The organism is Pseudomonas sp. 10S5 (genome assembly GCF_035019745.1).
Taxonomy (GTDB): domain Bacteria; phylum Pseudomonadota; class Gammaproteobacteria; order Pseudomonadales; family Pseudomonadaceae; genus Aquipseudomonas.
In genome coordinates, this window is the sequence record NZ_JASJVL010000001.1 from 1 (window position 1) to 115,343 (window position 115,343).

97 protein-coding genes, 1 tRNA gene and 3 pseudogenes (1 of these 101 running past the window's edge) are annotated in these 115,343 nt (G+C 55.4%); 69 read left to right on the forward strand and 32 right to left on the reverse strand.

From position 1 onward, the window contains the following. A partial coding sequence (locus QN378_RS00005) for a hypothetical protein (RefSeq protein WP_323570698.1) occupies positions 1 to 280 on the reverse strand: 280 nt, incomplete at its 3' end. A 229-nt stretch (positions 281 to 509) separates the two neighbouring features. On the opposite strand from QN378_RS00005, the gene pstS reads away from it, so the two are divergent. The 4 genes from pstS to pstB all read left to right on the forward strand — a co-directional run bounded on the left by pstS (position 510) and on the right by pstB (position 4,268). Further along, positions 510 to 1,526 (forward strand): phosphate ABC transporter substrate-binding protein PstS, encoded by a 1,017-nt coding sequence (pstS, locus tag QN378_RS00010; protein WP_322204386.1) that lies wholly within the window; start codon positions 510 to 512, stop codon positions 1,524 to 1,526. 74 nt (positions 1,527 to 1,600) lie between these two features. Continuing rightward, entirely contained in the window at positions 1,601 to 2,596 is a 996-nt protein-coding gene (pstC, locus tag QN378_RS00015) for a phosphate ABC transporter permease subunit PstC (RefSeq protein WP_322204384.1), read from the forward strand. Then, entirely contained in the window at positions 2,593 to 3,489 is an 897-nt protein-coding gene (gene pstA / locus QN378_RS00020) for a phosphate ABC transporter permease PstA (protein ID WP_322204382.1), read from the forward strand. The genes pstC and pstA overlap by 4 nt, the downstream gene beginning before the upstream one ends. Next, positions 3,489 to 4,268 carry a phosphate ABC transporter ATP-binding protein PstB gene (gene pstB, locus QN378_RS00025; protein ID WP_322204380.1) on the forward strand — a complete coding sequence of 260 codons (780 nt, stop codon included), beginning with the start codon at positions 3,489 to 3,491 and terminating at the stop codon, positions 4,266 to 4,268. Before pstA ends, pstB begins: the two co-directional genes overlap by 1 nt. On the opposite strand, the gene QN378_RS00030 is transcribed toward pstB, so the two are convergent. Continuing rightward, complete coding sequence (locus tag QN378_RS00030) at positions 4,249 to 5,226, reverse strand: LysR family transcriptional regulator (RefSeq protein WP_323546925.1); 978 nt, start codon at positions 5,224 to 5,226, stop codon at positions 4,249 to 4,251. The genes pstB and QN378_RS00030 overlap by 20 nt on opposite strands. 208 nt (positions 5,227 to 5,434) lie before the next feature. On the opposite strand from QN378_RS00030, the gene QN378_RS00035 reads away from it, so the two are divergent. From QN378_RS00035 to QN378_RS00045, 3 genes are read left to right on the forward strand one after another with little or no spacing between them, the layout of a single operon-like run. Beyond that, positions 5,435 to 6,235: a glucose 1-dehydrogenase gene (locus QN378_RS00035; RefSeq protein WP_323546927.1), complete on the forward strand. Its 801-nt coding sequence runs from the start codon at positions 5,435 to 5,437 to the stop codon at positions 6,233 to 6,235. Next, entirely contained in the window at positions 6,228 to 8,051 is a 1,824-nt protein-coding gene (locus tag QN378_RS00040) for a glycoside hydrolase family 15 protein (protein WP_322204376.1), read from the forward strand. Before QN378_RS00035 ends, QN378_RS00040 begins: the two co-directional genes overlap by 8 nt. A gap of 34 nt (positions 8,052 to 8,085) precedes the next feature. After that, the gene (locus QN378_RS00045) at positions 8,086 to 8,304 is read left to right on the forward strand and encodes a DUF2945 domain-containing protein (protein WP_322204374.1); all 219 of its coding nucleotides are present in this window, start codon (positions 8,086 to 8,088) and stop codon (positions 8,302 to 8,304) included. A 166-nt stretch (positions 8,305 to 8,470) separates the two neighbouring features. On the opposite strand, the gene QN378_RS00055 is transcribed toward QN378_RS00045, so the two are convergent. Beyond that, entirely contained in the window at positions 8,471 to 9,427 is a 957-nt protein-coding gene (locus QN378_RS00055) for a GlxA family transcriptional regulator (protein WP_322204372.1), read from the reverse strand. Positions 9,428 to 9,657: 230 nt separating this feature from the next. Between QN378_RS00055 and QN378_RS00060 the strand changes: the two genes are divergently transcribed. The 3 genes from QN378_RS00060 (at position 9,658) to QN378_RS00070 (ending at position 12,273) form a co-directional block, all read left to right on the forward strand. Then, complete coding sequence (locus tag QN378_RS00060) at positions 9,658 to 10,290, forward strand: TetR/AcrR family transcriptional regulator (RefSeq protein WP_322204370.1); 633 nt, start codon at positions 9,658 to 9,660, stop codon at positions 10,288 to 10,290. Continuing rightward, complete coding sequence (locus tag QN378_RS00065) at positions 10,287 to 10,964, forward strand: type 1 glutamine amidotransferase domain-containing protein (protein ID WP_322204368.1); 678 nt, start codon at positions 10,287 to 10,289, stop codon at positions 10,962 to 10,964. Before QN378_RS00060 ends, QN378_RS00065 begins: the two co-directional genes overlap by 4 nt. Positions 10,965 to 11,148: 184 nt before the next feature. Continuing rightward, positions 11,149 to 12,273 (forward strand): alkene reductase, encoded by a 1,125-nt coding sequence (locus QN378_RS00070; protein WP_322204366.1) that lies wholly within the window; start codon positions 11,149 to 11,151, stop codon positions 12,271 to 12,273. A 13-nt stretch (positions 12,274 to 12,286) separates the two neighbouring features. Here QN378_RS00070 and QN378_RS00075 read toward each other — a convergent pair. Both QN378_RS00075 and QN378_RS00080 read right to left on the reverse strand, forming a co-directional pair. Then, positions 12,287 to 12,468, reverse strand: a pseudogene (locus tag QN378_RS00075) (SAM-dependent methyltransferase); the annotation flags it as partial. A gap of 88 nt (positions 12,469 to 12,556) precedes the next feature. Beyond that, positions 12,557 to 12,772: a DUF1330 domain-containing protein gene (locus QN378_RS00080; protein WP_322204364.1), complete on the reverse strand. Its 216-nt coding sequence runs from the start codon at positions 12,770 to 12,772 to the stop codon at positions 12,557 to 12,559. A 13-nt stretch (positions 12,773 to 12,785) separates the two neighbouring features. On the opposite strand from QN378_RS00080, the gene norR reads away from it, so the two are divergent. The 3 genes from norR to QN378_RS00095 all read left to right on the forward strand — a co-directional run bounded on the left by norR (position 12,786) and on the right by QN378_RS00095 (position 15,772). Further along, complete coding sequence (gene norR, locus QN378_RS00085) at positions 12,786 to 14,336, forward strand: nitric oxide reductase transcriptional regulator NorR (RefSeq protein ID WP_322204362.1); 1,551 nt, start codon at positions 12,786 to 12,788, stop codon at positions 14,334 to 14,336. A gap of 169 nt (positions 14,337 to 14,505) precedes the next feature. Continuing rightward, entirely contained in the window at positions 14,506 to 14,730 is a 225-nt protein-coding gene (locus QN378_RS00090; protein ID WP_322204360.1) for a DUF6555 family protein, read from the forward strand. 190 nt (positions 14,731 to 14,920) lie between these two features. Continuing rightward, the gene (locus QN378_RS00095) at positions 14,921 to 15,772 is read left to right on the forward strand and encodes an urea carboxylase-associated family protein (protein WP_322204358.1); all 852 of its coding nucleotides are present in this window, start codon (positions 14,921 to 14,923) and stop codon (positions 15,770 to 15,772) included. Positions 15,773 to 15,815: 43 nt separating this feature from the next. On the opposite strand, the gene QN378_RS00100 is transcribed toward QN378_RS00095, so the two are convergent. The 5 genes from QN378_RS00100 to QN378_RS00120 form a co-directional block, all read right to left on the reverse strand. Next, the gene (locus QN378_RS00100) at positions 15,816 to 16,391 is read right to left on the reverse strand and encodes a nuclear transport factor 2 family protein (RefSeq protein ID WP_322204356.1); all 576 of its coding nucleotides are present in this window, start codon (positions 16,389 to 16,391) and stop codon (positions 15,816 to 15,818) included. A 126-nt stretch (positions 16,392 to 16,517) separates the two neighbouring features. Further along, the gene (locus tag QN378_RS00105) at positions 16,518 to 17,366 is read right to left on the reverse strand and encodes an NAD-dependent protein deacetylase (RefSeq protein WP_323546931.1); all 849 of its coding nucleotides are present in this window, start codon (positions 17,364 to 17,366) and stop codon (positions 16,518 to 16,520) included. 144 nt (positions 17,367 to 17,510) lie between these two features. Next, entirely contained in the window at positions 17,511 to 18,461 is a 951-nt protein-coding gene (locus tag QN378_RS00110) for a class I SAM-dependent methyltransferase (RefSeq protein WP_322204352.1), read from the reverse strand. A 131-nt stretch (positions 18,462 to 18,592) separates the two neighbouring features. After that, positions 18,593 to 19,693 carry an NADH:flavin oxidoreductase/NADH oxidase gene (locus tag QN378_RS00115; RefSeq protein WP_323546934.1) on the reverse strand — a complete coding sequence of 367 codons (1,101 nt, stop codon included), beginning with the start codon at positions 19,691 to 19,693 and terminating at the stop codon, positions 18,593 to 18,595. Positions 19,694 to 19,763: 70 nt separating this feature from the next. Continuing rightward, positions 19,764 to 20,261 carry a peroxiredoxin-like family protein gene (locus QN378_RS00120; RefSeq protein ID WP_322204348.1) on the reverse strand — a complete coding sequence of 166 codons (498 nt, stop codon included), beginning with the start codon at positions 20,259 to 20,261 and terminating at the stop codon, positions 19,764 to 19,766. Positions 20,262 to 20,384: 123 nt separating this feature from the next. Between QN378_RS00120 and QN378_RS00125 the strand changes: the two genes are divergently transcribed. Beyond that, the gene (locus QN378_RS00125; RefSeq protein WP_323546936.1) at positions 20,385 to 21,029 is read left to right on the forward strand and encodes an ATPase; all 645 of its coding nucleotides are present in this window, start codon (positions 20,385 to 20,387) and stop codon (positions 21,027 to 21,029) included. 15 nt (positions 21,030 to 21,044) lie between these two features. Here the strand turns inward: QN378_RS00125 and QN378_RS00130 are convergent, their stop codons facing one another. Together QN378_RS00130 and QN378_RS00135 are read right to left on the reverse strand one after the other, a co-directional pair. Further along, positions 21,045 to 21,635 (reverse strand): hypothetical protein, encoded by a 591-nt coding sequence (locus QN378_RS00130; RefSeq protein WP_323546938.1) that lies wholly within the window; start codon positions 21,633 to 21,635, stop codon positions 21,045 to 21,047. A gap of 242 nt (positions 21,636 to 21,877) precedes the next feature. Continuing rightward, positions 21,878 to 23,503 (reverse strand): methyl-accepting chemotaxis protein, encoded by a 1,626-nt coding sequence (locus QN378_RS00135; RefSeq protein WP_323546940.1) that lies wholly within the window; start codon positions 23,501 to 23,503, stop codon positions 21,878 to 21,880. Between the two features lie 457 nt (positions 23,504 to 23,960). Between QN378_RS00135 and QN378_RS00140 the strand changes: the two genes are divergently transcribed. The 10 genes from QN378_RS00140 (at position 23,961) to QN378_RS00185 (ending at position 40,836) form a co-directional block, all read left to right on the forward strand. Continuing rightward, positions 23,961 to 25,679 (forward strand): ShlB/FhaC/HecB family hemolysin secretion/activation protein, encoded by a 1,719-nt coding sequence (locus tag QN378_RS00140; protein ID WP_323546941.1) that lies wholly within the window; start codon positions 23,961 to 23,963, stop codon positions 25,677 to 25,679. A 42-nt stretch (positions 25,680 to 25,721) separates the two neighbouring features. Continuing rightward, on the forward strand, positions 25,722 to 37,034 hold the full coding sequence (locus QN378_RS00145; RefSeq protein ID WP_323546943.1) for a filamentous hemagglutinin N-terminal domain-containing protein: 11,313 nt from the start codon (positions 25,722 to 25,724) through the stop codon (positions 37,032 to 37,034). Continuing rightward, the gene (locus tag QN378_RS00150; protein WP_323546945.1) at positions 37,031 to 37,288 is read left to right on the forward strand and encodes a hypothetical protein; all 258 of its coding nucleotides are present in this window, start codon (positions 37,031 to 37,033) and stop codon (positions 37,286 to 37,288) included. The genes QN378_RS00145 and QN378_RS00150 overlap by 4 nt, the downstream gene beginning before the upstream one ends. Positions 37,289 to 37,591: 303 nt before the next feature. Beyond that, the gene (locus QN378_RS00155) at positions 37,592 to 37,996 is read left to right on the forward strand and encodes a hypothetical protein (protein WP_323546947.1); all 405 of its coding nucleotides are present in this window, start codon (positions 37,592 to 37,594) and stop codon (positions 37,994 to 37,996) included. Between the two features lie 25 nt (positions 37,997 to 38,021). Further along, a complete protein-coding gene (locus QN378_RS00160) occupies positions 38,022 to 38,384 on the forward strand; it encodes a hypothetical protein (protein WP_323546948.1) in 363 nt (120 codons plus the stop codon). Beyond that, positions 38,384 to 38,668: a hypothetical protein gene (locus QN378_RS00165; RefSeq protein ID WP_323546950.1), complete on the forward strand. Its 285-nt coding sequence runs from the start codon at positions 38,384 to 38,386 to the stop codon at positions 38,666 to 38,668. The genes QN378_RS00160 and QN378_RS00165 overlap by 1 nt, the downstream gene beginning before the upstream one ends. 325 nt (positions 38,669 to 38,993) lie before the next feature. Then, positions 38,994 to 39,443 carry a DUF2247 family protein gene (locus QN378_RS00170; protein WP_323546952.1) on the forward strand — a complete coding sequence of 150 codons (450 nt, stop codon included), beginning with the start codon at positions 38,994 to 38,996 and terminating at the stop codon, positions 39,441 to 39,443. A 132-nt stretch (positions 39,444 to 39,575) separates the two neighbouring features. Then, positions 39,576 to 39,926, forward strand: a complete 351-nt coding sequence (locus QN378_RS00175) for a hypothetical protein (RefSeq protein ID WP_323546953.1) — start codon at positions 39,576 to 39,578, stop codon at positions 39,924 to 39,926. An 8-nt stretch (positions 39,927 to 39,934) separates the two neighbouring features. Next, positions 39,935 to 40,315 (forward strand): hypothetical protein, encoded by a 381-nt coding sequence (locus QN378_RS00180; RefSeq protein ID WP_323546954.1) that lies wholly within the window; start codon positions 39,935 to 39,937, stop codon positions 40,313 to 40,315. A 137-nt stretch (positions 40,316 to 40,452) separates the two neighbouring features. Further along, entirely contained in the window at positions 40,453 to 40,836 is a 384-nt protein-coding gene (locus QN378_RS00185) for a hemagglutinin repeat-containing protein (RefSeq protein ID WP_323546956.1), read from the forward strand. Here the strand turns inward: QN378_RS00185 and QN378_RS00190 are convergent. The 3 genes and pseudogenes from QN378_RS00190 to QN378_RS00200 all read right to left on the reverse strand — a co-directional run. After that, positions 40,773 to 41,332 (reverse strand): annotated as a pseudogene (locus tag QN378_RS00190) (IS66 family transposase); the annotation flags it as partial. The gene QN378_RS00185 and the pseudogene QN378_RS00190 overlap by 64 nt on opposite strands. Then, complete coding sequence (locus QN378_RS00195; RefSeq protein ID WP_407074092.1) at positions 41,333 to 43,423, reverse strand: acyltransferase family protein; 2,091 nt, start codon at positions 43,421 to 43,423, stop codon at positions 41,333 to 41,335. 730 nt (positions 43,424 to 44,153) lie between these two features. Further along, on the reverse strand, positions 44,154 to 45,323 hold the full coding sequence (locus QN378_RS00200; protein WP_323546958.1) for an aspartate aminotransferase family protein: 1,170 nt from the start codon (positions 45,321 to 45,323) through the stop codon (positions 44,154 to 44,156). 99 nt (positions 45,324 to 45,422) lie between these two features. Between QN378_RS00200 and QN378_RS00205 the strand changes: the two genes are divergently transcribed. Next, positions 45,423 to 46,331 (forward strand): LysR family transcriptional regulator, encoded by a 909-nt coding sequence (locus QN378_RS00205; protein WP_322206889.1) that lies wholly within the window; start codon positions 45,423 to 45,425, stop codon positions 46,329 to 46,331. A gap of 249 nt (positions 46,332 to 46,580) precedes the next feature. Here QN378_RS00205 and QN378_RS00210 read toward each other — a convergent pair whose 3' ends face one another. The 11 genes from QN378_RS00210 to QN378_RS00260 form a co-directional block, all read right to left on the reverse strand. Then, positions 46,581 to 48,392 carry a DAHL domain-containing protein gene (locus QN378_RS00210; RefSeq protein WP_322204302.1) on the reverse strand — a complete coding sequence of 604 codons (1,812 nt, stop codon included), beginning with the start codon at positions 48,390 to 48,392 and terminating at the stop codon, positions 46,581 to 46,583. Beyond that, positions 48,389 to 49,339 (reverse strand): cytochrome-c peroxidase, encoded by a 951-nt coding sequence (locus QN378_RS00215; protein ID WP_322204301.1) that lies wholly within the window; start codon positions 49,337 to 49,339, stop codon positions 48,389 to 48,391. The genes QN378_RS00210 and QN378_RS00215 overlap by 4 nt, the downstream gene beginning before the upstream one ends. A 17-nt stretch (positions 49,340 to 49,356) precedes the next feature. Next, positions 49,357 to 51,249, reverse strand: a complete 1,893-nt coding sequence (locus QN378_RS00220) for a putative bifunctional diguanylate cyclase/phosphodiesterase (RefSeq protein ID WP_322204299.1) — start codon at positions 51,247 to 51,249, stop codon at positions 49,357 to 49,359. 386 nt (positions 51,250 to 51,635) lie between these two features. Continuing rightward, positions 51,636 to 52,820: a type III PLP-dependent enzyme gene (locus tag QN378_RS00225; RefSeq protein WP_323546960.1), complete on the reverse strand. Its 1,185-nt coding sequence runs from the start codon at positions 52,818 to 52,820 to the stop codon at positions 51,636 to 51,638. Further along, positions 52,817 to 54,583, reverse strand: coding sequence for an IucA/IucC family protein (locus tag QN378_RS00230; protein ID WP_323546962.1), 1,767 nt, complete (start codon positions 54,581 to 54,583; stop codon positions 52,817 to 52,819). Before QN378_RS00230 ends, QN378_RS00225 begins: the two co-directional genes overlap by 4 nt. Continuing rightward, positions 54,580 to 55,725: an MFS transporter gene (locus tag QN378_RS00235; protein WP_322204296.1), complete on the reverse strand. Its 1,146-nt coding sequence runs from the start codon at positions 55,723 to 55,725 to the stop codon at positions 54,580 to 54,582. Before QN378_RS00235 ends, QN378_RS00230 begins: the two co-directional genes overlap by 4 nt. Next, positions 55,710 to 57,488 carry an IucA/IucC family protein gene (locus QN378_RS00240; protein WP_323546963.1) on the reverse strand — a complete coding sequence of 593 codons (1,779 nt, stop codon included), beginning with the start codon at positions 57,486 to 57,488 and terminating at the stop codon, positions 55,710 to 55,712. Before QN378_RS00240 ends, QN378_RS00235 begins: the two co-directional genes overlap by 16 nt. Continuing rightward, on the reverse strand, positions 57,485 to 58,684 hold the full coding sequence (locus tag QN378_RS00245) for a siderophore biosynthesis protein PvsA (protein WP_323546965.1): 1,200 nt from the start codon (positions 58,682 to 58,684) through the stop codon (positions 57,485 to 57,487). The genes QN378_RS00240 and QN378_RS00245 overlap by 4 nt, the downstream gene beginning before the upstream one ends. 78 nt (positions 58,685 to 58,762) lie before the next feature. After that, positions 58,763 to 60,847 carry a TonB-dependent siderophore receptor gene (locus tag QN378_RS00250; protein WP_323546967.1) on the reverse strand — a complete coding sequence of 695 codons (2,085 nt, stop codon included), beginning with the start codon at positions 60,845 to 60,847 and terminating at the stop codon, positions 58,763 to 58,765. Positions 60,848 to 60,864: 17 nt separating this feature from the next. Beyond that, the gene (locus QN378_RS00255; protein ID WP_323546968.1) at positions 60,865 to 61,635 is read right to left on the reverse strand and encodes an HpcH/HpaI aldolase family protein; all 771 of its coding nucleotides are present in this window, start codon (positions 61,633 to 61,635) and stop codon (positions 60,865 to 60,867) included. A gap of 196 nt (positions 61,636 to 61,831) precedes the next feature. Continuing rightward, entirely contained in the window at positions 61,832 to 62,614 is a 783-nt protein-coding gene (locus QN378_RS00260; protein WP_322204290.1) for a hypothetical protein, read from the reverse strand. Positions 62,615 to 62,802: 188 nt separating this feature from the next. On the opposite strand from QN378_RS00260, the gene QN378_RS00265 reads away from it, so the two are divergent. The 3 genes from QN378_RS00265 (at position 62,803) to QN378_RS00275 (ending at position 66,101) form a co-directional block, all read left to right on the forward strand. Then, the gene (locus QN378_RS00265) at positions 62,803 to 63,465 is read left to right on the forward strand and encodes a M24 family metallopeptidase (protein WP_322204288.1); all 663 of its coding nucleotides are present in this window, start codon (positions 62,803 to 62,805) and stop codon (positions 63,463 to 63,465) included. Between the two features lie 326 nt (positions 63,466 to 63,791). Continuing rightward, positions 63,792 to 65,126, forward strand: a complete 1,335-nt coding sequence (locus QN378_RS00270; protein WP_322206888.1) for an iron-containing redox enzyme family protein — start codon at positions 63,792 to 63,794, stop codon at positions 65,124 to 65,126. A gap of 21 nt (positions 65,127 to 65,147) precedes the next feature. Next, entirely contained in the window at positions 65,148 to 66,101 is a 954-nt protein-coding gene (locus QN378_RS00275) for a class I SAM-dependent methyltransferase (protein WP_322204286.1), read from the forward strand. Positions 66,102 to 66,164: 63 nt separating this feature from the next. Here QN378_RS00275 and galE read toward each other — a convergent pair whose 3' ends face one another. After that, on the reverse strand, positions 66,165 to 67,193 hold the full coding sequence (galE, locus tag QN378_RS00280; RefSeq protein ID WP_322204284.1) for a UDP-glucose 4-epimerase GalE: 1,029 nt from the start codon (positions 67,191 to 67,193) through the stop codon (positions 66,165 to 66,167). Positions 67,194 to 67,593: 400 nt separating this feature from the next. Here galE and QN378_RS00285 point away from each other — a divergent pair, with 400 nt between their 5' ends. The 7 genes from QN378_RS00285 to QN378_RS00315 all read left to right on the forward strand — a co-directional run bounded on the left by QN378_RS00285 (position 67,594) and on the right by QN378_RS00315 (position 75,428). Then, positions 67,594 to 68,778, forward strand: a complete 1,185-nt coding sequence (locus QN378_RS00285; RefSeq protein WP_323546970.1) for a glycosyltransferase family 1 protein — start codon at positions 67,594 to 67,596, stop codon at positions 68,776 to 68,778. Continuing rightward, positions 68,766 to 69,953, forward strand: coding sequence for a UDP-galactopyranose mutase (glf, locus tag QN378_RS00290; RefSeq protein ID WP_322204280.1), 1,188 nt, complete (start codon positions 68,766 to 68,768; stop codon positions 69,951 to 69,953). The genes QN378_RS00285 and glf overlap by 13 nt, the downstream gene beginning before the upstream one ends. A 2-nt stretch (positions 69,954 to 69,955) precedes the next feature. Next, on the forward strand, positions 69,956 to 71,122 hold the full coding sequence (locus tag QN378_RS00295) for a beta-glucosidase (RefSeq protein ID WP_322204279.1): 1,167 nt from the start codon (positions 69,956 to 69,958) through the stop codon (positions 71,120 to 71,122). After that, positions 71,123 to 72,889, forward strand: a complete 1,767-nt coding sequence (locus QN378_RS00300; RefSeq protein WP_323546972.1) for an ABC transporter ATP-binding protein — start codon at positions 71,123 to 71,125, stop codon at positions 72,887 to 72,889. It abuts the gene before it with no gap. A gap of 130 nt (positions 72,890 to 73,019) precedes the next feature. Further along, the gene (locus QN378_RS00305; RefSeq protein ID WP_322204275.1) at positions 73,020 to 74,375 is read left to right on the forward strand and encodes an Nramp family divalent metal transporter; all 1,356 of its coding nucleotides are present in this window, start codon (positions 73,020 to 73,022) and stop codon (positions 74,373 to 74,375) included. Between the two features lie 160 nt (positions 74,376 to 74,535). After that, on the forward strand, positions 74,536 to 74,712 hold the full coding sequence (locus QN378_RS00310; RefSeq protein WP_322204273.1) for a general stress protein: 177 nt from the start codon (positions 74,536 to 74,538) through the stop codon (positions 74,710 to 74,712). A 146-nt stretch (positions 74,713 to 74,858) separates the two neighbouring features. Then, a complete protein-coding gene (locus tag QN378_RS00315) occupies positions 74,859 to 75,428 on the forward strand; it encodes a DUF4174 domain-containing protein (RefSeq protein WP_322204271.1) in 570 nt (189 codons plus the stop codon). Between the two features lie 4 nt (positions 75,429 to 75,432). Here QN378_RS00315 and QN378_RS00320 read toward each other — a convergent pair whose 3' ends face one another. Both QN378_RS00320 and QN378_RS00325 read right to left on the reverse strand, forming a co-directional pair. Further along, positions 75,433 to 77,370 carry a DNA topoisomerase III gene (locus QN378_RS00320; RefSeq protein WP_322204269.1) on the reverse strand — a complete coding sequence of 646 codons (1,938 nt, stop codon included), beginning with the start codon at positions 77,368 to 77,370 and terminating at the stop codon, positions 75,433 to 75,435. A 134-nt stretch (positions 77,371 to 77,504) separates the two neighbouring features. Beyond that, on the reverse strand, positions 77,505 to 77,846 hold the full coding sequence (locus QN378_RS00325; protein WP_322204267.1) for an FKBP-type peptidyl-prolyl cis-trans isomerase: 342 nt from the start codon (positions 77,844 to 77,846) through the stop codon (positions 77,505 to 77,507). Positions 77,847 to 77,968: 122 nt separating this feature from the next. Between QN378_RS00325 and QN378_RS00330 the strand changes: the two genes are divergently transcribed. From QN378_RS00330 to mnmH, 4 genes are all read left to right on the forward strand, one after another. Beyond that, positions 77,969 to 79,159 (forward strand): DUF2252 family protein, encoded by a 1,191-nt coding sequence (locus QN378_RS00330; protein ID WP_322204265.1) that lies wholly within the window; start codon positions 77,969 to 77,971, stop codon positions 79,157 to 79,159. Positions 79,160 to 79,247: 88 nt separating this feature from the next. Beyond that, entirely contained in the window at positions 79,248 to 80,153 is a 906-nt protein-coding gene (gene lhpI, locus QN378_RS00335) for a bifunctional Delta(1)-pyrroline-2-carboxylate/Delta(1)-piperideine-2-carboxylate reductase (protein ID WP_323546974.1), read from the forward strand. Positions 80,154 to 80,223: 70 nt separating this feature from the next. Further along, entirely contained in the window at positions 80,224 to 81,258 is a 1,035-nt protein-coding gene (gene selD / locus QN378_RS00340; RefSeq protein ID WP_323546976.1) for a selenide, water dikinase SelD, read from the forward strand. Then, positions 81,258 to 82,364, forward strand: coding sequence for a tRNA 2-selenouridine(34) synthase MnmH (gene mnmH, locus QN378_RS00345; RefSeq protein ID WP_322204260.1), 1,107 nt, complete (start codon positions 81,258 to 81,260; stop codon positions 82,362 to 82,364). Before selD ends, mnmH begins: the two co-directional genes overlap by 1 nt. An 87-nt stretch (positions 82,365 to 82,451) precedes the next feature. On the opposite strand, the gene QN378_RS00350 is transcribed toward mnmH, so the two are convergent. Beyond that, positions 82,452 to 83,507, reverse strand: coding sequence for a permease (locus QN378_RS00350; RefSeq protein ID WP_322204258.1), 1,056 nt, complete (start codon positions 83,505 to 83,507; stop codon positions 82,452 to 82,454). 203 nt (positions 83,508 to 83,710) lie between these two features. Between QN378_RS00350 and QN378_RS00355 the strand changes: the two genes are divergently transcribed. The 5 genes from QN378_RS00355 to QN378_RS00375 all read left to right on the forward strand — a co-directional run bounded on the left by QN378_RS00355 (position 83,711) and on the right by QN378_RS00375 (position 89,186). Further along, a complete protein-coding gene (locus QN378_RS00355; RefSeq protein WP_323546978.1) occupies positions 83,711 to 85,207 on the forward strand; it encodes a helix-turn-helix transcriptional regulator in 1,497 nt (498 codons plus the stop codon). Between the two features lie 152 nt (positions 85,208 to 85,359). Further along, positions 85,360 to 85,611 (forward strand): DUF1652 domain-containing protein, encoded by a 252-nt coding sequence (locus QN378_RS00360; protein WP_322204255.1) that lies wholly within the window; start codon positions 85,360 to 85,362, stop codon positions 85,609 to 85,611. Positions 85,612 to 85,695: 84 nt separating this feature from the next. Next, entirely contained in the window at positions 85,696 to 87,507 is a 1,812-nt protein-coding gene (locus QN378_RS00365; protein ID WP_322204253.1) for an ABC transporter ATP-binding protein, read from the forward strand. 165 nt (positions 87,508 to 87,672) lie between these two features. Then, a complete protein-coding gene (locus QN378_RS00370; RefSeq protein ID WP_322204251.1) occupies positions 87,673 to 88,392 on the forward strand; it encodes an ABC transporter ATP-binding protein in 720 nt (239 codons plus the stop codon). Further along, entirely contained in the window at positions 88,392 to 89,186 is a 795-nt protein-coding gene (locus tag QN378_RS00375) for an ABC transporter permease (protein ID WP_322206887.1), read from the forward strand. The genes QN378_RS00370 and QN378_RS00375 overlap by 1 nt, the downstream gene beginning before the upstream one ends. Positions 89,187 to 89,252: 66 nt before the next feature. Here the strand turns inward: QN378_RS00375 and QN378_RS00380 are convergent, their stop codons facing one another. Next, on the reverse strand, positions 89,253 to 90,401 hold the full coding sequence (locus QN378_RS00380; protein WP_407074093.1) for an aldose epimerase family protein: 1,149 nt from the start codon (positions 90,399 to 90,401) through the stop codon (positions 89,253 to 89,255). A gap of 310 nt (positions 90,402 to 90,711) precedes the next feature. On the opposite strand from QN378_RS00380, the gene QN378_RS00385 reads away from it, so the two are divergent. The 8 genes and pseudogenes from QN378_RS00385 to QN378_RS23450 all read left to right on the forward strand — a co-directional run bounded on the left by QN378_RS00385 (position 90,712) and on the right by QN378_RS23450 (position 100,521). Continuing rightward, complete coding sequence (locus QN378_RS00385; RefSeq protein ID WP_322204248.1) at positions 90,712 to 91,449, forward strand: FadR/GntR family transcriptional regulator; 738 nt, start codon at positions 90,712 to 90,714, stop codon at positions 91,447 to 91,449. Positions 91,450 to 91,507: 58 nt separating this feature from the next. Next, positions 91,508 to 92,386, forward strand: coding sequence for an SMP-30/gluconolactonase/LRE family protein (locus QN378_RS00390; protein WP_322204246.1), 879 nt, complete (start codon positions 91,508 to 91,510; stop codon positions 92,384 to 92,386). Positions 92,387 to 92,595: 209 nt separating this feature from the next. Further along, positions 92,596 to 93,597 carry a substrate-binding domain-containing protein gene (locus QN378_RS00395; RefSeq protein ID WP_322204244.1) on the forward strand — a complete coding sequence of 334 codons (1,002 nt, stop codon included), beginning with the start codon at positions 92,596 to 92,598 and terminating at the stop codon, positions 93,595 to 93,597. Positions 93,598 to 93,690: 93 nt separating this feature from the next. Further along, a complete protein-coding gene (gene araG / locus QN378_RS00400) occupies positions 93,691 to 95,205 on the forward strand; it encodes an L-arabinose ABC transporter ATP-binding protein AraG (RefSeq protein ID WP_322204242.1) in 1,515 nt (504 codons plus the stop codon). 42 nt (positions 95,206 to 95,247) lie between these two features. Beyond that, positions 95,248 to 96,213 carry an L-arabinose ABC transporter permease AraH gene (araH, locus tag QN378_RS00405; protein WP_322204239.1) on the forward strand — a complete coding sequence of 322 codons (966 nt, stop codon included), beginning with the start codon at positions 95,248 to 95,250 and terminating at the stop codon, positions 96,211 to 96,213. A 263-nt stretch (positions 96,214 to 96,476) separates the two neighbouring features. After that, positions 96,477 to 98,372 (forward strand): penicillin-binding protein 2, encoded by a 1,896-nt coding sequence (mrdA, locus tag QN378_RS00410; RefSeq protein WP_322204237.1) that lies wholly within the window; start codon positions 96,477 to 96,479, stop codon positions 98,370 to 98,372. A gap of 256 nt (positions 98,373 to 98,628) precedes the next feature. Beyond that, positions 98,629 to 99,663, forward strand: a pseudogene (locus QN378_RS23445) (cache domain-containing protein); the annotation flags it as partial. A gap of 93 nt (positions 99,664 to 99,756) precedes the next feature. Next, positions 99,757 to 100,521: a methyl-accepting chemotaxis protein gene (locus QN378_RS23450; protein ID WP_407074524.1), complete on the forward strand. Its 765-nt coding sequence runs from the start codon at positions 99,757 to 99,759 to the stop codon at positions 100,519 to 100,521. Positions 100,522 to 100,623: 102 nt separating this feature from the next. Here the strand turns inward: QN378_RS23450 and QN378_RS00420 are convergent, their stop codons facing one another. Continuing rightward, entirely contained in the window at positions 100,624 to 101,520 is an 897-nt protein-coding gene (locus QN378_RS00420; RefSeq protein ID WP_323546982.1) for an alpha/beta hydrolase, read from the reverse strand. 232 nt (positions 101,521 to 101,752) lie between these two features. Between QN378_RS00420 and phnC the strand changes: the two genes are divergently transcribed. The 17 genes from phnC to dnaB all read left to right on the forward strand — a co-directional run. Further along, on the forward strand, positions 101,753 to 102,586 hold the full coding sequence (gene phnC / locus QN378_RS00425) for a phosphonate ABC transporter ATP-binding protein (RefSeq protein ID WP_322206886.1): 834 nt from the start codon (positions 101,753 to 101,755) through the stop codon (positions 102,584 to 102,586). Positions 102,587 to 102,651: 65 nt separating this feature from the next. Next, positions 102,652 to 103,656 (forward strand): phosphonate ABC transporter substrate-binding protein, encoded by a 1,005-nt coding sequence (gene phnD, locus QN378_RS00430; RefSeq protein ID WP_323546984.1) that lies wholly within the window; start codon positions 102,652 to 102,654, stop codon positions 103,654 to 103,656. Between the two features lie 74 nt (positions 103,657 to 103,730). Next, positions 103,731 to 104,519, forward strand: coding sequence for a phosphonate ABC transporter, permease protein PhnE (gene phnE / locus QN378_RS00435; RefSeq protein ID WP_322204229.1), 789 nt, complete (start codon positions 103,731 to 103,733; stop codon positions 104,517 to 104,519). A gap of 35 nt (positions 104,520 to 104,554) precedes the next feature. Continuing rightward, positions 104,555 to 105,259 (forward strand): phosphonate metabolism transcriptional regulator PhnF, encoded by a 705-nt coding sequence (gene phnF / locus QN378_RS00440; protein ID WP_322204227.1) that lies wholly within the window; start codon positions 104,555 to 104,557, stop codon positions 105,257 to 105,259. A 39-nt stretch (positions 105,260 to 105,298) separates the two neighbouring features. Further along, a complete protein-coding gene (gene phnG, locus QN378_RS00445; RefSeq protein ID WP_322204225.1) occupies positions 105,299 to 105,754 on the forward strand; it encodes a phosphonate C-P lyase system protein PhnG in 456 nt (151 codons plus the stop codon). Further along, positions 105,754 to 106,365 (forward strand): phosphonate C-P lyase system protein PhnH, encoded by a 612-nt coding sequence (gene phnH, locus QN378_RS00450; RefSeq protein ID WP_323546985.1) that lies wholly within the window; start codon positions 105,754 to 105,756, stop codon positions 106,363 to 106,365. The genes phnG and phnH overlap by 1 nt, the downstream gene beginning before the upstream one ends. Then, positions 106,365 to 107,471: a carbon-phosphorus lyase complex subunit PhnI gene (locus tag QN378_RS00455; RefSeq protein ID WP_323546986.1), complete on the forward strand. Its 1,107-nt coding sequence runs from the start codon at positions 106,365 to 106,367 to the stop codon at positions 107,469 to 107,471. Before phnH ends, QN378_RS00455 begins: the two co-directional genes overlap by 1 nt. Then, positions 107,468 to 108,343: an alpha-D-ribose 1-methylphosphonate 5-phosphate C-P-lyase PhnJ gene (locus QN378_RS00460; RefSeq protein WP_322204219.1), complete on the forward strand. Its 876-nt coding sequence runs from the start codon at positions 107,468 to 107,470 to the stop codon at positions 108,341 to 108,343. Before QN378_RS00455 ends, QN378_RS00460 begins: the two co-directional genes overlap by 4 nt. Before the next feature lie 14 nt (positions 108,344 to 108,357). Next, positions 108,358 to 109,158, forward strand: a complete 801-nt coding sequence (gene phnK / locus QN378_RS00465; RefSeq protein ID WP_322206885.1) for a phosphonate C-P lyase system protein PhnK — start codon at positions 108,358 to 108,360, stop codon at positions 109,156 to 109,158. Positions 109,159 to 109,213: 55 nt separating this feature from the next. After that, complete coding sequence (gene phnL / locus QN378_RS00470) at positions 109,214 to 109,930, forward strand: phosphonate C-P lyase system protein PhnL (RefSeq protein WP_323546988.1); 717 nt, start codon at positions 109,214 to 109,216, stop codon at positions 109,928 to 109,930. Then, entirely contained in the window at positions 109,924 to 111,069 is a 1,146-nt protein-coding gene (locus QN378_RS00475; protein WP_323546989.1) for an alpha-D-ribose 1-methylphosphonate 5-triphosphate diphosphatase, read from the forward strand. Before phnL ends, QN378_RS00475 begins: the two co-directional genes overlap by 7 nt. Further along, complete coding sequence (phnN, locus tag QN378_RS00480) at positions 111,069 to 111,638, forward strand: phosphonate metabolism protein/1,5-bisphosphokinase (PRPP-forming) PhnN (RefSeq protein WP_323546991.1); 570 nt, start codon at positions 111,069 to 111,071, stop codon at positions 111,636 to 111,638. Before QN378_RS00475 ends, phnN begins: the two co-directional genes overlap by 1 nt. Then, on the forward strand, positions 111,629 to 112,378 hold the full coding sequence (gene phnP / locus QN378_RS00485) for a phosphonate metabolism protein PhnP (protein WP_322204211.1): 750 nt from the start codon (positions 111,629 to 111,631) through the stop codon (positions 112,376 to 112,378). Before phnN ends, phnP begins: the two co-directional genes overlap by 10 nt. Before the next feature lie 144 nt (positions 112,379 to 112,522). Next, the gene (locus QN378_RS00490; RefSeq protein ID WP_322204209.1) at positions 112,523 to 112,939 is read left to right on the forward strand and encodes an SRPBCC family protein; all 417 of its coding nucleotides are present in this window, start codon (positions 112,523 to 112,525) and stop codon (positions 112,937 to 112,939) included. A 63-nt stretch (positions 112,940 to 113,002) separates the two neighbouring features. Continuing rightward, positions 113,003 to 113,078: transfer RNA gene (locus tag QN378_RS00495), tRNA-Asn, on the forward strand. A 184-nt stretch (positions 113,079 to 113,262) separates the two neighbouring features. Further along, complete coding sequence (locus QN378_RS00500) at positions 113,263 to 114,132, forward strand: ParA family protein (protein WP_323546994.1); 870 nt, start codon at positions 113,263 to 113,265, stop codon at positions 114,130 to 114,132. After that, positions 114,129 to 115,343 carry the 5' portion of a replicative DNA helicase gene (gene dnaB, locus QN378_RS00505; RefSeq protein ID WP_323546996.1) on the forward strand. The gene runs 132 nt beyond the window's last position, so only the first 1,215 of its 1,347 coding nucleotides appear in the window; the start codon lies at positions 114,129 to 114,131; the stop codon falls past the right edge of the window. Before QN378_RS00500 ends, dnaB begins: the two co-directional genes overlap by 4 nt.

Consider the following 115,343-nt stretch of genomic DNA (forward strand, 5'->3'; position numbering starts at 1 on the left):
CTCCACCACCCGCGCCACCGCCGCCGCTTCCACCCATACCGCTGCCATTACTTGCGCCGCCGCCCTCGGCACCGCCGCCATTGCCTTTCATCGTCCCCATACTATTGGCCCCTGAACCATTAGAGGTGCCATTGGGGACTTTGCCATTTTCCATCGACGCCGGTGTTCTAGGCGCGTTGTCTTCAGGATCTGTGGCCCCGGTGGAGGAACTGGTGGCTGCGAGAGCCGCAGTGGAAAGCAGAGCTGCCAGGACCAGGGCGGTGATTTTTGTATGGATCATGATTGTAGTCTCGTAGTTTTAGGTTGGTACAGAACGTTGGTCCTTCTGTGCAATTAATAGGTGCCAATAAGCCGACCAGCGGTTTTGGGTAGCGTAGAGCGCTCACTACGGGTATTTTGCACTACCGTGAATTACTGTCATCAAGCGGAAATATTTAAAGCATTAAATCGTCACGGCTCCTTACTTGTGGGCTAACCACAAAATCCCCCCTTTCTGAGGTGTTGCCGTCATGTTGCTGACTAAAAACCGTCTGTCGCTTTTGCTGGCTACGTTGTGCCTGAGCGGCATGGCACACGCGACTGATGTAACCGGTGCAGGTTCGAGTTTTGTCTTTCCGGTGCTTTCCAAGTGGTCTCAGGACTATGGCAAAACTTCGCCGGATCGCATCAACTACCAATCGATTGGATCGGGCGGCGGTATTGCTCAGATCAAAGCTGCAACCGTTGATTTCGGCGCTTCCGATGCACCGTTGTCTGCCGAAGACCTGCAGGCTGCTGGCCTTGGTCAATTCCCAAGCGTGATCGGCGGTATTGTTCCGGTGTTCAACGTTGAAGGCGTAGAAGCCGGTAAGTTAAAGCTTGACGGCGAAACCTTGGCCAAGATATTTCAAGGCAAAATCACCAAGTGGAACGATCCAGCCATCGTTGCGTTGAACTCGGGCATCAAACTGCCAGATGCCAACATCACTGTGGTTCACCGTTCAGACGGTTCCGGCACCTCGTTCAACTTCACCAATTACCTGTCCAAAGTCAGCCCTGACTGGAAAGCGGGTCCAGGTTTCGGTACCGCAGTGCCATGGCCGGTTGGTGTAGGTGGAAAAGGTAATGAAGGTGTTGCGGCATACGTCAAGCAGATCAAAGGTTCGATCGGCTACGTTGAATATGCGTACGCTTTGACCAACAAAATGAACTCTGCTCAATTGAAAAACGCTGCCGGCAAGTTTATTGAGCCTAACGCTAAAGCTTTCCAGGCCGCTGCGGACACTGCCGATTGGGCCAGTGCCAAAGACTTTAACCTGATCATGACCAACGCACCGGGCGACAATGCGTGGCCGATCACGGCAACTACCTGGATTATCATGTACAAAAAAGCGAAGAACGCCGAGCAAAGCAAAGCGGCGTTCGACTTCTTCAAGTGGTCTCTGGAGCACGGCCAACAACAAGCTGCCGCTCTAGACTATGTCGCGCTGCCGGGTTCTTTGGTTCAACGGATTGAAGGCTACTGGAAATCTGACTTCAACCATTGATTTGAAGCCTTTGGCTCCCTCTCGCCCTGCCGTCTAGGTGGGGTGGCAGGGAGCATTCTTGCGAGTGGACCTTGATGACTGAACACACCCAAACCCTGTCCACGAAACATTCCAGCGTCGACAGTCTTGGCGACAAACGCGCTGCTCGGGATCAACGTCACGATCTGTGGTTTCGACGTTCGATGATGGGCGCTGCACTGCTGGTCCTGTTTTTGCTGATCAGCATTGCCGGGTCAACATTGTGGGGCGGCAGTCTGGCGTTTAGAACCTTCGGTCTGGATTTTCTTACCAGCACCGAATGGGATGCGGTAAACGGCCACTTCGGCGCGGTTGTGCCGATTTACGGCACGCTAGTCACCTCGTTCTTGGCGCTGTTGATTGCCGTGCCGGTGAGCTTTGGCATTGCAATTTTCCTGACTGAAGTTGCACCCCCTTGGCTGCGGATGCCGATTGCTTCGGCTGTCGAGTTGCTAGCCGGGATTCCCTCGATTATTTACGGCATGTGGGGGCTTTTTGTATTTGGCCCGTTCATGGCGGAGTACCTGTCACCTTGGATTAATGATTACCTCGGCGCACTGCCGCTGATTGGCTCCTTGTTCCAAGGTCCGCCCCTGGGTATCGGTATGCTGACTGCAGGCATTGTCCTGGCGATCATGATCATGCCGTTCATTACTTCAGTGATGCACGAAGTGTTTCGCAGCGTACCTACCACGCTCAAAGAATCCGCGTATGCCCTGGGCAGCACAACGTGGGAAGTGGTCTGGGACATCGTTCTGCCCTACACCCGATCAGCCGTGGTTGGCGGAGTGTTCTTAGGGTTGGGTCGGGCGCTTGGCGAAACCATGGCGGTGACCTTCGTGTTGGGCAATGCTCAACAATTTTCGGCGTCATTGCTGATGCCCAGCAGCTCAATCGCTTCAGTGATCGCCAACGAGTTCAGCGAGGCCTACACCGACCTGCACCGTTCGGCATTGATTGCACTGGGCTTTTTACTATTTGTGGTGACCTTCATCGTGCTGGCTTTGGCGCGATTTATGTTGATGCGCCTTTCGCGTAAGGAGGGGCTATGACAGACGCTACCGACACTCATAAGCTCAGCAACGAGCGCCTCTATAGGCGTCGAAATATAAAAAACTGGCTGGCCATGAGCCTTAGCTGTGGCGCCACCTTGTTCGGTTTGTTGTGGTTGGTTTGGATTCTACTCACCACCATCATCAACGGATTTCAGGCCTTGAACCTGAGATTGTTCACTCAAATGACGCCGCCGCCCGGTACTGAAGGGGGGTTAGCCAACGCGTTTTACGGCAGCGCATTGATGTCTGGTATTGCTTTGGTGATTGGCACGCCGATTGGCTTGATGGCCGGCATTTGGCTGGCCGAATTTGCGCGCTACACCCGTTTGGGCACTGCGATCCGCTTCATCAACGACATTTTGCTGTCGGCGCCTTCCATCGTATTGGGTTTGTTCATCTACACCGGTGTGATTCTGCCGCTGAATGTTCTGACCAACCATCAAGTCGGGTTTTCGGCTCTCGCGGGTGCTTTGGCCCTCGCCTTACTGGTGATCCCGGTGGTGGTACGCACCACCGATGAGATGCTGCAACTGCAACCCTCGACCATGCGCGAAGCCGCCTTGGCGTTGGGCGTCCCGCAATGGAAGTTAACCCTGCAAATTGTCCTGCGTGCGGCAAAAGCCGGGGTGGTTACGGGAGTGCTTCTGGCTCTGGCCAGAATTACCGGCGAAACCGCGCCGCTATTATTTACTGCATTCGGCAATCAGTTCTGGAGCAGCAACCTGCTAAAGCCGATTGCCAGCGTACCGGTCGTGATTTTCCAGTACGCCATGAGCCCCTTTGATGACTGGCACTCACTGGCCTGGGCGGGCGCGTTGATCCTGACGCTATTCGTGCTAATCCTCAGCTTGCTGTCCCGTTTGATCCTTTTGCGCAATAGGTTGACCTGATGAATAACCTCGCCCTAGCCAATGAAAGAACTAAAATTCGCGTGCGCGACCTAGAGTTCTTCTACAACGACCAACGCTCGCTGAAGTCCATCAACATGGACATTCCCGAAAAGCGCATCACAGCAATCATTGGGCCTTCAGGTTGTGGGAAATCTACGCTGCTGCGGGTGTTTAACCGTATTTATGCGATGTACCCGAAGCAGGAGGCCAAGGGCGAAGTGCTGCTCAACGGTGAAAATATTCTGGCGCCGGGTTATTCGATGAATCGACTGCGTAGCCATGTCGGCATGGTTTTTCAAAAACCGGTACCGTTCCCGATGTCGATTTTCGACAACATCGCTTATGCCGTACGTCACCACGAGAAACTGTCGCGGCGGGAGATGGAAGAGCGCGTCGAACAAGCTCTGCATGGCGCAGCCTTGTGGGACGAGGTCAAAGACAAACTCAAGCACAGCGCGCAAAGCTTGTCCGGTGGTCAGCAACAGCGCTTGTGCATCGCGCGGACTATCGCCCTGCGCCCTCAAGTGTTGTTGCTCGACGAACCGACTTCAGCCCTCGACCCGATCTCTACCGGCCGTATCGAGCAACTGATCACTGACCTGAAAGAGCAGTTCACGGTGATCATCGTCACTCACAACATGCAACAAGCTGCTCGAGTCTCGGACTACACCGCGTTCATGTTCATGGGTGAACTGATTGAGCACGGCGACACCGATACGATTTTTACTAAACCGAGCAAAACTCAGACCGAAGACTACATCACAGGGCGCTTCGGTTAAGGGCTGTATCAACGGCGACATTTACGGTTACGGGAATGGCGAGCGTCTGCGGGCGGTCACTCATGAACGCCTCAAGCCTTCCGCGTAGCCAGCGTTCTGCCGGGTCGGTGTCACTGAGACTGAGCCACACCATGGACAGCTCCATGGTAGGGGTGACGAAGGGCAACTGCTCTGCAAACATCGAACTGGACGCCGCAGCCATGGCGATAGCCGTGTAATCTGGCAAGCTCGCCAGCAGATCGGTGCCAGCCATCAATGCCGGTAAGGTGCTGTACTGGGGAATCGACAACACCACATGCCGTTTACGACCAATTGCCCGCAGCCACTCGTCCGAGAAGCTGCTGACGTTGGCGGTGTGCGAGACCACCACGTGCGGCCGTGAGCAATACTCATCAAGAGTCAAGGGTGTCGATGAGGCATCTGCTCGCAGCACGTTCGGGTACATGTTTCTGAGTGTTTTGCGCTTGGCGTTGGCCGGCAGGTCTTCGGTGCGGCTTATACCCACGGTAATTTCACCGGCCATCAGCAGTTCCGACATATTCCAGTGATCAACGTGCTTGACCACGATCACGATCATCGGCGCTTCTATACGGATAGCGCGCAATAATGCAGGCAACAGGCCGTATTCGACGTCATCGGACAGCCCGATGCGGAACGTCATGTTGCTCTCGTCGGGATTAAAGTCACGCGTCAGGCTCAAGGCTGTGGACATCGCGTCCAATGCCGGCGACAAGTGCTGGATAATCTCAAGGGCTCTGGCGGTCGGCTCCATACGGTGGCCAACTCGAACAAACAACGGATCATTGAGAAGTGTACGTAAGCGGTTCAGCGCTGCGCTGATTGTAGGTTGGCCGAGAAACAGCTTTTCCGCAGCACGGGTTACGTTGCGCTCTTGCATGAGTGTTTCGAAAACCACCATCAAATTGATGTCAGCTTTGCGCAATTCGTTGCGATTCATCTATTGCCGTCCTCTGAACATCTACATATGGCCAAACGGCCAAACGACGAAAAAAACGCGCGCACGCAAACAGCTGACAGTTTAGGAAGCTGATGTCCTACCGTCTATATCGGCTTTAGTCCGGTACCCCTTAAGTAGTAGTGATAAATGAACTTAGGGTTGCCCGCACCTGTCAGTTTTATGGACCCACTGAGAGACTGAATCGCTCATGCATATTTCACTCAAACAGCAAGTTGCTTTAGTCACCGGCGCGAGTTCCGGACTGGGGGCTGGCGCGGCGCGGGCTCTTGCGGCCGCGGGTGCAGCGGTGGTGATCAATTACAATTCGCATGCGGAGCCTGCCGAGCAGTTGGTGAACGAAATTCGTGCCGCCGGGGGGCAGGCCATTGCTGTCGGGGCCGATGTGTCGAAAGAAGACCAAGTCGAGCATTTATTTGCCGAGGCAATCAACGCGTTTGGTTTTATCGATATTTTGGTGGCCAATTCCGGGTTGCAGAAGGATTCGCCCATTGCCGACATGAGCCTGGCTGACTGGAACACCGTGATTGAGGTCAATCTAACCGGACAATTTCTATGTGCGCGGGCTGCATTGCGCCAATTTGCCAAACAAGGCGATAGGCCCGGCGTCTCTCGCGCTGCGGGTAAAATTATTCACATGAGTTCGGTGCATCAACTGATCCCTTGGGCCGGGCATGCCAATTACGCAGCCTCCAAAGGCGGCGTGGACATGCTGATGCGCAGTATTGCGCAAGAGGTGGGGCAGCAGCATATTCGTGTCAACAGCATAGCCCCGGGGGCCATCCGTACCGCGATCAACGAAGCCGCGACCCACGGCGCAGCTGCGGAAAAACTGCTCAAGCTGATTCCCTATGGTCGAATCGGTGACGCCGAAGATGTCGCCAATGCAGTGGTGTGGCTGGCGTCCGACGCTTCTGATTATGTCCACGGCACGACCCTGTTCATTGACGGCGGCATGAGTTTGTACCCGGAGTTTCGCGACAATGGTTGATCGACACGAAGCGCAAAACCCTATCGAGAACCATGGCATCATCGGTGACATGCGCAGCGCAGCACTGGTGGCGGACACCGGTAGCATCGATTTTTGTTGCTGGCCGGACTTTGATAGTCCTTCGATTTTTACGGCTCTGCTCGACACGCCTGATGCCGGCATCTTTCAGTTAGCCCCGGATCTTGCGGATGCCCGACGCCAGCAAATTTACCTGCCAGAAACCAACATCCTGCAAACTCGTTGGATCGCCGAAGAGGCGGTGATTGAAGTCACTGATCTGATGCCTATTACCCACAGTGAAGATGACCTACCGCGCATTGTTCGTCGGGTCAACGTTCGCTATGGCCGCGCCATGATTCATATGCGTTGCACCGTGCGTTTAGACTACAGCCGAGCGCACACCCAGGCTCAGATGGTAGGCGATGACGTCTGTTTTTCTGCGCCCGGCCAGCCTGGCATGCGGTTGTCCGGTACCCAGGCGTTACACCTTGACGGGGCGAGCGCCACAGCTTCGTTCGAACTAAAACAGGGCGAGTTCGTGGAGTTCATTCTGGGGGGGGTCGACGATCCGCAAGTGGATGCCGGCAAATGCCAGCGCTACATGGATGAAACCCTGAGTTTTTGGCGCACGTGGAGCGCCAAGTCTAGTTACCGCGGACGCTGGCGGGAGATGGTCAATCGCTCGGCATTAGCGCTGAAGTTATTAACCTCTCGCAAGCACGGCGGAATCATTGCCGCTGCCACATTTGGCCTGCCAGAGACCAGCGGCGGCATCCGCAATTGGGATTATCGATACACATGGATCCGCGATGCATCGTTTACCGTCTACGCCTTTATGCGATTGGGCCATATCGATGAAGCCAACGCTTTTATGCGCTGGGTGCGTGGCCGCGTAGGCGATTGCTGTAACGACTCGCAAAACCTGGGGATTCTTTATGCATTGGATGGTCGAGAACACTTGCCCGAAGAAGAACTCTCGCACCTGTCCGGTTTCGGTGGCGCCAGCCCGGTACGAATCGGCAACGAGGCTTATCAGCAGACCCAGCTGGACATCTATGGCGAACTAATGGACGCGGTGTATTTGGTCAATAAATATGGCGAAGCGATTTCTTACGACGGCTGGAAAAACGCAACACGCCTTGTGGATCAGGTGTGCGAGAAGTGGCGCGAGAAAGACGTCGGTATTTGGGAAATGCGCGGCCAGGACCAGCACTTTCTGCATTCGCGGTTAATGTGCTGGGTCGCATTGGATCGTGCTTTGCGCTTGGCGTTCAAACGCTCTCTGCCCGCTCCGTTTGATCGTTGGGACAAAGAGCGTCAAGCGATTCACGACGATATTTGGAGCAACTTTTGGGACAAGGATCTCGGGCATTTTGTACAACACATTGGCAGCCACAGCTTGGATGCCTCTATGTTGTTAATGCCATTGGTGCGTTTCGTCGGTGCAAGCGACCCGCGCTGGTTGTCGACGTTGGATGCAATTGAAGGTCACTTGGTGCGCGACGGCATGGTCTATCGCTATCGTAACGATGACGCGCACGACGATGGGCTGGAAGGGGATGAGGGCGCCTTCACCGCGTGTTCGTTCTGGTACGTCGAATGCCTGGCCCGCGCTGGCCGGGTGGAACAGGCCCATCTGGAATTCGAACAGCTATTACGCTATGCAAATCCTTTGGGGTTGTATGCCGAGGAGTTTGATACTCACGGGCGCCATTTGGGTAATACCCCACAAGCGTTGAGCCATTTGGCGTTGATCAGCGCCGCCAGTTTCCTCGACCGCAAATTAGACCATGACGACACACAGTGGCAGCCCTGAACGGTTCTCTTAACAACAATAAAAGGAGAGTGTCATGAGTCACGTTTTTAAAGTGGGTGATCACGTTCGCTGGAATTCAGAGGCGGGACATATCATTGGCAAAATCACCAAAGTGCATGTGGAAGAAGTTGAATTCATGGGGAAAACCCGACATGCCTCCGAAGAACAGCCGCAATATGAAGTGAAAAGTGACAAGACCGGGCACCTGGCGATGCACAAAGAAGAAGCGTTGGAGAGGGTGGCGAATGGCTGATCGCCGCTGTTACGTCTGCATGGCGATTATGGGTTCATGAGCGAATATAGATTAGCCGGGTATGGGTCGATGACCGGGTGGCGCGGATTTATCGTGAGACGTCGCAGATTATGAAAGAGATTTTTGGGCGGACGTTGTAGGGCTCGTCAGCAGCGCGAAGGCGTCTTCAACTCATGGTAACGCCGGCCGCTGCGTTAAACAGCGGCTTCTGCATGGCCTGCGGCGGTTGACCGAACGCGCGCAGGAACGCTTGGCGCATCCGTTCCCGATCACCGAACCCGGTCTCAGTGGCGACCACCTCTATCGGATGGCGGCTGGTCTCCATCATCGTTCGAGCCGCTTCGACACGCAGGCGCTCGATGGCCTTGGCCGGGGTTTGCCCGGTTTCCTCGCGAAACACTCGGCTGAATTGACGCGGACTAAGCCTTGCAACCGCTGCGAGCGCTTCTACCGACAGGTCGTAGGTTAAATTCTCTCGCGCATAGGCTAACGCCAACTGCACACGATCAGATTTAGGGTCCAATTCCAGCAGCGCCGACAACTGCGATTGTTCGCTGCCGCGCCGTTGGTAGATGACCAGTTTTCGGGCAATTCTGCGGGCCAGGTCGCTGCCCAAGTCGTTTTCCACCATCGCCAGTGCCAAGTCAACGCCGGCGCTCATCCCGGCACCGGTCCAGACCTGGCCGTCGACCACGAACAATCGATCCTCCTCAAGACGAATGCCCGGATAGCGCTTTTTAAACGCCGGTGCGTGAAGCCAATGCGTGGTTGCGCGTTTGCCTTCGAGCAAACCGGCCTCGGCGAGGATAAACACCCCCATGCACAGCGAAACGATCCGCCGCGACTGTGCAGATGCGGCTCTGACGAAGTCGAGCAGGTTTTTTTCCGGCAAGCGGAATTCCAGGTAACCGCTAACAATCAGTGTGTCATAGCCCTCAGCGCGCATAGGCTCGCTGTTCACCGAGTAGCCTGCGGAGGTCATGACGGCGCCGCCGGTTTCTGACACCAGGTGAAACTCATAGGCCTGCTCGCCACGGAGCAAGTTCGCACACTCGAACACCGAGCCCAACGAGAGGCTAAGCGATTGAAAATTTGGGTAAATAACCAGCGCAACGCTATGCATTCAACCGCTCCGGTGGACGTGTGATAGGGGTAATTGTCTGTCCCTGCCGGGCAACTGGCAACTTACTTTTGATCAATGAAACGTTATCCCCATCAGCACCTCGCTGACCTTCAATCACGTCAGCCCCGATGTCCGGAATCCTTGCGGATACGACATTGCGCAGGTTTTTGTCGGCCTCTAACATTCACCTCAACGGCGTAGACGACTGGTCTACTTAGTGGCGGTGATTGATGACGACGACGAGCGCAAGCAAACCGGTGAAACAGAGCATCCTTGATGCCGCGCAGTTGATTGTGAGCAAGAAAGGCTTTTCAGCAGTAGGCCTGAACGAGGTGCTTCAAGCCGCTAACGTTCCGAAAGGCTCGTTTTACCATTACTTCGGTTCGAAGGACGCGTTCGGTGTTGCGCTGTTGGATGACTATTTCGAGACTTATTTGAAAGGAGTCGAAGCGCTTTTCCAGCGGTCCGATATATCTGAAGTTCACAAGTTAATGCTGTATTGGCAACGCTGGATTGAAAACCAAACCAAGGGGACTGATGCGGGCAAGTGTCTGGCGGTCAAGTTGGGTGCTGAGGTCGCCGATCTTTCTGAACCCATGAGGTCGGCACTTGATCGGGGCACTTCGCGGATTATCAAGTGCCTGGAGGACGCCGTGTCTCGTGGCATTGAACAACGCTCACTGACGAGTGATGAAGCACCCGCAGCGCTGGCATCACGCTTGTATTCGTTATGGCTGGGGGCGAGCGTTATGGCCAAGATCACCCGTACCTCGGTTCCATTTGAGCAAGCGCTGTTGATGACTAGTCAGCTTTTGGGCTGCACCGAACCCTATCGAAATCTAACCCCGAGGAAACAGACATGAAAGTATTGATGGTTTTGACATCGCACGACACGTTGGGCAGCACCGGGAAAAAAACCGGATTCTGGCTCGAAGAGTTTGCCGCGCCGTATTACACCTTCAAAGACGCCGGTGCCCAAGTACTGCTGGCATCGCCAGCAGGCGGCCAACCACCGCTGGACCCGAAGAGTGATGACGCCGACGCTCAGACTGAAATGACCAAGCGTTTCAAGGCGGACCCGCAGGCGCAACAGGCTTTGGCCAGCACCGTGAAGCTGGAAACAGTCAACGCCGCAGATTTTGATACGGTGTTTTACCCAGGTGGCCACGGGCCCTTGTGGGACTTGGCAGAGTCGAGCACCTCAATCGCCTTGATCGAAGCGTTCGAGCGCGCCGGTAAGCCTATCGGCTTTGTCTGCCACGCTCCCGGCGCCTTGCGTCACGTCAAGGCGGCTAATGGTCAACCCTTGGTTAAAGGCCGTCGGGTTACCGGCTTTACCAACGCGGAAGAAGCGGCGGTCGGGCTCACTGAGGTGGTGCCGTTCCTGATCGAGGACGAATTCCAGGCACTGGGTGGTGATTACCAGAAAGGTGCCGATTGGCAGCCGTTTATTATCGAAGACGGCCAATTGATAACCGGGCAGAACCCTGCAAGTTCCGAGGGTGTTGCCAAAGCACTGTTAAATCGGTTGGCTTGAACCCGCTGATTTAAGCCCAGTGGCTTAGTTTTACCGCATGAGCGTGTGCAAACACATGACCTCAACCCAGTAGATGCGCAGTTCCCACTGCGCATCGAAGCGTGTCACAGGATTAGACGCACGGCCGACCTGATTTCAACCTAGCAAGGCCAGGTGTTTAATTTCTTAATCCGGAATACCCAGCATGAACAATGACGCTCTATTTACCCACGTTAAGTTGGGTCGCCTTACCCTGAAAAACCGTATCGTTTTCCCGCCACTGACCCGCCAGAGAAGCGCCCAGCCCGGTGACATCGCCACCGACTTGATGTCGCTGTACTACCGGCAGCGTGCAACGGCAGGCTTTATGGTTAGCGAAGGCACCCAGATCGAGCCGCGCGGGCAAGGTTATGCCTGGACACCCGGCATCTACACCCAGGCGCAAATCGATGGCTGGAAGAAAGTGACCGAGGCGGTGCATGCCGACGGCGGCGTGATCTTCGCGCAACTCTGGCACGTTGGGCGGGTTTCGCATAATGCCTTGCAGCCCGACGGTGAATCCCCAGTGGCGCCGTCGGCTATTCAGGCGCAGAAAGTCAAGGCGTTCATCGAAACCGCTCCAGGCACTGGCGACCTGGTAGAGCCGTCCATGCCGCGTGCATTAAGCACGGGTGAGGTTAAAGCGCTGGTGGGTCTCTACGCACAAGCGGCAAGCAATGCCTTGGCGGCAGGTTTCGACGGTGTCGAAATTCATTCGGCAAACGGCTATTTGGTCAACCAGTTCATCTCTGAGCACGCCAACCAGCGTAATGATGAATACGGCGGTTCGCTGGAGAATCGGCTACGGTTTCTGCGGGAAATTATCCAGGCCGTGGTCGAGGTGGTAGGCCCTGACCGTCTGGGCGTGCGCTTCTCCCCGTTGTTCACCAGTACCGACGAGGACCGTGTGTATATCGGGCTCGTCGAAGAGGACCCGCATCACACCTACATTGAAGCGATCAAGGTGCTTGAGAACGCGGGTGTTGCCTACGTCTCCATCGCCGAAGCTGACTGGGATAACGCACCCGATTTGCCCGAGCAATTCCGCCGCGATGTACGCAGTGCATTCAGCGGCCGAATCATCTATGCCGGACGTTATACCGCCGAACGCGGCGCTCGGCTCATTGAGGCGGGTCTGGCTGATCTCATCGCTTTTGGCCGGCCCTACATTGCCAATCCCGACTTGCCAGAACGGATGATCAACGGCTGGCCTCTCAACCCACTTAATCACAAGGGTCTTTACGGCGGAACCGAGGTCGGCTTCACCGATTACCCGGTGTACCCAGGGTAAACGCCTTGTTTTTTCAATCCAGGCGCTGGCAGTGATAAGCCTGGGTTTGGTACGGGAACTCCATGGTGTCGTGTCCGCGCAGCGCCGGATGGGTTGCGACAAGCTACGCAGTTGCTCGGCCACCTGTGCTTTTTCCTCGGCCGGCAACCCCGCGATGAAACTCACTGACAGGAAGCGGTTCATGATCACGGACTCGGCGGTGCCTGCCCGTTCCTTGGAAAAACCCACCTGAGCAGCTTTGTGAACGACCGTCATTTTCAGTAATCCTCGATGTGGATGACGGTTAGTACCGGATAACGATGTCAGGGCTGAACGCGACATCGTTATCCGTGCCTTCGATAATCATCAGATCAGCGACCTCGTTGCCATCGCGTTGGAGTTTAGCGGCCTGATATTCCGGGGAGTAGTAACATGCGAGCGCTTTTTCCATGCTCTCGAATTCGATAACCACGTTTTGAGGCCGTGCCTGATAATGCGACTGCGGTCCTGATGACCACACTCACGGAGTCACAATGACTAATCCTTTACTGCTGGCGCTGGTGCCTTTGGTGGCCGATTTATCACGGGATCTACCCGACGATGAGCGCTATCGACGGCTGCTATGTTCGTTGCGTCAGCTGTTGCCGTGCGATGCGGTGGCTTTACTGAAGCTTGAGGGCGATGTGCTGGTTCCGCTGTCGGTGGAAGGGCTAAGTCCAGACACGCTGGGCCGCCGCTTTAAGGTTGAAGAACATCCTCGTTTGAAAGTTCTCCTGGAAAACCGCAGCCCGACTCGGTTTTCAACGGATTGCGGACTACCCGACCCCTACGATGGCTTGGTCGAAGGCCACCACGGGCACCTTGAAGTCCACGACTGCCTCGGCTGCCCTTTGTATATACAGGACAAACCCTGGGGCCTGATCACCCTTGACGCGTTGGACCCCTCTACCTTTGGCCGGGTCGATCTCGACACCCTTGAGGCCTTTGCCAGCCTGGCTGCCGCCACGGTAATGGCCAGCGAGCGAATCAACCAGTTGTCACGAAATGTTGAGGATCAACGTCAGTTGGCAGAAGTCTACAAGCGCGCGGCGGGCGGCCGGGGGCCGCGAGAACTGATGGGCCAGAGTCCTATCCACAAACGCCTTCAGCACGAAATTCAATTGGTTGGTAATAGTGCCTTATCAGTGTTGATTACCGGCGAAACCGGCGTTGGCAAAGAATTGGTCGCCGAGGCCCTTCACCTTCAATCACCCCGAGCGCAGAGACCGTTGATCAGCCTTAACTGTGCTGCTTTGCCTGAACTGCTGGTCGAGAGCGAGTTGTTCGGCCATGTCAAAGGTGCTTTCTCGGGCGCGGTTAACGGTCGCAGCGGCAAGTTTGAACTGGCCAACGGTGGCACGATTTTTCTCGATGAAGTCGGGGAGTTGCCGCTGGCGGTACAGGCGAAACTGCTGCGGGTATTGCAAAGCGGCCAACTGCAGCGGGTGGGTTCTGACCAAGAACACCATGTTGATGTACGAATTATTGCGGCGACCAACCGCGACCTCGCCGACGAGGTGCGCGCCGGCCGTTTTCGGGCTGACCTCTATCATCGACTGAGCGTTTATCCACTGCGGGTGCCCTCGTTGCGTGAGCGAGGGCGAGATGTGTTGTTGCTGGCTGGTTTTTTTCTCGAAGAAAATCGTGCGCGTATGGGCCTGCGCAGTTTGCGTTTGAACACTGAGGCGCAGAAGTCTCTGGTGGCTTATAAATGGCCGGGAAACGTTCGTGAGTTGGAACACCTGATTAGTCGCGCCACCCTAAAGGCACTTTCAAGCCATGCCGAGCGGCCTCGTATTTTAACCATTGAGGCCCAAAACCTGGGGCTAGAAGAACAGCGACCACCACCAGAGCCGGAGGTGAAAAACGACGCGGTCAGACTCAGTCAGGGCGAAGGTTTGAAGGAGGCGCTGGACGCTTATCAGAACACGTTAATCGTCGAAGCATTGACCCGGCACCAAGGAAAATGGTCCGAGGTGGCACGAGAATTAGGCATAGACCGCGCCAATTTGAGTCGGCTGGCCAAGCGTCTAGGTATTCGCTAAAAGTGCGTGCTGACAAATTGTCACGTTTGACTCATCCATTTGGCTGCACTCTGTAACCGACTGTATCCGCTTGAGTTGTTGTTATACCGCTCGGAACTAAGCACGGAATTTTTCTTAACAGAGGTGTGTCATCTGATCTCTACGATTGAGTTGATGAGGCCGCCAGTAGATGAACCATTCCAAACACTACAGAATCGATTACTTGCTTAATGGCAGTTTCAAATCGTTCTATATCAGCGCTGAGTTTATGGACAATACCGAGGCCTGGCACCACGCAAGTGTGGATGCTGGCATTGGCCGGATTCCAAAGTATCGGTTGGAAAGAGTACCTCGGGTTTCGCGCCCCTACGCCGAGCATTTTGGTATTTCGGACGTTGAATGGGCGCAGAGTTAAGGGCAAACGGGTGATGTTTTCCGGTGCAAGGCTACGCTCACGCGCAGGGGCGGGCGCCGCGCACGGGAAGAGTGTGCATACGGGAAGCCTTGCAGATCGGCGGAAGGAGGGGGCGTTTTCGGCACGATAAGTTGTTACATTCATTCGGCCAAATCTGTCAGTCCTTCTTCCAACGAGAGGCTATTGCCCCATGTACAAAGATTACCCTGCGGCTTATCAGGTCAGTAAAGGCTCCGCGCTCAACGTCGATAAAGCTTTTTATCAGCGTATCCGTGAACAGACACACGCACGCAGGTTGGTCGAGCAATTCGAGGTGCCGATCCGTACCGGGCACGCCTGGAAAGTCGCAGCAGGGCAGGTGTTTCGAGTGACAACCCCGGTAGGACCACAGGTGGGCGATTTCAATATCTGGAACGCTCATGACCCCCGCGAGCGGATGTGGGCGGCGCGAACCCGGCAACTTCAGGGTGCCCACGTTAGTACCTATGATCGGCTATGGTCGAACCTGCCGTTTCTGCGGCCGATGGCGACTATCACCGACGACAGTCTTGCCGGGTACGGCATTGATGAGCACGGCGGCCGTCTGCACGACTTACTCGGCACCCGTTGCGACCCCTACGTGAACAAGATGCTGACCGGCGAAGACTTTCATCACCACTGCCATTCGAACTTGACCCGGGCAATATTGCCTCATGGGCTGACCGAGTTCGATGTGCATGATGTGTTGAACATCTTTCAGTGCACCGGCCTTAATCACGACGACATGTATTTCATGAAAGCTTGTCCGGCGAAGAAAGGTGATTATCTTGAGTTTTTCGCGGAAATCGACCTGTTGTGCGCGCTGTCTACCTGTCCGGGGGGTGACTTGTCCTTGGCCATGTGGGGGCCTGACGCGCAAGACCCACTGACCGTTTGCCGGCCGCTGGGGGTGGAAATCTATCAACTTGACGACCGCCTGCTGGACGGCTGGAAGCAACCGGAACGCGCGGCCTATAAGGGCATGCACGGCTTGGAAATTGCCAAGCCTGAGTGGGAAAAATAGCACGTGTGGGGTTGCCCTCTGGCAGCCCCTTTGCGAACGGGTGTCAGCGCGCCAACCAGGCCAACCCGGCGGTTTTCATGTCGGTCTCCATCTGGCTGCCTTTGGTAGCAAACTTTCGCGTTACCGGGAAACCGCTTTTTTCCAACATATAGGCCAGTGGCGCATATTCCCGGGGATAACGCTCTAAAGTCTCGGCGTCTATGTCGACCACGCCCTGTGGGAAGGTGAACGAACCCAGGTCGTAGATGCTCTGGCGTTTAATGATTTTCCAGACACCGTTGCGTTGTTCGACCCAGTCATAAAAGCGGTTGTGTACGCTGCAGCCCAATCCCAGGGTGACGTTTTCGCCGACGATGATCGCGTTGGTTTCCACAATGGCTCGGCACGCATTGAACGTCACCATAGGCGCGGCAATGAAGTGCTTGGTTCGTAAATCCGAAGTGCCCATGTGCATCGAGGCGTTGACGAACTCACTGAAAAGGCCTTCAAACCAAGTCACCTCAATGGTGCCCTCTGGATGAAATAATTCGCGCAAGCTTTCCCATTGCCCAAGATCTCGAAAAATCCAGCCGTTGATCAGATCCGCAATAGTCATTCTATCTACAAGGTATTCGTACATGGCCAGCCCCTGTTTGAACAACGGTGCCCGATAGAGTGCCGAGCATCTTAATCTGACACGCAAAAGCAGGGATTGATCGGTTTAATTGGGGGGGTGCGCTGCCTTGTCGCATTAGCGCAGGCTGGCTCAGTCGAAAGTGTCTAGTCGCTCGGCAATCAGCGGCAACAATACCTCACAAGATGCCTCGATTTTCAAATCAAGAAAGTCATCGGCACGGGTTTTACCGAAGTTGATGGCGATCAACGGTTTTTTTTGATCGGCCATGGCTCGGCACAAACGGAACGCGGAAAACGCCATTAACGACGAACCTACTACCAAAAGGCCCTGAGCCTGTTCAACCGTGCGCATGGCTTTGATCGCGGTCAACTGGGCGACGTTTTCACCAAAAAATACCACGTCCGGTTTCAAGCGATCGCCTTGGCAATGTGGGCAACGCGGTACTTGGAAGCGCGCTTCGAACGCAGGGTCGAGTAACGTGTCGCCGTCTGGCGCCTGAACCGCATCGACACCTGACAGGTAGGGATTTTGGGTTTCCAGAATCACTTGGATCGCATCGCGATCTGTGCGCTGTCCACATTCTAGGCACACCACCCGGTGCAAACTGCCATGCAGTTCGATCACGTCGCGGCTGCCGGCTTGATCGTGCAGCGTGTCGACATTTTGCGTAATAACCCCGTTAATCAACTGCCGCGCCTGCAACTCCGCCAAGGCTTCATGCGCCGCATTGGGCCGCGCCAGGCGGATCCGAGGCCAGCCCAGCATAGCGCGCGCCCAATAGCGTTGGCGTGCGTTGGGGGCGTTGATGAAGTCCTGATACATCATGGGTGCTTTGCCCCGGCGTACCCCGTCTTTATTCCGGTAATCAGGAATCCCGGAAGAGGTGCTGATACCGGCCCCGGTCAGCACTAGGAACGGCCGTTCGGCCATCAATCGGCACAGAGTCTCCACGCCATCTCGGGTCAGACTGTCGATCATGGGAACGCTCCGTTGCGATGCGCGCAGGGTTGGGAAGGTGAATAACGATAGTCTGTTTTTAGGGCTTTATGTCAAGCCAGGGGGTACCACGGCGGGTCGAATTTTTTTAAAAAAAACCAAACTCGCAGTAGCGTGCTCCGACAGTTAAATACCTATAGCCTCCACTATAAATACCAATGCCTTCAACCCACCTTCCACCTGTTCGTCGGCGAATTCAGGCGGGTTTTCCAGGCGATATTGAAAAGTCAGGTTGGGTGCTTCGATGGCCATGTGGTCGATGAGAAAATCTGATCCGATGGACGGATCGTTGATGCACGCCAGTACGATGCCTTGGTTGTTAAGCAGGCCGGGCAGCCGACGGAGTATTTTTTGATAATCCTTGGTCAAGACAAAGCTGCCTTTCTGAAACGATGGCGGGTCGATGATGATCAGATCATAGGGGCCGTCTCGTTTGACCCTGGCCCAGGATTTGAACAGGTCGTGGCCAAGGAAACCTACGCGGCTCAGATCGTGCTGATTAAGCCTATGGTTTTCTCGCCCGCGACTGAGGGCGGCTTTGGCCATGTCGAGGTTGACCACCTGTTGCGCACCACCGGCAATCGCCGCCACGGAAAACCCGCAAGTGTAGGCGAAAAGATTGAGCACCCGCTTGCCTTGGGAGTGGGCTCTCACCCAGTTGCGCCCGTAGCGCATGTCGAGGAACAAACCGGTGTTTTGATTTCGGCCAAAGTCCAGTTTGAATTGCAGACCGTGTTCGATGATAACGCCATGGTCAAACGGCTCACCCAGCAACCACTCGGTGCTGCTGTCTTGTAAGTACCGATGTTGCAGCAACAGGGTGTGGGCACCGCAGTCCAGCCATTGCGGCGATACGGTCAGTGCTTCGAGCATTTGGCGCAAAGCTGTCATTTCAGTGGCGTCGAGTTCTTTGAACAGCGACACCAGCACTACGCCTTTCAGCCAGTCCGCAGTCACATTTTCCAGGCCTGGCCAACGTCGGCCACGGCCGTGGAACAGGCGCCGCGCTTCTTCGGGAGCGGTATTTAAGGCATCAAGCAGATGGGCGCGCAGAAGGGACAGTGCATCCGAATTCATAGAGAAATATCGTTCATTCATAAGCGCGCAGTTTAAGCGCAATGGCCTGAACGCCGAGGGTCTTTCTCATGGGCAAAAGCAAAAAAAGGCATCCGCTACTGCGGATGCCTCCTTGTTTACACCGCTATCGATCAAGCGACGCTGTAACGCTCCAACCAATGGGCGTATGGCGCAGGCAAGACCCAGGAAGGGTTTTCGACTCCCAGCTTGCGGGCCGCGTGCAACGGCCAATGCGGGTTGTCTAGCATGGCGCGGCCGAAGCTCACCAGATCTAGTTGGCCTTCAGCAATGGCCTTTTCCGCCAGCTCTGGCGTTCCCATGCCCCAAGACGCCGTGACCGGCAAGCCGACTTCGCGGCGAAAACGTTGGGCGATAGGCGCAAGAAACGCTGGCGTGCCCCAAGGGACGTCGGGGGTGGCAATGGAAAAGCCCATGCTCACGTCGAGTAAATCAACGCCAATCGCCTTGAGCTGTTTGGCCAGTTCGATCGACTCCGACAGATGCTCTTCGTCCTGACCATCGTATTCAATCACCCCCAAACGAACGGCCAGCGGAAGATGCTGCGGCCAGACTTCGCGAACTGCGGTGAGGGTTTCGAGCATGAATCGCGCGCGGTTTTCGAAGCTGCCGCCGTATTCATCGGTGCGCTGATTAGAGTGTTTCGACAGGAAACCCATTGCCAGATAACCGTGGGCGAAGTGCAATTCAAGCCATTCGAAACCGACATCACGGGCGCGTATGACAGCCGCCACATGGTCTGCTTTGGCCTTGGCGATGTCTTCGAGGGTCATGGCCCGAGGCACTTTGGGCAGACTGCCGCCGAGGGCGATGGCCGAAGCAGATAGAGTTTCCCAGCCGCGTGGATCGTCTTTAGCCATGTGGTCGTCGCCTTCCCACGGACGGTTGGCGCTGGCTTTACGGCCAGCGTGACCCAACTGAATCCCCGGTACGGCACCCGCGTGTTTGATCGCCGCAACGATGGGCCGCAGAGCTTGTGCTTGTTCGTCACTCCACAGGCCTGCGTCGCCAATGCTGATCCGTGCTTCGGGCGAAACTGAAGTCCCTTCGACGGTCACTAGCGCGGCGCCGCCTCGGGCCAGGCTGGCATAGTGAACGCGGTGCCACTCTTGGGTTACGCCCTCGATGGCCGAGTATTGGCACATCGGCGACACGACAATGCGATTGCGCAGTGTCACGCTTTTGAGGGTAAACGGTTGAAAGAGAGCTGACATGCTTAGAATCCTGAGAGTTGATTAGTATTTCTAATTCAATGAGTTATGCATTGATCGCGAGCGAGAAGAATCAGTTGGCGTGGGTCCGTAACAGTTCGAGCGTCGGAAACACTTCCGATGGCTCTGGGCGCATCGTGTAATCGGCGTTGACCTCGGCGTAGGCGATCACGCCGTCCTGACCGATGACGTAACGCGCAGGCATCGGCAGGGTCCAGCTGTCTTCGCCGTTGAACACGGTGATGTCAGCGCCAACCGCTTTGTGGATCGGCTTCAGGTAGTCCGGAACATCCCAACGAATACCGAAGGCGGCTGCGAGGTCGCCGCCCTTGTCACCGAGGATCGGAAAGCCGAGTTTATTGTCGCGCTGGGATTTGCGGCTGTTGGCGGCGGTTTGCTGTGACACGGCAACCAACGTGGCGCCGAATGCTTCTATCTGAGCGCGGGTTTCTTCCATTGCCTGCAGGTCAAGGTTGCAATACGGGCACCAGACGCCACGGTAGAAGGTCAGCACCAGCGGACCTTTGACCAATAGGTCCTGATCCGGGCGTAGTTCGCGGTGCGCGTGCACGCCGCATTGCAAACGTAACCACTATCTGTTTAGTCGATACTGACCATCACTGTTTGGGACGCGGGATTTATCCAAAGAAGGTTCAGGATGGCTATCTGCCAACCGAGGCTTTGGAGATGTGACATGAAAATTCGAATTGCAGCGTTGCTCGCCCTTGTGGTCATGTTGGCGGGGTGCGCTACCGGTGCCGCTCAGTCTTCTGACAATCAAGACGGGGTGTTCAGATCGGCGACCCAGGCTTCGGGTTTGGCGTTAAAACATACTCAATCGGTTGGCGTAGTGTTCAGTGAGAACACCGTTACTAACCTTGCTTACCTTGAGCGTTACCACGCGGTTGCGCAAAATAGCCAACAACTCGAGGAAGAAATACAGAGAGCATTTGTCTCCAGTTCCGATCCTGCGTTGGCCATCGACTGGTTGAAGACTTCATTACAGGCTCAATTTGCATCGGTTAATTTCTACGACAATCTGGACGCGCTGATGGCCGCAAGACCCGATATCATCGTGTTGCTTGACACTAGCAACGTGCTTGTGACGCCACGCAGCCCTGACGTACAGGCCAGTATCGTTGCTGAATTTTTTGATGCGCAACTGAACTACATTGGTAAAGCCGAAGGCCACGCTGGCAAAAACCTCTCGCCAGTGTGGGCACTTAGTAAGTCTGCGCCTGAAGTAGCGGCTGAGATCAACGGGCAACGGGTGGTGCAGGTTGACGCGTTGCAACAATTCGATGCCTCGCTTTACACCTTGCTCAACGCCAGATCTTGAGCGGCTTATCTGAGGTCAGCGGGCGTTCAAACCTTCGATGATTCGCTTGATCAAGGCGGTATGCCCGGCCTGATCATCGGCCCGCGAGACTATTTGAACAACCGACATGTGATTGCCCGAGCCCGACAGGAACGTGGTGTTCAGAGTACTACCGCCGCCCATGGTGGCCGTACTGTCAATCTCACGGATACCAAGCCCCTTGATAGTCATTCTGTGTTCATTGGTTTGCTTGAAATCAGGCAGGGCTTCGCTCTGCTGACGAACGAAGCCGGTCACCGAGCTGTCGAGAAATCCATCGTCGTTGTCACCTGCCTTTAACCCATTGGGCAAGGCGTTTTGCGCCGCAATAATGACCCGTTTTTCGTCCTTATTGACGTACATCGTCCCGGTCGCGCCCGCCGTCCCATTTTTCGCGTCGCCGGGTGGAAGGGCTCGCGCGACGTAGCCTTTAGGCAAGTTAAACGCGAATTTACCCTCCAGCGTCGACAGCTTGGTGGCTGCAGTTGCAGGGTGCGCGGGTTTGTTCGCGGCGAAACTGCTCATGCCGACCAACAGTGCCGTCAGGCTCAGCGCCAGGGCAACGGTATTCTTGCTGATAATCGACATCCGATTTTTCCTCATAAAAGCCAACTGCGCAGCGGGGTCGGGGCTGCCTAGGTCAGGACAATAGCAATTTCAATTCGCTTGCGCTGCACAGCCGTTAGAACCCTCTGTTAATGGAAAAACAGGGAATTCAATAGATGGATGCCTCGTGCGCGCACAGCGGGTTAGCCTCACCAAGCTAACCCGGTTTGCCAATGACAACTCGAATATTGACGGCCTGTTTGCGAACCGTGCGAGGCGCTGATTCAGACCCTGAAGCGCTGTACCATTTGACTGAGTCCCACGGCGAGGCGTGACAACTCATTACTGGCGTGGAGTGTCTGGCGAGTGCCCTGATCACTTTGCACGGCCAGGTCACGGATACTGGTTAAATTACGATCCACCTCGCGTGCGACGCTGGCCTGCTCTTCGGATGCCGTGGCGATTTGCGAGTTGCGGTCGTCAATTTGGCGCACTGAATGGGTAATTGACTCCAGTGAGCGTCCGGCCTCGTCCGCTGCTTGTTTGGTCTCATGAGCCAAGGTAGCGCTCAGGTGCATGGCGGTTACCGCAGAAACACTTTGCTGCTGAATAGCGGCAATCATTTCTTCGATTTCCTGGGTTGAGGTGTGCGTACGGTGAGCCAATGCACGGACTTCATCGGCAACCACCGCAAAGCCTCGTCCTTGCTCCCCTGCTCGGGCGGCTTCGATTGCAGCGTTTAGCGCCAGCAGATTGGTTTGCTGTGCTATCGCACGTATCACGCTGAGCACCTTACTGATGTCTTGCGCTTGACCAGCAAGACCCTGGATCTGTTCTGAAGTCACTTCCACCTGCGCCGTCAGTGTATTGATGGCCTTTAACGTATCACCCACGCGCAAGTTACCGAATTTGGCGGACTCGGTGGACTCCCGTGCAGCCTCAGACGTGGAGGTTGCATTTTGCGCCACTTCCTCCACCGCAGCGCTCATCTCGTTAACGGCCGTGGCGGCTTGCTCAATCTCGCTATTTTGCTGACGCAACGTTTTGCTGGCGGCTTCGGTGATGGTCGTCATTTCAACGGCCGCCTCACTCAATTGGGTGGAGGACTTGGCGATTTCTTGAAGCGTATCTCGCAAACTTGCCTGCATCTGGGCCAATGCCGCCGTTAAACGAGAAGCCTCATCAGTGCCGGTAATAATAATAGGCTGAGTTAGGTCGCCTTCGGCAATGCGTTGTGCTAGTTGCAACGACTCATTGATGGGTGTGACGATACTTCGGGTTAACAACAGGGCGAGCACAATAGTCATAAATACTGAGACACTAACGACACTGCCCACAACTATAATGCTCTTTGAATATGCGTCTTTAGCCGATACCCCCGATTGAGTGGCGCCGCGTGCATTAAGTTCGCGCAACTCCGTTAACTTGGCCTGAATTGCCAGTGCCCGATCGCGTAATTCGTTGTTGGCAAAAGCAACAGCCTGCTCTGGGTCGCTGGCACTCACTTGCTCTAATTGAACAGTGCCATCGACATAGCGTGTCATCAGTGCGGACGCATCATTGAACAGCGTGCGCTCTGCCTCACCAGAGATCAGGTTGGCGCGATAGTAATTGATACGCTCAGCCAGCGTGGCGCGGGCCTTGTTGATCTGTTGAGTGGTGCTGGCGCGCTCGTCACTGTTGCGCGAGCTTAGCAGGCGGGTGGCGGCTAACCGTAGCTCAAGAAGGGCTACCTGAATATCGTCACTGGTCCTGATACTCGGTAGCCAGTTGGTCTCGATAGCCTGTTCTGCGTTTCTAAGGTTTCCCATCTGGAGGTATGAAAAAAGACCAAGCCCGACCACAAGTAGCGTAATCAAAGTAAAGCAGAGGCTGGCTCGAAGAGCTATGTTGAGAGACCTTAGATTCATCGCGTTGTATCCATAGTTTAACGGCCTCATCGATCCACTTGGCAAGTGGTCTCTGGCCTATTGCTAGTTCTCTATAAACTAAAGGCTGTTGTATGCCTACCCTATTTATAAACTATCTTTGGTGGTCGACAGGTTCCAGACAGCTAAGGGTATGTTTGATCATGTCTGCCTGAAGCGGCAACAAGGGCCAGTTATGGATAAAAGTTAATACTGTTTAATTGACCAAAGCAAATTCCAGCCAGGGTGAGGGCCACCCGCTTTCGACCCCCCCTCTGTCGTTTTGCGGAGCCAAGACTTTTTTGCCGAGTTTCTCCGAAACTGCTTAGTGCGCTAATGATCTGGAAGAGGAATATTTCTAGTTTGAAATATTTTGACGCAATAAATTGACGTCATTAAGCTAACTAATTACCCTTGCTGGCATATTGATATTGATCATGTCTTCGAAGGAACGAAAAGTATGTGGGTATTCACCCTCGGGATGAGGTTATGTGGTCTCGCGTTACTGGTGTATTTGAGTGCGCTAAACGTGGCGTCGGCCGCCCCCGGACCTTCCCCCGGCGAACAAGACCTGATTCGTGAACGCCAGGACCGCTTGCTGGAAGAGCAACGCAAGCGCCTTGATGACCTGCAAGAACTGCCGGGTAAACAACGCCTGCCCAGCGCGCCGACAGCGCCTGCCGAAACCCGCTGCTTCAACATTCAGCACATCGACATCAAAGGCGCCGATCATCTTTCCGAGGCCGACCGCCAGCAACTGACGCGCCCGTTTCTTGGCAAATGCCTGGGGGTCGGCCAGCTCAATGAACTGTTAAAAGTCATCACCGACCTGTACCTCGACCGAGGCATGGTCACCACCCGTGCCTATTTACCGCAACAGGATCTGTCCAGCGGCAACCTGAGCATTCTGGTGGTCGAGGGCAAACTCGAAGGCCTCAAGGCCGACGACGGCAGCGGTTTATCGGCCCGTGAACTGGCCATGAGTTTCCCCGGCAGCGAAGGCAACCTGCTCAACCTGCGAGAGATCGAGCAAATGGTCGATCAGCTCAACCGCCTGCCAAACAACCACGCGCAAATGGAGCTGACGCCCGGCAAAGAAGTCGGCGGCAGCCAAGTCTTAGTAAAAAACACCCCGAGTGCACCGTGGCAAGCCTCGTTGTCGCGTAACAACAACGGTCAGCGCAGCACCGGCGAGCAGCAAGCGTCAGTCGGTTTGGAGTGGAACAGCCCGCTGGGCTTGTCCGATCAATTGATGCTGCGCGGTGGCCATGACGTGGTCAGCGATCACACCCGCACCTCGAAAAATGCCTTCCTCAATTACAACTTGCCGTGGGGTTGGTGGAATTTCAGTTACAGCTACAGCCAAAGTGATTACCGCTCAGAAGCCCAAGCCAACGCCTTCAGCTTCAAACAGAACGGCGACAGCGAAAACCATCAGTTGCGCGCCGAGCGGGTGATCTACCGCGACGCGGTCAGCAAGACTTCACTCAACGTCGGCCTGGCGTATCTGAACAGCAATAACTACATCGAAGACAGTCGCATCGACGTCAGCAGCAACCGCCTCAGCGAAGCCCAGTTTGGCATCAACCACGGCCGTCGCATCGGCAGCGCCTTCATCAACATCGACTTGGGCATTCAACACGGCGTCGGCGCATTCGGCGCGCAAGGCGATGACCGTACCAGCGGCAGCCAACCCGACGCTCGTTATCAAAAATACACCGGCACCTTGAGTTACCTGCAGCCGTTCAAGCTGTGGGACGAATCTTTGAGCTTTAGCAGCCTGATGACTGGCCAGCACAGTGAAGACGTGCTGTTCAGCCCGCAGCGCATGAGCCTCGGCGGCTTGTCGTCGATCCGTGGCTACAAGGACCAAACCCTGTCGGGCGACAGCGGCGGTTACTGGCGCAACGACCTGCGCTGGAGTCGCCCGGTGGCGTGGGGCTGGTTGCGACCGGTGCTTGCCGAATACGGCACTAGCCTCGGTTACGACCAGGGCGTAATCAGCCGCGACCGTTACAACGGCGCGGAACACGGTCGGGTGTCCAGTGACTCAGTGGAGCTGTTTGCCAAGGGTCAGCACCTGTCCGCCAGCGTGACGTTCGCTCATTCCCTGGAGCGCCCCGGCGCCCTGAGCGAACACGAAACGCCGATCTACTTCCAGATGGATTTCTTTCTTTAAAGAATTTCCCTTGTCACCTGTTTACCGCATCGAGACCCTTACATGGACGTTCATCAGTACGCTTTCCTCGCTCGCCAGTCCTCGGCTGAAATTGCGCCGCGTAAACATTTCCGGGGGATGTCAAAGCGTGGCATTGCGCTGATTCTGGCCAACGCGATGTTCTGGCAGCCGCTGTTGGCCCAGGCCGATGGCATTACGGTCAGTGCGCCGGGCACCACACTCGGGCAAGCGGGCAACGGCGTACCGATCGTCAACATCGCCGCGCCCAATGGCAGCGGTCTGTCGCACAACCAGTTTCAGGACTACAACGTCGGCGCCCAGGGCCTGATCCTCAACAACGGCACCAACAGCACGCAGTCGACCCAGCTGGGCGGGATTATCCTCGGCAACCCGAACTTTCACGGCAGCGCCGCCAGCACCATTCTTAACGAAGTTAACGGCGGCAATCCGAGCCAGCTTAACGGCTATACCGAAGTGGCGGGTCAATCCGCCCATGTGATCGTTGCCAACCCGTATGGCGTCAGTTGCAACGGCTGCGGCTTCATCAACAGCCCGCAAGTGACCCTGAGTACCGGCAAACCGATACTCGACGGCAACGGTAAGCTGGATCACTACCAGGTCGATGGCGGCAGCGTGACCCTTGATGGCGCGGGCCTGAACGCCACCAACATCGACCGCTTCGAGATCGTCACCCGCTCGGCCAAACTTAACGCCGAATTGCACGCCAAACAGCTGACCATCATCACTGGCCGCAACGACGTCGATGCGCAAACCCTGGCTGCCACTCCGCGCAGCGCGAGCCCTTCGGATGCTCCGGCACTGGCTATCGACTCCAGTGCATTGGGCGGCATGTATGCAGGCGCGATCAAGCTGGTGGGCACCGAAGCCGGTGTCGGGGTCAGGTTGGCGGGCAACCTGGCGGCCAGCGCGGGGGATATTCAACTCGACGTCAACGGCCACCTGAGCCTGGCGCAAACCGCTGCCAGTGGTGCGGTTAACGTCAAGGCCGCGAGCCTCGATGCCACTGGACCGGTGTACGCCGGTTCGAGTCTCTCCGTCAGCACCACAGGCGACCTCAACGTCCAGCAGAACCTCGCGGCGCGAAACAGCATCAGCCTGTCCAGCGGCGGGCAGTTGACCAACCTCGGCATCGTCGAAGCCGGGGTCAACGCCGACAACAGCCGTAACACGACGGGCGACGTCAGTGTCGTCGCCAACAGCTTCAACAACGGCGGCAGCTTGATCGCCAGTCGTAATCTGCAAGCCACCGTGGCGCAGACGTTGTTCAACCAGGGCGCCACCATCAGCGGGCAGGGCAGTACGCAAATCACCGCGGGCACGCTTGATAACCAGAATAACGGCCGGGTATTGAGCAACGGTGGTCTGAACCTCAACGTCGCTGGCCTTTTGAATAACCAGAACGGCTTGCTCAATGCCGTAGGGCTGCTGCAATTACAGGCGGGCGTGGTGCTCAACAACGCAGGTCGTATCGCCAGTCAAAGCGACCTGACCGCCAACATCGGCGCCTTGACCCAGCAGGCCGGTCAGTTGGTCGCTCAAGGCAATCTGGTCCTCACCGGCGCCACGCTGGATAACAGCCTGGGCGGTTTGGTCGGGGCGACAAAAGCGCTAAACCTTGCCGTCGGCACTGTCGACAACCGTGGCGGGGAAATTTCCAGCCAGGTCGACGTCACCGTCATCGCTCAGCACCTGAACAACAGCAACGGCGGCAAGCTGCTCGCTGGCACCGCGCTGGGGCTCACCGTCGATCACCTGATCAATCAGAACAAGGGGCTGATCATTGGCGCTACCTTGTGTCTTGCGGGCTCAGATCTCGACAACACCGGCGGCACTTTTTCCAGCAAGACCCAGCTGGCGCTCAATCTCTCTGGCGATGTAAACAACAGCGCCGGGCTGCTCAGCAGTGATGGCGTGTTGACGGTCAACGCCGCCAACCTGAACAACAGCGCGGGCAGTCTTTCCAGTGGCGAGGCGTTAACAGTTGCGGCCACTGGGGGACTCAACAATCAAGGTGGCTCTATCAGCACCGATGCCGGTCTGATCCTGACCAGCGCCAGTCTGGACAACCGCAACAGCGGTGTGCTGTCGGGCAAAGGCGCGACTCGCGTGAGCACCGCAGCCTTCGACAATAGCCACGGCGGGCGTTTGACCAGCGCTAACACGCTAATCCTCAACGCCACCAACGTGATCAACCAGGACACCGGGCGTATCGCCAGCGCCATGGCCCTGACCGCTTACCTCACGGGTCTTGATCAACAGGGCGGCGAGCTGTTCAGCAACACCTCCCTGAGCCTGGACCTGAACCACGGCCAGTTGAACAACCAGGGTGGGCTGATCAATGCTCCCGGTGCGCTGCTGCTGAAAAACCTCAACGGGGTTGCCAACCAGAACGGTGAAATTTCCAGCGCGCAGGCCTTTACCCTTGACGCCCAAAGCCTCGACAACAGCAACGGCAAGGTCCTGAGCAACCAGGCGCTGACGCTGCGTCTGGCCCAGGCGATGAGCAACATCAAAGGTCTGATTTCGGCTGCTGCATTGGACGCCCACAGCGCCAGTCTGGACAACACCGACGGTTTGCTCAGCAGCCATGACGGCTTGACCTTGAGCGTCGACGGCGCCTTGGTAAACCACAACGGCACCGTGATTGCCGACGGTAATCTGCTGCTCAACGCGGCCACGGCAGACAACAGCCTCGGCCAAATCGCCGGCAAAAAGGACGTTATTGCCAACATTGGCAGCTTGCAGCAACAAGGCGGGCAACTGATCGCCCAAGGCGCCTTGAGCCTGACCGGCGACAGCCTGGACAACCGTCAAAAAGGCCTGGTCGGCGCCACCTCGGGTCTGAATCTGACGGTAGGAAACATCGACAATCGCGGCGGCGAAATATCCAGCCAAGGCGCCATCGGCCTGACCGGCCAGCAACTGGACAACAGCGACGGCGGCCACATACTCGGCCGAACCCGCCTGTCGCTGGCCGTCGATAACGTCATCAATCGCAACAAAGGTCTACTGTCCGGCAACACCGGGCTGAGCCTGACCGGCACTTCGCTGGACAACGGCGGCGGCAGTGTACAGAGCTTGCACAGCATTGACGTCAACGTGCTGGGCACCCTGGACAACAGCCTCGGGCTGTTCAGCAGTGAAGGCACTTTAGGCGTGCGTGTTGGCGCATTGATCAACAGCGCGGGCAGTCTTTCCAGCGCGGGTGTCCTGAGCGTCAACAGCACCGGCGCGGTCCACAACCAGGGCGGGCAGTTGGTTACCGATGGCAGCCTTGATCTGCACAGCGTCAGCCTCGATAACAGCCAGCACGGCAGTATCAGCGGCAAAGGACCGCTGCTGATTCAAACCGGTGCCTTTGACAACCGCCACGGTGGTCGCGTCAGCAGTGCCGACAGCCTCGATTTAACCGCCGCGCAGCTGACCAACCAGGACGGCGGCAGCATCGGCAGCAACCATGCGCTGACCGCCAGCGTCACCGGGCTGGATCAACAAAACGGCAGCTTGTTCAGCAACACCGCGCTGACCCTTGACCTCAATCATGGTCAACTGAACAACCAGGGCGGCTTGATTAACGCGCCGGGCCCATTGCAGCTGAAAAACCTCAATGGCGTGGCCAACCAGGGCGGTGAAATATCCAGCGCCCAAGCGTTCAACCTGACCGCACAAACCCTGGACAACAGCAACGGCAAACTGCTGAGCAACCAAAGCCTGACCCTGCGCATTAATCAGGCATTGAGCAACATCACGGGCATGATTGCCGCAGCGGGCGTTGATGCCAGTGCCAGCACGCTGGACAACAGCGGCGGCACCCTGACCAGTCGCGGCGACCTTGCGCTGAACGTGACCGGTTCGCTGACCAACCAAAGCAGCGGCCTGATTAACGCAGCTCAGGCATTCAATGTCGGCGCTGCAAACATCAACAACCAAGCCGGCCTGTTGTTGGCCGGCACCACACTGACCCTCAACGCCGCAAACATCGATAACAGCGCCAATGGCTTGATCAACAGCCAGGGCAGCTTACTGCTGACCGCTAACAGCTTGAATTCCAACAATGGCGGCGAAGTGTCGGCCAAGGGCAATATCGGCCTCAACCTGAGCGCACTGACCCAGAACGGCGGGCGTCTGTTAAGCGATGCCGGGATCACTCTGGACCTTGGCAGCGGCGATATTGCTAACCAAGGCGGTTTGATCACCGCCAAAGGACCGCTGACCCTGAGTCGCCTACGCGACCTGAATAATCTCAACGGTGAAATCTCCAGCAGCCAAAGCTTCAACCTGAGCGGGCGCACCCTCGACAACACCAACGGCAAACTGATCAGCAGCAACCTGTTGGGCCTCAACGCTATCGGCTTGATCAACCAAAACGGTTTGATTTCCGGCTGGCAAGGTTTGACCGTTAGCGGCGGCAGCCTCGATAACCGCAATAACGGCACGCTGTCTAGCCGCAGCGGCGATGTGGGCGTCACCCTCAGTGGTGCGCTGCTCAACAGTAACAACGGCGCATTGGTCAGCCATAAAGCCCTGACCGTCAGCACCGCCAGCCTCGACAACAGCGGCGGCATTCTGTCCAGCGGCAGCGGCCAGACCTTGACCGTCAGCGGCCTGCTGAACAACGGCCAGCACGGCCTGATCGACAGCGGCGCAGCACTCATCGTGCAAGCCATGACCCTGGGCAACGCCGCAGGCGTGATTAATGCGCAACAAAACCTTAGCTTCACCGGCAGCGATCTGGACAACAGCGGCGGTACCTTGGCGAGTAACGCTGCCGTCACCCTCGACCTGCTGGGCGCCCTGACCAACACCAACGGCAAACTCGCCAGCGCCGGTGCGTTGTTGGTTCAACGTGCCAGCCAGATCAACAACCAGGGCGGCCAACTCGCCAGCCAAAGCTTGATGACCTTGCTCACTGGCGGCCTGAACAACAGCAACCACGGCACCGTCGCCGCCAGCGGCCAACTGTTGCTCACCGCCAGTGGCGATGTACAAAACAACGCCGACGGCCTGATCTACAGCCAAAACGCTGGCCTGCAACTGCAAGCCGGTAGCCTCGCCAACGGCACAGGTGCACTGCAAAGCCAGGGCGCGCTGGGCCTCACTGTTACGGGCGACATCGATAACCAAAGCGGGCGCATCATTGCGCAAAACGGTGACCTCACTCTCAACGCCAATAACGTCGACAGCCGTGGCGGGGTGCTCTCCAGTTTGCAAGGCGCTTTCACTGCGCACCTCACCGGCGTGCTGAAAAACGGTTACGACCTCAACAACAACCGCCAGGGCGGCATCACCCAGGCGCAAAACCTGAGCATCACTGCGCTGGGCGGCATCGACAACTACGGCGGTCGCCTCTCGGCGCAAACCGGCGACGCACTGATCACCACCGGCAACTTCGACAACCGCAACGGCGGCCTGTACGCCAAAGGCAAAATCAACCTCACCGGCAACACCTTCGACAACAGCGGCGACAACGACGGCCAGATCGCTGGCAGCCAAATCGACCTGACCCTGAGCGGTGCGCTGAACAACCGTTTGGGCATCATCGAAAGCGACAGCACCCTCAACATCACCGCCGCCAGCCTCGACAACCAGACCGGCAAACTCCGCGCCCTTGGCACCAGCGGCGCCACGCGTTTTCAGATTGGCAACCTGTTCGACAACCGCAACGGCACCGTCGAAAGCGCCAACAGCGACTTGATCCTCGCGGCGGGCAGCTTTCAGAACACGGGAGGCACGTTGCTGCATGTGGGCACTGGCACCTTTGATTTGTCGATGCCCAACGTCACTAATGCGGGCGGCAGCATCGTCACCCGCGGTGGCTTTACGCTCAATGCCGATACCTGGACCAACAGCAGCGTGATCCAGGCCGGGCGGTTGACGGTTAACGTGAATAACTTCACGCAGACCGCTGCCGGGCAGTTGTTGGCATCCGGTGCGTTTGTCGGAACGGGGGGCAATTGGAGTAGTGATGGGTTGATTGCCAGCGACGGCACCCTGAGCCTTAATTTGGGTGGCGCTTATGGCGGCAATGGACGGCTGAGCAGTGCCGCAATTCTTGGGTTGAGTGCCGGGCAAATCAACCTCGGCAGCACCGGCAGCATTGCGGGCGGCGGCACCACAACCATCAACACCAGCGGCTTGCTCACCAACTACGGGCGCCTCACCTCCAGCGCCGACCTGGTGCTGAACGCAGGCGGCGTCGGCAACAACGGCACCCTGGGCAGCGCCCAGCGCCTCACTGTTACCACCGGTGGCTTGCTTAACGACCACGGCTTGATCTTCAGCGGCGGCGACATGTCGCTACGCGTCAGCGACTTCAGCAACCGCTACGCCGACGTTTACAGCCTGGCCAAACTGAGCATTGATCGCGACGGCGCAGGCGGCCTTGCCAACAGCATCATCAACAGTTCGTCATCGATTCAAAGCGACGGCAGCATGAGCCTCGCCGCCAGCACGATTCAAAATATTCGGGCGGTGTTGACCGCTCATGACGCTGGCATCTACACCGCCGAAATTTACGAATTACCCTGCGTTGAAGGCCCCTACGTGGGCGATTGCAGCGGCAGCAAGGAAAACCACGTCTGGCAGCTCACCGAGCGCGACAAACTGGAAGTCACTGCCGCCAGTGCCGCTTCCAACATCACCGCCGGTGGCAACCTGAGCATCAACGGCGGCAACCTGCTGAACCAAAGCAGCAGCATCGCCACCAGCGGCAACTTGACCGCCGTGCTCAACAACTTCACCAACAGCGGCATCGAAACCAGCGACACCGAATACACGCGGATTTTCCGCAGCGAACGCACCGAAGATGCCAGTGGCTGGTCCAACGCCGCTGCCGCGCTGACCGATCAATACTGGTACCAGAGCGCCAACTACACCCCGAATAATTTAAGCGGTCTGGAGCCCGCGATCGCCAGCTTCATCGGCGCCACCGAAATCGAGATCACCTCGCTTAACACCACCCGCCAACTGACCGCCAGCGACCAAAGCTACTCGGCCATTATTCAGGCGGCGGGCGCGGTCAATATCAGCACCCAAAACAACTTCGACAACAGCGTGGTGCGCGCCGGTTACAACTACATCGGCAGCGGTCCACGGACCAACACCAATGCAGCGGGCAGTGCGTTTTCAACCCGCATCTCCCTGAACCAGCAACTGCCACCTGACCTTGCCCAACAACAGGTCAACCCGCTGTCGTTGCCGGGGTTCAGCTTGCCCAGCGGGCAAAACGGCCTGTTTCGCCTGAGCGGGCAGGGCGGCACTGCCACCGATGCTTCGCCGGCCAGCACGGGTCCGCAGAGCTGGACATTGGGCGGCGCTAACGTGTCCCTGGCCCAGCGCGACCAGACCGCCTCGGATACCCAAGGTCGCGGCATCCAACTGGGCAACGTCAGCCAGGCGTCGTCAGCTTCTCAGCAACTGGCCGGTGACGTTCGACAAGGCAGCGGTGTATCGGGCAGTGCTTCGGCGATTAACGTCGGCGCAACCAATGCCACCTCTGGCGCGCAAACCGTCGCTCGCGTACAAGGCATACCCACCAGCTCCAGCACCTCCCAGCCGCAAAAATACCTGATCGAAACCAACCCGGCACTGACCGACCTCAAGCAGTTCATGAGCTCGGATTACCTGCTGGCCGGTCTCGGTTACAACCCGGACGACAGCGCCAAACGCCTGGGTGACGGCCTCTACGAACAACGCCTGATCGAACAAGCCATCGTCGCTCGCACCGGCCAGGCTTTCATCGACGGCCAAACCTCCAACGAGGCACAGCTCAAGTATTTGATGGACAACGCCATCGCCAGCAAGAACGCGCTGAACTTGAGTGTGGGCGTGAGCTTGACCTCGGAACAGGTCGCGGCATTGACCCACGACATCGTGTGGATGGAAAGCGAAGTCGTTGATGGTCAGACAGTGTTGGTGCCAGTGCTGTATTTGGCTCAGGCAAACAACCGTCTAGCGCCCAATGGGGCTTTAATTCAAGGCTCTGACGTCACGTTGATTGCTGGCAAAAATCTCGACAACGCGGGCACGCTTAAAGCCACTAATAATCTTGCCGCCATGGCCGGAAATGATCTGGTCAACAGCGGTCTGGTGAGTGCAGGCAGTCGGCTTAGTTTGCTGGCGGGCAACGACCTGACCAACAAAGCGGGCGGCATTATCGCTGGACGCGACGTGAGCCTCACCGCAGTCAGCGGTGATGTGATCAACGAGCGCACCGTGACTACCCACAACAGCAGCAATGGTTATTACACCCAAGAGCGGCAATTCGCCGACAGCGCGGCTCGGGTCGAAGCGGGTAATGACCTGACGATTCAGGCGGGTCGCGACATCAGCAATTCGGGAGGGGTATTACAGTCCGGTCGAGACCTTGGCCTCACCGCTGGCCGCGACGTCAATATCACATCAGCTCAAGTGCTGAACAGCGACGCTCATGGCACTGACAACAACAGCAAAACCATTGTTCAAAACGGTTCCAGCGTCACATCGGGTCATGACCTGACGGTTCAGGCCGGGCGTAATGTGACGGCAGTTGCCAGCCAAATCAGTGCAAAAAATAACGTGTCCGTTGCAGCGGCTGGCGCCCTGACATTGGCCTCGGCGGCGGATGAACAGCATTCGTATGGCACGAGCAAGAAGGTCACCGCCCAGGAAGATCACGTCAGTCAGGTGTCGACGGTGGTGACGGCGGGGGGCGATGTGGTTCTCCACTCAGGGAACGACATGACGCTGGTGTCCAGCAATGTCAATGCAGGTAAAGAAGCGTATCTCGTCGCTGGTGGGAAACTAGGCTTATTGGCAGCGCAAGACAGCGATTACTCGCTGTATGACATGAAGAAAAGCGGCAGCTTCGGCAGCAAGGAAACTCAGCACGACGAAGTCACTGACGTTAAAAACATCGGCAGCCAGATCAAGACCGGTGGAGACCTCACAATAGTCAGCGGCAGAGACCAGCTGTATCAGAATGCCAAGATCGAAAGTGGCAAGAATCTGACCATCGACAGTGGTGGCAGCATTACGTTTGATGCCGTCAAGGATTCACACCAGGAAATTCACAACAAGAGTAGCAACAGCTGGGCATGGACCAGCATGGAGAGCAAAGGCCAAGTTGATGAAACCCTGCGTCAAAGCCAGCTGAGCGCTAAAGGCCAAACCCTTATCAATGCAGTTGATGGCTTGCACATCGATGTCAAGGACATCAACCAACAGAGCATAAGCCAAACGATAGACGCCATGGTGCAAGCTGACCCAAGCATGGCTTGGCTAAAAGATGTTGAAGCACGCAACGACGTGGATTGGCGCCAGGTAAAAGAGCTGCACGATAGTTGGGATGAAAGTCATTCCGGGCTAGGCGGCCCTGCAATGCTGATCATCATTATCATCGTGACCTATTTCACGGCAGGGGCAGCCTCAGGTGCGCTGGGATCTGCTGCCAGTGCAACCGCAGGTTCGACTTCGGCAATGTCAGCGGGGCTAGCCGCGACAGCAACAACACAAGCAGTCGCTGCTGGCTGGGCGAATGCGGCCTTGACTGCCGTACTGACTTCTGCAGCAAGTACTGCTGCAGTCAGCACCATCAATAACAAAGGCAACGTCGGCGCGGCATTAAAAGACACCTTCAGCGTCGATAATCTGAAGAACTACCTTGTCGCCGCTGGAGCTGCAGGTCTTACCACCGGCCTGTTCAATGACTGGACCAGCACCTCGACAGGCTCAGGCGCTGCGGTGACTGACTCGACCAAGGGGGCGTTAGCCAACACCGGCAAGGTTATCGTTTCCAGTCCCGGTGGCCTGAGCAGCCTGCAAGGTGTTACCCAATTTACCGAAAACCAACTGCTGCAAAACACCACTTCGGCGTTGCTCAATAAAGCATTGGGACGTGATGGCAGTCTTAGCGATGCGTTGCAAAATAGCCTGGTGAGTGCGTTTACCGCCTATGGTTTTAACCTCGTTGGTGATATCGGGGTGGACAACCACCTGCCAGACGGAGGGCTTGCAAAAATTGGCCTGCACGCCCTGATGGGCGGCTTGGCCTCCATTGCTGGCGGGGGTGACTTCAAAACCGGCGCTATGGCGGCCGGGGTCAACGAAGCATTGGTTAACAGCTTGGCTTCGGCCTATGCAGGGATGCCAAAAGAGGAAAAAGATCAGTTGCTGCTGATGAACGCGCAATTGATTGGTGTGCTCACGACAGCCGTTCAGGACCCCACTGCAGGCATCGGCAAGCTGCAACTGGGGTCTTCGATTGCGCAGAGTGGGACGCTGTACAATCGGCAATTGCATCCCGATGAAATTGAGTTTGCGAGCGACGATGCGCGTGTTCAACGGTTTGCAGCCGAGAACGGATTGACCCCAGAACAAGCCCAGCAAGAGCTGTTGCGCACGGCGGCGTCAATGGTAGATCGCGGCTGGAACAGTGTCCTAAGTGAAAAGGATGGCAACACAGCCAAAGCGGCAGATTTTCTCCGAGCAGAGCTGATTCAAGCCAAAAATGATCACCTGTTCCAAGTATCATTGGCGGACTACAACAATGAACGTGTTGGCTTGGTGGATCTGTTCAAGGATAAAGCGTCCTTGGATAAAGTGCTAAAAAACGTTGCCTTGGTCGATCCTCTCGATTATCGAACAGACGCCAAGTACATGCGGGAAGTGCTGAACGCCAAAGGGGAAGGTAGTCAGGAGGGATTTGTCCTTGGATTGGAAGGCGCCGCTAGCGGCGCATCGAAAACAGCGCTTTGGGCAATGGGCGCCGTCAATTGCCCGAGTTGCGCCGCTGAAGACATTCAGAATGCTTGGAACTTGGTCCTGAGCATCCCTGAAGAGTTGCGTTTAAAGGGGTACTTGGACAATCTATACATCATGCAGGGCGGTGGTGCGGACGTCATTAGGGGCAATGAGTCGGCCTCTACTTCGGCCGGTGTTGGTCTCGGGCTTGCAATTGATGGCGGTTTGGCTGGTGTCAAACTGCCGGAAGGCAGCGGTGCTATAGGTGCAAAAGGCATTCCCTCTATTCCTGACTCAGGAGCAAGCAGCGCAGCCAATGCTGCTAGACTCAAAATGCAAATGGTTGCTGAGCAGGCCGCCGGAGCAAGGGCTCCTACACAGATCACTAGCTATTCAAATCACGCATTAGAACAATTTGCAGGAAGAGACGGCGGCATTGGTGTAAGCCAGTCAGCACTCAGTGGAGCTTGGTCTAGTCCTCTAAAAGTTGAATATGTCCCTTCAAAGTACGGTCCAACATTTAGGTATACGGGTACGGATGCAGTCATAGTGGTCAATGCTGAGGGTAAAGTTATCACCGGTTGGGGAAAATCAGCAGCGGGGACCGGTAAATGAGTAGTCTCTTAACAAACGTCCAATTGCAGCTTTTATTTGCGTTGTGCTTTATGGCAGGAGAGCACCAACTGACACTGGCTGAGAAATTACTTAATGGGTCATTATCATCAAGTGAGGTGGATGAGGTTTGTGAGTTGATTTCTAATGAATTTTTGATAAATGGGATAGAGGAAAGCTTCGAGCCGAATAGTTATGGCCTTGAGCTAGAACTGCTTCTGGATGCGGTCAACAGAGGTCGTGATCAAGGTCGTTAGAGTTTCGTAATTTTTTGGTTCTTTGGTTGGTGCAAAAGGTAGTCCCCCAGAAATTAAGATGGTTGATGGTTTCTACCAAGCGGAAGGAACTCCATTCAAATTCTCTGAGTATTACTACAATCGCTTATGGTCGACTGGGCGTGGGGCACCTTTTGTTCAGGCGGATGAGGTCCTGAAAACGGCAACAACGGTTACCCCGGATAGGATGGCAGGATTCTATCGTTATACTAATGGTTCGATGGAGATGGTTTATAATCCTGTTACTAAAGAAGTTTGGCATCTTCAACCTTTAAGGTAGAAAAAATGTGCGAAATTACCATGCAGATTGTTTATTTTTTATTTGTGCATCAGAAGGGAAGGCGGCTTTCTGTTTTGGAATTCTACATAAATTATATTGATGGCGATTTGGCTTTTTCAGAAGATTTTTTACGTAACGAGCCTGCAATGTACGAAGAGCTTTTCTCTTTAGAGTGTAAAGGGTATGTGCTTGATCTGCTTGAAAAACTGATGACTGAGATGAAAGAGTTAAGGTTTGAAGAGTCAAGAGATATTTTAGATGGGGTGGAGTTCGTTCAGAATGTTGGCGCTACGGCATTGTGGAAATTTAATTGTAATTTGGATTCTGAGTTAGAGAGCTTTGTTAGAGAGTTTGATCGATTGGATGTCGTTGAGGAGAGAGAAAGATTGTATTCATTAGCGCAAGCTTAATGGTGCAAAAGCGATAGACGACTCTGTGTCCTATGCTAAATGGTGGGATGATCTAGCACAGCCAAAAAGCTTAACTGATAGAGAGGCTAGAGCTTGGTATTTATCTAAAGAAGCAGAAATTCCAATTCGTATTAACAGTAGTGCCTCCTTGGAGGAGCAGGCGAAGCAGGCTTTTGATATGAGAAATGATTTGAGGTCAACGGCACGAGAGTTCATGTCTAATAGGACATTGGCTGACTCCTTGAGCAAGACTGACCCAAATAGAACTTGGAGTGAGATTGTGAATAAATATTCGGGTCAAGGTCTGTCAGGAGATGAGTTATGGTCGAAGATCATAGAAAAATCACAGTCTTCTCGAGCATCTGTTAATAATGGGTTGGGAATGTAATGTTTCGATTTTCCGAGTCAAGTTCTGAAACTAATCATTTCATATTTTTCGATGATTATGAGGAGGAAAAATTTGAAGAGTTTGTGAGTGTTGTATTGAAAACTCTGAGTATCAAAGAAGAAGCCCGTAAATTTGGCCCATATTCAGTATTGGTTTCAACTTGTTATGAAGGCAATAACTTGATTTTGACTAGTGGATCCTTTGAAGGGTGTTTTATTTCCTTGGGGAGAAATGCAAGTGATTTATCTAAAAAGATAATCGAGAGATTTAATCGCGTAGATTGAGTTGGTGCAAAAGCAATTGATAACTCAGTCATAGGAAAGCCAAGAGTCGGGAGCGCAAATAAACTTCCTGATGGTCAGCACGGGTTTAATGACATAATTGATAACTATGCTGGTGATGCAGCGAAATTTGAGATACCAACCAAAGGACTAGGTGGCGAGGTGGTTAGGGTGTCAGAGTTAAGACAAATTGAAGGCAGCAATAACGGAGTTGGTGGGGTTTTTGAGTGGATTGTTGATGAAGGCAACGTGACTCATCGACGCTTTATCCCCGGTGGTCAAGTAACTGGCCTGCCTAACCAAATTCCGAAAAAATAAGGAGAAGGTAATGTCTCCACTTGGTGTATTGAGTAGTTTGGGCTTGGCTTGTTGGTCAACCATTTTTTTGGGATTTAAAAAGCGCTGGATAGGGCGAGAAGATATTTTTGAATTTGCCATGAATCAGCTTTTAAATGGTTGCGAAAGCGAGCGCGTTGCCATCATTGCTGGAGGCGAATATTTAAGCGATGAAGAGCTTCTTGAGGTTATCTCAAAACAAATGGAGATGGCGAGCTGTGTTGCCGAAATAGATAAGTGGCTTTTGGCTTTTCTACTTTGTATTGACTCGTCGAATGATAGTGACGAAGATAAAATAAATAGGCTTCAGGAAATCTATGCGGACTTTGATTATCCGGAGGATATGGCTTCGTGCAGTATTTACTCTCAAGATGGTGTTGACCCGCTTGTAGCAATGAGCCGAGTTGTGGAAAGACTAAGAGATAGGTTTTTGCTCCGGTAATTTGATGGTGCAAAAGGTACGGGGAACCCATCTGGAGCTGTAACAGATAGCGAAGCTGGCACCAGTGCATTACCAAAAGCAGGGTCGCTGACTGGGGACGTCGAGTTACCACCAAAAAATGCAAGCGCGGACATGGTTCGCTCGATCGAGCGTCAAAATGAAGCTGCTAGCGCCCTTGCGAAAGGTGGATATGACGTTGAACAATTGGCGAATACGGGAAAAGTAGGTCCTAATCCTGATTTGCGAATTAATGGTGAGTTGGCTGATGTGTTTTCGCCAATTACTAATAGTCCTATTTCGGTACTTAAGACAGTTACTAGTAAGGTTCAAGTACAGGCTGACAGTATTGTGGTAAATCTTGCAGACTCTCCCTTGAGTTTCGACGCAATAGAAGGCGCGCTACGGCTGAATCCTGTCGAGGGATTAAAAACGCTATATTTGATGAAGGGTGGGGAGTTCAGAGTGATAAAGGTTTCGAAATGACTATAACCATGAATCTTGAGGTCGAAGTTGGTATTTCCTTTGGAGATGTGATTTCGATACTTTCGGCGATAGGCGCTGAATATCGCATCGAAGACGGCTTTTTGACCGGAAACTTTGCTAAATCAAATATTTACTTTGTATTTCATGTTTTTAGTCTCCCCGAGAAGGTTGCCGCTGAGGGGGGGGCATTTGATTGGGAAGTCGGCATGAGTGGCGCGTTTCATTGTCCTGTTGGTTTTTTGTTCGAGAGCGCAGCGGACATTAAATTATTTCTTACGGAACTATCTTCTGATACAGTTTTTAGATTTGTCCTGTCCTTTCAGTATGAAAGCCTATATACAGTTCGCGATGAGTTCGGTATTAGCTTCTTGAAAGAGATGATCGATTAGAACCGCCATTATTGAGCCGCTGGATTGCTATAAACATAGAGGTATCAATGCGAGCGCTGCTGGCGCTCATGTATTTATTGCAGCGTTAAGCGCTTTTAGATTACCGTCTCTGACCGTGAAGTCAGCGTAGCTGCTCTATGGTAAGCCTTACCGCTATCAGCGGTGATGTAATTAATGAGCGCACCGTCACGACCCACAACAGCAGCAACGGTTACAACACCCAAGAACGGCAATTCGCCGACAGCGCGGCTCGGGTCGAGGCGGGTAATGACCTGACGATTCAGGCGGGTCGCGACATCAGCAATTCGGGCGGGGTATTACAGTCCGGTCGAGACCTTGGCCTCACCGCTGGCCGCGACGTCAATATCACCTCTGCGCAGGTGTTGAACAGCGATGTTCACGGGGCCAATAACAACAACGAAACCATCACTCAAAACCGATCCAGCATAACGGCTGGGCGCGACCTGACCATCGGGGCGAGTCGTCGCTCAATGCCAGGTTGTCGCGCCAAAGCGTTATAACCCGGATAATCGTCGGTCATCAGGTAACCACGATAACCTTCAAACAGGCGCAGCGGCAATTCCTGCGCTCGGCTGGAGTGTAATCAAACAGCCCCCTCTTCGATCCGGCGGGCCGCTGGTTTGTGCCCACATCCAGGGTTGGCTGGTCGGATCTCGACCCGGCTCCTTAAGCACTTGCACTCGCGTTTCGTCGCAGTGGATCACCGGACTTTCCAGCAACCGGTCGCGCATCAAGTTTAGCAACGGCTGAAAATGCGCGCTGCACTGGATCACCCAGCGTGCCAAGGTTTGACGCGAGATATCGATGCCGTGACGGCCAAGAACTTTTTCAAAACGGTGCAATGGCAAGGCCGTCGACGTACTGAATGTGCTTAATCACCCGAATTTGCATCGGCACGATCTCTAGCTGTTCGCTGATTTCTTCGTCGATAACGTGTTTGGCATAACCACATGTACAAGTCAGTTCGTATTCTGGAAGCATCCGCACAAGCCGGACTCAAGTCTTCGGGGGACTCTTGCTGCCCGAAGCCTGACCCCCTTCAACTGCTCCCGCGTGAGCCTGCATATAAGGCATCGCTGAAAACGCCTTGGAGAACATAGGTTCCAGCAACGAACCACCCCGCGCATTAAGATGATTATCGTCTAAATACAGCGGCGCTCCACCCTTGCTGCCATAACAGACTTTGTCATCGCAGAGGTAGGGAAGGGGATCAAGAATATGCACGCCGCATTGGTCGTGGGCCTGATCTTGAATGCTCCAGACAAAAGCATTGCGTGCGTTATAGTCTTCGCGGCTTAGGGTGAAGTCGCGTGGATTGCCCAACAGCATTTCCCTGCCGATGGCATCCGTAACGTCGACCCTCATTTCGGGTATAGGCCGCATGAGGTACACCGGGCGGTTTTTCGCCATGGCACATGCACTCTCAACATAGAGTCGCCCAAACTCTTTCAGCGAGGCAGGAGTTGGATTATCAACAGGCATTGAGGCGTAGGCTTGTGGACTACGCTTCTGGGTTTGATCAATACCGTTGTATCCGAGCGGATAAATAGATGTCCGGTTGATCACAATCAGCGGCACATTACTCATTTCCGTTCCGAGCGTTTTGGTGAGTTGCTCCATCATGATGACGCACGGATCCTCTGGATCTTTGTTGGCGTGTTCTCTGACCGTCAAGCCGTCGACCGGTAAGCAAGCGGGAGCGGCTTGAAAGTAGATGCCTTCGTCAAGCGTGGCAAGTGCGTCTTGTGCGACTGTTACCAAGGTAGCGGCATGACTGTCGCCAATGATCATAACTTTGATCATATGGCCCCCATACACACAGGGAACCCCTCTAGCGAGGCATTCACCGTTGCGTGGATTATTGCCACTTTGGGCCTTTTCTATCATCTGGGTAATGTCTGCAGACAGGCGCTGTGATAAGCCGTTCTTAGTCACTACAAACTGAGCCACGCCCCCAGTCAATACCACTAGACCAACCAGCAGTGCCAAGGCGCGAGGCAGAGTCAGTTTCTGCAACCCTCTTCTTACTGGCTGTTCTACAACCCGATAAGAAAGCTCGCTCAGCATCAGCGCCAGCAGAATTGCAACGGCGATCCAGAGGGCATTGTCCTGCTGATAAAAATAGAATAATCCGGCCACCAATGGCCAGTGCCATAGGTATAAAGAATAAGAGCGCGTACCGAGCCATTCGGTGAACTGATTGTTACTCCACAGCGAACTCTCGCACTTGGCCGTCAGCACCATTACTGCACCTAGAGTTGGGATGAGTGCTAAATAGCCGGGCCATGCGTCGGAAGCCTCAATCAAAAAGGTTGAAGCTACAATCAGCAGCAGCCCACCAGCTTCCAACGCTTTGCGTGCAAGGGGGGACAGATTCAGATTTGACCCAAGCAGAAAGCAGAGACCGCCAAGCAACATTTCCCAAGCCCGGGACTGCAAAAGATAAAAAGCTTTGTCCGGTACCGTGTTCGTCAGCGCTATACATGTAATAAAGGAGCAAGCTAGCACCATCACATGAGCTACGATCAGTGCCTTCTTGCTGGGAAACAGTTTCCAAACGATGGCCAGCATGAGGGGTAGAGCCAAATAAAACTGCCACTCGACCGACAATGACCACGTATGCAGTAGCCATTTACTATGGCTCGCACTGTCGAAATACCCCGACTCTCTCAGGTAACTTATATTTGACAGAAAGAATAAGGATTGGCGCGCATGTTTTGCGAGCATCTTGTATTCGTTGGGCGCTAGGAAAAACCAACCCAATGCCAGTAAAACGGCGGTAACGACAACCAGCGCCGGTAAAATGCGTTTCGCCCGCGACCAGTAAAAGGAAAGTATTGAAAAATTACCCTGCTGCAGTCCTTTGGTAATAATTCCTGTCATCAGAAAGCCTGAGATGACAAAGAAGACATCCACACCAGCAAAGCCGCCAACGATGCGGCCAACATTGAAGTGATACAGAACAACCGCAGTGACCGCTAAAGCGCGAAGTCCATTGATATCACGCCGAAATACTTGGCCTTTAGCACCAGAGATTCCAGTAGACGCAGTGCTCCTGATTTTCAGCCAAGTCTTGATAAATTCCATTTTTTTGTTGTGCTCATAAAATATGCGAACGTAGTGAGGTTTTAGTTAATAAACTGATAAAACGAAACTGTCAGAGGCTTTTGATTGAACTAGAGGTATTTGAGAAATCATCCAGCTAGAGAGTGGCAGCGCTGATGATTCATATGCAGGTTATACACACTCGAACTTATTGATCTAAGTATCAACCATTGAAAAACGTCGAATATTGTATGCTGGCCAATTGATATTTGTCAAATGCAGCCTTTAGTTGTGACATTGGAGATGTTTAAAAGTACAGGCGATTATTGCGCAATTATCCCGTTCGTAATTCCTGGCCTTTATAGTTATGGCCCTGAAAGCCCCCGGCAGTTATTAACCGGAGAATGGCCCGAACATCCTGCACTGGTACGTTTTTTCTGACAGCGACGTGTCTTTCTTCAGGTATTCCTCACGCGCTTCGCGTTGATCGCTTAGTCCCTGAATGGGGCGGCGGTGTCTGCGCGATGCTGTTGGCTGCCCTCTGGCTAGGGCTGCATACGCTGAAACGGGTACGGTTTTTCGCGTTACCTTTGAGCCGGGTCTTGGTAGTCAGTTAAAGCCCTGCTGCGGTATCGGCGAATGCGGAATGTACTTTACCAACCCCGGTTCCTAATCGCGCGGGACGGACTTGGCGTCTGTGACAAAGCCCTTGGCGTGGTCTGCGTGGTTGCCTCGGAACACCAGCAGCGCCGAACAGTCATCCCCGATTGCGTCAATGCAACAACCGAACTAGCCCACCCACAATCATCTCCACTTCGTCATCATTAATAGTCAACGGCGGCAATAACCGAATCGTTTGACCTCGGGTGACATTGATCAACAACCCGTGCTCACGGGCGGCAATCAAGGTCAACTCCCTAAACGGCGTGGCGAGTTCGATGCCGATCATCAACCCTAACCCGCGTATCGCCAATACGTTCGGATGATCGTCCAGTTCGGCCCGCAAGGCGGCGAGCAGCCGTTCGCCTTGACGCTCCGCATTTTTCAACAGCCCTTGGTCTTCGATGATGTCCAGCACGGTACAGCCCACCCGACAGGCCAACGGGTTGCCACCAAACGTGCTGCCGTGGCTGCCGGGAGTGAACAGTTGTGCCACTTTTTCCCGGGCGAGGCAGGCGCCGATGGGGATGCCGTTGCCCAGCGCTTTGGCCAAGGTCAGCACATCTGGCACGATGCGCTCATGCTCAAAAGCAAACATCAGACCGGTTCGGCCGATGCCGGTCTGGATTTCATCAAGCACCAGTAACCAGCCACGACGGCTACAGAGGTCGCGAACTGCTTGCAAGTAACCCGCGGGCGCTACCTGCACACCGGCTTCACCTTGAATGGGCTCCATTAACACGGCGGTAATTCGGTCACCGTAGGCCTCGGCGATTTTCTCTAGCGCTGCGCTGTCGCCAAATTTGACCTTGATAAAATCCCCTGGCAGCGTTTGAAAACCCAAGCGCACAGCGGGTCCGTCGCTGGCCGACAGCGTGCCCAGCGTCCTGCCGTGAAACGCCTTGTCCATAACCACTATCAACGGTCGCTCAATGCCTTTTTGCCACCCGTGTAGCCGCGCCAGTTTCAGTGCGGTCTCATTGGCTTCAGCCCCTGAGTTGTTGAAAAACACCCGGTCCAGCCCGGACAGTCGCGTCAGTTTTTGCGCCAGGCGCTGCTGCCAGTCGATGGTGTACAGGTTAGAGGTGTGCAGCAGCAAGCCAGCCTGCTCGCTGATCGCGGCAACAATGCGTGGATGGGAGTGACCGACATTGGTTACCGCGACTCCAGCGACAGCGTCCAGGTATTCACGGTTCTCCTGATCCCACAAGCGAGTTCCCAAACCTCGGGTAAAGCTGATCGGCAAGGGTTGATAGGTGGTCATCAGGCACGGGGCGGTCATGATCTAGAGCTCCTTCTTTGTTGAGATATGCAGTATCGTTAACAACTTATGCTGGATAAACATCTGCCTATTTCAATCAATTTAAAGCTGAGCTTGATAATGGACCTGTTCCAGTCGATGACGGTGTATGTAAAAGTGGTGGAGGCGGGCAGTATGACTGCCGCCGCGCAGCAGTGCTCAATGTCCACCACCATGGTTGGTAATCACCTGCGCGCATTGGAGCAGCGCCTCGGGGTCAGCTTGCTCAAACGCAGCACCCGACGTCAAAGCCTCACCGAGTTTGGCAGTGCTTATTACCAACGCTGCCTCGAAGTGTTGGGATTAGTAGCCGACTCTGAACGCTTGGCTGAACAAGCGCAGGGCGTGCCCAGTGGGCTATTGCGGATTACCGCGCCGCCAGCCTTTGGCGTCGAGTGCTTGGCACCGGCGATGAGCGGGTTTGTACAGCGCTTTCCGGAGGTCAAGCTGGACGTGGAATTGAACAATCAGATCCTCGATCTTATTGATGGCGGGTTCGACGCGGCGATACGTTTGGGTACGCTGGAGCCGTCTGGTCTTATTGCCCGTCCTTTGCAGGATTACACCCTGACCATTTGCGCCTCGGCTGCTTATCTTCAGCGTCGAGGTACGCCGCTTAAACCGCGGGATCTAGAGGATCACGATTGCCTGGCATTCGCTTACCCTGCGGGCGATGAATGGCGTTCCGCTGCGAAGCAATGGAGCTTGAAAGGTGCGCAGGGCCAGGAGGTGGTTCCGGTTTCCGGGCCTATGGCGATCAACAGCACGCCAGGTTTGCGCCAAGCGGCGCTCGCCGGGATGGGCGTGGTGATGATGCCCGATATGCTGGTCAGGCAAGACCTGCGCGACGGCAGACTGGTGGCATTGTTGCAGGATTACCAATTGCCGCGGCGCCCAATGCACCTGGTGTACGCGCAGGACCGTTACCGTTTGCCGAAACTCAGGAGTTTTGTCGACTACGCCTTGGAACTATGGGGGCGAGAAGGTTAGCTCCATGGAGCGGCCTTTTTACTCTGGAGGAAGGTTTTGTATCAGAGATGCAGCAGTGCGATGGAAAACGAAATGACGATTGTCCAGGCGATGGCAAGGTTAAGGTACATTTGTTTTTATCCGCACGATTAAATTGATCGCCATAGTCGGCGAGCAACGAGCAAATAAATAATTACCTTTAACGATTTAGATGATCACGCTAAATGATGACGGGCTGCGCACGGTTGTGTGCACCTTTCAGACTCTGCTTTAGCGCTCATCAACAGCAATGTTCAACGGTAGGTCAAGGACGAATGTTGCGCCTTTGCCCGGACCGTCGCTGTGGGCACTGAGGCGACCTTTCATTTCTATAGCGGCCAGGGCGCAGCTGTGCAAGCCAAAGCCATGGCCCTCTTTGCGTGTGGTAAATCCATGGGCGAAAATTCGCGTCATGTTTTCGGTAAGAATGCCTTCGCCTTCATCCCTTACGCTGATTCGCAAGATTGTGTTGCCGATGAATTTGACGCCGATGGTCATGTTCCTGGAGCGCTCATCCATGTTGCACATCGCATATTTAGCGTTACTGATCAGGTTGATCAAGATCAGCAAAAGGCGGTGTTTGTCGGCCATGATATCCGGAACATTGCTGAAGTCCTTGATCACCTTGACGCGGTGACGAGTCAACGCGCCTGAGTTCATACGCAGGGCGTCTTCTAGCAGATCGTTGATATTGAGGCTTTCGGCAAGGGTAGTGATACCCGCGTACGACTGCTGAGTCGAAACGATGTCCTTGATGTGATCAACGCTGCGGGTCAGTCGCGCCAACTCCTCGGTGATGCTCTGCTGCTCTGAGACCAAGGCTTGGTCTAATTGGTTGAGGTAATCAGGAAGCAGCTTCCCCTTAGGGTCGTGGCTGATGAAATCACCGAGGTCATGGGCGTGCTCGTTGATCAATTGCACCGCTTTGCCTAAGCCGATGGCCTTGCTGCTAGCCAGGGTACGAGTGACCAGTTCAGCTGAAATATTCACGCTGTTCAGCACGTTCCCGACGTTATGCAGCACGTTGGTGGCAATTTCAGCCATGCCAGCCTGGCGCGCGGTATCGAATAATTCGCTTTGGGTGTCTTTCAATTCCCGCGTACGCTCTTCCACTCGTTGCTCAAGACTTTCATTGGCTGTGTGCAAGGTGTTATTGATGCGGCGGTTGATCTCGGCGTAACTGCGCAAAAGACGAATTCCCAAATACAGCATCAAGACGAACATCAGTGCGGACAGAATCAACAAGCAGAGGTGATACAACCGATTAACTCCAATGGCTTGCTCCTGATAACCGTTGAGGAGGCTGTTTATGTCATCCAGGCGTGCCGCGACCGGAACTGCGCCGATACGCTCTACCAGATCATTGACCACTGGTTGTTCACGCAGGATCAACCGCACATGACTGAGCAGGATTTCCAGCGGTAAGTGCAGTTTGAGTGGTAAGCGTTCTTTGTCTATCTCCAGTCGGTTAAGTCCAACCTGAATATCGGCCGCTTTTTCGTCAGAAATTACCTGGGAAAACTCAAGACAATCGAGCAGCAAATCGTACATGTCCGTCAAGGTGGGTTGCAGCAGCGGCGCGCTCCTGTCCAGTTGCTGAAGTTGAAACTGGATGTCGTCCTCATCCAAGGGTAAGAAGGCTAACGAGTTGCGTAAAATCGCGTTATGCGATTTGAACTGCTCCACCAGTCGAGTTTTTTCAGTCATCGCGTCCACGTAAGCGTCACGTCCATCGCGCCAACTATTTACGGTATGACGTGGATAGCCCAACTCCATAAGGACGAACTGTCCCCAGAGTTGGTTTATGCCATTGAGCGGTTCGACCAGTGTGTCGTAGTTTTGATTAGCAGTAATTCGTGCTTCAAGAATTGCGGTTTCCCATTGCGCGTCCAGTTGCTTGATCTGGCTAATCAGATCCCGTGACTCAATATAGTTTGTGGTGTTGTCGGTACTGGATTTGACGTAGAGGAAAAGCAGAATCGATGCAAGGATCAGCGTCAAAGCGCCCAATAGCAGCGATATAAATCGGCGGGACAGCTTCATAAAGGTTTACCCGCCAACTCGCCGGTCAAGGTTTTCAGGAACTGAACAATCAGGCTTTTATCCAGCTCTGAGGGGGTACGCCCCACCTGATATCTGAACATCACCGCAACGGCCTCATCTAACGTTTTTGCTGATCCGTCGTGAAAGTAGGGAGCCGTCAGAGCCACGTTGCGTAGGCTGGGGACTTTAAAGACGTTACGGTCAGCTTCATCTTTAGTTACTGAATACCGCCCCAGATCGACCTCCGTTGGATGGCCCCTGTTGCTGATGTAATCGCCCAGCACGCCAAATTTCTGGTACATATTGCCGCCAATATTGACGCCTTGATGGCAGGCGATGCAGCCGTATTGCTTGAAGCGTTGGTAACCGTATTTTTCTTCCTGAGTCAGGATGTCCGTCTCACCCTTCAAATAACGATCAAAGCGCGAATTAGGGGTTAGCAGTGTTCGTTCATAGGTGGCTAAAGCGTTTTGTACGTTGGCGGCAGTAAGTCCGTCCGGATATGCGCGGCTAAACGCTGAGCTGTAATCAGGGTTGTGGGAAAGGGTATGGATAACGGCCTCCCATGTGTTTCCCATCGCCACGGGACTTCGAATGAACTCGTCAACCTGCGCCTCCAGAGAGTCGGCGCGACCATTCCAGAATTGCCTGAAATTGAGGCTCGCATTCAATACCGTCGGCGTATTGATGCCCATCGGTTTGCCATCCAAGCCAATAGAAAACGGTACGTCGTCGGCGCCACCTCTTTTCAGCTGATGGCAACTGGCGCAGGCCATGGAGTTGTTCCCCGATAGACGCTTTTCGTTGAACAGCTGACGACCCAACTCGACCCGAGCAGGGTTGTGCACCTGCACATCCGGCAAAGGCTTCAGCGGTTCATCAAGCTGTGCTGAAATTGCTGGAAGATAAGGACTGAGCAGCAGCGCCAGAAACGCAATAAAGCGCAAGGTTGATTTATTGTTAATTAGTGAGTTGATGTGGACGGCCCTTGAAACTCCGCTTCCATCTTTCCTGCGCTCAATATTTTGGCAAAAGCCACAGGTTCTATGGCGCGGCTGAAAAAATAACCTTGGCCCTCTTCGCAATTATGCGCCCGAAGGAAATCCAGCTGTGCCTGGGTCTCGATACCTTCAGCGATGATATTGAGCTTTAGGCTTTCACCCAGGCTGATGATTGCATCAACCAATGCCTCGTCATTGCTGTCGGTTCCCAGCGCTCGAATAAATGACTGATCGATTTTCAGAACATCAATGGGAAATCTGCGCAGGTAGCTCAAGCTGGAATAACCGGTGCCAAAATCGTCGATGGCCAGACGAATGCCCATTTCCTTGATTGCCAACAGTACCAAGATGGTCGAGTCGGCGTTCTGCATTAGCACGCCTTCGGTGATCTCTAACTCTAATTGAGCAGGGCCCAATCCGGTTTCTGCAAGTACGCTGCGGATGCTTTCGAGAAACCCTTTTTGGCGAAACTCAGTGGCAGAGATGTTTACGGATATACGAATTGTCGGCAGTCCGTCGGCTTCCCAGGCACAAGCTTGGCGGCAGGCTTCACGCAATACCCATTTACTCAGCGGTACTATCAATCCAGTGTCTTCGGCCACCGGAATGAATTCAGACGGAAACACCCAGCCGTGGTCGGGTTTCAACCAGCGAATCAACGCTTCGGCGCCTACTATCTTTCCAGTTTTCAGATTGAGTTTGGGTTGGTAATGGAGCACGAACTCATCACGCTCCAGCCCCAGTCGAATGCCCGACTCGATGGATTGGTGTTCTCGTGCGCGCTCATTCAAGTTGTCAGCAAAAAAGCAGAAGTTATCCGGCCCTATGATTTTGACGTTACGCATGGCGTTTTCAGCTTTTTTGATTAGCTCGATAGGCTCTACGCCATCGTTTGGAAAAATACTGATCCCAAGGCTCGCGGTCACCGTCAGATCGTGGCCGGCGATGTAATGCGGCACTCGCAAAGCCGCCAACAGCTTCTCGGCGATGCCGGTGGTTTGATGGGGGTGATGAATGTCGGCCAATATCACCACGAACTCATCGGAGCCGTACCGAAATACCGCGTCAGATTGGCGCACTGTATTGACCAGACAGTGGGCTACCTGTTTAAGCATTTCATCACCGGTGGGATAGCCGAGGGCGTTGTTGATTCGCTCGAATCTATCCAAGCCAATAAAAAATATAGCCAATTGCAAATCGTGCCGTTTAGATAAAGCGATGGCTAAGGCCAATTGACCTGCCAGCAACGTGCTGTTTGGCAGCTCCGTCAGCACATCGTACTGAAACAGGTGTGAAACTTTCATCGCTTCCTGTACCCGTTCAGCGATGGTTTGCTCCAGCCCAAGCATTTTCGCCGCGACTTCCTCTGCCAGCTGCCATTTGACCGTTAGCGCGCTGGCCATCTGGCGAATAGCCAAAGTGTCGAAGGGTTTTTTCAGGATTAACAATTGATCGCCGAATTCAAGACGCTCGGTCATGGCTTCCAATGAGTGATCAGAAAAAGCGGTACACAGCGCTACTTGCAGCTTCGGATCAACCTTCCACAACCGCTCGATGGTTTCCAGGCCATCCCAGCCGGGTGGCATGCGCATGTCGATAAAGGCCAGGGAATAAGGTCGACCTTCAGCTAAAGCGCTTTCGACCATGGCTAGTGCTTCTTCGCCTTGATAAGCAGAATCCAGCTCAAAGAGCTTACGTGACGGTTTCACCGTACCAAACAATGCAGCTTCGGCTGACGCCAGAGATTGCTCGCTGTCGAGTTCGGGGCAAAGGATTTTTCGGAAATCCTGATGTATCGACAGGGTGTCATCGATGATCAAAATACGTCGGTTATAGGCGACAGGAGCAGTCTTCATCGCGGACTCCGAGAGACGGGGCGATAAATCGAAAATGCGTCATCGATGGTCGAACCTAAAGTGCACGCGTACGCTTGGATTTGAGCGTACATGGGCCGTTTGTGTTCAGATAAAAGACAACATACGGATACCCCTTGATGCTGCTCGAAGGCAACGCCATACATATCAAACTGCTCCGCGAGCATAGTCCTGCCTGAAGCGCTACGCTGGAAAACTTTACTCAACACGCCAGCAGTTGGTTACAAATGTCGCTGCCCCAATCAAAAGTTGAAGGGCACATGGGTTAGAGCCGGTTTGCGCTACGAGTTCCACTCAATAAGTGTAAAAAAAGTACTGAGCTGAATTGTTTTTATGCCAAACGTTAAGTAATGACGCTAATTGTCCGATTATTCGTTCAAAAACAACATGACCGGTGGTTCATGCATTAAAAAGTCCCGGTGTGAAATATTCCAGGCGTAGGCCCCAGCCAATGGAAATACGAGAAGATCGTTGATAGCCAGGTGGGCTACCAACTGCTGTCTGGCCAGCACATCCTTCGGGGTGCACAGCTGACCCACCACTGTCACGGGCTCGTTGGTTAGCTGCGCCGGCTGCAAACTACGTAATACGACGAACGGGTGGTCGTGGTTTTGGGCTGCCGGTGTCCGAAAGTGGTGAGTGCCGCCCCGACCTACGGCGAAGTAGTGGCCGTGGTTGCGTTTAATGTCCAGCACTTGCATTAGGTAATAGCCGCAAGCCGCGCTGATGAATCGACCTATTTCAAAGCGTATTTGCGTAGTGGCCATGTTTTCTTCGACGATAAGTGTATCGAGACCTTTACAAAATAACGGCCAATCGAAAGAACAATTAGGATTTTGATAGTTGATGCCCATGCCGCCACCAACATTAATCAGTGGCAGATGTAACCGTTGGTCGGTGCACAGTTGGCGGAAGGTTTTGAAATAGCTGCGAAGCAATCCCAAGTGGGCGTTTACATCAAGTTGATGAGACAGTAAGTGGAAATGCAGACCTTGCAACTCTAACCATGGCTCGTCACGCAATAAAACCAGCGCCTTTTCCAACGCATCATCATCCAGGCCAAACGGTGTCGGTTTGCCGCCCATCACCAGCCGACCCTCCGGGGCGTGCGCAAGTGTCAGGTTCAACCGCAGTAAAATCGGTGCTTTACGACCAACGCGAGCCGCCACCTTCGCCAAGCTGCGCAACTCGTTTAGGCTTTCGACATGGAACGCTGAAATCTGATAACCCATGGCCATTTCCAGTTCGCTCTCGAGCTTGCCGGGGCCGCCGAAAATTAGCGGCTGGCCAGGACACTGCTCGTGCAACCAACGAAGTTCTCCCCCGGACGCAGCTTCGAAACCGTCTACCAGTGGCGCCAGGGTTTGCAGAATGGGTGCCTCAGGGTTGGCTTTTGCCGCATAGAACAGTTCGCAATTGGCAGGCATTGTTTTGCGCATTTGCCGAACGTGTTGCTCAAGGGCCATCAGGTCGTAGACGTAAGCACACAGTGGTGACTGTTGTTGCTCGCGCAGTTGGCGGATGGCCGTGGTGACACGTGCAGGCAGGGTCATGCGATGGCCTTCATTGTGATGTTGACCAGCGGGTTGGGTAAGGCGGTATAACCGGCCTCTCGGTCAGCGCGCATCATCAGGCGGGTCATGAAGTTTTCCTTACTGGGCAGTGGCGCTCCGGCACACAAATCACTTAGTTGCGAAGGGTTATCGAGCAGCGCTGTTTGCGCGTGCAAGAGGGTGGCGATGTGCGACCACAGTCGGCTTTCCAATACCGAATCGGTACAGGCCAGATGAAAAATAGCCTCACCCAAATTGTTCACCAGCGCGCAATACGCCACCCGCTGCCAGGCCTTGTTCTGGTCGTAGTACAGCGAGGCCCGAGTTCGCTCGTTCAGTTCGCTAAGGCGTTCAATGGGCCAGTGACTCGCAACGAGCTTGGTGCCCTCCAGATCGCGAATCCAAACGCGGCAAGGCAGGCCATCGTTGTCGAAACCAATGACTGTGTTTTGCAAGTGTGGCTCCAGCACCACACCCAGTCGAAACAAGCACTGCATGACGCCGCCGAGCAATTGCCGAGCGTAACCGTCCAACCAGCGCAGCGTTGCGTCTGCCTGGTTGATGCCGAGCTGTTTGGCGCACTGCTCAACCAAGCGCTGGCAGACACTGCGACCTTGCAAATCCCAAGTGAACAGCGCCATGGCGACTTGTGGTTGGTAGCGTGCGCGGGTGGCTTCATTAAGGTTTTGCCGGTACAGAATGCCGAAGCATTCAGTCACTTCCCGGGCCTGTTCAAGCGTGCCGAAGGCGCTCAGGTCGAGGGTGCTGGCGGCGGGCTCCGGCATCAGCAAAAAGTCCGGCATTGTATGGGCGAGTTCGGCCATGACGGGGGCCAGCAGTCGGGTCAAGGCCACCGCGCTGTCCAGTTCATACCAGGCGTTTTTACGCACGCAATTGGTCAGGCGCACGTGCATCGAAAACTTGAGGAAATACGCCAGCTCCGGGTGGTAAAGAGTGCGCACCGACGAAGTAGGGTAGAGCGCCATCCCCAGCGGACCCAAGTATTCCAGTAGCCCCTTTTGTTGCACACGCTGGACCAGCGGGTCGACGAGGATACGTTCGACTTCCCAGGGATGGCACGGGTAAAGATCGTCTCGTCCACCACACAGGTGTTGCAGGGTGCTGCGCGGGTCGTCGCCTTGATGCTGGATCAGTGCCGGGTCCACGCGAAACCAATGCAGTTCAAAGCAGGCGCCCACTTCCGGCGAACACGCCAACAGGGCTGCTCGCGAAATACCTTCGCGGCTCTTCGGGGTAGGGTGCAGGGCGTGGCCCCATATCTGGTGTTGTTCGGAGTTCAACAGACTGTCTTTCGGTCTCGGCGAGTCATGCGTGGCGTGCCGAAGGAAGGTGCGGGTGATTTGCAGGCTGTTATCGACCTGTTGCAGCATTTCGCCTACCCGTTCTGGCTTGCTTAATGGCACGCACAGTAGCCGCGCCAGTTCAGTAGCGGTCAAGGGACGCCAACTTTGAGCGCTGCCCTTGAAATAGGGCGCGCTGACGAAATGGCAGCGGCCCAATGCACTGGTACGGTCGACCCGTACTGCGAGACGTCCGCTCGGCAAGCGGATGCTGATGCATTGGCCATTATGCTGTCGCAGGCTCATCGGCAGGTCTTGAGTGCGGTCATCAAGGCTCGCTTCGTTACGTGGCAAGGCGTATTCGCGCAGGTAACAGTTGAGTAGGCATTCAATGGCATGGCGTTCAGCCTCACCATCGAGTGCGTGTTCATGCAATGAAGCATTCGTCAGAGCAAGGGTCATGCTGGCATCTCCCGCGAGGTCATAAGTAGAGGACGGGCCACGGCCATCGCAGCGACCGCGGCCAGGCAAGCAACGAGGAAGGGTGATTCAATGCCGCAGGTCTGACTGACCAGCCCGGCAGTGCCGCCTGCGGCAGTTCCGGCCCATTTTCCGCTGGCGTCAAACCAGCCGAACATACGACCGGCGCTGCCGTGGCGACTGCGCAGGCTCAGGCAGCGATGCAAACCGACGAAGCTCAACAGCATGCCGACGCCGCTGAGTAGCCGCAGGGCGAACAACGGTTCAGGCTGAGTGCTCCAGAATTGCAGGGCATTGCTGACAGCAAGCAGGCCCAGCCCAGGCAGCAGCAGGTTGGCGGTATGCCGCTGGACCCACGGCAGGGCAAACAGATAAACCAGATGCGGCAGGCTGTAGAGCAAACCGATTACCGCATCGTTGCCAATGCCCAACGCTTCGCCGTATGGGACGAAATAGGGAAACGTCACCACCATGGCGAAACTGAAAAGGAACTGCACCGTTAGCAGGCGCGGCAGGTCGGTTGGCAATTGACTCAGAGAATCCGCAGCGTTCGCTGCGCGCATTGTTTGGCGGGGGGTATCGGCCGGCAGAGGCAAGATCATCACAAACGCCAACAGCGGTAGCCAAGCCAAATACCGGTATAACTCCAAGCCCAATCCTTGGGCCGTCAACAGGCCTAATAGAATAGGGCCGCTGATCATCGCCAAACGGGCCGAGTACTGCGTCCAGTTGAGGGCACGCGACAGGTCGCCGTCTTTAAACTGGGTCGACAGGTACGCATTCGAGGCGGCCATCGCCCCACCAAAGGTGCCTTGAATCATCAGTGCCAGCACGAACATGGGAAGGTTGGTGCTGAACCCCGCTAATAAAAAGCCTGCAAACAAACCGGCATGGGCCCGCAACAGCGACAGCCGACAACCACGTCGATCCGCCCAGCGCCCCCAAAGCGGCGCGGCCAACGCCGTACACAAGGTGGGAAGTACAAACAACACGCCAATGCTCCACCCCGGCGCGTTAGGCGCCAGATCGGCAAGGATACGAGGCAAGTACAGGGGAATTCCAAGGGCGGTAAACGCCGACAGGTAATGGCCGAGCAGGACACTGGCAATTAATCTGCGGCGCATAAACTTCCCTCCAGTAAGAAGTTTGCTGCGCTGTAACCGTAAAACTTGTTGATGTCTTGGGCGCCGGAGTGAGCTTTGCTAAACAAACTGCCAGCACTCAGCAGGTATTTCACCGGCAGCGTAGGGCTGTCCAGCAAGCAGCGTCGAGCCTGCGAGCAATCGGTGCCTCCATCTTCCAGCTGTTCAAGGCAGCCCAGCAGGCGCAGGCGTAAGGTTGTGTAGAGCGCTTCGCGTGGTGCCAGGCCTGCGCCAATGATCGCTTCGAGCACGGCAACAATGTTCAACTGCAACGTGATGGTGCAGAACATCTCGGCCAGCGCCTGCGGATCGTTGACACAAATGCGCTCGTCGAGCAATTGCAAAGGGCGTTGCGCAAGATCCGGGCACGCGGCTGCAAAGCGTTCGGGCCAGAGGCGAGCGGCGTCGTTGTCTTTCATTAGCAGGCGTAGCGGGCGTCCGGTTTCGAAAATCAGTACGGCATTTTGTTGATTGGCTTCCAGGGCAATCCCGTAACCCAGCCATAGGCGCAAGTGCACCTGTAACAGCAGGTCGAGATAGTCGTCGAGCCAATGCTGCATTGAACCTGCGTAGAAGCGTTCAATCAGCGGTTCAACAAACAGTCGGCCGTCTGCCAGTGGACTGGCCAATGCGGCGACCGGCACCAAGGTAGTGGTCCCCAGTTGTGCGGGGTAGTGACGGGCGATGTACGCCAGATGACGGCTTTCGTCGGCATGGCCGCCATGTTCTTCGTCGACGTGCAAGTAGCGTTTGCCCAGTTGTGGATCCCGCTGCGCCAACGCCTGCAGGGTGATCTGGAACCAATAACCGTCGTACAGCGTGCTGGGCTTGATCAAGCGCAGATTGCGCGCACCCAGTGTGGTGACCAATAACGGTAACTTGAGATGCCAGTGGGGGTGCTCGACGCACATCACGGTGCGTACCGACAGCGTGGGCTCGACCTCCATGGCACTGCGCGGTGCCTTTATCGTGCCCTCGGGAAGCCCGTATTGTTCCAGCGCTTGCCACGTCATTGGGTGCACCGGCATCAAGTGGTGGCTCAGACTCAGGCTTTGCTTGAGGCCCAAGTCGACAAAACTGGGCCAGTGCGTGGGCGGGGCACTGCTGATTGTCATGGCGACTTTAGGCACCGCTAGCCAGTTCAGCGAGAAGCGCGGTGCAAATTCGGGTGCATAGCGTTCAAGTGCTGCGCGGTCAAAGCCAGTCTTTGCCCGTGCGGTGGGGTAAAAGGGGTGGTCCAGGTAGCTTGCCAACTGATCGATCCCGATCAACCGTTGTGCCCAAAAGGGATGGTCAAGAATGGCGCCCAGCGCGGGGGCATGTTCTTGATAAGCGCCTTGGCACAGGCGGCGATGCTGCACGGCGCAATCCGCTTCTTCTTTATAGGCTGCAAACAACTCAAGGCTGTCGGCGTCCAGCCCGTTGCCCAAGTGCTCGAGCCAGCGTCGATAGCCTTGCTCGATAAATGTCTGCCCGTCCTGCCGGCAAATCCATGCAGGGCTGGAGGTGCTCCAGGCTTGTAAAGGCGCGAAGGGGTGAACCGGTAGCCACAATTCAGCTGCGCCCAAATGGGTGATACGCAACCAGTGCTCATCAATGAAGTTGGGCCACGCTCCCCTCAGTTCAGGGGGCAGGTTTTGAACTCGACCTTGGCTTAGTAGCCCGCGAATGTTTTCCCGTAGGCAACAGTCAATGATGCGTTGGCTGATGGCCGCCTGATCAGTGTCGAGGGGTGAAGTGTTCATGCCATCACCCAGCGCAGCTCATCTAGCGTGGTGGCGAGGCGGGAGTCGAGGCTGGTAGCGTCCGGCGAAATCATGCGCAGAACACCCAGGTAATCCTTATTTGAATGGCTGAGCTGAATCTCGTCGCCCACTTGCCGCAAGGCCCGGTAATCGCGCCAGTGGCTGTCTTGCAGATCACTGAAGCTGGCGGATGCCTGCTGCAGGCGCCCGGGTGTGTCGGCGACCACATAGTGAACAAGTGCTTGGGCGTGAACCGGCTCGGCGTCGAGCAGTTTCTCGCCGAGGTGAACACCAAGAATGCGCTCGAACCAACCTTGTGGCAGCAAGCGGTCGAGAAGGAATTCGCGGCCATCACCAATGCTGCGGTAATTGATTTCTACCAGCATGGGCCCGTCGGCAGTGAGGATGAATTCGCTGTGGCACACGCCAAATTGGATGCCGAAGGCAGATACCTGCGCCAGCGTATTGGCTCGATAAGCTTTGCTCAGTGGACCATTCCAGCGTGCGGATAACTCGACAAAATGCGGTGGAGGCGAAAGGGTGACATCAAAACCGCCGATGGCCTGGACGCGCTGCTGATCACCGAGGGTTTCGAGGGTAAACAGCGGGCCTTGCATGTAGGCCTCCAGCAACAATGCTCGACCGGGTTGTTGTTCCCAGAATCGGCCGCAGTAATCCTTAAGTTCTTGGGCGCTGTTGCACAAGCGGACGTCCAGGCTGGCCACTCCCTGAGTGGGTTTTACTACCAGCGGAAAGGGTGCATCGGCGGGAACCACGCTGCCTGCCGTCAGCACGTGAAACCAAGGGCCGGGCAAGCCTAGGTCACGCATACGTTCACGCATGACGGCTTTGTTTTTTGCCGCATAGCAGAGCCGCCAGTCTTTGCCCGGCACCTTGAATGTTTCGGCTACCAAGGCAGTAGCGGTCTGTAAATGATCGCTATTAGAGAAGACGGCCACCGGGCGTAGGCCGTGAGCATTTATCAGCTCGATCACCGCCAGCGGATTAAACACGTCGCATTCGAGAATCTGCAGATCGTGCGCTGGCGTGTCGCACGCGGCCAGCATCCGCCTATGTTCTTGGGCGTGGTCGCTGATCAACACTACCGGTAAGCCGCGCTTACGGGCCGCCGACAAGAAACCTTCGGTGATCGCGGTATGAGGGACATGGCTGAGAATGACGAGTGGAAATTGCATGATCGTAAGATTCCTGGGAGCAGCAGTCGCCCGTCCCAAGGGATTGGGCGACTGGTTTACAGGGGCGCGGCTGCGCGGTTAGAAGCGGTAATTGGCGCCAAGGGTGAGGGCGCGCTCCGGGGCTGGCTGGCGACCCCACGGGCTGGTGTCGATGCCGCGGAAGTAGTATTGGCGGTTGAACAAGTTGCTAATGCCGGCTGATGCGGTCAGTACGCTTTTGTCATCCAGCTTGAATTCGCGTTCCAGCGCAGTGTTGAACACCACGTAGGACGGAAGTCTACCGACCGAGGCGGAGGCATTTTCAGCGACGCTGTTGGCGGCGTCGGTGAAGGCACTGCTGACATAGAGGCCGTCCAGGCTGTAGGTCCAATGCTCGGCGAAGCGGTAGCGCGCTTCGGCATTGAATTGATTTTTCGAGGCAAACGGTACTTCGTTGCCTTTGTTGTCGCCCGTGCGCTGCTTGGCATCCAAGTACGCATAGCTCGCATGCAGGTCCAGGTTGGGTGTCGCAGCAGGGGTCCAGAACAACTCGGTTTCAATCCCTTGGTGACGGGTGCTGCCGAGGTTCACGTAGCGATCGGTGGTGGCGTTGTATTCGATCTGGTCATCGAAATCGATACGGTACAGGCCCACATCAACCCGTAGCCCTTTCCATGGGGTGTAGCGCACCCCGGTTTCGTAATTCCAGGCAATCTCCGCACCCACGGCCCCTTCTTTAATAATCTGCGTGACTTGCGGCGGACGCAGTGAGCGCTGGGCATTGGCGTACACGTACCAATCGTCGTTCGCCTGAAAACCCACGGTCAGCCCTGGTAACCATTCTTCGGCCAAATTACTGTGGGTTGATCCGGTCACGCTGTCGCTGTAGTTCATTCGCGCATTTTCGTAGCGAATTCCGGGAGTAATAGTCAGACGACGGTCGAACAGGCTGATGGCGTTGCTCAAGTAAGCAGCTTTGGCTTCGTCGTCGAATTTCCAATCACGGAACACACTGGTCACGCCCGTATTGAGGGCCTGACGGTCTACCCGATAGTCGATATCTTCGCTGACATAACGTGCGCCCAACAACCAGGTTTGACCAACCGTATCGCCGTCGATAGTCATGCTCAAGCGCGGTTCACTGCCCCAGACCTTGAAGTCACGCGGGCCATCTTGCTTGGTCACCGCCGTGCCATCCGGGGTGAACGGCAAGCCGACGACAAAATTGCGGTAACTGTTGTGGGCAAAGTTGGTCCAGCTGAACTGCACGGAATCGAATGGGCCCATCGCGCCCAGTTGCTGAGTGTAAGTTCCCCAGACCCGGTCGGTGTCGCCTTCGAAACGGTCCAGCGGGCGAGTCGATTGACGCGAATCGTCTTTGTAGTCCTTGACGCTCAAGGCGCCGGCAAGGTCCATGTCAGCTTTGTAGTGTTGAACACCAAAACTGAAGTCGTGATCGTCATCGATGTTCCATTGCCCCCGCAGTCGATAGTTCTGAATGTCGGTGTCTGAATGTTCGCGGCCGTACTCGCCGTTAATGGTGTTGAGGTCCAGTTGCAGACCAAAGTTATCGGTCAGATAACCGCCGGTGCCCAGGTAGGTATCGAACAGTTGATGCCCACCCGCTGAAAACGTGGTGCGCTCGGAGATCGTGGTGTGCATCTCGCGGGGAATCGGTGCGCTGACGAAGTTGATCACTCCACCGACGTTATTTGGACCGTACTGCACGGCCGCGCCGCCGCGCACGATGTCTACCCTGTCAATGGTTGCCAGGGTCATGGGAAACAGTGATAAGCCGGTCTGGCCATAGGGCGCCAAGGCCAATGGGATGCCATCGGACAGGGCTTGAATACGTCCACTGCGGCTTTCGTACAAGCCGCGTACGGAAATTTGCGGCAGGGCCCCGGTGCCGGTTTCATCGAAAACCTTAATGCCCGGTACTCGCTGCAAGGCATCGTCGATGCCGCGCACGCTACCTTTTCTCAGATCGGCGGCGTCTATTACGCTTCGGCTGCCGGAATACGTGCGCACTTCAGGATCGCTTGCAGTGCCGAGTACATCACCCTTAATCGTAATGGGGGCCAAGGAAACCTGAGCATTTTGCTCGTCTGCCAGAGCGATTTGGCAGACGCTCAAGGAAATAAGGCTGAAGGGAAACGCAAACAGACAGATTGTTGTTTTCATTGGGGCTAGGTTCAGGCTCAGTTAGAGGATTTAAGGCTGCCCAGACGTGCTTTCAGGGCGTTATTCAGCAAGCCGCGGTCTTCGCCAGCTAGAAAGCTGCGGATTCCCCGGTCGCGCCAAAAGACGTGCTGTTCGGGTGTGCGTGGGTTTGCGCAGAAAGGGACGTTAGCGGCGGCGCAGGCATCGGCCATCGCCTGAAGCGCCAGCCAGACATCGGGGTGCAAAGGCTCAGGGCCCAAGCGCAAATCCAGGGCTAGATCAAGCGCACCTTCCAACACCATGCCAACGCCGGGCAGTGCGAGAATCTCAGGCAACGCCCGAAGCCCGGCAGCTGACTCGATCATCGGTACGATTGGGCTTTGCTGGTTGGCAAGGTCTATGTAATCGGATAAAGGCACGCGCCCGAAACCGGTGATACGGCCACCGCTGATACCGCGCTTCCCCCGTGGCGGGAAATACGCAGCGGCGACTGCGCGGGCCACGTCGGCGGCGCTTTCAACTCGGGGCAGCACAATGGCTTCGACGCCCGCATCCAGCGCACGGCCGATCAATTGGGTGTCGATGGCCGGAATGCGCAGCCAGGCCGAGACGCCTGAAGCCTCACAGGCCCGCACACAATGCATCAGATCCTCTTCGCTGCGCAGCAGGTGTTCCATATCAAGAATGACGAAGTTATAGCCTGCAAAACCGATCATTTCGCACAGAAGTGGAGAAGGTACGGAGTTAAGTAATCCGTAGACGTTTTCGCCGTGTTTTAGACGGGAAAAAACAGATGATGTTCGGATCACTGATTTCATTCCATGGCACTAACAAGACGCCAATGGTAATCATTATCATTAAGATGTAAAGTTTTTATTTCAGCTAAGTAGCTCTGGAAAAGGGTTTCTAGTGAGTCTGATCCGGTATAACGGGGCGAATCGCCCCAAATCGGCTCACCCTATTTGTAACCGAGGTGCTTAGAGTAGAGGCCGCCTCTTAAGCTCGTCACAAGCCGCCCCCCAGCAGTTTCAAATACACCGGATTATCGGAGAGGGTGTTGTGACCGCTGTCCGGAATTACCCGCAGGGTGGCAACACCGGGTTTGAAGTGAGCAAAAAGCGCGTCAGTGCTGGACCGGGGAATAATTCGGTCATCCTGCGCCGCGATAAACAACGTTGGAACGCTGATCAAAGGGGCATAGCGCCACGACTCAAAGGTGTCTCGCAACAGCCATTTTACTGGGAACAGCGGCATTCTTTTGATCGCGATTTGCAGCAAGCTGTCATAGGGGGTGATCAACACCAAGCGCGCGGCGGGTCTTTTGCTGGCCAGGTGAATCGCGACCCCGGAGCCCAAACTTCTGCCCACCACCGTAACCTGGGTATGTTCTTTGTAAACGGTATCAAACAACGCCTCGGCGTCGGCAGTGATAGCCGCTTCAGAAGGCGAACCCGTACTGCCGCCAAAGCTTCGGTAGTGCATCAGATACAGGGCTTGATCGGGGAACGCTTGCGAAAACGGCAGCAAACTGAGCGAAACGTCCTCGGCATTACCGCCAAAATAAATCATCGCATTGGGACCACTATGAGCTCGGATAGACACCTTTATAGTGGCGTCTGGTCGCGGCAAATCTAATACAGTAGAGACGCTGCCCATCGCACGCGGTTGCGGGAAATAAATAAGTGAACGCTGAAACGCTAACAGCAGACCACACGCCAACAGGTAAAGAACGGCGACTACCATTAGCACAAGCACCAATGTGCGCAACGTTCGAGCGATCATGGGCATACGCGAAAAACCTTCTGATGGCATAAGTACCTTGAGGGTAGTCGAGTGGAGAGGTCTTAGTTGTGCGGATTGGCCATGGTCTATTGCTGTCGGTAACCGAAAACAAGATGCTCGATGTGTAAGAAGTAAGTTAGCGTTGTGCCTGACCGGTTCGTATCGGATAACCGCAACCTTTCAGGAAGCCACCCATGACCGCCGTAACCGCAAAAGAAGCCGTTGGCGACCTCTACGATATCGATTCCATGAAGCACGCTCAGCGAATGACATGGCGGGCAATTGAACAAATGGGCGTGTTGATCAAACCCGGTATGCGCGAATCCGAAGCGCGAGAATTAGGCAAAAAAATCCTCACTGATCTGGGTACGCAGCGCATCTGGCACCCGCTGTTGATTCGTTTTGGTGCCAATACCTTGAAGACCTTCAAGCAAGCGTCCGAGGGTGATCCGGTATTGGGTGAAGACGACATTTTTTTCGTCGACATGGGAGCGGTCTGGCAAGGCCACGAAGGGGATGCCGGCATGACCTTTACCACCGGCAACGACCCAGAAATGGCAACTTGTGCGGCAGCGGCAAAAACCTTGTTTACGCGTGTTGAGCACTATTGGAAGGCTCACAAAACGCCAGGCCAGGCCCTCTACACATTTGCCCAAGAACAGGCAGTTGAGATGGGCTGGGAATTGAACTTGAACATCAAGGGGCATCGCGTCAGTGACTTTCCCCACGCCATCTACCGGGGCGGAAATCTTGGCGACTTTGAGACCACGCCCGGAGCAGGGCTGTGGATTCTGGAAATCCAGATTGCCCATCCAAGCAAACCCTATGGCGCCTTTTTCGAAGATTTGCTGATATAACGCCGCACATTCAGATTAACGCCGCGCAATGGTGGGATCACCACCATTCAATGTCAGTGATCCGCTTTGTTTCAACCATATCCACCCCTCGAACGCGCTAAATCTCCATCCGTCTACCTTATTTCAAATTCAATGAATCTTTGCCACGCCTGTGGCTCCGTTGTACATGCGCAGGCCAAAGACGGTCTGACTGGAGGCGCCGAAAAGGCCCCCGCCTTTGCATTGGAGTTGCTATGAATACTTTTCGCACTACTGCCTTACACAGCGTCTCGCCGCTTTATTCTGCCCATGAGAACGACGACATAAAACGGCTTTACGATCAACTGATGCAAACGCCCGGCGGGGAAGTTATCAGTGACGCCCGGGAATTTTTGCATCGTCAGTTGGCGCTGGTGGGTGAGCAGCCCTGCGATCTTCCTGAGAATCCATCCACCTTGGAAACCTGGGTCGAATCCAAGGCATCTCAAGTGGGTGAACTGTACGCGCGTTACCTTAAAGCACGGCAAAACGGCGGCAATCGCCGCTACTTCACTAACAAGGCGCATGCGCTATATTTCCTGCAATGCGTTGCGCCGAGCAAGGCCGTGGATGGCGCTTGGCTGTACGGAGTGCTGCGGCATTGGGACGATTATCGTTTTGACGGCTTGGTTCGCACGTATCTCGAAGAATTGGGCGACGGTGACCCCGCGCAGAACCATGTAGTTCTCTACCGCAAGTTGCTCGCCGAACACGGCTGTGAGGCCTCAATCGATTTGCAGAATCAGCACTATCTTCAGGGCGCGTTGCAGCTTGCACTGGGTTATAACGTTCGGCACTTTTTGCCAGAGGTGATCGGCTTCAATCTCGGCTATGAACAGTTACCGTTGCACCTGCTGATTACCGCCTATGAACTCAGCGAGCTGGGCATTGATCCTTATTACTTCACGCTGCACGTAACCATCGACAACGCCAGTTCCGGCCATGCACGCAGGGCTGCGCATTCAGTCCTGGAATTGATGCCGGTGGACAGCAGTCCTGCCGATTTTTACCGACGAGTTGCGTTGGGCTATCGGCTTAACAACCTAGGGCTAGATACACTTTCAGTGATTGAATCCTTCGACCTTGAGCACGAGGTGATTCAGGTGTTGGAGCGCAAACGCAGCTTTGGTCAGCACATGCATTCCGACTACTGCAAATTCGAAGGTCAGACGGTTAACCAATGGTTGCAGGTACCCGGAAAAATCCCCGAGTTCTTGGCAGCGTTGCAAAACAAAGGCTGGATCAAGCGTGACCAAGACCCGGAGCTCAGCCGGTTTTGGCAATTGATCGATGGTCCCGGGGCGTCAATGTTCGGGGTGTTCAGTCCCTATGAAAAACAACTTCTGCGCGATTGGATTGCAGGCAGTTGGTGCCCTGCGCAGACTCAGTCTCGCGCACGGGTGCTGCCCGGCAGGGCTCGCTCTGGTTTCAATCCCAGTGAAGCGTCACCCCCTCACCAAATGTCCACCAGCCTTCCCGATAAAACGGTCGACGCCGATATGGATCGCTTACGCACCGAACTGCAACGCGTCAGTCAGCGGCATCAAATTTTGTACCTCATCGAGCGTATGGCACCGGGGCGGCATTCGACCCCTGCGGGGCTGCTAGCTACCCGGCTGTTCGCCGAATTTATCGGGCAATAAGGTTCATAACAGGGAGATGCGATGCAAACCGATGACCAGCAATTAGCTGCTGATACGGCGTTGTTACAACTGGGCCGACGGCTACAGGCAGATGGGTATCACTTCACCACCGTGACGCCGCTGACTCACCGCCGGGTCAATGAGCGTGCAGGTTCCACTATGGCGGCCACCTTGCGCGATGTCTTCGGTTGGAACCGACTCTTTTCGCCCTCCCTGATGTCCGCCGACGAATTGCAGCAGATGCGCCAGGCAGGGGTTATTGATGAGCGGCCCAATGGATTGCTAAGCAAGGTCCGATGGTCGAGCTTAAGTGACTTGCTACTGGTACATTCCGGTTTTCCCACCACCGCCAGCGACGCGGTATTTTTCGGTCCCGATACCTATCGGTTTGCACAGGTGATCGAAGCTCATCTGCAAAGCAGTTTTCATGAAATCAACCATGTGATTGACATCGGTTGTGGCTCGGGGGCGGGCGCTATTCTGATTGCTAAAGCTCGGCGTGAAGCGCAAGTCCTCGCGACGGACATCAATCCTGTGGCGCTGCGCATGACGTCGGTGAACGCCGCGTTGGCCGGTGTCGCCAACGTGTTCTGTCAGCACAGCGATGTTCTGCAAAATGTCACCGGCACGTTCGATCTCATCGTGGCGAACCCGCCCTATATGAAAGACCCTAGTCAACGTGCGTACCGCCACGGCGGGGGTAATTTGGGCGCTGAACTGTCACGGCGAATCGTCGACGAGGCGCTGCCACGGCTTTCCGTGGGTGGCTCGTTGCTGCTATACACCGGAGTTGCGATGGTTAACGGCAGCGATCCGTTTATTGCCTCGTTAAACCTTTTATTGGGCCAACCAGAGTTCACTTGGACCTACCGTGAACTGGACCCAGACGTCTTTGGCGAAGAACTGGCAACCCAAGGCTACGAGAACGTGGATCGAATCGCAGCAGTCGCCCTGACCGTGACCAGAAAGGCATGATAGTGGGTTAGCCCGGCTGCTCTATTTGCTGGCCGGGTTACAACCAATCTGGGAAAGCCCAACCTAAACCGCCACCGCATCCACTGCATACCCATTTGGGTTCAAGCACTGCCAGCGCCAGGCATCCTCAAGCATGCAATTCAAATCCCGGGTTGATTTCCAACCCAGCTCCTTTCGCGCTTTGCTGGGGTCTGACCAGCATTGGGCGATGTCACCGCTGCGCCTTGGTTCGACGCTGATCGGCATACGCGTGCCGACTACGTTTTCGAAAGCACGCAGCACTTCCATGACCGAGTAGCCGCGACCGGTGCCGAGGTTCCAGGTTGAGATCCCCGGTTGATTGCGCAGCCGTTTCAAAGCCATCAAATGACCTTCGGCCAAGTCGACGACGTGCAAGTAATCGCGAATTCCGGTGCCGTCCGGTGTCGGGTAATCGTTGCCGTAGATGCGCAATGCCGGCAGTTGCTTCAGAGCCACCTGGAGTAAATACGGCAACAGGTTGTTCGGGATGTTTTTTGGGGCTTCACCCAGCAGACCGGACGGATGTGCGCCGATGGGATTGAAGTAACGCAGCAGACCGATGGCCCACCGCGGATCAGAATGCGCCACGCTGCGCATTACATGTTCCGCCATGAGTTTGGAGTGGCCGTAGGGATTGGTCGGAGAACCCAGCTCGGCGCTTTCACTGATAGGCATGGTTTCGCTTTCGCCGTACACCGTGGCCGATGAGCTGAACACCAGCGTGAACACCCCGGCGTGGGCCATCGCTTGGCACAGGGTCACGCTGCCGCTGACATTGTTTTCAAAGTACCGAAGGGGTTGGCGGACGCTTTCACCCACGGCTTTTAAACCGGCAAAATGCATCACGGCGTCGATTGGATACATGGCGAATACTTTGTCCAGCAAACGTCTATTGCGCACATCCCCCAACACAAACTGCGGTCGAGTCCCGGCCAGTCGGGCGACACGTTCCAGGGAGACTCTCGAGCTATTGCATAAATTGTCCAACACCACGACTTCATATCCGTTTTGCAGCAATGTAAGCACTGCATGAGCGCCGATATAGCCCGCCCCCCCAGTTACTAGAATCATTGGGTATCCCTCGAACCTTCCAATCCTCATTGACCGGTAACGCGAACAGTTAAGCCGCGTGACGGCCTGATCGAGCGCAGTGCGCCACTGCGTACCGGACAACCAATGCTTACGGTTAGTACAGGAAATCGCGCTGCTCTTGAGGGTGGGAAATCCAGGTTCTTCGCGAGTTCAGCGCAGGTTGCTGACCGGTGGTGACGCTTCGTCGCTTCGTTTTGATTTGCGCTGAACGGCTATACGAGATGCCTACTCCCATAGTAAGTACCAGGGGCTTTACCGGATGTCCTGCGTCTGGCTGACAGTGTTGTTGCCTTCATTGGTATCTGCATATCCGTAGCAAGTTCATTTGGGTGTTTCACCCTTGGTGGTACGTAAAGACGTTTTTGCAGAGGAAGAAAAGATGGAAAAAGCCCAGACGCAATGCCCCGATGCTGTTGATAGTCAGCAAAACATTTCTCAAGCCGTCAAGGCACTCACAGCCAACCTGCGACCGACCTTGTTGTGCCTGTCGCATTTGCGCTGGGGGTTTGTTTATCAGCGTCCGCAACATTTGATGTCGCGATTTACCCGGGACTATCAAGTGCTTTTTTTTGAAGAACCGTTGCTCTCGGACCGAGCGACTGCCTGGCTTGAAGAGCAGTTGCAGGCCAGCGGCGTCAAGGTACTGATCCCTCGCGTCCCGGCCGGTTTGACTGCCGATGCCGTGACTCGAATACAGCGTGAGTTAATCGACACGTATCTTGCTGAATATCCGCCCCTGGAATTGCTACTGTGGTACTTCACGCCCATGAGTCTGGCGTTTACCGAGCATCTTAATGCCCAGGTCACAGTGTTCGATTGCATGGATGAGTTGTCGGCGTTCAAGGGCGCTCCACCCGACTTGCTTGATAAAGAACGTCAGTTGCTGGAGCGCGCCGACGTGGTATTTACCGGCGGGTATAGCCTGTGGGAAGCCAAACGCGATCAGCACGCTAACGTCCATCCTATGCCTAGCAGCGTCGATATTGAGCACTTTGCCGAGGCTCGAAACATAAAGACCGAACCGATGGATCAACGCGAGATTGGTCATCCACGCTTGGGATTTTTTGGCGTTATCGATGAGCGCTTCGACGTTGAGCTACTGACAGAGTTGGCGGTGCAATACCCGCGATGGCAGTTCGTGTTGATTGGCCCGGTGGTGAAAATTGATCCTGCTTCCCTGCCGCGCTTGAACAACATTCATTACTTGGGCGGCAAAAGTTATACGCAGCTTCCGGATTACCTCAGTGGTTGGGACGTGGCGCTGATGCCGTTTGCGATTAATGAATCAACTCGGTTCATTAGCCCGACCAAAACCCCTGAATACCTGGCGGGCGGCTGCCCGGTAGTGTCGACACCGATCATCGATGTGGTACGCATGTATGGCTCCAGTCCGGTGGTGCGCATCGCAGGTGTGGCCGAGGATTTTGCTCAAGCGATCAAGGCGGCGCTGCTTGATCGCCATGATCTTAAAACCCTTTACCGCCACGCGGATCAAGCGTTGGAAGGGAAGTCTTGGGATCAGACCTGGACCCAAATCAAGGAGCAGATTGAATGCCTAAAATAACCCTGGAAATGGCTGAGCAAACTTGCCGCTACGACTATTTAATTGTCGGAGCGGGGTTTGCCGGAAGCGTGTTGGCCGAGCGGTTGGCGGCTGGGCTGGGCAAGCGTGTGCTGTTGATTGATCGACGTGAACACGTCGGCGGCAATGCTTACGATCACTACAATGACGCCGGAATTTTGGTCCATCGTTACGGGCCTCATATTTTTCATACCAACGCCCAGCGCATTGTTGATTACTTGTCTGACTTCACCGAGTGGCGTCCCTATGAGCATCGGGTGTTGGCGAAAGTCGATGAGCAGCTGCTGCCGATTCCGATTAACGTGACGACGCTTAATGGCTTGTACGGGTTATCGCTGACCGAAGAGCAAGCGCGGGATTTTCTTGCCAGCCGCGCGGAACCGGTGGCCGATATCCGTACCTCGGAAGATGTGGTTATCAATCAAATCGGTCGCGAACTGTATGAGAAGTTTTTCCAGGGCTATACCCGCAAGCAATGGGGCCTGGACCCCTCCGATCTGGATAAATCAGTGACGTCGAGAATTCCGACCCGCACCACCACGGATGATCGCTATTTCACCGATACGTTCCAAATGATGCCGTTGCACGGCTACACAGAAATGTTTGAGCGCATGCTCGATCACCCGAGCATCGACATTGTGCTCGACACCGATTTTGAAGACGTGCGTGAGCGCGTGAGCTATCGACACCTGGTGTATTGCGGCCCCATTGATGAGTTCTTTGGCCACTGCCTGGGTCGATTGCCGTATCGGTCGTTGCGCTTCCTCCATGAAACCGTGAATCAGGAGCAATTCCAGTCGGTGGCGGTGGTCAACTATCCCGCGGAGTCGGTGCCTTACACCCGGATTACCGAATACAAACATTTGACCGGGCAGGAACACCCACTGACCAGCCTCACCTATGAATTTCCGTGTGACGATGGCGACCCCTACTATCCGATCCCACGGCCTGAAAACGCTGAGCTGTATGCGCGCTATAAAGCGTTGGCGGAAGAAACCCCTGAGGTGACTTTTCTTGGACGTTTAGGGACTTATAAGTACTACAACATGGATCAGGTCGTGGGTCAGGCATTGGCTTTATACAAGCGCATTGCCGACGCAGAGACCAGTGCCAGTGAGGCGCTACAGGCAGGACAGCCTGCCACTGTCGGGGAGTGAGCATGCAACAGGCAAAACTGTTCGAGAGTTTTTTTATGGGTGGTTTCGAGTGCTCGACTCACCGTCGGCGGGACGGACAACGCCTCGATCTCATTCGCTCCAGTGCCCATGACCGATGGGCCCGTGAGGATTACGCGCAGTTAGCGACGGCGGGTATCCATACCGTCAGGGATGGGTTGCGCTGGCATTTGATCGAGCGGCAATCCGGTCGGTATGACTGGAGCAGTTTTTTACCGATGCTGCGGGCTGCCAATGCGCAAAAAACGCAAGTTATTTGGGATCTGTCGCACTACGGCAGCCCGGACGGCCTGGACATCTGGCGCCCGGGATTCGTTGATCGGTTCGCCCGTTTTGCCGGGGCCGTGGCGAGCGTGGTCCGGGATGAGTCGGATCAGATTCCGTTCTATTCTCTGGTGAATGAAATGTCTTTCTGGGCTTGGGCTGGCGGTGACGTCGGCTACTTTGAGCCAGGTGCACACGGGCGGGGGCTGGAGCTCAAACATCAGTTGGTGCGGGCCAGCATTGCTGCCATAGAAGCAGTCCGTGCGGTGGAACCTCGGGCACGCTTTGTCCAGACCGATCCAATCATTCACGTCCTGGCCGACAGCTCTCGCCATGAAGATACGGCTGCGGCCGAAGGCTATCGGATGTCTCAGTTCGAAGCCTGGGATTTATTGATCGGTGAGCGCTGGCCAGGCCTGGGTGGTAAACCTGAGTACCTGGACATCGTTGGCGTTAACTATTACCCGCACAATCAATGGATTCTCAGCGGCCCGAGAATCTTCCGTGGCGACTCACGTTACCGTCCACTGGCGGGCATGTTGGTTGAAACCTGGCGGCGCTATCAACGACCGGTCGTGATTACTGAAACCGGCTCGGAAGGCCACGAACGGGCGAGTTGGCTGAGGTACATCTGCGAGCAAGCGACACTGGCGATGGCTCGCGGCGTTCCCATTGAAGGCATTTGCTGGTACCCAATACTCGATTACCCGGGATGGGATGACAATCGGCACTGCCCGGCCGGGCTGTTGGGGTTTGCCGACGAGCAAGGGCGGCGGTTGATAGACGAGTCACTGTCGTCAGAGCTTCACGCCCAACAGCGGCATTTCGCGTTGCTGGATGCAAACCCGGCTATGGAGACTCACGTATTTGACAATGAGTCCCGTTAAATGAGCCGTGATCGGGAGGTGAACCGACCGTTACCTGGACATCCGCTAGCTTTTTTGCTGCGCTATATTCGGCAGCGGCCCTGGCAGTTTGGGGGACTGTTCGCACTGGTGATCGGCGCAGCAGTGTGCGCGGTGGCTGTGCAATATGGCATGAAGTTGCTGGTGGACATCATGACCTTGGGCAATCGCTCGACGGATTTGATCTGGAAACCGTTCGCGCTTTTTCTCACCCTGATCGTCATCGAAAATCTGCTCTGGCGCCTTGGCGGTTGGTTAGGGTCTCGTACGGTAATCGCCAGCTGTGCAGATTTGCGTGTCGATTTATTCAATCATCTGACCGGCCACCCGATGCATTACTTTTCAGCGCATTTCGCTGGGGCGTTGGGTAATCGGATCTCTGCCACCGGTGCCGCTGCGGGGGGTATTTATGGCGGTTTGGCGTGGAAGATAGTGCCGCCGTGCGTGGATTTTATCGGTGCGGTGGCGGTGCTGAGTCTGGTGAATGTCGGCATGGCGGTCGCATTGGTTGGCTGCGTGCTAGTGGTGGCGACGTTGATTACTTTATTCGGCATCGGGGGTCGGAGCCGACACATGAGCTTCGCCGCTCAATCGGCCAGGGTGGGTGGAGAAATCGTTGACCTGGTGTCTAACGTTTGGACGATCAAGGCGTTCTCCGCCAGGGCTCGCGAAGGCGTGCGCTTATCCCAAGCAATCGGAGTTGAGGCCAAGGCACAGCGGCGTAGCTGGATCTACCTTGAGTCTGCGCGGATGTTGCATGACGTTTGTCTCTCACTAATGGCCGGCGGCATGTTGGCGTGGGCCTTACTCGACTGGCAAGCGGGCAGCGTAACGGCCGGTGATGTGGTGATGGTCAGTGCGTTGACCTTCAGGATTTTGCACGGATCTCGAGACCTGGCGTTGGCGCTGGTGGATACAGCGCAGCAAATGGGTGCGATAGCCGATACGTTGCGAATCATCATCCAGCCCTACGCGTTGCTGGACGCCAATGTCGAGTTGTTTACTTCCAAAGGCAATATCGAGCTGGTTGACGTCAGTTATCAATACCCAGACGGTCGGCGGGTGCTCGAACATCTCTCGCTGTTTGTGCCAGCTGGGCAGCGTGTCGGCATTGTCGGTTCTTCCGGGGCGGGGAAATCGACGTTGATCGGCTTGATTCAACGCCTCGATGACGTGTCTGGCGGCGTTATCCTCATTGACCAACTGGACATTCGCTCTGTCAGCCAAGATAGCCTGCATCGCCAGATTTCAGTAGTGCCGCAGGAAGCGGCGCTGTTTAACCGCAGTGTCTACGAGAACATTCGATACGGTCGTCCAGACGCTGGCAATGAAGAAGTGCTGGCCGCCGCCCGCCATGCTTATTGCGATGAGTTTATTCGGCAACTGCCCCAAGGCTATGAAACGTTGGTAGGCGAACGCGGGGTGATGCTTTCTGGCGGTCAACGCCAGCGTCTGGGTCTTGCGCGGGCATTTCTTAAAGCTGCGCCAGTGCTGATCCTGGATGAGGCGACCTCCGCGCTGGATTCTCATTGCGAAGCGTTCATCAAAGCTGCACTGAGCGATCTTATGAAAAATCGTACCGTGTTGGCGGTCGCTCATCGGTTATCCACGGTGGCGAATTTTGACCGTGTGATCGTTCTGCAAGAGGGGCGTGTCGTGGAGGACGGTCCTCCCGCCGATTTATTGCGTCAAGGCGGGGTGTACGAAGCGTTGTGGGCCGCCCAGGCCTTACCGCAAAAGGCGCCCTGAACCATGGGGCGCTTTGTGGCTGAAACTGACGGTTGCTATAGAGGTCGGCGGAACTCGCGTTCTGGAGCGGCATCCACCGATGGAGCGCCAAATGGATGTCCATCGATGGCCGAATTGTACAGGGTGGACAATGAGCGTACCGGAGAACAACGATTCAGCCGTCGTGAGCGGTTGTGAGCCAGCGGTACCGGCCCGAAGATTAAGTCTTGGCGCACTCAATGGCAGCATTGCGTTGCCCAACGCCCAGCATTGGTTGCGGCGCTTGATAGCCTTTACCGGACCGGGTTATATGGTTGCGGTCGGCTACATGGACCCTGGCAACTGGGCTACAGACATTGCCGGCGGATCGCAGTTTGGCTATCTGCTGTTGTCGGTGATTTTGTTATCCAGCCTGATCGCAATCCTCTTACAGGCGCTCGCGGCGCGGTTAGGCATCGTTACCGGGCTGGATTTGGCGCAGGCGTGCCGCGAGCAATACAGCAGGCCAACATGCATCGCGCTATGGCTGGCATGTGAAAGTGCCATTATCGCTTGCGATGTGGCAGAGGTCATCGGTACGGCGATTGCCTTGAATCTGCTGTTCGGTCTACCCCTGTCATGGGGGGTAATCCTCTCGGTCGCCGATGTATTCTTGATTCTTATGCTCATGGGCCGTGGTTTTCGTGCCCTGGAGGCGTTTGTAATCACTTTGCTGACGCTCATTTTCATCTGCTTTGGGGTGCAGATGGTGTTGGTCCATCCGTCCATCGGCGAGATTGTCGCGGGGTCTATTCCTCACTCTCAGATCGTCGCCGATCCGATTGCTTTGTATTTGGCTATTGGCATCATTGGCGCCACGGTCATGCCGCATAACCTTTATCTGCACTCGTCCATCGTTCAAACTCGCGCTTACCCACGGACTTCTGACGGGAGAAAGTTCGGGCTACATTGGGCGGTAGTGGACAGCAGTGTTGCGCTGATGCTCGCACTGTTCGTGAACGCAGCGATTCTGATTACGGCGGCCGAGGTGTTTAACAAAGCCGGTCGCACCGATGTGCTGGACATCGAACAAGCCTACCACTTGCTCTCGCCAATGCTCGGCGTTGGCGTGGCATCGACGTTATTCGCGGTGGCGTTATTGGCATCGGGTATCAATTCGACGGTTACGGCAACGCTGGCGGGGCAGATCGTAATGGAGGGTTTTCTCCAGTTGCGGGTGCCGGACTGGATGCGTCGGCTGTTGACCCGGGGACTGGCTGTTATTCCGGTGATTGCAGTGACCAGTCTGTACGGGCCAAACGGTGCCACGAAATTGTTGGTGTTCAGTCAGGTGGCTCTATCGATGCAGCTACCATTTGCAGTCATTCCACTGGTGCGATTCGTCTCAAGTCGAAAACTGATGGGCGATTTCGTGACAGGGCGCTGGCTGACGTTTGTCGCCTGGGGCGTCGCCCTACTGATTGTGGTTTTAAACGTGGAACTGTTAGTTATTACATGCGTGGGCTGAGGAGCGTAACGGCTCTTCTTAAATCGCGTTTAGTTGAAACCGCAGCAGAAAAATGCCATTTGTCAGCTACGCGCTTTTTTTTTAAAACTATTTTTAGAGCGAGGATTCGTAGATAAAGCGGGGCGTTACAGCTTCGCTAAATCAATATGAGGATTGCATCATGCCTAACAGTGGAAATTCTAACTCGGGTAATTTCTCAAACGATCGTGAAAAGGCCTCAGAGGCCGGAAAAAAAGGAGGTCAGAGCTCCAGCAACACGACTCAAGATCGCGATAAAACATCTGAAACCGGAAAAAAAGGCGGTGATAGCAGCCACGGCGGCGCCCGCAAGTCCTAAGTGAGTTGTAGGGACGGGGGCCAACCCCGTCCCTACAAAAAACCCACGGGCTACGCCGTTCCGATCAGATAATTTGAGGTGCTGACTGGACCTTTCGCCATGATAAGCAATCATTAGTGCATGAATACCCAAAAAAGGAACTGTGCATGCTTATCCGGTGTTTAGCATTGGCCACTTTATTCACGGCTGTTATTGGCAACGCATTGGCGGCTGACAGTGACGAACCCTTGGCTCAAGATCGCGGCCGGTCGCGACCGTTAATCATTATCGCCTCAAGCTCTGTTGACCCTACGGTGGTCAGTTTGAAAAAGGCGTTAGACGAACCGGCCAATCGCGCTGCGTTCAACGAACGTAATATGGTCCTGTATACCGTGATCAATCTTATAGGCCAGCGCGACGGCAAAAACATGGACGCACAAACCACCATGGCTTTGATTCGCGAGTTGAAGATTGGCGCTGGCGGCCAAGCCAAGGTCATTCTGGTGGGCAAGGACGGCGAGAAGAAAATCGAGCATTCCGGACCCATTGATCCGAAGGAGATTTTCAGCACCATCGATCAAATGCCCATGCGCGAAAAAGAGGCGTCCGCGCCCGTTACTTCGAACTCTGCGCCAGTGGCTGCCCCTGACACGGTAGCGCCGCAAAATACCAAGGTCGGCAAATCAACCAAAGCCGGGAAGGCGTCTCCTACACCCGCCAAGTCGCTGGATGACTAACCGACTACGAACGGCTGACGGACTCGCGCTTGGCAGCAGAAGGCTTGACCGTCGGCTTGCGTTTTTTCTTCCAGGCCGCTCCTGTACGCCCGGACGGGCTGGCCGGCCCGCTGATGGTCAGCTTTAATTCGGTGCAGCGTGCTACCTGTTTGGCCATCCACGCTGACTGTTTAGCGACAAAATCCTCCAGGGTCATTTCGCCGTTTTGCACCATGTCCAACGCCTGCTCCCAGATCGCTGTTGTCCCTGGATCGGCGATGGCGCGGGGTACCGCGTCGATTAGACTGAATGCGGCGGGGGATGCGGCCAAGGCTTTACCGACTTTGTTCAGGTAACCGCGGTCTAGCAATCCCTGAATAATCCCGGCCCGGGTCGCTTCAGTACCGATGCCGGTGGTGTCCTTCAGTTTTTGCTTGAGCCGGGGGTCGCTGACCAGCTTGGCCACGTTTTTCATGGCCTTGATCAAATCGCCTTCGGTAAACGGCTTGGGCGGTTGAGTCCACAAATCCTTCAACGTCACGTTTTCAACGGCGCACTCCTGGCTCTTTCTCAGCGGGGGCAATGCTTGAGGCGTGGGCGCTTCCTGGCCTTTGCTCGGCGCCAAGGCTTGCGGCAAGGCGCGTTTCCAACCGGGTTCGACGATGCATTTACCGACGGCGCGCAACCCTTGCCCGGCGCACTCAAAATCAGCCTGGGTTCGGTCGAATTCATGGTTCGGCAGAAATTGCGCCAGATAACGCGCACGGATCAAGGTGTAAACCGCACGTTGTTTGCTGGCCAAGCGGCTCAGGTCCACGGTGGCCGCCGTGGGGATAATGCCGTGGTGGGCGCTGACCTTGGCGTCGTTCCAGGCTCGAGAACGGCGCGTTGGGTCGAGGTGCTTCATCAGGTCAGCCAAGCCCGGATCAGCTCGACCCAGGCCGGCCAATATCGCCGGGGCCTCAGCGTGTTGGCTCAGGGGCAAATAACCGCAATCGCTGCGTGGGTAGGTGACGATTTTGTATTGCTCGTAAAGCGACTGGGCGATGTCCAGGGTTTCCTGTGCGCCGAGCCCTAGCTTCTTTGAGCAGACTTCCTGCAACGTACCCAAATCAAACAGCAACGGCGGTGCTTCACGCATCCGTTCGGTTTTCAGCTTAGCTACCCGCGCCGTGGCTGCGGCGCGCAATGCCGCTGCCGCCTCGTTGGCCAGTGCCGGGTTCTGGCAGCGGCCGTGTTCATCACAGGCATCGTCCGGGGCCACCCACTGTGCGGTGAATGAGGTGCCGTCACTCACTAGCTGAACGTCGATGGACCAATACGGAACCGGCACAAAGTCAGCAATGCTCCGGTCCCGGTCTACCACAAGGCGCAGGGTTGGCGTTTGCACCCGGCCCACCGGCAAGACGCCCTGATAGCCGGACTGACGGCCGAGCAGGGTGAACAGTCGGCTCATGTTCATGCCAATCAACCAGTCGGCACGGGACCGGCCCAAGGCTGAGTGATAGAGGCTGAAGGTTTCGGCACCGGGTTTGAGCGTCGTCAAGGCTTTGCGAATGGAGGCGTCGTCCAGCGCCGAGAGCCACAAGCGTTGAATCGACCCGCGATAACGGCAATGCTCTACCAACTCCCGGGCAATCATTTCGCCCTCACGGTCGGCGTCGGTGGCGATCACCAGTTCCTGAGCTTCACCAAGCAAGCGTTTGACGGCTTTGAACTGGTTGGCGGTTTTTGGCTTGACCAGCATCTTCCATTTCGCCGGAATAATCGGCAGATCAGCCAGCGCCCAGCGCTTGTAGCGCTCGTCATAGGCGTCGGGCGGTGCAGCCTCCAATAGATGGCCGATGCACCAAGTCACCGTGATATCCGACCCGAGCCAACAGCCGTCGCCGCGTCGGGTAGCACCCAACACTTTGGCGATGTCTTTGGCCTGAGAAGGTTTTTCGCACAGGAACAGCCGCATGGTTATCGATCTTTCATAGCTGCGGGAAGAGCGTGCAGCATGCGCAGTGTTGGCTAATCAGGCAAGCTTTATCTGTATGGATATACAGCTAAAACGCTAAACCGCTTTCAGACCATAACGGCGAAGAAGGCGTCTTAATCATCCCGCGTCAGCACCTCCAAAAGCTCGATCTCAAAAGTCAGGTCTGAGTTGGGTTTAATGTGTGCCCCCATGTGCCGTTCGCCATAGGCCAAGTGCGCGGGCACTGACAGGTTGCGCTTGCCACCGACTTTCATGCCCATCAGACCTAGATCCCAGCCTTTGATCACGCGCCCGGTGCCTATCACGCATTGGAAGGGTTTACCGCGCTCGTGGGATGAATCGAATACCGTACCGTCTTGTAGGTACCCCGTGTAGTGGGTGGTGATCAACGCGCCTTTGACCACTTCCTTGCCAGCACCCAATTGGATGTCTTTTATTTCTAATTCAATGCCCATGGATGTTTTTTTCCTTTCAGGAACTCACAGACGGTTATCGCGGCCGTCGTTGATAGCAGAATGAAACGAATGCTTCATCGTTTAAGTCTATTAAATTCAAGACCACTCAGAAAGAACACGACATGAAACTACCGCGCCCCCAGGATCGGATCGAGCTGCTCGACAGCCGCCGTAATGAAAAAATGGCCCGTTCGGCTCATGCCTATGTGCGTGGTAACACCATTCAGTTTTATGAATGGCTGCACAGCCAGCGCGGACGACGCTTGCCCCATGGACCCAATGTGTGGATTTGTGGCGATTGTCACGTGGGCAATCTGGGGCCTACCGGGGATATTCACGGGCGCATCGATATTCATATTCGCGATCTGGATCAGACAGTCATTGGTAATCCGGTTCATGACTTGGTTCGGCTGGCGCTTTCTCTGGCAATGGCAGCCCGTGGTTCGGACTTGCCGGGTGTCACCACCGCACGCATGCTTGAAGAGATGATGCGCGGCTATGCACAGGCGTTCGTTAAAGAGCAGAGCGAGGATCCCGAACGGCCTAGTCAGGTAAAAGGCGGCATGCGCACTGCCGTGCAGCGCACATGGAAGCATTTGGCGCGTGAACGTATCGAAAACGAACGCCCGACGATCCCACTGGGGAAAAGTTTCTGGCCTCTGTCCCGTGCAGAAAAAGCTGAGATCAAACTGCTGTGCGCCACTCCAGAGATTCATAAACTGGTGACCTCGCTTAAAGGCCGACCCAATGATGCGAGCGTTGAGCTGTTGGATTCAGCATATTGGGTCAAAGGGTGCAGCTCTTTGGGGCTAATGCGCTATGCAGTACTGCTGGGGGTTGGCGGGAATGAGCAGCAGGATTACTGCCTGATTGATGTTAAAGAAGCCATCGCCGCAGCGGCTCCCCGTGCCGCCCGCGCCCATATGCCCCGGGACAATGCCCGGCGGGTGGTCGAAGGCGCACGTCATTTGTCTCCGGCATTGGGCGAGCGGATGCTGGCCACCCGTTTTCTCGATCACGGTGTGTTTATTCGTGAGTTGTTACCGCAAGACATGAAGCTGGAATTGGACACGCTGAACGAAATCGACGCCATGCGCGCTGCTGGATATCTGGCGCGAATAGTGGGTATCGCTCATGCCCGGCAGATGGATGACGATATGCGTAAAAGCTGGTTGGCTGATTTGCAACTCAACCGTTCCAAGACGTTGGATGCGCCTTCATGGCTGTGGACCAGTGTCGTGCAGCTAGTGGGCAGCCATGAGGAGGGCTACCTCGAACATTGCCGTCGCTACGCCCTTGAAACCGGGCGCTGACACAGTGCTGTATTCGCCACCAATCGATTGACGGCACACGGGGGCAGGCGTAAAAAAAACCCTGCTAAGAGCCAGGTGCAGTTAAATCATGAAAGTCTTCAACGAAATTGAAACAGCCGCGCTGTTACCCATCCGCGAATTGATAGCGGCATTAAGGGTTGCTGCTCAGCAGGTCGTCGATGGCGACATCGTCAGTCCTGAACGGCTGGTGGTGGCGCTCAAAGACGGCGGCGTGATGCTGTCGATGCCAGCGACTGCGGATGACATCGCCATCCACAAACTCGTAAACGTCAATCCGCGCAACCGTAACGAAGGCCTGCCAACGATTCACGGGCAAGTGGTCGCCTGTGACGCGTTAAGCGGCGTCATGTTGTTTCAAGTAGATGGTCCGACCGTTACGGGCAGAAGAACCGCCGCTGTCACCCTGCTGGGCATCAGCTGTTTATTGCCACAATCGCCTAATTCGGTGTTGGTTATTGGTGGCGGCAAGCAAGCGGGAAATCACGTGGAGGCGATCGCCGAGGTGTACCCCGACGCAGTGATCAGGGTTCGCGGCAGCTCTGTGCAGAGCGCTCGGGCGTTCGTTGAGCGGTTCAAGGCCCGCGCGCCCAATCTGGTGGCCGAAGACCTGGCCAATCAATCGGATGCAGATGTAGTCATCACGCTGACCACCAGCAAGACACCTGTTTACCTTGAGCCAGCCCGACCCGGTTGTCTGGTCATCGGTGTCGGTGCGTTCACGCCTGACGCTGCCGAAATTTCAGCCAAATTGATCAATGCCAGCACCGTTTATGTCGATGATCCCTTGGGCGCCACCCATGAGGCGGGCGATCTGATTCTGGCCAACATAGAGTGGGGCAGGGTGAAACCCTTGGCATCGGCATTAATCAACAAACCCGACTTCTCAAAACCCATTGTCTTCAAAACTGTGGGCACCGGGGCATGGGATCTGGCAGCGTGTCGAGTGATCAAAGCCAATCTTGATCGGCGCTGATCAGCGCCTGGTCGGGGCTCATTACGGCTCGCTCTGTTAGTATCGGCGCATTTGAATTCAGAGGTGCCCCATGAGCGAGCCGATCCGCCTTACCCAATACAGTCATGGCGCCGGTTGTGGCTGCAAAATCTCCCCCGAAGTGCTGTCAGTGATCCTGACTGGCAGCGGCGCGCAGAACCTCGATCCAAAGCTTTGGGTCGGCAATGCCTCGCGGGACGATGCGGCGGTATATGCCATCGATGAAGAACGTGGCGTGGTCTCGACCACCGATTTTTTCATGCCAATCGTCGATGATCCGTTCGATTTTGGTCGCATCGCAGCAACCAACGCCATCAGCGACATTTATGCCATGGGCGGTGATCCGCTAATGGCGATTGCGATCCTCGGTTGGCCAATCAACCTCCTGGCACCAGAAGTGGCCCGCGACGTGATTCGCGGCGGACGGGCCGCCTGCGATGCTGCTGGCATTCCACTGGCAGGCGGACATTCGATTGATGCGCCGGAACCGATCTTCGGTCTTGCGGTAACGGGGCTGGTGGAAAAGCGTTTTATGAAGCGCAACGACACTGCTACCGAAGGCTGCAAGCTGTACCTGACCAAACCGCTAGGCATTGGCATTCTCACCACCGCCGAAAAGAAAGGTGTGCTGCGAGCCGAGGATCAAGGCGTAGCTCGAGACTTGATGTGCACGCTGAACAAGCCGGGCAGCCGCTTCGCCCGACTCCAAGGAGTCAAGGCCATGACTGACGTTACCGGCTTTGGTCTGTTGGGCCATCTGGTTGAGATGGCCGACGGCGCCAAACTGACGGCGCGTATCGACTTTGCGGCCGTGCCGCGTTTGCCCAGCGTCGAATTTTACCTTCAGCAAAACTGCGTGCCGGGTGGCACTCACCGAAATTTCGACAGCTACAGCGGCCGCCTTACGCCGCTGACACCCATTCAGAAACTGTTGCTGTGCGACCCGCAAACCAGCGGCGGGTTGTTGGTGGCTGTCGAGACTGATGCACAGGAAGCGTTCCTGACGATGGCTGGAGAGCTGGGTTTGAACTTGTCGGTGATCGGCGAATTCATCGGTCGACAGAGCCACGCGGTCGAGGTGTTTTGATGCGTGACAACAGCGCCGACTACCGCCACATTTTTCTCAACGACATCCCGCTGATGGACGTCCGTGCCCCGGTCGAATTCGACAAGGGTGCTTTCCCTTTGGCGTGTAATCTGCCGCTAATGAATGACCTTGAGCGGGAGAGGGTCGGTACCTGTTACAAGCAACAAGGGCAACAGGCGGCCATCGAACTGGGCCATCAATTGGTCTCCGGCCAGACCAGGCAGGACCGGATTGACGCGTGGTCCGCGTTTGCTCGCTCCCAACCTCAAGGTTTTTTGTATTGCTTCCGAGGAGGCCTGCGCTCGCAACTGACCCAGCAATGGCTCAAAAACGAGGCGGGGATTGAATACCCTCGGGTGCTCAACGGTTACAAAGCGCTGCGTACGTACTTGATGGACGTCACTGAAAGCGCGGTGTTGGAATGTGATTTTATATTGGTGGCGGGGCTGACGGGGTCGGGTAAGACCGAGGTGCTGACCCAACTTAGCAACGCTCTGGACCTGGAGGGCCACGCCAACCATCGCGGTTCAAGCTTCGGCAAGCATGCCACGGGGCAACCGGCCCAGATCAGTTTTGAAAACGCGCTGTCCATCGACATCCTCAAGAAACGGGCTGCGGGCACGACGCAATTTGTGATCGAAGATGAGGGCCGGGCGGTGGGCAGTCGGGCGGTTCCGTTGACCTTGTTTCAGGGCATGCAGCACTACCCGTTGGTGTGGCTTGAAGAGCCATTCGAGAACCGGGTAGAGCGGATTTTGAAAGACTACGTGGTCGACCTGTGTGCCGAGTTTTTTGAGGTGCATGGGCTTGAACAGGGTTTTGGCGTGTTTGCCGCACAACTGCGACGGAGCCTGGCCAGCATCGTCAAACGCTTGGGTGGCGAGCGCTACCAGCGCCTGTCAGCAGTGATGGACGCCGCGCTGGACGAGCAGGAAAACTCCGGTGCGGTGGACCTGCATCGCGAGTGGATAAGCGGGATGTTGGGCGAATATTACGACCCTATGTACGCGTACCAACGTGACAGCAAAGGCCCTCGCATCGAGTTTTCAGGGAACCATGCGGCGGTGATTGAGTATTTGAAGGCCCGTCAGTTGCGTGTGGCTTAAGTCGGGAGTACCCCAGCCCCCTGCGCTTGGCCCGGAAACGGAGCGAATTCATTCGCAAATGCGTTTCAAGCGCAGACGGCACAGGGCTTATAAAATAGCCACACCCACCAACCCGCTGATAATCCCGACCACCATCGTCAACACGCCCACGGTCACCAGTATCTTGGTGTCGAACGACTGGCGCAGCATCAGCAACGACGGCAAGCTCACGCTGGGCAAGGTCATCAATAGCGCGACGGCAGGGCCGGTGCCCAGGCCCAACGACATCATGGTTTGGACAATCGGAATTTCGGCAGCGGTTGGAATCACGAACAACGTACCGACTGCGGCCAGCGCCGTGATCCATAACAGGCTGTTGCCCATGGACGCATCGATGTGGGGGAAAAGCCAAACTCGCGCTGCGCCCAGTACCAGTACCGCGACCACGTAAATCGGAATCGTGCTCCAAAAAAGTTGCCACAAGGTCCGGCCCCAGCGGGTGAAGAAATTACTTTGATCAGTCGAACTTGCGTCTGCAACGGCTTCCAGCGCTTGTTCGGGTACTTGTTCTGGGCTGGCGATGCGTTGAGCGATCAACGAGACACCCAGCACTAATACCACCCCGGCCACCAGGCGCAATGCGGTGAATTCCCAGCCCAGTACAAAACCCATGAACACCAGCGTGGCCGGGTTCAGTACTGGGTTAGCGATCCAAAAAGCCAGCGCCGCGCCAACGGAGACCTGTTGCCGGCGCATGCCCGCAGCCACTGGAGCGGCGCAGCAACTGCACATCATCGCTGGTAGCGCGAACAAACCGCCGCGTAAGGTCGAACCAAAACCGGCGCGGCCGAACAGACTCAACAGCCAGTCCCGTGGAATCAGCACTTGCATCAGCGAACCCAGGATGACCGCCAAAGCAGCGGCTTTCCAAATTGCCAGAAAGTACACCTGGGCGTAGGCCAGCGCGGCGCTGAACGTGTTGTCTTGCGGGGCGTTAAGGATCGACGCGCCAATGCTGTGGTTGTCGGCAGCGACGAACGATTTCAAGTAGTAGGGCGACCATTTGACGTAGTAGAGGCCGATGACCGCCACCAACAAGAACAAAACTGGCTTCCACCAGAATGACAGGCCCCTTGGTTGGGCGACGGTAGGCATTGTGGACATTGAGCGGTTTCCGGGCAGTTGGGGGATCGGCGCATGATACCTCAGCTTCTGTTTCTGACTTGAGCTTTAGCACCCAGACGATCAGTTTTAGCGTTATTTATTAACGCGCACCCCTGCCGACCGCGCGACCGCAGCACGATGGCATTCACCCGCTGTCGTAATTCCAGGGCCCACCGTGCGGCGCCGCATTTTCAGGAGAAGCGATGAGCCAAGACGTACTTGCCACCGAAACCAACCGACGCCAATTGCAGCAGATCATTTCCGGATTGTCCGACGGTGTGATTCTGATCGAAGTGGATCAGACCATAGCGTGGGCCAACGACGCCGCGTTGGCTATGCATGGGGTCAGTCAAGTCAGTGAGTTGGGCGTAAACGCGAAGGCGTACGCCAAGCGATTCACCTTGCGTTATCGCAACCACCACCCGTTATCCGACGACAACTACCCGATTGTCCGAGCGGCGGCCGGGGAGACATTCAGTGATGTGGTGGTTGAAGTCAGCCCCATCAACAATGAAGAAAAAATCTGGGTGCACCGAGTTCGCAGCATGACGTTGGCCGATATCTCTGGCGAGGCCGAGTCGCTGGTGATTATTTTGACTGATGTCACCGAATGGGCCAGTGCAGAAGAGCGCTTCGAGAAAACCTTTGGTGCCAACCCAGCGCCAGCAGTAATTTGCAGACTGAGCGATTTACGCTACATCAAGGTAAACCCAGGTTTTCTGGAAATGACCGGTTATGCCCGAGAGCAGGTTATCGGCCGTTCCGTTTATGAGGTTGACGTGCTGGAGGGGGCCGATAACAAAGAACTGGCCGTTCAGAGGCTAGGTGAAGGCGCGACCGTTCCGCAGATGCACGCGGAGCTTAAGCTCCCCTCGGGGGGCAGCAAGTTGGTGATCGTTGCCGGTCAGCCGCTCAGCATCAACGATGAAGTCTGCATGCTTTTTTCTTTTGTCGACCTGGAACCGCGCCGCAAAGCCGAGGTTGCGTTGCGTCAGAGCGAAGAGCGTTTCGCCAAAACCTTTCGTTTAAATCCGGTACCGACGTTGATGTGCAGTGCGCAGAGCCAGCAAGTAGTGGACGTAAACGAAGCATTTTTCAGAATAACCGGTTTTAATCCTGAGGAAGTGTTGGGCAAAACGGCGGCAGAAATCGGTTTTATTGACGACACCCGTGCCTGCAATCAGTTATTTGCGACCCTCGAAAAGGTCGGCAGCGTGGGAGAGCAGGACCTTAGAGTTCGCAAAAAAGATGGCGAGCTAATTGATTGCGTAGTGTCGGCGGACACCCTAACTATTCAGGACGCTCCTTGTTACCTGATGGTGTTGATGAATATCACCGAGCGCAAGCGTTCCGAGTTGGAACTGATTGTGGCCATCGAAGAAGTAATGCGTGATGCATCGTGGTTCAGCCAGACGTTGATTGAAAAGCTGGCCAACGTAAAAAGCACTAAAGCACCCCATCAACCAAATACCTCATTTACCGAACTGACGGCTCGCGAGCGTGATGTGCTGGGGTTGATTTGCGAAGGGCTTGCCGATAAGGAAATCGCCGCTCGACTCAAACTTGCACCCAATACCGTACGTAATCACGTGGCAACGGTGTATTCAAAACTTGACGTTCATAGTCGTAGCGAAGCTATCGTTTGGTCCCGAGAACGCGGTTTATTTAGCGGTGAGCGGCGAACAAACGGCAAATCATAAGGTGCAAATGCACTAAGGCGCCCAGTGCAAATTCGGGTTTTGTCCATGGACGTGATTTCTTACTCTCTCGCCCATAGCAAATGAACGATTGCGCGCATGGATGCCATTGCGTCTATGAATCTTAAACCTCTTTTCAAGAGGAGCATGCCCCTGTGTTTGCTCTGTCCTATGTAAGTCGCTGCCTGAAAAAAAGTTTTATGCCCTTGGCCTGTGAATGCACGCTGGGTGCCGATGCATCGCTCACGGTCCGGATTTTTGACCCGGTTACCGGACGTGTCGATTTGGTGGTAACCGGGATCGTAATGGAAAGGCTCAACGACGCTGATGATGTCGCCAATATGATCGAAGAGCTGCGCGAAGAGATGCGGAGCAATACGTTCAGGGCCGTGCAGGTAAGCGATTAGATCGATTGGCTGTGCGTTCGGCAACTGGATGTCCCTGCGTAATGACGCCACAATGCGGCTACGTATTCTCGGAGCCCTATGTGCATGCTAGTTGTCAGACGCTTCGCCTCATTTATCGACCAAGCGAAGCGTGCCTTGGAACTGGTCTGGAGTACCTCGCGGGGGCTGTTTATCGGTTTGGTCGTGGCAACCCTGATAGCCGGGGTGCTACCCGCATTAGCCGCATGGCTCGGGCAGCGAATTGTCGATGCAGTGGTTGCGGCCATGCAGTTGCACGCGAGTCAAGGCAGCGCTCCGTTATGGCCTGTGTTGCGTTACGTATTATTCGAAGCAGGTGTGCTGGCGCTGTTGGCGGGCGCACAACGGGGCCTCTCGGTTCAACAGTCGCTGTTGCGGGTGCAACTGGGGCAGAAGGTCAACACCCTGATTCTGGAAAAGGCCCAAACCCTATCGCTGGTGCAGTTCGAAAATTCCGAATTTTATGACAAATTGGTTCGCGTTCGCCGCGAAGCCTCGACTCGCCCACTGGCCTTGGTCACCAAATCCCTGGGCCTGATCCAGAACCTTATTTCTCTGATCAGCTTTGCCGTGCTACTGGTGCATTTCTCACCCTGGGCGCTAGCGATATTGATTCTCGGCGCATTGCCCGTGTTCTTCGCCGAAGCGCATTTCTCCGGCGATGCCTTTCGTTTGTTTAGCCGCCGCGCCCCGGAAACCCGCCACCAAAACTATATTGAAACCCTGCTCTCCCATGAGACCTACATCAAAGAGGTCAAGCTGTTTGGCTTTGCGCCGCTTCTGTTGCAGCGTTATCGGGACACCTTTACCAAGCTCTACAGCGAAGACCGTCGTTTGACTCTGCGCCGTGATAGTTGGGGCTTTCTCCTTGGCCTACTGGGTACCAGCGCGTTTTATCTAGCGTACGCCTGGGTCGTGATCGATACGGTGAACGGCTTGATCAGCCTGGGGCAAATGACAATGTACTTGGTGCTGTTCAAGCAAGGGCAAAGTGCGGTGAGCAGTAGCCTCAGTGCTATCAGCGGTTTATATGAAGACGGCCTGTACCTGTCCAACCTCTACGAGTATCTGGCGCAACCGGTGATCATCGAAACAGGTGGGCTGGTCCACGGCGTGCTGCCTGGCGACGGCCTGCGCTGCGAAGGCGTGGGTTTCACTTACCCGGACGCCCAGCGCGCCACCCTGGAAAATATCGATTTGCATTTGCAGCCGGGGTTTAGCGTGGCTCTGGTGGGCGAAAACGGCTCAGGCAAGACCACCTTGATCAAGTTGCTGACCCGGCTATATCGCCCCGATCAAGGCCGCATCCTGCTGGATGGCAGCGACCTTAACGACTGGAGCGAAGACGCATTGCGGCGGCGGATCGGGGTGATATTCCAGGATTACATCCGTTATCAGCTAACGGTGGGTGAAAACCTTGGCGTCGGCGATATCGACGCCTTTAACGACGAATCCCGCTGGCGCCAAGCCGCGACTCAAGGCATGGCGGCAGAATTCATCGAAGCGCTGGACGGCGGCTTTGCCACCCAGCTAGGCCGCTGGTTTGCCGGAGGCCAAGAGCTATCCGGTGGTCAATGGCAGAAAATAGCCCTGTCTCGGGCTTACATGCGCCGTAACGCTGACATCCTCATCCTCGACGAACCCACGGCCGCCCTCGATGCCGCTGCCGAAGCGGCGGTGTTCGAGCACTTTCGCGAACACGCTAAAAGCCGCATGACGCTGTTGATCTCGCACCGTTTTTCCAGCGTGCGCAACGCGGACCACATCATGGTACTGGACCAGGGCAGGGTACTTGAACGCGGCGACCACGACAGCTTGGTGGCGGCGGGCGGTCGCTACGCGCAGTTGTTTGACTTACAGGCTCGGGGGTATCGGTAGTCAGAGCGCGATTCTATGGAGCGCTGGGGCGCAGCAAATACAGGCCAACGCTCACAGGAGCGAACGTGTTCGCACCAATGCCTCACCAACAAGTTGGCTGCTACGCACGCCTGCCTTCGCTTATGCTGCGACCCTTGCTGATTACCACAGAGAACCTGTAATCCAATGACGCTTTCTCCACCCAAACCATCGTCATCGATGCCTGCGCAGATTCTTCTCAAGGCCACCGGGCTAATGCGCTATAACGCAAAAAGCCACGCCCACTTGCTCAATTGCGTGGATTTCAGCTTGGCCGCAGGTGACCGGGTGGCGGTGACCGGACCGTCGGGGTCGGGGAAAAGCGTGTTTCTTCGTGCCTTGGCATTGTTGGATTCACTCGATGCTGGCCAGGTTTTTTGGCGCAACATACCGGTGAGTGGTGGGGGCATCCCAGCCTTTCGACGTCATGTCAGCTACATCGCCCAGCGTCCGGCTATGTTGGAAGGTACGGTCGAGGACAACCTGCGGTATCCGTTTACCCTGAAGGTTTACAGCGACCTGCACTTTAGTCGCGAAGCGGCGGTGCGACTGGCGAAACAGGCGGGGAGGGATGATGGTTTTCTTGACAAGCAGTCAAGCGAATTGTCGGGAGGGGAGGCGCAAATTGCGGCCTTGATCCGTGTGCTGCAACTGCAACCCGATGTCCTGCTGCTCGACGAACCTACGGCTGCGCTTGACCCGGAATCTTCGCAAGAAATTGAAGCGCTGGTCACTGCCTGGTTCAACGCAGCCAAAGACCGTGGGCGGGCCTATTTATGGGTGTCCCACGATCAAGCGCAGGCACAGCGAATGAGTGGGCGTCAGCTGACGATGCTGGCCGGTATTTTGAGCGAGGAACTCCCATGATGGATTATCAAAACCTGTCGTTGATAGACATCGCTATTGCGTCCTCATTGATCTTGATCAACGGGGTGCTGTCGCTGATGTTAAAGCTTGATCTGGAGCGCAAGCTTGCGGTGGCGGCAGTTCGTACAGTTGTGCAATTACTGGCCGTTGGTTACGTGCTGGGTTGGGTGTTCGGCCACGGCGAGTGGTACGTGGTGTTGCCGTTGATGTCTGCAATGACCTTGATTGCCGGGTTGTCCGCGTCGGAGCGTGGCAGACGCACGTACGTGGGCCAACGCCTCGACAGCATAGTGTCGATCTGGCTCAGTTCGTGGCTGGTGGCGGCGGTGGGGTTATTCGCGATCATTCGGATTCATCCGTGGTATGAGCCGCAGTATGCGATCCCGATCCTCGGCATGATTCTGGGCAACACTCTGACCGGCGTTTCGCTGGGCATCGAACGAATGACCCAAGAATTGACGGCCGGGCGAACGGTGGTGGAGATGAGCTTGGCGCTGGGTGCATCGCGCTGGGAAGCGGCGCAAGGCCCCGCTCGGCAAGCGGTACGGGCCGGCATGATTCCGACGCTGAATCAAATGACGGTGGTGGGATTGGTCAGCTTGCCGGGGATGATGACCGGGCAGGTACTGGCGGGCCAGTCGCCGATTCAGGCGGTACGCTATCAAATCATCATCATGTTTTTGATCGCGGCCGCTTCCGGTTTAGGAACGGTACTCGCGGTGTTACTCACCTATCGACGGCTGTTTTCGGCGGATCATCGGTTTCTGGCGTCCAAGCTGCTAGTGCGCGCGTAAGGCATCGCGGTGCGGATGGGTCGCGATGCCTAAGCTCGACGCTTGTTTAGCCGGGATGAGCCGGTTTCATTTGGCTGAAAACTTGAACAGCGTGGTTTGGGTGTAAACCTTGCCAGGGTCCAGACGTGTACTCAGGAAGTCAGGCTGGTTCGGGGCGTCTGGATAGTGCTGGGTTTCCAGGGTAAACGCACCCCAGTGTGGATAAATCTTTCCTGCTTTGCCCTTGATCGTGCCGTCGAGAAAATTGCCGGTATAAAGCTGCACACCGGGCTCTGTGGTGTAGAGCTGCAAATGCCGCCCAGATTGGGGGTCGCGTACTTCGGCGGCCAGTTTGCCGACGTTGCCTTTAGTGTCCAGTACCCAGTTAAAGTCAAAACCACCTTGCTTGGGCTCAGCGAATTTCAACTGCGGGTGGTCGGCGTGAATGTTTTTGCCGAACGCCGTTGGGTGGCGAAAGTCCATTGGGGTGCTAGCGACCGGTGCCAATTCTCCAGTCGGAATCAGCGTGCCGTTGACCGGTGTGTAAGTGCTTGCATGCACCGTCGCTACTTGTTTCAGAACATCGCCGTTGCCCGCGCCCGCTAGATTGAAATAGCTGTGGTTGGTCAGATTGAGCACAGTCGGTTTATCGGTAGTGGCGCGATATTGAATGCGCAGCTCGTTTTTTTCGTTAAGGCTGTAGGTGACGTGGGTTTCCAGTTTGCCGGGAAAGCCCATTTCGCCGTCCGGAGAAACGTAGGTCAACGTGACGCCTACCCAACCTTTTTCTTTGCTGTCCTCGGCTTTCCAGACGCGCTTGTCAAAGCCTTGGCTGCCGCCGTGCAGCGAATTCGGGCCATCGTTGGTGGGCACTTGGTATTGCTTGCCGTCCAGTGAGAATTTGCCCCCGGCGATTCGGTTGCCGAAACGACCGATTGTCGCGCCGAAGTACACCGTTGGGTTGGCTTGATAGCCCTGGATATCATCAAAGCCCAACACTACATCGTCGGCCTTGCCGTTTTTATCCGGAACGATCAGCGATTGCAAAACGCCGCCCCAGGTAATGATGCTGGCTTGCATGCCGTGGCTGTTGCGCAGCGTGTATTTCTCGATGGGCGCGCCGTCGGTGGTGGTGCCGAAGGTGCTGTGTTCGCTGGTCAGGCCAGCGGCGTGCGCAGAAAGAGTGGCGATCATCAAGGACAGTCCGAGGCCGCTGAGGGTGAATGTGCGATGCATCATATCTACCTTTCCTTTTTTATTTTTGAACAGAGTAGGGTTTGAAAACGCAGTTTTCCTGACGGTTGTTTCGGTTTTTTTGGGGATATCGCCTCCTATTGGTCAGACTATTCAGCTCTATAAAATCACTATTCGAGTTTTATAGCTCAAAAGACACCACTTGAAAAATCAATCGTAATACTATTTAGTGTTCGGCAGTGATCGATCTTACGTTAAGCGTCCATCGACAAAGCAGCATAGTCGTTTGACAGCTAATCGTATGATGATTAGCCTAAATTTGCGGAAGTAGCCGCAGACAGAGGCGCTGGGGATGAGCAGTAATTATCATGCGTCGACCGTGGATTGGCTGGGTACTTGGATTGCAGCGGGCCATGTTTTGCCAGGGCAAACCCTTAAAGTTGAAGCCGCGCTGTGTGAGGAATTGGGGGTCAGCCGCACGGTAATCCGCGAGGCCATCAAGACGCTGGTCGCCAAGGGTATTCTGGAAGTGGGGCCGAAAGTCGGGACCAGAGTGCTGCCGATACGCAGTTGGAATTTGTTTGATCCGCAGGTGGTAGGTTGGCTGGCAAAGAAAGGGTTGCCGGAAAACTTCGTCTTGGACCTGCTGGATTTGCGACGCACCATTGAACCAATGGCGGTGCGGTGGGCCTGTGAACGTGCAAGCCCGCAGCAGATTGTCGAAATCCTGCAGGCCTATCGCGCGCTGGAGGCTTCGTTGGATAACAAGGGGGAATACAACCGTGCCGACCAACGTTTCCATGAAGCAGTGCTGGCTGCCAGCCATAATCAATTCATCGAGCAAATGCTGCCGGCGTTAGGAACCTTGCTGGCAGTGTCGTTTGAGGTGACGTCAGCGGCGCCCCAGGAATTGGGTAAAACATTGCCGCTGCACAAGGAATTAGCTGACGCGATTGCCGCACGTGATGCCGCGCGGGGCGTTTGGGCGTGTATGAGCCTGATCGAGCAGGCCTCAGTGACTATTTCGCGGTATTACGCTGCGCATAAAAGCCCTGCGGAGCCTCAAACAGTTTTGATGGAGCCTAGCTGATTGATCGCTGAAGACGCTGTAAACGAAGCAGCAAAAAAAATAAGAATAAGGACAATTTATGCACTGGCTACCTGTGTCTGAAAAGCGCTTCAAACTGGCAGAAGGGCCTTTTTGGGACCGCGAGCATGAGGCTTTGTATTGGGTCGACATCGCGGGTTTTCTAGCCTGTCGCCTGAGCCATGGCCGCTACCACCAGTGGCGCTTCGCTGAACCGGTTTCGGCTTTTATCCCCTGCGAATCGGGCGATGCATTAGTCACCCTGGCCAGCGGCGTCTACCGCCTGGACCTTTGTTCCCCGTCGGATCAGCCGCACCTGACCTTATTCTGTTTAGTGGACCCTGTGGCGGGTAATCGCCCCAATGAAGCGCGTTGCGATGCGCAGGGGAGGTTATGGCTTGGTAGCATGCAAAATAACCTGGATGCCTATGGCGGTGACCTGCCGGTAATACGTCGCTCCGGCGGTCTGTTTCGCGTCGATCCAGACGCCAGCGTCACGCCCTTGCTTTCGGAGCAGGGTATCGTCAACACCTTGCTTTGGAACAGTGAAGCGACGGCAGTGTTCAGCGCCGACAGTCTTGATGGCGTGATCTATCGTTACTCTATTACGTCCGATGGCCGTTTGGGCGCGCGGTCCATCTGGGCTGCCGCACACTCTCGCGGTGACCCTGATGGTTCGGCCATGGATGTTGAAGGATACGTCTGGAACGCGCGATGGGATGGCCATTGTCTGATTCGTTTCGCCCCGGACGGCGCCATTGACCGAGTAGTGGAATTGCCCGTCAGCCACCCCACCAGTTGCGTCTTTGGCGGTCCGGACTTGTCTACGCTTTACGTCACCAGCGCGGCTCCGGCGTCGGCTAACGGTGTGCTTGCTGGTGCGCTGCTCATGGCTCAGGTCGGAGTGGCGGGTATGGCCTGTCATCGGTTTGCGGGTTAATGGGTGACCTCGTCATGGATGTCGGCAGGCTGATGGTTGAGCGCAGGTGACACTACGTTACCTTTGCTTCATTCATCTTATGATATGACTGTTTTATCGGTTTCTGGCTGTGACTTTTCTCAAGGGTCCAGTCTCCCCTTCGAGGGTCGGTAGCCGCTGCGCCAAAATCGTTCACGCTGTAGCTATTCAATAAAAATAAGGAGTTAGCTATGTTGAGTCGTCACGGGATTCGTTCCCTGTGCTGTGCCGCTGTCGCTACTGCAATAGTAGGACTCGGTTCCGCAGCATCTGCTGAAGAAGTCAAAATCGGTTTTTTGGTCAAACAGGCAGAAGAGCCTTGGTTTCAGACCGAATGGGCCTTCGCTGAAAAAGCCGGTAAAGAACACGGTTTTACGGTCATTAAAATCGCCGTCCCCGACGGTGAAAAAACCCTCTCTGCTATCGACAGTCTGGCCGCCAACGGTGCCAAAGGCTTCGTCATCTGCGCACCTGATGTAGGGCTGGGTAGCGCTATTGTCGCCAAGGCCAAGCGCAACGGCTTGAAAGTCATGACGGTCGATGACCGTTTTGTTGATGGCAATGGCAAGTTCATGGAAGACGTGCCGTACCTGGGCATGGCTGCGTTTGAGGTGGGCCAGAAACAGGGCAACGCGATGGCAGCCGAAGCGAAAAATCGCAACTGGGACTGGAAAGAAACCTACGCTGTGATTAACACCTACAACGAGTTGGACACCGGTAAGAAGCGCACGGACGGCTCGGTGGATGCGCTAACCAAAGCGGGCCTGCCTGCTGATCATGTTCTTTATACCGCGCAAAAAACCCTCGACGTTCCAGGCAGCATGGATGCCACCAATTCGGCACTGGTCAAACTGCCAAATACTGCGAAGAACCTGATCGTTGGCGGCATGAACGACAACACCGTTTTGGGTGGCGTACGGGCAACTGAAAGCGCTGGTTTCGATGCCAAACACGTAATTGGTATAGGTATCAACGGCACTGATGCCATCGACGAATTGAAGAAGCCAGAGAGTGGCTTCTTCGGCTCGATGCTGCCAAGCCCGGACAAAGAAGGCTATGGCACCGCGCTGTCGATGTATGAGTGGGTGACGACTGGCAAAGAACCGCCAAAATACACGGCGCTGGCCGATGTCACGCTGATTACGCGCGCCAACTTCAAAGACGTATTGACCAAAATCGGCCTCTATAAGTAAGCCGAGTCTGTTCTGTCCTGGCGCGCCTGGCTGTTCAGGCTGGCATCTGTAAGACCTCGTTCCGGCCGCCGGAGCGAGGTAAGAGGTGGTTTCATGTTGGAACAACAGCAAGCGGGCGAAAGTCTGCGGTTCAATGATATCGGCAAGGTTTTCCCGGGTGTGCGTGCGCTTTCTGAAATCAGTTTTGTCGCTCGGCCTCATCAAGTACATGCACTGATGGGCGAGAATGGCGCGGGCAAGTCAACGCTGTTGAAAATTCTCGGCGGTTCCTATCAGCCCAACAGCGGTAACTTGCAGATCGGTGACCGCACCATGCATTTCAAGTCGGCAGCGGACAGCATTGCTGGCGGTGTCGCGGTGATCCACCAGGAGTTGCAACTGGTTCCGGAAATGACCGTGGCAGAAAACCTGCTATTGGGTCATATGCCGTCGCGCTTCGGCGTTGTCAATCGACGCGCCATGTTGCGTCGGGCACGGGAATTGCTCACAGGCCTGGCGGATGAAATTGACCCATCAACCCGGCTCGGTGATTTGTCACTGGGGCAGCGGCAGTTGGTTGAAATCGCTAAAGCCATGTCGCACAACGCCCACGTCATCGCCTTTGATGAACCGACCAGCAGTTTGTCGGCGCGTGAAATCGAACGTTTGATGGCCATCATCGCCAAGCTGCGTGATGAAGGGCGGGTGATTTTGTATGTGTCGCACCGGATGGAAGAAATTTTCCGCATTTGCGACGCTGTCACGGTGTTCAAGGACGGCCGTTTCGTCCGCACCTTTGAACACATGAGCGACTTGAGCCATGACCAACTAGTGACCTGCATGGTGGGTCGCGATATTCAGGATATTTACGACTATCGGCCTCGGGAGCATCAAGGGACGGCGCTCCGGGTCAAAGGTCTGCTGGGCCATGGCTTGCAGGAGCCGGTTAGCTTTTCGGTGGACAAGGGCGAAATACTAGGCTTCTTTGGACTGGTCGGAGCGGGGCGCACCGAGCTGCTGCGTTTACTCTCAGGGCTGGCCCGCAGCAAAAGCGGCGAATTGCAGCTGGAAGGCAAGCCGTTGACGTTGAACTCGCCCCGCGATGCGATTGCCGCAGGCGTGCTGTTGTGCCCCGAAGACCGCAAAAAAGAAGGCATCGTGCCGCTGTCCAGTGTGGCCGAAAACATCAATATGGGCGCACGTCGCAACCACGCCACTTTGGGTTGCCTGATTCAGGGGCGTTGGGAAAGTGAAAACGCCGACAAACAAATTCGTGCTCTGAACATCAAAACCCCATCGCCCGACCAGCAGATAATCTATCTATCAGGTGGCAATCAGCAAAAGGTGATTTTGGGCCGTTGGTTGTCGATGCCGATGAAAGTATTGCTGCTTGATGAACCGACGCGCGGAATCGATATCGGGGCCAAAGCTGAAATTTACCAAATCATTCACAAGCTCGCTGCAAGCGGAATCGCAGTGATTGTCGTCTCCAGTGACTTGATGGAAGTTATGGGGATTTCCGACCGTATTTTGGTGATGAGCGAAGGGGCTATCACTGGCGAACTGTCTCGTGACCAAGCGGATGAGTCGCGGTTGTTGCAATTGGCACTTCCGCGCTCACGCGGGTAATTACTTATGTGGCTGACTAGAAAAAATATAAACGAGGTACATATGTCACAAGAAAATAGCCTGCCCGCTCCTCGACTACGACTGAATCTGCGTCGTTTTTTCGACGACTGGGTCATGCTTCTCGCTGCGCTGACCATCTTTGTGCTTTGTGCACTGTTCATCGATAACTTCATGTCGTCCTTAAACATGCGCGGCCTAGGGTTGGCGGTGTCCACCGTCGGGATCGCCGCGTGCACCATGTTGTTTTGCCTGGCATCCGGACATTTTGACTTGTCGGTAGGGTCGGTCATTGCCTGTGCGGGGGTGGTAGCGGGTTTGGTTATTCGCGACACCAACAGCGTATTCCTGGGCGTTTGCGCGGCCCTCGCCATGGGCTTGGTGGTGGGATTGGTTAACGGCATTGTGATCGCCAAATTGCGCATAAATGCGCTGATTGCGACGTTGGCAACCATGCAAATCGTACGCGGCTTGGCTTACATCTTCTCCAACGGTAAAGCGGTGGGAGTGATGAATGAGGGTTTTTTCGTTTTTGGTAATGGCCAAATCTATGGGGTTCCGGTGCCGATTGTGATCACCGTGTTGTGCTTCTTGTTCTTTGGTTGGCTGCTGAATTACACCACCTACGGGCGCAACACCATGGCCATTGGGGGTAATCAGGAAGCTGCGCTGCTCGCTGGCGTACACGTTGATCGAACCAAAATCATCATCTTCGCGGTGCATGGTTTAATCGGTGCGTTGGCCGGGGTGGTATTGGCTTCGCGCATGACCTCCGGTCAACCGATGATTGGTCAAGGCTTTGAGCTGACGGTGATTTCGGCATGCGTGCTGGGCGGGGTGTCCCTGAGCGGCGGCATTGGCATGATTCGGCATGTCATCGCCGGGGTGCTGATTCTTGCGATCATCGAAAATGCAATGAACTTGAAGAACATCGACACCTTTTATCAATACGTCATTCGCGGAACGATTCTGCTGATCGCAGTGATCATCGACCGAATGAAACGGCGCTGATCTTAAACTTCAGATTTCATTTGCAAGCACGGATTTAAAATACGGTTTAACTCCTACAATCCTCGCGTGGGCATTCGCGCCACACCCTACCGTTCCTGCATCCGTAACCGTGCGTGTAAACCAAAAAACTACGATGGTTTACACGCTGGCGCACCACGTCCAAAGGATACGTCCGGCAGATGAATCTATATTGGTCCGTACTTCTTGGTATCGTGCGTCACAATTTGTGATAAATGCCCCTTTTTATACGAGAAGCTGTAGCAATGCCCGATCCGATTCCTTTAAAAGACCATGAGAAAGAAACGCAGCTGGTCAATAAAAGATTGGCGGCCTGTGGTCTGTTAGTCACCATTTTGAGCTGCATTCTGGTCGGCAGAATGTACTTTCTCCAAGTCACCGAATTCGCCTACCACTCAACCATTTCCGAAAACAACCGGGTTCATGTGCTGCCGATCACCCCAGAGCGGGGCGTCATCTACGACCGTAACGGTACTGTGCTGGCCGACAACCGACCGAGTTTCAACCTGATCATGACCCGTGAGCGTTCCGGGGATTGGAGTCAGGTATTGGACTCGCTGATCAGTATTCTCAGCTTGCCGGAAGAAGACCGCATTCTGTTCGACAAAGACCTGAAGCAGGCGCGCCACCATTTTGATCCGGTGACACTGCTGTATGAGTTGACCGAAGAGCAAATAGCGTTAGTTGCCGTCAACCAATTCCGGCTGCCAGGTATAGACGTCGAGCCGCAGTTCGTTCGGCATTATCCGTTTGGCGAGCATTTTGCCCACTCGATTGGTTACGTGGGCCGGATCAACGAAAAAGAATCCAAACAACTGGATTCTGTTGAATACCGAGGCACTCAATCCATCGGTAAGACCGGTATTGAAAAATTCTACGAGTCTGAGCTGCACGGGCGAGTGGGCTATGAAGAAGTCGAGACCAATGCCCAAGGCCGGGTGCTGCGCGTGCTTAAACACACGGACCCGATCCCCGGCAAAAATATTGTTTTGAGCCTGGACGTGCATTTGCAAGAAGCCGCCGAAGAGGCGTTGGGCGATCGCCGTGGATCGGTGGTGGCACTGGAACCTGAGACCGGCGAGGTGCTGGCGATGGTCAGCAAGCCTAGTTTCGATCCGAATCTGTTCGTCACCGGTATCAGTTTCAAGGAATACGCAGCGCTGCGCGATTCGGTTGACCGGCCGTTGTTCAACCGTGTGCTGCGCGGTTTGTATGCCCCAGGTTCGACGATTAAACCTGAGGTGGCCATTGCCGGACTCGATAGCGGTGTAATAACGCCACAGGCTCGAGTGTTTGACCCCGGATATTTCCAGCTACCGGATTACGACCATAAATACCGTAATTGGAACCACAGCGGGGATGGCTGGGTGGATATGGATGTGGCGATCATGCGCTCCAATGACACCTACTTTTATACCTTGGCTCACAAGCTTGGCATCGATCGGATGCATGACTACATGACAATGTTTGGCCTTGGACAGAAGGTCTCACTGGACATGTTCGAAGAAGCGCCGGGCTTGATGCCGTCCCGTGAATGGAAACGGGCTACTCGACGACAAGTTTGGTTTCCCGGTGAAACGGTCATTCTTGGTATCGGACAGGGCTATATGCAGGTCACTCCTTTGCAATTGGCTCAGGCCACCTCGCTCATCGCTAACAAAGGCGTATGGATCCGCCCGCACTTGGCGAAAACCGTGGGCGGCGTAATGCCGATTGACGAGCACCCGATGCCCAATATCGTCCTGCACAATAGTGCCGATTGGGAGCAGGTCAATCACGGTATGCAGATGGTGATGCACGATCCACGAGGCATCGCCCGTGCGGCGGCCGTGGGTGTGCAATATCGAATTGCTGGTAAAAGCGGTACAGCGCAAGTGGTTGCGATCAAACAGGGTGAGCGTTACAACCGCTTGAAGACTCTGGAACGTAACCGTGACAATGCCTTGTTCGTCGGTTTCGCCCCCGCTGAAAAACCGAAAATAGTGGTCTCGGTGATGATTGAAAACGGTGAGGCCGGGGGCCGTGTTGCGGGGCCCGTGGTGCGCCAAATCCTGGACGCCTGGTTGCTCGACAAAGACGGCAAGCTGAAACCGCAATATGCAGTTCCAGCCGTCAAACCGCCCAATGATCCGCACGTTTGAGGCGTGCTAAATCCTACGTGGCGCATTGAATTATTCACTCTCGACCGTCTTTCACATGGTCTGCACCGTATCCGTTTGAAGTGATTGCAAGGACGGTGTTGGTCGCGCCAAAGCACCCTCTGTGAATGAACCTCTTGGGAACGACGATTACTCTTCCTTTTGTTGACATAAAGCCGTACAACGCTGCATCGCAATCTCCGTGTGCGCATGGTTTGTGCGCTCGCCATTGCTGTCTTTTATGCCGGATACGTTTCGTATGATCAAAAATTTGGGCTTCAGCAAGAAAATTCTGCTGGCCGCCACGTTAATTATCGTGGTCGCCTTTTCCGCTTTCATTGTCGTGAACGACTTCCGACAACGCGAAACGCTGAAGGCCAATGTGTTTTTGGAACTGCAACAGCTGGGCAATCTAACCACCCACAACATTCAGACTTGGCTGGAAAGCCGGACCCAGCTGCTGCAATCCATGGCGCAACAAATTGCCGTCGATGGCACTGCGACGCCTACTCTTCAGCGCGCGGTGGGTCTGCCTGCGTATGCCGACAACTTCCAGTTAAGTTATTTCGGTTCCAGTGACGGCGTAATGTTTTCAGTTCCTGCGGGCAATCGCGCGAGTGATTACGATCCGCGCCAGCGCGGTTGGTATAAGGCGGCGGTGAGTGCTCAAAGCACTATTGTGACCGAACCCTACATCGCGGCATCTTCTGGCAAGTTGGTCGTCACCTTGGCGTTACCGGTCAAGCATGACAACCAGTTCGTCGGTGTAGCAGGCGCCGATATCGCGCTGGATAGCATCAGTAGCACTATCAACGCCCTGAACTTTGGCGGTCATGGTTATGCTTTCATCGTCAGTGGCGACGGCAAGATATTGATTCACCCCGACAGCAAGTTGGTATTGAAGAATCTTAGCGATGCGTACCCCGTCGGCACCCCGAAAATCGCGCCGGGAGTGGTCGAGGTCACAGCGCAAGGCAAGTCTGAATTTATCTCGTTCACCCACGTTGAGGGCCTGTCGTCGGCGAACTGGTATGTAGCGCTGGTGCTCGATCAAGACGCCGCATATTCGATGCTCAGTGAGTTTCGCACCTCCGCACTGACGGCAATGATCATCATTGTGGTTGTGGTGGTGTTATTGCTGGGCTTTTTGATCCGGGTGCTGATGCAACCGTTGCATCAAATGGGTCGCGCCATGCGCGACATTGCAGACGGAGAAGGTGATTTGACCAAACGTTTAGCCATCGAGGCTCAGGATGAGTTCGGCGCGCTGGCGGAGTCGTTCAACCACTTTGTCGGACGCATCCATGGTTCTATTCGAGAAGTGGCGGGTACGGCTGCGCATCTCAGTGAAGTCGCTGCGCGCGTGGTCTGTGCGTCGAACTCGTCGATGGTCAACTCGGACGAACAAGCCAATCGAACCAGCAGTGTTGCCGCCGCCATCAACGAGCTAGGGGCCGCCGCGCAGGAAATTGCGCAAAACGCAGCCTTGGCTTCTCAGCATTCCAGCGACGCCAGTCAGCTCGCTGGCGACGGTCAGAAGGTAGTGCAGCAGACAATACAGGCAATGAACTTGCTGTCAGTCAACATCAGCGAGTCTTGCAACACCATCGAAAGCTTGAACGACAAGACAGTTAACATCGGGCAGATTCTTGAGGTGATCACCAGCATCTCCCAGCAAACTAATTTGCTGGCGTTAAACGCGGCCATCGAGGCGGCGAGGGCAGGTGAAGCAGGTCGTGGATTTGCTGTGGTCGCTGACGAAGTGCGGAATTTGGCGCACCGTACGCAAGATTCGGCGCAGCAAGTGCAGAAGATGATTGAAGAGCTGCAAGTCGGCGCACGGCAGGCCGTGGTGACTATGACTGAAAGCCAGCGTCAGAGTGAAACCAGCGTTACCATCGCCAACCAAGCCGGTGACCGGTTGAGCAGCGTGACGGGGCGCATTAGTGAGATCGACGGCATGAACCAGTCGGTGGCGACTGCGACTGAAGAGCAGACCGCCGTAGTGGAGTCGATCAATATTGATATTTCCCAAATCAACACACTGAATCAAGCCGGGGTCGATAACTTGAAATCGACGCTGGAGGCGTGCGCTGATTTGGAGCAGCAAGCAACGAAGTTGCAGCATTTGGTCGGGACATTTCGGATCTGATAGCCCGCTTCGTTTGCTCGCGTCAGGGGCAAGGCTTCCAGAATAAATTCGGTACCACGAAGAATCGCGGTTTATCAGTGGGACCGAACTTGTTCGAGACAGCTATTTCAACCCCGCCGCCATTCTGAGTGCCGGATAAAGGGCGGCATTAAACATTTGGCCATGGGCCAGCCCCTCAAACTCTTTGTAGTTCGCTGTCATCCCAGGCAACGTCGCCAAGTGCTCAGCAACCTGTTGATTAGCGTCTGCGGGCACGGCTGCCATGGCTTTTCTTCGCTCCAACGATCCGCCATCGAACGAGGCCACCGGCGGACGCCCTTCTTTTGAACCGCGCATTATCACTACCCGCTGTTTTGAATCCTGGGCGACCCCCGCAAACCCGATACCTTTAGCGTAGGTTTGCGGTTGATACCAGAGCGAAGGACTGGCCGCAAACCAGGTTTGAAACGCCCCCTGCTGTTCAAACAGCGCATACAGCACAAACAATCCACCAAACGAATGCCCCCACAGCATCTGCTGCAGGTGATTGATAGATTGCTGTTTTTCAACCAGCGGTTTGATTTGCGTGATCAGGGTTTTCAAAAAGTCTGCCGAACGGGTCCCAGTGTAATCCCGGGTTCGCAGGTCCATGTCATAGCGTCCCTGAATGTCATACCCGACCATCACCAGCAGCGGCGGATTGCCCGCATCCAGTTCGCTGAACCAATCGTCACGTAGTTCAGCCATGACGTTATTGCCGTCCAGTAAATAGACCACCGGATAACCCGCTGCCGGTGGCGCGCGTCGGGGGATGGCCAGCTCCAGGCGGTAGCGGCGTTTGCCGTCAATAGAATCGAGGTGCAATCGCTCGAACCGATAATAAGCAGAACCGCGATCCGCTAACGTCGGTTCGGAGGCTGACTGCGCAGGCGGTTGGTGCATGGAAACGGCCTGTGCGATCAAAGGGAAAACACCCAGTAACATAACCAACAGAACATTGAAACGCGGCGCGGTGTACATGTGGCTAACTCTCCAATTCCGACAAAAAGCCCGTACGCCGGGCCTTACAGCACCATACGCTGATCGGCAGTCACGGGCTCAGCACGCCGTTATCGGGGCCAATCTCAAACCGTAAGCCAACCGTTACCGTACTGTCATTTTCAGTTAATGGGACTGAAACACAGGCTCTCTAATGTCTGACGCACTCGAACGCAGTCCTGCAAAGGCTGTTCACCCGGACAGAGAGAAGCCAATGAAAGCCGCTATCCATGTCGACCGTCTGAACAAGACTTTTGCTCGCAAGACCGCGTTGATCGATCTTGCGTTGTCTATACAACCCGGTGAAATGGTCGCGCTGATCGGTGCTTCTGGTTCCGGTAAGTCCACGCTATTGCGCCACATGGCGGGGCTCGCCCGATGTGACAAACACAATGGCGGCAGCGTTCAGGTTTTGGGGCGTGAAGTGCAGGCATGCGGACGCTTGAACGGTAATGTCCGTCGGCTGCGCTCTGATATTGGCTACATCTTCCAGCAGTTCAATCTGGTTAATCGTCTAAGCGTATTGGACAACGTGTTGCTTGGCTGCCTGGGTCGCATGCCCGGCTGGCGCGGTAATCTAGGGCTTTTCAGCGCTGAGGAAAAACAACGGGCAATGGAGTCTCTGGACCGCGTAGGTTTAGCCGATTTTGCCGATCAGCGCGCCTCTACCTTATCGGGCGGCCAGCAGCAACGGGTGGCAATCGCCCGGGCGCTGACCCAGCGTGCTGAAGTTATTTTGGCCGACGAACCGATTGCCTCGCTGGACCCCGAATCAGCCCGAAACGTCATGGAAATCCTCGCCGACATCAACCGTCGCGACGGCAAAACTGTGGTTGTCACCTTGCATCAAGTGGATTACGCCGTGCGTTATTGCCAGCGCGCCGTGGCACTTAAAGGTGGCCGAATCCATTTCGATGGCGCCGCCGAGGCCCTCAGTACCGAGTTTCTCAACGGCCTGTACGGCGCAGACCTGGACACCAGTCTGTTGTTCTCCGACAAGGCGCGCAATGCCGAAAAATCGCCACAGCTGGTCCTTGCCCGAACTTGATTGGGGTTTGGAAATGTTGCCGTTCAAACCATCCCACTGACTATTTCTCTCTCAGGAACCTGCCCATGTTGAATCGTATCGGTCGCGTTTTCGCGTTTACCGCTTTGTTGGCAACCTTCTGTCTGGGCACTGCTCAGGCGGAAGAGAAAGTCATCAATTTCGGCCTTATGTCCACCGAGTCATCGACCAACCTCAAGAGCATCTGGCAACCGTTTCTCGACGATATGTCGAAAAAAACCGGCCAGAAAGTCAACGCCACCTTCGCTTCTGACTACGCCGGTTTGATTCAGGGTATGCGCTTTAATAAGGTCGATATCGCCTGGTTGGGCAATAAGGGTGCGATGGAAGCTGTCGATCGTTCCAATGGTGAAATCTTCGCCCAGACCGCCGCTGCCAATGGTGCCGCCGGTTACTGGAGCCTGTTGATTGTGCGAAAGGACAGCCCGATAAATTCCGTTGAAGACATGTTGAAAAATGCCAAAAACCTGACCTTTGGTAACGGCGATCCGAATTCGACTTCAGGCTATTTGGTCCCGGGTTATTACGTCTTCGCCAAGAACCATGTGAATGCGGCCACTGCGTTTAAACGTACCTTGAATTCAAGCCACGAAGTGAATGCCCTGAGCGTGGTTAAAGGCCAGCTGGATGTCGCGACCTTCAACACCGAAAGCTGGGACCGTCTGGCTGTTACGCAGCCGGACAAGACCGCGATGCTCAAAGTGATCTGGAAATCACCTTTGATTCCGGCCGATCCAATGGTCTGGAGCAAAAGTCTGCCTGATGCCGATAAAGCCAAAATCCGTGAATTTTTCGCTACCTATGGCGATACCGATCACGAGAAGGCGGTTCTTAAAGACATGCAGTTGGGCAAGTTCCTACCGTCTTCTGATGACCAACTGCTGCCGATTCGTCAGCTTGAGTTGTTCAAACAACGCAACGAAGTCGTCGCCAGTACCACGCTGAACGACAAGGAAAAAACTGAACGTTTGAAGGACATCGACAGCGGCTTGGCCAAATTGCAACAGCGCATGACTGAGCTCGACAAGAAAAACACTGCAAGCGCCGGTTAATTGCGGCTGACCCGACCGCCAGGGAAGGCGTCGCGTGTCGCTGCCTTTGAATATTTAATGTTCGAGAGCTTTTTATGACTACCCATGCCGCATACGTCGACGCCGTCGGCAAACGCACTTGGTCGCGCTACATAGGGTGGGGCTTGGTCCTCGCTTTGTTGGTTTGGTCCTGGCACGGCGCCGAAATGAACCCGCTGGCGCTGTACCGTGATTCCGGAAACATGGCGACGTTCGCTGCCGACTTTTTTCCGCCGGACTTTCATGAATGGCGTTCTTACCTGAGGGAAATGCTGGTTACGGTGCAAATCGCTGTGTGGGGCACCGTACTGGCGATCATCTGCTCGGTGCCGCTGGGCATTCTCTGCGCTGAGAACATTACGCCGTGGTGGGTTCATCAGCCGGTGCGCCGGGTGATGGACGCGTTCCGATCAATCAATGAGATGGTGTTCGCCATGTTGTTCGTAGTGGCTGTCGGTCTTGGCCCCTTTGCGGGTGTGCTGGCGTTGTGGATCGGTACCACCGGCGTGCTTGCCAAGCTGTTCGCTGAAGCGGTTGAAGCCATCGATCCCGGCCCTGTTGAAGGTGTGCGGGCTACCGGTGCCAGCGCGTTGCAAGAAGTCATCTATGGGGTTATCCCGCAGGTATTGCCACTGTGGATTTCATACGCGTTGTATCGCTTCGAGTCCAATGTACGTTCGGCGACGGTGGTGGGGATGGTCGGGGCCGGGGGAATCGGCGTGATTCTTTGGGAGAACATTCGCTCATTTCAGTTCACCCAAACTTGCGCTGTGTTGCTGATCATTATTCTCGTGGTAAGCGTGATCGACATCCTGTCGCAGCGCCTGCGCAAACAGTTCATCTAACGAAGAGGGTGCGCCTGGCGGCGCTTTTTTTAATCATGCACTTGTCTAGACGAGTTGAACCGGTTTACCGCGAGCTAGCGGACACCTTACGCAGGGAACTTGACGACTATCAGCCAGGGGAATACCTGCCAGCAGAAATTCGCTTGGCTGCGCGTTTTTCAGTCAATCGCCACACCGTACGGCGTGCCATTGACGAATTGGTGTTGGAGGGCAGCTTGCTGCGGCAACAAGGCAAAGGTACGCAGGTGTTGGAACGTCGATTGATTTACCCAATGGCTGCCGAAAGCGCCTATAGCCAATCGGTTTCCGCCTTGGGCCATGGCGTCGAAGCGCGTTTATTGCAGCGCCGGATCTGCCTGGCCAATCGCGATGAGGTTACGCATTTAGGACTGGCTGATCAGGCACCGCTCATCGAGCTGCAGACCTTGCGTTTGGTCGACGGTCAGCCGGTGAGCTTGATTCGTCACCGTTATTGCGCCAGCCGCAGTGATCTATTAGCAACCTACTGCGGCGGTTCACTACGGAAATTTTTTGCTGAACATGATCTACCGTTGACCCGTACTTTCAGTCTGATCGGCGCCCGCCTGCCGAGCCGTGAAGAGGCGGGTTTGTTATTGATGCCTCGACACTTGCCGGTGCTCAGCGTCCTGACCCTTTCCCGTGATAACTCCGGCCAGCCGGTGGAGCTCTCACAATCCACCAGCCGTTCAGACCGTTTTCAGTATCAAGTCTTGACCTGATAAAGAGTTCAAATGAAGAGCCAAATGGAGATGTCGAAAATGAATCCCGCTCCTCTAGCCATGACCACTGCCCGTCAACAGTGGATCAGCGTGCTGGCCCACGCCCAACGTGTCGATTTAAACCTTCACGAAACGGCCTTGCGTGACACCGAATATCAACTGATTCGTGCTCCCGAAATTGGTATGACTCTGGTCCGTGGTCGCATGGGCGGCACGGGTGCGCCATTCAACGTCGGTGAGATGACTGTCACCCGTTGCGTAGTGCGTCTAGCGGATGGCCGCACCGGTTTCAGCTACGTCGCAGGGCGCGACAAGGTACATGCCGAACTGGCCGCGCTGGCCGATGCGCATTTGCAGGGCTCGCAACAGGCGCGCTGGTTATGTGAGTTGATAGAACCTCTGGCTAAAGTGCACGCCACTCGCCGCGCCGCCAAAGAGGCCGAAACCGCTGCCACTAAGGTTGAATTCTTCACCCTGGTGCGAGGAGAAGACTGATGAACGCAACCCTATTGCAACCGGCGTTCGCCGACTCCGTGCTGGACTCCGTGCGCAGTTTTCGTTCAGCGCTCAAGGCCCTGGCCGGCCCCGGCGTTGTTCAGCCAATGAATGCTCCGCCGCTGGAAGGCCTGGCGCCGGCCAGTTACGCGCTGTGCCTGGCATTGCTGGATGTGGACACCCCGTTATGGCTCGCCCCGGCTTTCGATACCCCGATCATTCGCGCGAACCTGACCTTTCACTGCGGCTGCCCGATTGTCGGCACCCGCGAGCAGGCGCGCTTTGCCTTGCTCGACGACAGCGAATTGGGTGACCTGCGTGGTTTTGAGTTGGGCAACGATCGTTATCCGGATCAGTCCTGCACGCTTTTTATTCAGCTGCAACAGTTGGATGGCGGACGCCACCTGACTTGGCGCGGCCCTGGTATTCAAAGCGAAAACCAAGTGGCGTTGCCATTGGCTGACGGCTTCTGGGGCGAACGTGACGCCCGTAATGATTTCCCACGTGGATTGGACGCGTTCTTCCTCGCGGGCAACAGCGTTATTGGCCTGCCGCGAAGCACCCGTGTCAGCGTGGCGCAAACCGATACTGTGACCGGGGAGGTTGCCTAATGTACGTAGCCGTCAAAGGTGGCGAACAGGCCATCGACAACGCCCATCGTCTGTTGGCAAAAAGACGCCGGGGCGACACCTCGATTGCTGAAGTGGCCGTTGAACAAATTCGTCAGCAATTGCCTCTGGCCGTTGCTCGGGTCATGAGCGAAGGCTCGCTCTATGACGAACAACTGGCGGCGTTGGCGATCAAGCAGGCGGCCGGGGATCTGGTTGAAGCGATCTTCCTGCTGCGCGCCTATCGAACCACGCTGCCACGCTTCACCGGCAGCCTGCCGATTGATACCTCGGACATGCAATTGAGCCGTCGTTTATCGGCAACTTTCAAGGATGTGCCAGGCGGACAGTTGCTCGGCCCAACCTTTGATTACACCCATCGTCTGCTCGACTTTGCCTTATTGGCGGAAGGTGAACATCCGGGGCCAAAACTGGAAGACGGGGCACGTTTGGACCCTTGTCCACGGGTACTGGGGTTACTGGCCAACCAAGGCTTGGTGAAGAACGAAACCGGTAGTGACGAAGCGATTGCTGATATCACCCGTAACCCTATGGAGTTTCCGTCCAGCCGTGCCCAGCGCTTGCAGGCGTTGGCCCGTGGTGACGAAGGTTTTTTGTTGGCACTGGGCTATTCCACACAACGTGGTTACGGTCGTAATCATCCATTCGCCGGAGAAATTCGCATCGGCGAGGTCGAGGTTTGGATAGACCCTGAAGAGTTGGGCTTTCCCATCAACATCGGCAGTATCGAAATCACCGAGTGCGAGATGGTCAATCAGTTTGTCGGTTCGGCCACGGAGTTGCCCCAATTCACTCGCGGTTATGGCCTGACGTTTGGCCAAGCCGAGCGTAAGGCTATGGGGATGGCGCTGGTGGACCGTTCGCTACGCGCTGCAGAGTTCAACGAAGAAATAGAGTCACCGGCGCAGCAGGAGGAGTTTGTGCTTAGCCATTGCGACAACGTCGAAGCGGCTGGTTTTGTCTCTCACTTGAAACTGCCGCATTACGTCGACTTTCAATCCGAACTCGAACTGATCCGCAAACTGCGCAAGCCTGCAGCAGTTGCACTCACCGTAGGCAAAACCGGCGTCCAGGAGAATCAGCGATGAGCAGCCATACCGACGTCCGCCCGGCGCGGGACGAGGCTTACAACTTTGCTTACCTGGATGAGCAAACCAAACGCATGATCCGCCGTGGGCTACTCAAGGCCGTAGCTATTCCGGGTTATCAGGTGCCATTTGGCGGCCGTGAGATGCCGCTGCCTTATGGGTGGGGCACGGGCGGGATGCAATTGACCGCAGCGATTCTTGACACCGATGACGTGCTTAAAGTAATCGACCAAGGGGCGGATGACACAACTAACGCGGTCTCGATTCGGCGTTTTTTTGCCCGTACAGCGGGAATTGCCACCACTGAGCGCACGCAGGAAGCAACGGTGATTCAGACACGTCACCGAATTCCGGAAATGCCGCTGCACCTCGATCAAATCCTGGTGTATCAAGTGCCAATCCCGGAACCGCTGCGTTTTATCGAGCCATCGGAAACCGAGACCCGGACGATGCACGCACTCAACGATTATGGGGTGATGCACGTAAAGCTGTACGAAGACATCGCCACCTTCGGCCATATCGCCACCAGCTATGCCTACCCGGTGATGGTCGATGAGCGCTACGTGATGGACCCGTCGCCGATTCCGAAATTCGACAACCCGAAGCTCCACATGAGTCCAGCACTGATGCTGTTCGGTGCAGGGCGGGAAAAGCGCCTGTACGCTGTCCCGCCATACACCAACGTGGTGAGCCTGGACTTCGAAGACCACCCTTTCGAAATACAGAAATGGGATGAATGCTGCGCGATCTGCGGCAGCCGCGATTCCTACCTCGATGAGTTGATCCTCGACGACGCAGGCACCCAAAGCTTCGTCTGTTCGGACACCGATTATTGCGCTCAACGCAGCCGTGAACAGGAGTCTGGCCGATGAACAGCCCTGCGAAAATGCCTCAACACGACCGTCAGGCCGACCGTGCGCAACCGCTGCTTAAAGTCCGTGGTTTGTCGTTTTTGTATGGCCCGGATAAGGGCTGTCAGGGTGTTGATTTCGACTTATATCCCGGTGAAGTGTTGGGGATTGTCGGCGAGTCCGGCTCGGGTAAATCGACCTTGTTGTCGTTGCTAAGCGGCCGTTGCCCGCCAGACAGTGGCGCCATCGCTTATCGGCGCAAAGAAGGCGACTGGTTAGACCTCTATAGCGCCAGCGAAGCCGAACGCCGCACGTTGCTGCGCACCGAATGGGGCTTTGTCGAGCAAAGCCCGCGTGACGGTCTGCGAATGGGTGTCTCGGCTGGCGCCAACATTGGTGAGCGCCTGATGGCCCAAGGCGTTCGCAACTACGGCGAGCTGCGGGCGGCCGGAATCGACTGGCTGAGCCAGGTTGAAATTGACCCTCTGCGCATTGACGATCTGCCACGGGCCTTTTCCGGCGGCATGCAACAACGCTTGCAGATCGCTCGCAATCTCGTTTCTGGTCCGCGTCTGGTGTTCATGGATGAGCCAACCGGCGGCCTTGATGTGTCGGTGCAGGCGCGTTTGCTCGACCTATTGCGCGGTCTGGTGCGCGAGTTGGATCTGGCTGTGGTGATCGTCACCCACGATTTGGCGGTGGCTCGACTGTTGGCGGATCGGTTGATGGTGATGCGTCGTTCACGCGTCGTGGAATCGGGTCTGACAGACCAGATCCTAGACGATCCGCAGCACCCTTATTCGCAGCTGCTGGTGTCGTCGGTGCTGCAACCGTAATTTAACTGGCGACTGGTCAGCATTCAGTCGTCGCCGTCTTTTCGAGGTGAGCTTGATGAACACGTTGATTGAGGTCCGAGACCTCTCAAAAACCTTCACGCTGCATCAGCAAAACGGCGTGGTGCTCAATGTTCTTGATGGCCTGAGCTTTACCGTCAGTGCCGGTGAATGTTTGGTACTTCACGGGCAATCTGGCGCTGGAAAAAGCACCTTGTTGCGCACGCTGTATGGCAATTATCTACCCGCCGGCGGCAGCATTCGGCTGTGTCATGCGGGCGAATGGCTGGAACTGGTGGGTGCCCAACCGCGGGAGATATTGGCAGTGCGCCAGCAAACTTTGGGTTACGTTAGCCAATTCCTGCGGGTGATTCCACGGGTTGCCAGTCTGGATGTGGTGATGGAACCGGCGCTGGCCCGAGGTTGGACGAAGGAAAAAGCCAAGGCTCGGGCAGAGCATTTGTTGTCCCGGTTGAACATCCCGCAACGCCTGTGGCAATTGGCGCCCAGCACGTTTTCCGGGGGCGAGCAGCAGCGGATCAATATTGCCCGAGGCTTCATGGTCGAGTGGCCAGTAATGCTGTTGGATGAACCCACCGCATCGCTGGACGACACAAATCGCCAGGTGGTGCTGGAACTGATGCAGGAAGCCAAAGCGGCAGGCGCCGCTTTGATCGGCATATTCCACGACCGTACCGCCCGTGAAGCGGTGGCTGACCGTCACCTCGACATGACCCCCAGTGCCGTGATCATCCAGGAAACCGCGCCATGCTGACTGAACAGATCCTCAGCAATGCCCAAGTGGTCACTGCCGACCGGGTGTTCAACGGAACGGTGGTGGTGCGCAATGGCATGATCGCCGAGGTGGATGAGGGCCGCAGTCGCTTGCCCCAGGCGCAGGACATGCAGGGCGATTATCTGCTGCCAGGCTTGATTGAGCTGCACACCGATAATCTGGAAAAACACATGACCCCGCGCCCCGGTGTGGACTGGCCCTCAACCTCGGCGGTGCTGAGTCACGACGCCCAAATCATTGCGGCAGGCATCACTACGGTGTTCGACGCGCTGTCTATCGGCGACGTCAATCCCAAGGGCAATCGCATGAAGAAATTGCCTGGGATGTTGGAGGCGATTGCCAGCGCCAGTGCAGCGGGCCTGACTCGCGCCGATCACCGTCTGCATTTGCGTTGCGAGCTCTGCCATCCGGACACCTTGAGCGTGTTTCGCGACCTGGTGGAACACCCGCTGGTGCAATTGGTGTCGGTGATGGACCATTCGCCGGGCCAGCGCCAATTTGCCCTTGAATCCAAGTACCGCGAGTACTACATGGGTAAATACCAGCTGACCACCACGCAGATGGACGAATTTATTGTGTTTCAGACGGCGAACTCTCGCGAGTTCAGCGACCGTTATCGGCGTGCCATTGTTGAAGATTGTTTGGCTCGCGGGTTGTCAGTGGCCAGTCACGACGACGCGACTTTGGCTCACGTCGAAGAGTCGGCTGGATACGGCATGACCATCGCCGAGTTCCCAACCACTTTGGAAGCCGCGCGTGGCAGCCACCGGTTGAGCATGGGGGTATTGATGGGGGCGCCGAACATCGTGCGCGGCGGTTCTCACTCGGGTAACGTGGCGGCGGCCGACCTTGCTAAAGAGGGATTACTGGATATTCTGTCCAGCGATTACTATCCCGCCAGCCTGCTACAGGCGGCCTTTTTATTAGCCGCGCAAGACAATGCCTGTGAGTTGCCGCAAGCGGTGGGCATGGTCAGTCGCGCCCCGGCTCAGGCGGCTGGGCTCGTTGATCGCGGCGAGATCCGCGTGGGGTTACAGGCTGACCTGATTCAGGCAAAAAATCAGGACGGATTACCGGTCATTCAACAGGTGTGGCGACAAGCGAAGAGGGTGTTTTGATGGCAGGCAGGTTGATCTATCTCATCGGGCCTTCCGGTTCGGGCAAAGACAGCCTGCTGGATGCTGCGCGCGATCCGTTGTCCGCTCAGGGCTGCCGGATCGTGCGCCGGGTCATCACGCGCTCGGCCGAAGCGGTTGGCGAGGCGGCGCAAGCCGTCAGCGTCGATCAATTCATTGCCATGCAGGCTGAGGGCGAATTCGCCCTCAACTGGCAGGCCAACGGGCTGCACTATGGAATTCCCAGCGAGATCAACACCTGGCTCGATTCAGGGCTGGACGTGCTCGTTAATGGCTCGCGTGCGCATTTGGCTCAAGCGCGGCAACGTTACCCGGATTTGCTCGCGCTGCTGCTAACAGTAGACCAAGACATTTTGCGTGAACGCTTGTTGGCTCGGGGCCGTGAGTCCCTGCCCGAGATTGAAGCGCGGTTAGTGCGTAACGCTGATTTCGCAGCAACGCTAATGGCCAGCGAGAACATCGGGCTGTGGCTGTTGGACAACTCCGGGCCTATTGAACACACCCTTGCACGCTTGATGACGTTAATCGGCAAAGACCCTGCATGCGCCTGACATTGCTGGGCACCGCCGATGCTCGGCAAGTCCCGGTGTACGGGTGCACTTGCCCCGCCTGTGCGGCGGCTCATGCTGATCAACGCTTGCGTCGCCGGCCCTGTAGCGCGTTGGTCGAGTGCGGGGATCAGCGCTGGTTGATCGACTCCGGCTTGACTGACTTGACCGAACGTTTCCCAGCCCGCAGCTTCAACGGCATTCTGCAAACCCATTACCACGCCGACCATGCGCAAGGATTGTTGCACTTGCGTTGGGGGCAGGGCTGGGTGATTCCGGTGCATGGCCCCGTTGACGCGCAAGGCTTGGCTGATTTGTATAAGCATCCGGGGATTCTGGATTTCAGCCAGCCGTTCAGTGCCTTCGAAACCCGTCAGTTTGGGGTGTTGAGTGTAACGGCGGTGCCGTTGGTGCATTCGAAACCGACCTTGGGGTATGTGCTGGAAGGTGGGGGACGGCGGATTGCCTACCTGACGGACACGGTGGGTTTGCCCAAGGAGACCTTGGCGTTTCTACAAGGAACGGCGTTGGATGTATTAGTGCTGGATTGCTCCATGCCGCCGCAACCTCAGGCGCCGCGTAATCACAATGACCTTAATGTGGCGCTGGGATGCATTGCCGATTTGAAACCTGGACAGGCAGTGCTGACCCACATCGGCCATACCCTGGATGCGTGGTTGATGGAGGCCAGGAATCGGTTGCCAGAAAACGTAATTGTGGCGAGGGATGGGATGGTGGTTTGAGCGCCGCGCCTGGCCGAAGCTCGGTCTTGAGTGTTATTGAGGCGTGATCCATCAACGGCTAAGCGCAACGGAAAGGGATGAAGTCGTCCAAAGGCTGGTTTACATTGCGGTTCTAAATTCTTAATTCAGTTTTGGAGATCTACCGTGACTAAGGCATCTGCAACGATTGAAGTGTCGGCAACTGCTGACCAAGTGTGGCAACTGATGGGTGGCTTCGGTTCGCTGCCGGATTGGCTGCCGTTTATCGTGGAATGTGAATTGAGCGAGGGTGGACGCGTTCGTCACTTGAAAACCAACGATGGCGCCGTCATTGTCGAGCGGCTTCAGACCTTCGATAATGCCGCACGGACGTACACCTACTCCATCGAGCAGGGGCCATTTCCGGTGACCGATTACTTGGCGAAAGTAGAAGTCAGCGAAGTGCCAGGCAAGCAGGCGACCAAAATTGTCTGGTCGGGCACCTTCACCGCTGCCAGCATTACTGACGAAGCAGCCGCTGAAATATTTGACGGTGTGTATCAAGGTGGGTTGGCGGCGCTCAAGGCTAATTTCCCATTGTAAGGCCCTAAGGCAAGCTTACGAAAAGCTTGACTTCGCCTTTTCAATCAGTAACATACGACGCATTCCGCGATAGCTCAGTTGGTAGAGCAAATGACTGTTAATCATTGGGTCCCTGGTTCGAGTCCAGGTCGTGGAGCCAGATTTTTCAAGGGGTTGAGCGGGGTGTTGTAGGACGTTTCCCGGACCGAATGATTTTGATCATTTGAGCCGACACGTCAAAATCCCGCTCCAACGTCTCGAAACACATCCGGTAACAGTATTTTCTGTTCAGTTTACACACGCAATGCGCTGCCTCTAATCAACTTGATTTAGAGGCCAGCATCATGAAAATCGCATCAATCGTTTCAACCAAAGGCGGCCCTGGCAAAACCACGGTGACCGCAAACCTAGGCGCGTTCTGCGCCGACGCTAATATCCGCACTCTACTGATCGATCTCGACACTCAACCGTCGTTGTCCTCGTTCTATCGCATCGATCACGAAGCGCCAGGCGGGACGTATCAACTCATTGCACAAAACAACACCCGGCCAGAGCAGGTCATTTCCCGGACCTGCATCCCTAACCTTTCGCTGATTGTTTCAAACGATCCTTACAACCAGCTCAGCAATCTGCTGTTGCATGCTGCAGATGGACGCCTGCGTCTAAAAAATCTGGTCACGGCATTTGCGGACGACTTCGATTTGATCCTGATCGACACCCAAGGTGCGCGCTTTGTGGTGCTGGAGATGGCGTTGCTCTGTTCCGACTTGGCGATCTCGCCGATTACCCCGGACATGCTGGCTGCGCGTGAGTTCTATCGCGGAACACAGCAGTTGCTTAAGGACCTTGAGCCGCTTGCGGTCCTGGGCGTTTATACGCCGCCGCTCAACATCGTGATCAACAAACTCGATGCCACCAACGATGCGAGTTTGATCTACCAATCACTAACCGAAACCCTTGCGGATCATCCGCAGATCAACCTGCTGCAGACAACGCTTCCGGCAGCAGTCAGCTTTCGCCGGGCTGCCACGGAAGGGGTGCCGGCGCACCGGCTTGAATTTCGCCAGCCACTAAATCGCCGTTCGCCTTCGGCGTTCAACGTGATCAAGGCACTGGCGTTGGAGTTATTTCCGGAGTGGAAGGCGCAGTTCGACCTATTGACCGACCAAACGCTCAACCCTCGGCGTAAAGCAGACCAAGAGGTGGCCTCATGAATCTTTTTGATTTGATGCCACCTCATTCCATTGAGGCCGAGCAGTGCGTGCTTGGCGGGTTGATGCTCGACAACGAAGCATGGGAGTTAATCGCAGACATCATTGGTCCGGATGACTTTTTCAAACACGAACACCGTTTGATCTTCAAAGCTATACAAACGCTAGCTGCGGCAACCAAGCCGTTTGACGTCGTAACCGTGTCCGAATCTCTGGCCAAAATTGATGAGGCAGGTGGCTTGGCTTATCTGGCAGAGCTGGCTAAAAATGTCCCCTCGGTAGCGAACATCAGCGCCTACGCGGAGATCGTTCGAGAGCGCGCTCATCTGCGTCAACTGATCATGCTTGGCCATGAATGTAGCCGTAATGCGTCATCAGATCAGGCAAAAAGTCTGGAGATCCAGGAGAGCTTTGAGCAGAAGCTCTTTGCACTGGGGCAAGGGCGTGCGCCCAATAGTTTCGTCAACGTAAACGACGCGCTGATGAAGGTGCTGGAGCAGGTTGATTTCAACTTCAATCACGGCGATGGCGTGACCGGTGTCCCCAGCGGTCTCGCGGATCTGGACCAAAAAACCGGAGGCTTTCAGGACGCTGATTTGATCATCGTCGCCGCGCGGCCTTCGATGGGTAAAACCAGTCTTGCGCTGAATTTTGTCGATGCGGTGTTGCAGAAGCGCCCGACGGGGTCTGTGCAGATCTACAGCCTGGAAATGCCCGCCCAAGCATTGATGTATCGCATGTTAGCTATCCTGGGGCAGTTGGATTTGGCCAATCTGATGCGGGGCCAGCTCGAGGATGAAGACTGGCCACGGCTGACGGCTGCAGTAGCCAGAATCAATGCCTACGGCGAACGCCTGGTGGTGGACGACAGCTCCGATCTGACCCCCGCGACGCTTCGTGCCCGTGCCCGACGTGCCGCCCGTCGCTACGGCAAGCCAAGCTTGATCATGGTCGATTACCTGCAACTGATGCAGTGCCCAGGCAAAGAAAATCGGAATCTGGAAATCGCCGCCATTTCGGCAGGGCTCAAGGCCCTAGCCAAAGAGTTTGACTGCCCGGTGGTCGCGCTTTCACAGCTCAACCGATCGTTGGAAAACAGGCCCAACAAACGCCCGCACAACGGCGACCTGCGCGAGTCTGGCGCGCTGGAACAGGACGCCGACCTGACGCTGTTTATCTACCGCGACGAGGTGTATCACCCCGACTCCGTCGAT

Coding starts and splice junctions, on each gene's coding strand:
- QN378_RS00325 (WP_322204267.1), bottom strand. CDS start 77,846: ATGGGCATTGAATTAGAAATAAAAGACATCCAATTGGGTGCTGGCAAG.
- mrdA (WP_322204237.1), top strand. CDS start 96,477: ATGCCCGATCCGATTCCTTTAAAAGACCATGAGAAAGAAACGCAGCTG.
- QN378_RS00230 (WP_323546962.1), bottom strand. CDS start 54,583: ATGACCCTTGCTCTGACGAATGCTTCATTGCATGAACACGCACTCGAT.
- pstA (WP_322204382.1), top strand. CDS start 2,593: ATGACAGACGCTACCGACACTCATAAGCTCAGCAACGAGCGCCTCTAT.
- QN378_RS00235 (WP_322204296.1), bottom strand. CDS start 55,725: ATGCGCCGCAGATTAATTGCCAGTGTCCTGCTCGGCCATTACCTGTCG.
- QN378_RS00225 (WP_323546960.1), bottom strand. CDS start 52,820: ATGACCCTGCCTGCACGTGTCACCACGGCCATCCGCCAACTGCGCGAG.
- QN378_RS00240 (WP_323546963.1), bottom strand. CDS start 57,488: ATGAACACTTCACCCCTCGACACTGATCAGGCGGCCATCAGCCAACGC.
- glf (WP_322204280.1), top strand. CDS start 68,766: ATGCCTAAAATAACCCTGGAAATGGCTGAGCAAACTTGCCGCTACGAC.
- QN378_RS00300 (WP_323546972.1), top strand. CDS start 71,123: ATGAGCCGTGATCGGGAGGTGAACCGACCGTTACCTGGACATCCGCTA.
- QN378_RS00395 (WP_322204244.1), top strand. CDS start 92,596: ATGTTGAGTCGTCACGGGATTCGTTCCCTGTGCTGTGCCGCTGTCGCT.
- phnD (WP_323546984.1), top strand. CDS start 102,652: ATGTTGAATCGTATCGGTCGCGTTTTCGCGTTTACCGCTTTGTTGGCA.
- QN378_RS00455 (WP_323546986.1), top strand. CDS start 106,365: ATGTACGTAGCCGTCAAAGGTGGCGAACAGGCCATCGACAACGCCCAT.
- lhpI (WP_323546974.1), top strand. CDS start 79,248: ATGAAAGTCTTCAACGAAATTGAAACAGCCGCGCTGTTACCCATCCGC.
- QN378_RS00110 (WP_322204352.1), bottom strand. CDS start 18,461: ATGAATTCGGATGCACTGTCCCTTCTGCGCGCCCATCTGCTTGATGCC.
- QN378_RS00195 (WP_407074092.1), bottom strand. CDS start 43,423: ATGGAATTTATCAAGACTTGGCTGAAAATCAGGAGCACTGCGTCTACT.
- QN378_RS00035 (WP_323546927.1), top strand. CDS start 5,435: ATGCATATTTCACTCAAACAGCAAGTTGCTTTAGTCACCGGCGCGAGT.
- QN378_RS00385 (WP_322204248.1), top strand. CDS start 90,712: ATGAGCAGTAATTATCATGCGTCGACCGTGGATTGGCTGGGTACTTGG.
- QN378_RS00305 (WP_322204275.1), top strand. CDS start 73,020: ATGAGCGTACCGGAGAACAACGATTCAGCCGTCGTGAGCGGTTGTGAG.
- QN378_RS00375 (WP_322206887.1), top strand. CDS start 88,392: ATGGATTATCAAAACCTGTCGTTGATAGACATCGCTATTGCGTCCTCA.
- QN378_RS00285 (WP_323546970.1), top strand. CDS start 67,594: ATGGAAAAAGCCCAGACGCAATGCCCCGATGCTGTTGATAGTCAGCAA.
- phnH (WP_323546985.1), top strand. CDS start 105,754: ATGAACGCAACCCTATTGCAACCGGCGTTCGCCGACTCCGTGCTGGAC.
- QN378_RS00030 (WP_323546925.1), bottom strand. CDS start 5,226: ATGAATCGCAACGAATTGCGCAAAGCTGACATCAATTTGATGGTGGTT.
- QN378_RS00065 (WP_322204368.1), top strand. CDS start 10,287: ATGAAAGTATTGATGGTTTTGACATCGCACGACACGTTGGGCAGCACC.
- phnK (WP_322206885.1), top strand. CDS start 108,358: ATGCCTCAACACGACCGTCAGGCCGACCGTGCGCAACCGCTGCTTAAA.
- QN378_RS00270 (WP_322206888.1), top strand. CDS start 63,792: ATGCAAACGCCCGGCGGGGAAGTTATCAGTGACGCCCGGGAATTTTTG.
- QN378_RS00060 (WP_322204370.1), top strand. CDS start 9,658: ATGACGACGACGAGCGCAAGCAAACCGGTGAAACAGAGCATCCTTGAT.
- QN378_RS00055 (WP_322204372.1), bottom strand. CDS start 9,427: ATGCATAGCGTTGCGCTGGTTATTTACCCAAATTTTCAATCGCTTAGC.
- QN378_RS00365 (WP_322204253.1), top strand. CDS start 85,696: ATGCTAGTTGTCAGACGCTTCGCCTCATTTATCGACCAAGCGAAGCGT.
- QN378_RS00180 (WP_323546954.1), top strand. CDS start 39,935: ATGAATCTTGAGGTCGAAGTTGGTATTTCCTTTGGAGATGTGATTTCG.
- phnE (WP_322204229.1), top strand. CDS start 103,731: ATGACTACCCATGCCGCATACGTCGACGCCGTCGGCAAACGCACTTGG.
- norR (WP_322204362.1), top strand. CDS start 12,786: ATGACTAATCCTTTACTGCTGGCGCTGGTGCCTTTGGTGGCCGATTTA.
- QN378_RS00420 (WP_323546982.1), bottom strand. CDS start 101,520: ATGTACACCGCGCCGCGTTTCAATGTTCTGTTGGTTATGTTACTGGGT.
- QN378_RS00045 (WP_322204374.1), top strand. CDS start 8,086: ATGAGTCACGTTTTTAAAGTGGGTGATCACGTTCGCTGGAATTCAGAG.
- QN378_RS00205 (WP_322206889.1), top strand. CDS start 45,423: ATGGACCTGTTCCAGTCGATGACGGTGTATGTAAAAGTGGTGGAGGCG.
- QN378_RS00070 (WP_322204366.1), top strand. CDS start 11,149: ATGAACAATGACGCTCTATTTACCCACGTTAAGTTGGGTCGCCTTACC.
- QN378_RS00310 (WP_322204273.1), top strand. CDS start 74,536: ATGCCTAACAGTGGAAATTCTAACTCGGGTAATTTCTCAAACGATCGT.
- QN378_RS00165 (WP_323546950.1), top strand. CDS start 38,384: ATGTTTCGATTTTCCGAGTCAAGTTCTGAAACTAATCATTTCATATTT.
- QN378_RS00500 (WP_323546994.1), top strand. CDS start 113,263: ATGAAAATCGCATCAATCGTTTCAACCAAAGGCGGCCCTGGCAAAACC.
- QN378_RS00475 (WP_323546989.1), top strand. CDS start 109,924: ATGCTGACTGAACAGATCCTCAGCAATGCCCAAGTGGTCACTGCCGAC.
- QN378_RS00115 (WP_323546934.1), bottom strand. CDS start 19,693: ATGTCAGCTCTCTTTCAACCGTTTACCCTCAAAAGCGTGACACTGCGC.
- QN378_RS00105 (WP_323546931.1), bottom strand. CDS start 17,366: ATGATCGACAGTCTGACCCGAGATGGCGTGGAGACTCTGTGCCGATTG.
- QN378_RS00185 (WP_323546956.1), top strand. CDS start 40,453: ATGGTAAGCCTTACCGCTATCAGCGGTGATGTAATTAATGAGCGCACC.
- QN378_RS00210 (WP_322204302.1), bottom strand. CDS start 48,392: ATGAAGCTGTCCCGCCGATTTATATCGCTGCTATTGGGCGCTTTGACG.
- QN378_RS00040 (WP_322204376.1), top strand. CDS start 6,228: ATGGTTGATCGACACGAAGCGCAAAACCCTATCGAGAACCATGGCATC.
- QN378_RS00200 (WP_323546958.1), bottom strand. CDS start 45,323: ATGACCGCCCCGTGCCTGATGACCACCTATCAACCCTTGCCGATCAGC.
- QN378_RS00090 (WP_322204360.1), top strand. CDS start 14,506: ATGAACCATTCCAAACACTACAGAATCGATTACTTGCTTAATGGCAGT.
- pstC (WP_322204384.1), top strand. CDS start 1,601: ATGACTGAACACACCCAAACCCTGTCCACGAAACATTCCAGCGTCGAC.
- QN378_RS00100 (WP_322204356.1), bottom strand. CDS start 16,391: ATGTACGAATACCTTGTAGATAGAATGACTATTGCGGATCTGATCAAC.
- QN378_RS00315 (WP_322204271.1), top strand. CDS start 74,859: ATGCTTATCCGGTGTTTAGCATTGGCCACTTTATTCACGGCTGTTATT.
- phnC (WP_322206886.1), top strand. CDS start 101,753: ATGAAAGCCGCTATCCATGTCGACCGTCTGAACAAGACTTTTGCTCGC.
- QN378_RS00460 (WP_322204219.1), top strand. CDS start 107,468: ATGAGCAGCCATACCGACGTCCGCCCGGCGCGGGACGAGGCTTACAAC.
- mnmH (WP_322204260.1), top strand. CDS start 81,258: ATGCGTGACAACAGCGCCGACTACCGCCACATTTTTCTCAACGACATC.
- QN378_RS00135 (WP_323546940.1), bottom strand. CDS start 23,503: ATGAATCTAAGGTCTCTCAACATAGCTCTTCGAGCCAGCCTCTGCTTT.
- QN378_RS00250 (WP_323546967.1), bottom strand. CDS start 60,847: ATGAAAACAACAATCTGTCTGTTTGCGTTTCCCTTCAGCCTTATTTCC.
- QN378_RS00390 (WP_322204246.1), top strand. CDS start 91,508: ATGCACTGGCTACCTGTGTCTGAAAAGCGCTTCAAACTGGCAGAAGGG.
- QN378_RS00370 (WP_322204251.1), top strand. CDS start 87,673: ATGACGCTTTCTCCACCCAAACCATCGTCATCGATGCCTGCGCAGATT.
- QN378_RS00140 (WP_323546941.1), top strand. CDS start 23,961: ATGTGGGTATTCACCCTCGGGATGAGGTTATGTGGTCTCGCGTTACTG.
- araG (WP_322204242.1), top strand. CDS start 93,691: ATGTTGGAACAACAGCAAGCGGGCGAAAGTCTGCGGTTCAATGATATC.
- QN378_RS00295 (WP_322204279.1), top strand. CDS start 69,956: ATGCAACAGGCAAAACTGTTCGAGAGTTTTTTTATGGGTGGTTTCGAG.
- QN378_RS00350 (WP_322204258.1), bottom strand. CDS start 83,507: ATGTCCACAATGCCTACCGTCGCCCAACCAAGGGGCCTGTCATTCTGG.
- QN378_RS00380 (WP_407074093.1), bottom strand. CDS start 90,401: ATGCATCGCACATTCACCCTCAGCGGCCTCGGACTGTCCTTGATGATC.
- QN378_RS00170 (WP_323546952.1), top strand. CDS start 38,994: ATGTCTCCACTTGGTGTATTGAGTAGTTTGGGCTTGGCTTGTTGGTCA.
- QN378_RS00355 (WP_323546978.1), top strand. CDS start 83,711: ATGAGCCAAGACGTACTTGCCACCGAAACCAACCGACGCCAATTGCAG.
- QN378_RS00095 (WP_322204358.1), top strand. CDS start 14,921: ATGTACAAAGATTACCCTGCGGCTTATCAGGTCAGTAAAGGCTCCGCG.
- araH (WP_322204239.1), top strand. CDS start 95,248: ATGTCACAAGAAAATAGCCTGCCCGCTCCTCGACTACGACTGAATCTG.
- phnL (WP_323546988.1), top strand. CDS start 109,214: ATGAACACGTTGATTGAGGTCCGAGACCTCTCAAAAACCTTCACGCTG.
- QN378_RS23450 (WP_407074524.1), top strand. CDS start 99,757: ATGGTCAACTCGGACGAACAAGCCAATCGAACCAGCAGTGTTGCCGCC.
- selD (WP_323546976.1), top strand. CDS start 80,224: ATGAGCGAGCCGATCCGCCTTACCCAATACAGTCATGGCGCCGGTTGT.
- QN378_RS00220 (WP_322204299.1), bottom strand. CDS start 51,249: ATGAAGACTGCTCCTGTCGCCTATAACCGACGTATTTTGATCATCGAT.
- pstB (WP_322204380.1), top strand. CDS start 3,489: ATGAATAACCTCGCCCTAGCCAATGAAAGAACTAAAATTCGCGTGCGC.
- QN378_RS00330 (WP_322204265.1), top strand. CDS start 77,969: ATGAAACTACCGCGCCCCCAGGATCGGATCGAGCTGCTCGACAGCCGC.
- phnP (WP_322204211.1), top strand. CDS start 111,629: ATGCGCCTGACATTGCTGGGCACCGCCGATGCTCGGCAAGTCCCGGTG.
- QN378_RS00320 (WP_322204269.1), bottom strand. CDS start 77,370: ATGCGGCTGTTCCTGTGCGAAAAACCTTCTCAGGCCAAAGACATCGCC.
- QN378_RS00175 (WP_323546953.1), top strand. CDS start 39,576: ATGGTTCGCTCGATCGAGCGTCAAAATGAAGCTGCTAGCGCCCTTGCG.
- QN378_RS00150 (WP_323546945.1), top strand. CDS start 37,031: ATGAGTAGTCTCTTAACAAACGTCCAATTGCAGCTTTTATTTGCGTTG.
- QN378_RS00260 (WP_322204290.1), bottom strand. CDS start 62,614: ATGCCCATGATCGCTCGAACGTTGCGCACATTGGTGCTTGTGCTAATG.
- QN378_RS00145 (WP_323546943.1), top strand. CDS start 25,722: ATGGACGTTCATCAGTACGCTTTCCTCGCTCGCCAGTCCTCGGCTGAA.
- phnF (WP_322204227.1), top strand. CDS start 104,555: ATGCACTTGTCTAGACGAGTTGAACCGGTTTACCGCGAGCTAGCGGAC.
- QN378_RS00275 (WP_322204286.1), top strand. CDS start 65,148: ATGCAAACCGATGACCAGCAATTAGCTGCTGATACGGCGTTGTTACAA.
- phnG (WP_322204225.1), top strand. CDS start 105,299: ATGAATCCCGCTCCTCTAGCCATGACCACTGCCCGTCAACAGTGGATC.
- QN378_RS00245 (WP_323546965.1), bottom strand. CDS start 58,684: ATGCAATTTCCACTCGTCATTCTCAGCCATGTCCCTCATACCGCGATC.
- galE (WP_322204284.1), bottom strand. CDS start 67,193: ATGATTCTAGTAACTGGGGGGGCGGGCTATATCGGCGCTCATGCAGTG.
- pstS (WP_322204386.1), top strand. CDS start 510: ATGTTGCTGACTAAAAACCGTCTGTCGCTTTTGCTGGCTACGTTGTGC.
- QN378_RS00125 (WP_323546936.1), top strand. CDS start 20,385: ATGAAAATTCGAATTGCAGCGTTGCTCGCCCTTGTGGTCATGTTGGCG.
- QN378_RS00130 (WP_323546938.1), bottom strand. CDS start 21,635: ATGTCGATTATCAGCAAGAATACCGTTGCCCTGGCGCTGAGCCTGACG.
- phnN (WP_323546991.1), top strand. CDS start 111,069: ATGGCAGGCAGGTTGATCTATCTCATCGGGCCTTCCGGTTCGGGCAAA.
- QN378_RS00155 (WP_323546947.1), top strand. CDS start 37,592: ATGTGCGAAATTACCATGCAGATTGTTTATTTTTTATTTGTGCATCAG.
- QN378_RS00265 (WP_322204288.1), top strand. CDS start 62,803: ATGACCGCCGTAACCGCAAAAGAAGCCGTTGGCGACCTCTACGATATC.